The sequence below is a fragment of the Pseudacidovorax sp. DMC4 genome (assembly GCF_056314265.1).
The window spans coordinates 263,100-375,371 of record NZ_JBQUYR010000002.1 but is presented as its reverse complement, the minus strand read 5'-3'; the positions used below and the strand labels follow the sequence as shown (position 1 = coordinate 375,371).

General features: G+C 68.7%; 107 protein-coding genes, 2 tRNA genes and 1 pseudogene (2 of these 110 running past the window's edge). 15 read left to right on the top strand and 95 right to left on the bottom strand.

Features of this window, described 5'->3' with window-relative positions:
• The 7 genes and pseudogenes from ACT54X_RS05410 to ACT54X_RS05380 all read right to left on the bottom strand — a co-directional run.
• Nucleotides 1-475: pseudogene (locus ACT54X_RS05410) on the bottom strand (GNAT family N-acetyltransferase) (it extends 4 nt beyond the left edge of the window).
• The gene (locus tag ACT54X_RS05405; protein ID WP_476345446.1) at nt 475-771 is read right to left on the bottom strand and encodes an MOSC domain-containing protein; all 297 of its coding nucleotides are present in this window, start codon (nt 769-771) and stop codon (nt 475-477) included. The pseudogene ACT54X_RS05410 and the gene ACT54X_RS05405 overlap by 1 nt, the downstream one beginning before the upstream one ends.
• Nucleotides 732-1,016 carry a hypothetical protein gene (locus tag ACT54X_RS05400; protein ID WP_476345444.1) on the bottom strand — a complete coding sequence of 95 codons (285 nt, stop codon included), beginning with the start codon at nt 1,014-1,016 and terminating at the stop codon, nt 732-734. The genes ACT54X_RS05405 and ACT54X_RS05400 overlap by 40 nt, the downstream gene beginning before the upstream one ends.
• Before the next feature lie 10 nt (nt 1,017-1,026).
• On the bottom strand, nt 1,027-2,361 hold the full coding sequence (gene glmM / locus ACT54X_RS05395) for a phosphoglucosamine mutase (protein WP_294374925.1): 1,335 nt from the start codon (nt 2,359-2,361) through the stop codon (nt 1,027-1,029).
• Entirely contained in the window at nt 2,358-3,278 is a 921-nt protein-coding gene (gene folP, locus ACT54X_RS05390; protein WP_476345442.1) for a dihydropteroate synthase, read from the bottom strand. Before folP ends, glmM begins: the two co-directional genes overlap by 4 nt.
• Complete coding sequence (gene ftsH / locus ACT54X_RS05385; protein ID WP_294374917.1) at nt 3,275-5,194, bottom strand: ATP-dependent zinc metalloprotease FtsH; 1,920 nt, start codon at nt 5,192-5,194, stop codon at nt 3,275-3,277. Before ftsH ends, folP begins: the two co-directional genes overlap by 4 nt.
• Nucleotides 5,195-5,365: 171 nt before the next feature.
• Complete coding sequence (locus ACT54X_RS05380; RefSeq protein ID WP_294374915.1) at nt 5,366-6,022, bottom strand: RlmE family RNA methyltransferase; 657 nt, start codon at nt 6,020-6,022, stop codon at nt 5,366-5,368.
• Nucleotides 6,023-6,042: 20 nt separating this feature from the next.
• On the opposite strand from ACT54X_RS05380, the gene ACT54X_RS05375 reads away from it, so the two are divergent.
• On the top strand, nt 6,043-6,516 hold the full coding sequence (locus ACT54X_RS05375) for a YhbY family RNA-binding protein (RefSeq protein WP_294374913.1): 474 nt from the start codon (nt 6,043-6,045) through the stop codon (nt 6,514-6,516).
• Nucleotides 6,517-6,588: 72 nt separating this feature from the next.
• Entirely contained in the window at nt 6,589-7,311 is a 723-nt protein-coding gene (locus ACT54X_RS05370) for a glycosyltransferase (protein ID WP_294374965.1), read from the top strand.
• A 21-nt stretch (nt 7,312-7,332) separates the two neighbouring features.
• On the opposite strand, the gene ACT54X_RS05365 is transcribed toward ACT54X_RS05370, so the two are convergent.
• The 24 genes from ACT54X_RS05365 to rpsB form a co-directional block, all read right to left on the bottom strand.
• Nucleotides 7,333-8,220 carry a Kdo hydroxylase KdoO gene (locus ACT54X_RS05365; protein WP_294374909.1) on the bottom strand — a complete coding sequence of 296 codons (888 nt, stop codon included), beginning with the start codon at nt 8,218-8,220 and terminating at the stop codon, nt 7,333-7,335.
• A gap of 61 nt (nt 8,221-8,281) precedes the next feature.
• Nucleotides 8,282-8,686 (bottom strand): DUF4149 domain-containing protein, encoded by a 405-nt coding sequence (locus ACT54X_RS05360; RefSeq protein WP_114804095.1) that lies wholly within the window; start codon nt 8,684-8,686, stop codon nt 8,282-8,284.
• 4 nt (nt 8,687-8,690) lie between these two features.
• Nucleotides 8,691-9,167 carry a transcription elongation factor GreA gene (gene greA / locus ACT54X_RS05355; protein ID WP_017757706.1) on the bottom strand — a complete coding sequence of 159 codons (477 nt, stop codon included), beginning with the start codon at nt 9,165-9,167 and terminating at the stop codon, nt 8,691-8,693.
• Nucleotides 9,168-9,379: 212 nt separating this feature from the next.
• The gene (locus ACT54X_RS05350; protein ID WP_114804094.1) at nt 9,380-10,108 is read right to left on the bottom strand and encodes an alpha/beta hydrolase; all 729 of its coding nucleotides are present in this window, start codon (nt 10,106-10,108) and stop codon (nt 9,380-9,382) included.
• Nucleotides 10,109-10,333: 225 nt separating this feature from the next.
• Nucleotides 10,334-11,296: an AraC-like ligand-binding domain-containing protein gene (locus tag ACT54X_RS05345; protein ID WP_476345438.1), complete on the bottom strand. Its 963-nt coding sequence runs from the start codon at nt 11,294-11,296 to the stop codon at nt 10,334-10,336.
• Nucleotides 11,297-11,365: 69 nt separating this feature from the next.
• The gene (carB, locus tag ACT54X_RS05340) at nt 11,366-14,593 is read right to left on the bottom strand and encodes a carbamoyl-phosphate synthase large subunit (protein ID WP_476345436.1); all 3,228 of its coding nucleotides are present in this window, start codon (nt 14,591-14,593) and stop codon (nt 11,366-11,368) included.
• Nucleotides 14,586-15,770 carry a glutamine-hydrolyzing carbamoyl-phosphate synthase small subunit gene (gene carA, locus ACT54X_RS05335; RefSeq protein ID WP_294374894.1) on the bottom strand — a complete coding sequence of 395 codons (1,185 nt, stop codon included), beginning with the start codon at nt 15,768-15,770 and terminating at the stop codon, nt 14,586-14,588. Before carA ends, carB begins: the two co-directional genes overlap by 8 nt.
• A 115-nt stretch (nt 15,771-15,885) precedes the next feature.
• Nucleotides 15,886-17,700, bottom strand: coding sequence for a GGDEF domain-containing protein (locus tag ACT54X_RS05330; protein WP_476345434.1), 1,815 nt, complete (start codon nt 17,698-17,700; stop codon nt 15,886-15,888).
• Between the two features lie 158 nt (nt 17,701-17,858).
• Entirely contained in the window at nt 17,859-18,653 is a 795-nt protein-coding gene (locus tag ACT54X_RS05325) for a TrmH family RNA methyltransferase (protein ID WP_476345659.1), read from the bottom strand.
• A 41-nt stretch (nt 18,654-18,694) separates the two neighbouring features.
• Nucleotides 18,695-19,396, bottom strand: a complete 702-nt coding sequence (rnhB, locus tag ACT54X_RS05320; RefSeq protein ID WP_476345432.1) for a ribonuclease HII — start codon at nt 19,394-19,396, stop codon at nt 18,695-18,697.
• Entirely contained in the window at nt 19,368-20,522 is a 1,155-nt protein-coding gene (gene lpxB / locus ACT54X_RS05315) for a lipid-A-disaccharide synthase (protein ID WP_354318951.1), read from the bottom strand. Before lpxB ends, rnhB begins: the two co-directional genes overlap by 29 nt.
• 1 nt (nt 20,523) lies before the next feature.
• Nucleotides 20,524-21,312, bottom strand: a complete 789-nt coding sequence (gene lpxA, locus ACT54X_RS05310) for an acyl-ACP--UDP-N-acetylglucosamine O-acyltransferase (protein WP_017761651.1) — start codon at nt 21,310-21,312, stop codon at nt 20,524-20,526.
• A 3-nt stretch (nt 21,313-21,315) separates the two neighbouring features.
• Entirely contained in the window at nt 21,316-21,768 is a 453-nt protein-coding gene (gene fabZ, locus ACT54X_RS05305) for a 3-hydroxyacyl-ACP dehydratase FabZ (RefSeq protein WP_017761652.1), read from the bottom strand.
• Nucleotides 21,765-22,751 carry a UDP-3-O-(3-hydroxymyristoyl)glucosamine N-acyltransferase gene (gene lpxD, locus ACT54X_RS05300; protein ID WP_476345430.1) on the bottom strand — a complete coding sequence of 329 codons (987 nt, stop codon included), beginning with the start codon at nt 22,749-22,751 and terminating at the stop codon, nt 21,765-21,767. The genes fabZ and lpxD overlap by 4 nt, the downstream gene beginning before the upstream one ends.
• Nucleotides 22,752-22,761: 10 nt before the next feature.
• A complete protein-coding gene (locus ACT54X_RS05295; protein ID WP_294374885.1) occupies nt 22,762-23,298 on the bottom strand; it encodes an OmpH/Skp family outer membrane protein in 537 nt (178 codons plus the stop codon).
• An 8-nt stretch (nt 23,299-23,306) separates the two neighbouring features.
• Nucleotides 23,307-25,787, bottom strand: a complete 2,481-nt coding sequence (bamA, locus tag ACT54X_RS05290) for an outer membrane protein assembly factor BamA (protein WP_294374883.1) — start codon at nt 25,785-25,787, stop codon at nt 23,307-23,309.
• A 42-nt stretch (nt 25,788-25,829) separates the two neighbouring features.
• Nucleotides 25,830-27,206, bottom strand: coding sequence for an RIP metalloprotease RseP (gene rseP / locus ACT54X_RS05285; RefSeq protein ID WP_476345428.1), 1,377 nt, complete (start codon nt 27,204-27,206; stop codon nt 25,830-25,832).
• A 19-nt stretch (nt 27,207-27,225) separates the two neighbouring features.
• Entirely contained in the window at nt 27,226-28,404 is a 1,179-nt protein-coding gene (gene ispC, locus ACT54X_RS05280; protein WP_294374880.1) for a 1-deoxy-D-xylulose-5-phosphate reductoisomerase, read from the bottom strand.
• Between the two features lie 19 nt (nt 28,405-28,423).
• The gene (locus ACT54X_RS05275; RefSeq protein ID WP_294374878.1) at nt 28,424-29,272 is read right to left on the bottom strand and encodes a phosphatidate cytidylyltransferase; all 849 of its coding nucleotides are present in this window, start codon (nt 29,270-29,272) and stop codon (nt 28,424-28,426) included.
• A gap of 12 nt (nt 29,273-29,284) precedes the next feature.
• Entirely contained in the window at nt 29,285-29,986 is a 702-nt protein-coding gene (gene uppS / locus ACT54X_RS05270) for a polyprenyl diphosphate synthase (protein WP_476345426.1), read from the bottom strand.
• A gap of 109 nt (nt 29,987-30,095) precedes the next feature.
• The gene (gene frr / locus ACT54X_RS05265; RefSeq protein WP_294374872.1) at nt 30,096-30,656 is read right to left on the bottom strand and encodes a ribosome recycling factor; all 561 of its coding nucleotides are present in this window, start codon (nt 30,654-30,656) and stop codon (nt 30,096-30,098) included.
• Between the two features lie 15 nt (nt 30,657-30,671).
• Entirely contained in the window at nt 30,672-31,394 is a 723-nt protein-coding gene (gene pyrH / locus ACT54X_RS05260) for a UMP kinase (RefSeq protein ID WP_043112667.1), read from the bottom strand.
• Nucleotides 31,395-31,502: 108 nt separating this feature from the next.
• Entirely contained in the window at nt 31,503-32,426 is a 924-nt protein-coding gene (tsf, locus tag ACT54X_RS05255; RefSeq protein ID WP_294374870.1) for a translation elongation factor Ts, read from the bottom strand.
• A gap of 82 nt (nt 32,427-32,508) precedes the next feature.
• Nucleotides 32,509-33,270 carry a 30S ribosomal protein S2 gene (rpsB, locus tag ACT54X_RS05250; protein ID WP_234194139.1) on the bottom strand — a complete coding sequence of 254 codons (762 nt, stop codon included), beginning with the start codon at nt 33,268-33,270 and terminating at the stop codon, nt 32,509-32,511.
• A 401-nt stretch (nt 33,271-33,671) separates the two neighbouring features.
• Here rpsB and ACT54X_RS05245 point away from each other — a divergent pair, with 401 nt between their 5' ends.
• A complete protein-coding gene (locus ACT54X_RS05245; protein WP_476345425.1) occupies nt 33,672-34,928 on the top strand; it encodes a D-amino acid dehydrogenase in 1,257 nt (418 codons plus the stop codon).
• 28 nt (nt 34,929-34,956) lie between these two features.
• Complete coding sequence (locus ACT54X_RS05240) at nt 34,957-36,426, top strand: NAD(P)H-hydrate dehydratase (protein ID WP_476345423.1); 1,470 nt, start codon at nt 34,957-34,959, stop codon at nt 36,424-36,426.
• 12 nt (nt 36,427-36,438) lie between these two features.
• Here the strand turns inward: ACT54X_RS05240 and ACT54X_RS05235 are convergent, their stop codons facing one another.
• Complete coding sequence (locus tag ACT54X_RS05235) at nt 36,439-37,218, bottom strand: SDR family oxidoreductase (protein ID WP_294374856.1); 780 nt, start codon at nt 37,216-37,218, stop codon at nt 36,439-36,441.
• A gap of 89 nt (nt 37,219-37,307) precedes the next feature.
• Nucleotides 37,308-39,623: a ribonuclease R gene (rnr, locus tag ACT54X_RS05230; RefSeq protein WP_476345420.1), complete on the bottom strand. Its 2,316-nt coding sequence runs from the start codon at nt 39,621-39,623 to the stop codon at nt 37,308-37,310.
• Between the two features lie 43 nt (nt 39,624-39,666).
• Between rnr and ACT54X_RS05225 the strand changes: the two genes are divergently transcribed.
• Both ACT54X_RS05225 and ACT54X_RS05220 read left to right on the top strand, forming a co-directional pair.
• Nucleotides 39,667-39,751: transfer RNA gene (locus ACT54X_RS05225), tRNA-Leu, on the top strand.
• Nucleotides 39,752-39,956: 205 nt separating this feature from the next.
• A tRNA-Leu gene (locus tag ACT54X_RS05220) sits at nt 39,957-40,041 on the top strand.
• Nucleotides 40,042-40,135: 94 nt separating this feature from the next.
• On the opposite strand, the gene rimO is transcribed toward ACT54X_RS05220, so the two are convergent.
• On the bottom strand, nt 40,136-41,524 hold the full coding sequence (gene rimO, locus ACT54X_RS05215) for a 30S ribosomal protein S12 methylthiotransferase RimO (RefSeq protein ID WP_476345418.1): 1,389 nt from the start codon (nt 41,522-41,524) through the stop codon (nt 40,136-40,138).
• A 430-nt stretch (nt 41,525-41,954) separates the two neighbouring features.
• Between rimO and ACT54X_RS05210 the strand changes: the two genes are divergently transcribed.
• Together ACT54X_RS05210 and ACT54X_RS05205 are read left to right on the top strand one after the other, a co-directional pair.
• Complete coding sequence (locus ACT54X_RS05210) at nt 41,955-42,656, top strand: ABC transporter ATP-binding protein (RefSeq protein ID WP_476345416.1); 702 nt, start codon at nt 41,955-41,957, stop codon at nt 42,654-42,656.
• On the top strand, nt 42,581-42,970 hold the full coding sequence (locus ACT54X_RS05205; protein ID WP_476345657.1) for an ABC transporter permease: 390 nt from the start codon (nt 42,581-42,583) through the stop codon (nt 42,968-42,970). Before ACT54X_RS05210 ends, ACT54X_RS05205 begins: the two co-directional genes overlap by 76 nt.
• A gap of 57 nt (nt 42,971-43,027) precedes the next feature.
• On the opposite strand, the gene ACT54X_RS05200 is transcribed toward ACT54X_RS05205, so the two are convergent.
• The 11 genes from ACT54X_RS05200 to ACT54X_RS05150 form a co-directional block, all read right to left on the bottom strand.
• Nucleotides 43,028-44,353, bottom strand: coding sequence for an ATP-binding protein (locus ACT54X_RS05200; protein WP_294374846.1), 1,326 nt, complete (start codon nt 44,351-44,353; stop codon nt 43,028-43,030).
• Nucleotides 44,350-45,009: a response regulator gene (locus tag ACT54X_RS05195; protein ID WP_294374843.1), complete on the bottom strand. Its 660-nt coding sequence runs from the start codon at nt 45,007-45,009 to the stop codon at nt 44,350-44,352. The genes ACT54X_RS05200 and ACT54X_RS05195 overlap by 4 nt, the downstream gene beginning before the upstream one ends.
• Nucleotides 45,010-45,018: 9 nt before the next feature.
• The gene (locus tag ACT54X_RS05190; RefSeq protein WP_294374839.1) at nt 45,019-45,516 is read right to left on the bottom strand and encodes a CHRD domain-containing protein; all 498 of its coding nucleotides are present in this window, start codon (nt 45,514-45,516) and stop codon (nt 45,019-45,021) included.
• 62 nt (nt 45,517-45,578) lie between these two features.
• Entirely contained in the window at nt 45,579-46,814 is a 1,236-nt protein-coding gene (locus ACT54X_RS05185; protein ID WP_476345413.1) for a patatin-like phospholipase family protein, read from the bottom strand.
• Nucleotides 46,815-46,930: 116 nt separating this feature from the next.
• A complete protein-coding gene (locus ACT54X_RS05180) occupies nt 46,931-47,938 on the bottom strand; it encodes a Bug family tripartite tricarboxylate transporter substrate binding protein (protein ID WP_294374833.1) in 1,008 nt (335 codons plus the stop codon).
• Nucleotides 47,939-47,985: 47 nt separating this feature from the next.
• On the bottom strand, nt 47,986-49,914 hold the full coding sequence (locus ACT54X_RS05175) for an acyl-CoA synthetase (RefSeq protein WP_476345411.1): 1,929 nt from the start codon (nt 49,912-49,914) through the stop codon (nt 47,986-47,988).
• Nucleotides 49,914-50,906, bottom strand: coding sequence for a Bug family tripartite tricarboxylate transporter substrate binding protein (locus tag ACT54X_RS05170; RefSeq protein ID WP_476345409.1), 993 nt, complete (start codon nt 50,904-50,906; stop codon nt 49,914-49,916). Before ACT54X_RS05170 ends, ACT54X_RS05175 begins: the two co-directional genes overlap by 1 nt.
• A gap of 89 nt (nt 50,907-50,995) precedes the next feature.
• Nucleotides 50,996-52,195 (bottom strand): CaiB/BaiF CoA transferase family protein, encoded by a 1,200-nt coding sequence (locus ACT54X_RS05165; protein WP_476345408.1) that lies wholly within the window; start codon nt 52,193-52,195, stop codon nt 50,996-50,998.
• Complete coding sequence (locus tag ACT54X_RS05160) at nt 52,192-53,334, bottom strand: acyl-CoA dehydrogenase family protein (protein ID WP_476345406.1); 1,143 nt, start codon at nt 53,332-53,334, stop codon at nt 52,192-52,194. The genes ACT54X_RS05165 and ACT54X_RS05160 overlap by 4 nt, the downstream gene beginning before the upstream one ends.
• A complete protein-coding gene (locus tag ACT54X_RS05155) occupies nt 53,331-54,527 on the bottom strand; it encodes an acyl-CoA dehydrogenase family protein (protein WP_476345404.1) in 1,197 nt (398 codons plus the stop codon). Before ACT54X_RS05155 ends, ACT54X_RS05160 begins: the two co-directional genes overlap by 4 nt.
• Nucleotides 54,528-54,607: 80 nt before the next feature.
• Nucleotides 54,608-56,734 (bottom strand): 3-hydroxyacyl-CoA dehydrogenase NAD-binding domain-containing protein, encoded by a 2,127-nt coding sequence (locus tag ACT54X_RS05150; protein ID WP_294374821.1) that lies wholly within the window; start codon nt 56,732-56,734, stop codon nt 54,608-54,610.
• Between the two features lie 122 nt (nt 56,735-56,856).
• On the opposite strand from ACT54X_RS05150, the gene ACT54X_RS05145 reads away from it, so the two are divergent.
• Nucleotides 56,857-57,756 (top strand): LysR family transcriptional regulator, encoded by a 900-nt coding sequence (locus tag ACT54X_RS05145; protein WP_294374819.1) that lies wholly within the window; start codon nt 56,857-56,859, stop codon nt 57,754-57,756.
• 25 nt (nt 57,757-57,781) lie between these two features.
• Here the strand turns inward: ACT54X_RS05145 and ACT54X_RS05140 are convergent, their stop codons facing one another.
• The 3 genes from ACT54X_RS05140 to ACT54X_RS05130 all read right to left on the bottom strand — a co-directional run bounded on the left by ACT54X_RS05140 (nt 57,782) and on the right by ACT54X_RS05130 (nt 60,722).
• Complete coding sequence (locus tag ACT54X_RS05140; RefSeq protein WP_043114793.1) at nt 57,782-58,123, bottom strand: hypothetical protein; 342 nt, start codon at nt 58,121-58,123, stop codon at nt 57,782-57,784.
• A 20-nt stretch (nt 58,124-58,143) separates the two neighbouring features.
• A complete protein-coding gene (gene rlmB, locus ACT54X_RS05135) occupies nt 58,144-58,905 on the bottom strand; it encodes a 23S rRNA (guanosine(2251)-2'-O)-methyltransferase RlmB (RefSeq protein ID WP_294374817.1) in 762 nt (253 codons plus the stop codon).
• A 173-nt stretch (nt 58,906-59,078) separates the two neighbouring features.
• Complete coding sequence (locus tag ACT54X_RS05130; RefSeq protein ID WP_476345401.1) at nt 59,079-60,722, bottom strand: FAD-dependent monooxygenase; 1,644 nt, start codon at nt 60,720-60,722, stop codon at nt 59,079-59,081.
• 99 nt (nt 60,723-60,821) lie between these two features.
• Here ACT54X_RS05130 and ACT54X_RS05125 point away from each other — a divergent pair, with 99 nt between their 5' ends.
• Nucleotides 60,822-61,721, top strand: a complete 900-nt coding sequence (locus ACT54X_RS05125; RefSeq protein WP_476345399.1) for a LysR family transcriptional regulator — start codon at nt 60,822-60,824, stop codon at nt 61,719-61,721.
• Nucleotides 61,722-61,888: 167 nt separating this feature from the next.
• Nucleotides 61,889-62,857 carry a tripartite tricarboxylate transporter substrate binding protein gene (locus ACT54X_RS05120; protein WP_476345397.1) on the top strand — a complete coding sequence of 323 codons (969 nt, stop codon included), beginning with the start codon at nt 61,889-61,891 and terminating at the stop codon, nt 62,855-62,857.
• A gap of 103 nt (nt 62,858-62,960) precedes the next feature.
• Here the strand turns inward: ACT54X_RS05120 and fghA are convergent, their stop codons facing one another.
• From fghA to ACT54X_RS05100, 4 genes are all read right to left on the bottom strand, one after another.
• The gene (gene fghA / locus ACT54X_RS05115; RefSeq protein WP_476345395.1) at nt 62,961-63,797 is read right to left on the bottom strand and encodes an S-formylglutathione hydrolase; all 837 of its coding nucleotides are present in this window, start codon (nt 63,795-63,797) and stop codon (nt 62,961-62,963) included.
• Nucleotides 63,798-63,811: 14 nt separating this feature from the next.
• Complete coding sequence (locus ACT54X_RS05110) at nt 63,812-64,924, bottom strand: S-(hydroxymethyl)glutathione dehydrogenase/class III alcohol dehydrogenase (RefSeq protein WP_476345393.1); 1,113 nt, start codon at nt 64,922-64,924, stop codon at nt 63,812-63,814.
• A 45-nt stretch (nt 64,925-64,969) separates the two neighbouring features.
• Nucleotides 64,970-65,245: a metal/formaldehyde-sensitive transcriptional repressor gene (locus tag ACT54X_RS05105; RefSeq protein WP_294374809.1), complete on the bottom strand. Its 276-nt coding sequence runs from the start codon at nt 65,243-65,245 to the stop codon at nt 64,970-64,972.
• An 85-nt stretch (nt 65,246-65,330) separates the two neighbouring features.
• Complete coding sequence (locus tag ACT54X_RS05100; protein WP_354318932.1) at nt 65,331-66,041, bottom strand: ABC transporter ATP-binding protein; 711 nt, start codon at nt 66,039-66,041, stop codon at nt 65,331-65,333.
• A gap of 21 nt (nt 66,042-66,062) precedes the next feature.
• Here ACT54X_RS05100 and ACT54X_RS05095 point away from each other — a divergent pair, with 21 nt between their 5' ends.
• Nucleotides 66,063-66,716, top strand: a complete 654-nt coding sequence (locus ACT54X_RS05095; RefSeq protein WP_476345655.1) for an arylesterase — start codon at nt 66,063-66,065, stop codon at nt 66,714-66,716.
• A gap of 27 nt (nt 66,717-66,743) precedes the next feature.
• Here the strand turns inward: ACT54X_RS05095 and ACT54X_RS05090 are convergent, their stop codons facing one another.
• The 22 genes from ACT54X_RS05090 to ACT54X_RS04985 form a co-directional block, all read right to left on the bottom strand.
• Nucleotides 66,744-66,947, bottom strand: a complete 204-nt coding sequence (locus ACT54X_RS05090; protein ID WP_294374806.1) for a hypothetical protein — start codon at nt 66,945-66,947, stop codon at nt 66,744-66,746.
• A 130-nt stretch (nt 66,948-67,077) separates the two neighbouring features.
• Nucleotides 67,078-68,271 (bottom strand): PLP-dependent transferase, encoded by a 1,194-nt coding sequence (locus ACT54X_RS05085; protein WP_294374803.1) that lies wholly within the window; start codon nt 68,269-68,271, stop codon nt 67,078-67,080.
• A 21-nt stretch (nt 68,272-68,292) separates the two neighbouring features.
• Nucleotides 68,293-68,817 carry a phosphoribosyltransferase gene (locus ACT54X_RS05080; RefSeq protein WP_017760720.1) on the bottom strand — a complete coding sequence of 175 codons (525 nt, stop codon included), beginning with the start codon at nt 68,815-68,817 and terminating at the stop codon, nt 68,293-68,295.
• Nucleotides 68,818-68,839: 22 nt separating this feature from the next.
• Nucleotides 68,840-70,171, bottom strand: coding sequence for an adenylosuccinate synthase (locus tag ACT54X_RS05075; protein WP_043114796.1), 1,332 nt, complete (start codon nt 70,169-70,171; stop codon nt 68,840-68,842).
• 15 nt (nt 70,172-70,186) lie between these two features.
• Entirely contained in the window at nt 70,187-71,347 is a 1,161-nt protein-coding gene (locus ACT54X_RS05070) for an ATP phosphoribosyltransferase regulatory subunit (RefSeq protein WP_294374798.1), read from the bottom strand.
• Nucleotides 71,348-71,466: 119 nt separating this feature from the next.
• Nucleotides 71,467-71,655, bottom strand: coding sequence for a DUF2065 domain-containing protein (locus tag ACT54X_RS05065; RefSeq protein WP_294374796.1), 189 nt, complete (start codon nt 71,653-71,655; stop codon nt 71,467-71,469).
• On the bottom strand, nt 71,655-72,554 hold the full coding sequence (gene hflC, locus ACT54X_RS05060) for a protease modulator HflC (RefSeq protein WP_294374794.1): 900 nt from the start codon (nt 72,552-72,554) through the stop codon (nt 71,655-71,657). Before hflC ends, ACT54X_RS05065 begins: the two co-directional genes overlap by 1 nt.
• Nucleotides 72,555-72,573: 19 nt before the next feature.
• Nucleotides 72,574-73,905, bottom strand: coding sequence for an FtsH protease activity modulator HflK (hflK, locus tag ACT54X_RS05055; protein ID WP_294374793.1), 1,332 nt, complete (start codon nt 73,903-73,905; stop codon nt 72,574-72,576).
• Nucleotides 73,906-73,981: 76 nt separating this feature from the next.
• Nucleotides 73,982-75,145 (bottom strand): GTPase HflX, encoded by a 1,164-nt coding sequence (hflX, locus tag ACT54X_RS05050; RefSeq protein WP_294374791.1) that lies wholly within the window; start codon nt 75,143-75,145, stop codon nt 73,982-73,984.
• Between the two features lie 61 nt (nt 75,146-75,206).
• Nucleotides 75,207-75,449, bottom strand: coding sequence for an RNA chaperone Hfq (hfq, locus tag ACT54X_RS05045; RefSeq protein ID WP_017760713.1), 243 nt, complete (start codon nt 75,447-75,449; stop codon nt 75,207-75,209).
• 134 nt (nt 75,450-75,583) lie between these two features.
• On the bottom strand, nt 75,584-76,933 hold the full coding sequence (der, locus tag ACT54X_RS05040; RefSeq protein WP_476345387.1) for a ribosome biogenesis GTPase Der: 1,350 nt from the start codon (nt 76,931-76,933) through the stop codon (nt 75,584-75,586).
• A 62-nt stretch (nt 76,934-76,995) separates the two neighbouring features.
• Nucleotides 76,996-78,144 carry an outer membrane protein assembly factor BamB gene (gene bamB, locus ACT54X_RS05035; protein ID WP_294374786.1) on the bottom strand — a complete coding sequence of 383 codons (1,149 nt, stop codon included), beginning with the start codon at nt 78,142-78,144 and terminating at the stop codon, nt 76,996-76,998.
• 14 nt (nt 78,145-78,158) lie between these two features.
• Nucleotides 78,159-78,827: a YfgM family protein gene (locus ACT54X_RS05030; protein WP_294374783.1), complete on the bottom strand. Its 669-nt coding sequence runs from the start codon at nt 78,825-78,827 to the stop codon at nt 78,159-78,161.
• Between the two features lie 8 nt (nt 78,828-78,835).
• Entirely contained in the window at nt 78,836-80,134 is a 1,299-nt protein-coding gene (gene hisS, locus ACT54X_RS05025) for a histidine--tRNA ligase (RefSeq protein ID WP_294374781.1), read from the bottom strand.
• 17 nt (nt 80,135-80,151) lie between these two features.
• Nucleotides 80,152-81,447, bottom strand: a complete 1,296-nt coding sequence (gene ispG, locus ACT54X_RS05020; RefSeq protein ID WP_294374779.1) for a flavodoxin-dependent (E)-4-hydroxy-3-methylbut-2-enyl-diphosphate synthase — start codon at nt 81,445-81,447, stop codon at nt 80,152-80,154.
• Nucleotides 81,448-81,508: 61 nt separating this feature from the next.
• Complete coding sequence (locus tag ACT54X_RS05015) at nt 81,509-82,453, bottom strand: helix-turn-helix domain-containing protein (protein ID WP_294374776.1); 945 nt, start codon at nt 82,451-82,453, stop codon at nt 81,509-81,511.
• Nucleotides 82,428-83,279: a type IV pilus biogenesis/stability protein PilW gene (pilW, locus tag ACT54X_RS05010; RefSeq protein WP_294374775.1), complete on the bottom strand. Its 852-nt coding sequence runs from the start codon at nt 83,277-83,279 to the stop codon at nt 82,428-82,430. Before pilW ends, ACT54X_RS05015 begins: the two co-directional genes overlap by 26 nt.
• The gene (gene rlmN, locus ACT54X_RS05005) at nt 83,276-84,433 is read right to left on the bottom strand and encodes a dual-specificity RNA methyltransferase RlmN (RefSeq protein ID WP_294374773.1); all 1,158 of its coding nucleotides are present in this window, start codon (nt 84,431-84,433) and stop codon (nt 83,276-83,278) included. Before rlmN ends, pilW begins: the two co-directional genes overlap by 4 nt.
• Nucleotides 84,434-84,458: 25 nt before the next feature.
• A complete protein-coding gene (gene ndk, locus ACT54X_RS05000; RefSeq protein ID WP_017759345.1) occupies nt 84,459-84,884 on the bottom strand; it encodes a nucleoside-diphosphate kinase in 426 nt (141 codons plus the stop codon).
• 240 nt (nt 84,885-85,124) lie between these two features.
• A complete protein-coding gene (locus ACT54X_RS04995) occupies nt 85,125-86,678 on the bottom strand; it encodes a pseudouridine synthase (RefSeq protein ID WP_476345383.1) in 1,554 nt (517 codons plus the stop codon).
• Nucleotides 86,671-87,417: an SMC-Scp complex subunit ScpB gene (gene scpB, locus ACT54X_RS04990; protein ID WP_476345381.1), complete on the bottom strand. Its 747-nt coding sequence runs from the start codon at nt 87,415-87,417 to the stop codon at nt 86,671-86,673. The genes ACT54X_RS04995 and scpB overlap by 8 nt, the downstream gene beginning before the upstream one ends.
• A gap of 165 nt (nt 87,418-87,582) precedes the next feature.
• Nucleotides 87,583-88,572, bottom strand: a complete 990-nt coding sequence (locus ACT54X_RS04985) for an RluA family pseudouridine synthase (protein ID WP_476345379.1) — start codon at nt 88,570-88,572, stop codon at nt 87,583-87,585.
• A gap of 48 nt (nt 88,573-88,620) precedes the next feature.
• Here ACT54X_RS04985 and ACT54X_RS04980 point away from each other — a divergent pair, with 48 nt between their 5' ends.
• Nucleotides 88,621-89,433, top strand: coding sequence for an outer membrane protein assembly factor BamD (locus ACT54X_RS04980; RefSeq protein WP_017760851.1), 813 nt, complete (start codon nt 88,621-88,623; stop codon nt 89,431-89,433).
• Between the two features lie 135 nt (nt 89,434-89,568).
• Here the strand turns inward: ACT54X_RS04980 and ACT54X_RS04975 are convergent, their stop codons facing one another.
• The 4 genes from ACT54X_RS04975 to ACT54X_RS04960 all read right to left on the bottom strand — a co-directional run bounded on the left by ACT54X_RS04975 (nt 89,569) and on the right by ACT54X_RS04960 (nt 94,605).
• Nucleotides 89,569-90,468, bottom strand: a complete 900-nt coding sequence (locus ACT54X_RS04975; protein WP_476345377.1) for a DUF3014 domain-containing protein — start codon at nt 90,466-90,468, stop codon at nt 89,569-89,571.
• Between the two features lie 148 nt (nt 90,469-90,616).
• Nucleotides 90,617-91,669, bottom strand: coding sequence for an NAD(P)H-dependent flavin oxidoreductase (locus ACT54X_RS04970; protein WP_294374760.1), 1,053 nt, complete (start codon nt 91,667-91,669; stop codon nt 90,617-90,619).
• Between the two features lie 48 nt (nt 91,670-91,717).
• A complete protein-coding gene (locus ACT54X_RS04965; RefSeq protein WP_476345375.1) occupies nt 91,718-92,953 on the bottom strand; it encodes a DUF1501 domain-containing protein in 1,236 nt (411 codons plus the stop codon).
• 101 nt (nt 92,954-93,054) lie between these two features.
• The gene (locus ACT54X_RS04960) at nt 93,055-94,605 is read right to left on the bottom strand and encodes a DUF1800 domain-containing protein (RefSeq protein ID WP_294374753.1); all 1,551 of its coding nucleotides are present in this window, start codon (nt 94,603-94,605) and stop codon (nt 93,055-93,057) included.
• 256 nt (nt 94,606-94,861) lie between these two features.
• On the opposite strand from ACT54X_RS04960, the gene opgC reads away from it, so the two are divergent.
• A complete protein-coding gene (gene opgC, locus ACT54X_RS04955; RefSeq protein ID WP_294374749.1) occupies nt 94,862-96,010 on the top strand; it encodes an OpgC domain-containing protein in 1,149 nt (382 codons plus the stop codon).
• Here the strand turns inward: opgC and ACT54X_RS04950 are convergent.
• From ACT54X_RS04950 to aroC, 4 genes are all read right to left on the bottom strand, one after another.
• Entirely contained in the window at nt 95,964-96,644 is a 681-nt protein-coding gene (locus tag ACT54X_RS04950; RefSeq protein WP_294374746.1) for a DsbA family oxidoreductase, read from the bottom strand. The genes opgC and ACT54X_RS04950 overlap by 47 nt on opposite strands.
• A 77-nt stretch (nt 96,645-96,721) precedes the next feature.
• On the bottom strand, nt 96,722-97,948 hold the full coding sequence (locus ACT54X_RS04945; RefSeq protein WP_476345372.1) for an MFS transporter: 1,227 nt from the start codon (nt 97,946-97,948) through the stop codon (nt 96,722-96,724).
• Entirely contained in the window at nt 97,945-99,132 is a 1,188-nt protein-coding gene (locus tag ACT54X_RS04940; protein WP_476345370.1) for an MFS transporter, read from the bottom strand. The genes ACT54X_RS04945 and ACT54X_RS04940 overlap by 4 nt, the downstream gene beginning before the upstream one ends.
• Complete coding sequence (gene aroC, locus ACT54X_RS04935) at nt 99,132-100,268, bottom strand: chorismate synthase (RefSeq protein ID WP_234194039.1); 1,137 nt, start codon at nt 100,266-100,268, stop codon at nt 99,132-99,134. Before aroC ends, ACT54X_RS04940 begins: the two co-directional genes overlap by 1 nt.
• Nucleotides 100,269-100,369: 101 nt before the next feature.
• Between aroC and ACT54X_RS04930 the strand changes: the two genes are divergently transcribed.
• The gene (locus ACT54X_RS04930) at nt 100,370-100,792 is read left to right on the top strand and encodes a cupin domain-containing protein (protein WP_476345368.1); all 423 of its coding nucleotides are present in this window, start codon (nt 100,370-100,372) and stop codon (nt 100,790-100,792) included.
• Between the two features lie 55 nt (nt 100,793-100,847).
• Here the strand turns inward: ACT54X_RS04930 and ACT54X_RS04925 are convergent, their stop codons facing one another.
• From ACT54X_RS04925 to ACT54X_RS04865, 13 genes are all read right to left on the bottom strand, one after another.
• Nucleotides 100,848-101,639, bottom strand: a complete 792-nt coding sequence (locus ACT54X_RS04925; protein ID WP_476345366.1) for an ABC transporter ATP-binding protein — start codon at nt 101,637-101,639, stop codon at nt 100,848-100,850.
• Entirely contained in the window at nt 101,636-103,498 is a 1,863-nt protein-coding gene (locus ACT54X_RS04920) for a branched-chain amino acid ABC transporter ATP-binding protein/permease (RefSeq protein ID WP_476345364.1), read from the bottom strand. The genes ACT54X_RS04925 and ACT54X_RS04920 overlap by 4 nt, the downstream gene beginning before the upstream one ends.
• A complete protein-coding gene (locus ACT54X_RS04915; RefSeq protein WP_476345362.1) occupies nt 103,495-104,523 on the bottom strand; it encodes a branched-chain amino acid ABC transporter permease in 1,029 nt (342 codons plus the stop codon). Before ACT54X_RS04915 ends, ACT54X_RS04920 begins: the two co-directional genes overlap by 4 nt.
• 5 nt (nt 104,524-104,528) lie before the next feature.
• The gene (locus tag ACT54X_RS04910; protein WP_476345360.1) at nt 104,529-105,677 is read right to left on the bottom strand and encodes an ABC transporter substrate-binding protein; all 1,149 of its coding nucleotides are present in this window, start codon (nt 105,675-105,677) and stop codon (nt 104,529-104,531) included.
• Nucleotides 105,678-105,759: 82 nt separating this feature from the next.
• The gene (locus ACT54X_RS04905; RefSeq protein WP_294374725.1) at nt 105,760-106,431 is read right to left on the bottom strand and encodes a TetR/AcrR family transcriptional regulator; all 672 of its coding nucleotides are present in this window, start codon (nt 106,429-106,431) and stop codon (nt 105,760-105,762) included.
• A 13-nt stretch (nt 106,432-106,444) separates the two neighbouring features.
• A complete protein-coding gene (gene paaE / locus ACT54X_RS04900; protein ID WP_294374722.1) occupies nt 106,445-107,536 on the bottom strand; it encodes a 1,2-phenylacetyl-CoA epoxidase subunit PaaE in 1,092 nt (363 codons plus the stop codon).
• The gene (gene paaD, locus ACT54X_RS04895) at nt 107,533-108,027 is read right to left on the bottom strand and encodes a 1,2-phenylacetyl-CoA epoxidase subunit PaaD (protein ID WP_476345653.1); all 495 of its coding nucleotides are present in this window, start codon (nt 108,025-108,027) and stop codon (nt 107,533-107,535) included. The genes paaE and paaD overlap by 4 nt, the downstream gene beginning before the upstream one ends.
• A gap of 53 nt (nt 108,028-108,080) precedes the next feature.
• On the bottom strand, nt 108,081-108,869 hold the full coding sequence (gene paaC / locus ACT54X_RS04890) for a 1,2-phenylacetyl-CoA epoxidase subunit PaaC (protein WP_476345358.1): 789 nt from the start codon (nt 108,867-108,869) through the stop codon (nt 108,081-108,083).
• 20 nt (nt 108,870-108,889) lie between these two features.
• The gene (gene paaB / locus ACT54X_RS04885; RefSeq protein ID WP_114804145.1) at nt 108,890-109,201 is read right to left on the bottom strand and encodes a 1,2-phenylacetyl-CoA epoxidase subunit PaaB; all 312 of its coding nucleotides are present in this window, start codon (nt 109,199-109,201) and stop codon (nt 108,890-108,892) included.
• 59 nt (nt 109,202-109,260) lie between these two features.
• Nucleotides 109,261-110,271 carry a 1,2-phenylacetyl-CoA epoxidase subunit PaaA gene (gene paaA, locus ACT54X_RS04880; RefSeq protein ID WP_476345356.1) on the bottom strand — a complete coding sequence of 337 codons (1,011 nt, stop codon included), beginning with the start codon at nt 110,269-110,271 and terminating at the stop codon, nt 109,261-109,263.
• 45 nt (nt 110,272-110,316) lie between these two features.
• A complete protein-coding gene (gene paaK, locus ACT54X_RS04875; protein WP_476345354.1) occupies nt 110,317-111,633 on the bottom strand; it encodes a phenylacetate--CoA ligase PaaK in 1,317 nt (438 codons plus the stop codon).
• Between the two features lie 26 nt (nt 111,634-111,659).
• Nucleotides 111,660-112,100, bottom strand: a complete 441-nt coding sequence (gene paaI / locus ACT54X_RS04870; protein ID WP_476345352.1) for a hydroxyphenylacetyl-CoA thioesterase PaaI — start codon at nt 112,098-112,100, stop codon at nt 111,660-111,662.
• A 7-nt stretch (nt 112,101-112,107) separates the two neighbouring features.
• Nucleotides 112,108-112,272 carry the end of an enoyl-CoA hydratase-related protein gene (locus tag ACT54X_RS04865; protein ID WP_476345350.1) on the bottom strand. Its footprint extends 633 nt past the window's final position, so 165 of the gene's 798 nt are visible here — the last part of the coding sequence; the start codon falls outside the window, past its right edge — the gene reads right to left on this strand; its stop codon occupies nt 112,108-112,110.

Here is a 112,272-nt window from a genome sequence, read left to right as displayed (position 1 = left end):
AGCTTCTTCTGAAGGAAGATTGCCTTGCCGTACGCCGGGTCGAGCTCGTAGCCATCGAAACCCGCGCGCCGGTAGGCGTTGAGCGCGGGCGCATTGCCCGAAAGCACTTCCAGCGTCAGCTTGCAGGCACCGCGCCGGCGGGCCTCTTCCTCCACGGCAGCCAGCATTGCTGCGCCACGCCCTGCCCGCGCGCATGCGCCAGCACCACCACGTCGTGGACATTCACCAGCGGCCGGCAGGCAAAGGTGGAAAAACCTTCGAAGCAGTTGATGAGCCCGACGGGCTCGTCCTGCGCGTCATAGGCCAGAACGCTGAAGGCCTGCGGGCGGGCTGCAAGGGCGGCCGGCAACTGGCGTTTGGCTTCGGCGTCCAGCGGTTGCCCACCACCGGCCGGATCGCAAGCATAGGCATCGAGCAGCCGCACCAGCGCGTCGGCCTGCTGCGGATCGAGGTAGTCGACGAGGTGGGTGCGCATCAGACAGGTTCCAAGGGACGATAGGGTTGTGCAGGCAGGACGACGGTGATCGCGTCACCGGCGGCCACCGAACCACCCGCGGTCACGATGGCCATCACGCCTGCCTTGCGCACGGTATGGCCCTCGGCATCGCGGTCCAGCACTGCGGCCATCAACCCGGGCTGGAAGCGGTCGATCTGCTTGCATGGATTGCGCAGGCCCGTGAGCATCAGTTCGGCGCTTGCGCCGATCCGCAGCCGCGTGCCGGTCGGCAGGCTCAGAAGGTCCAGGCCACGCGTCGTGATGTTCTCACCCATTTCGCCGGGAAAGACCGGAAGCCCCTCGGCAGCAACTCGTCGAACAGTTCGGCATGCAGCAGGTGCACCTGGCGCAAGTTGGGCTGCTGCGGATTGCGGGCCACGCGCGAGCGGTGCTTCACGGTCTTGCCCGCATGGGCATCCCCTTCGACCCCCTGCCCTTCGACCAGCACGATGTGGTCCTCCTCGAACTTGGAGAAGCCATGCACGGTGCTGGCGTGGACGGCCGCGACGCGCGCCTGCATGTCCGCCGGCTCAGGCGACGGCGACCGTGGCCGCAATGCGCGAGGCCAGCGCGTGGGCGCGTGCCTCCTCGGACGCTTCCACCATCACCCGCAGCAACGGCTCCGTGCCGCTGGCACGGATCAGCACGCGGCCCTGGTCGCCCAACTCGGTCTCCACGCGGGCGCTTTCCTCGGCCAGGGCTTGATTGGCCTTCCAGTCCTGTCCAGGGGCGAGCCGCACGTTGACCAGACACTGCGGGAAGAGCTGCACCTCGGCCAGCAGCTCGGCCATGCTGCGCCCCCGACGCACGATGGCCTGGAGCACCTGCAGTGCGCTGACCAGGCCATCGCCGGTGGTGTGCCGGTCCAGCGCCAGCAGGTGGCCCGAGCCTTCGCCGCCCAGCAGCCAGCCGCGGCGCTCCAGCTCTTCCAGCACATAGCGGTCACCCACCTTGGCGCGGACGAAGTCGATTCCGGCCTTACGCAAGGCCACCTCCACCGCCTTGTTGGTCATCAGCGTGCCGACCACGCCTTCCACTGGCGTGCCGCGTGCCACGCGGTCCATGGCCATCAGGTACAGCAGCTCGTCGCCGTTGAACAGCCGCCCCGACGCATCGACCATCTGCAGGCGATCGGCGTCGCCGTCGAGCGCGATGCCGTAATCCGCACCCTGCGCCTTGACCTCGGCCACCAAGGCGCCGGGATGGGTGGCACCCACGCCCTTGTTGATGTTGAGTCCGTCGGGCCGCACGCCGATGCTGGCCACATCCGCACCCAACTCGTGGAAGATGTTGGGCGCCACCTGGTAGGCCGCGCCGTGCGCTGCGTCCACCACCAGGCGCATGCCGCGCAGGCTGAGGTCGGTCGGGAAGGTGCTCTTGCAGAACTCGATGTAGCGGCCCGCGGCATCGCTCAGCCGACGGGCACGGCCCAACCCGGCGGAGTCGACCCACACGGGCGGCTCGGCCAGCGCAGCCTCAACCTCGGCCTCCCACTCGTCGCTGAGCTTGGTCCCTTGCGCGCTGAAGAACTTGATGCCGTTGTCGGGATAGGCGTTGTGGCTCGCGCTGATCACCACGCCAAGACTGGCTCGCTGGGCACGAGTCAGGTATGCCACGCCCGGCGTCGGCAAGGGCCCCAGCAACAGCACGTCGACGCCCGCCGAGTTGAAGCCGGACTCCATGGCCGACTCCAGCATGTAGCCGGAAATGCGCGTGTCCTTGCCGATGAGGACGGTGGGCCGCGCCTCCTTGCGCTTGAGCACGCGCCCCACCGCATGCGCGAGGCGCAGCACGAAGTCGGGGGTGATCGGGGCCTGCCCCACGGTGCCACGGATACCGTCCGTGCCGAAATACTGTCTGGTCATGTGTCGGGTTCTTGTTGTTGTGGTCGAGGGGCCGGAGTCTGGGCCCGCATGGCTGACCACACGGCCAACCCCTGCACCGTCTCGCGCACGTCGTGCACACGCAGCACGCGAGCGCCGCGGTCGGCCGCGAGCACGGCAGCCACCACGCTGGGCAGGGCGCGTTGTGACGCCTCCGCCAGGCCGGTGACGACACCCAGCGCAGATTTTCGCGACCATCCCGCAAGAATCGGGAAACCAAGTTGCGCGAAGGCCTGCTGGCGGGCCAGAAGTGCGAAATTCTGCTCAACGGTCTTGCCGAAGCCCACGCCAGGGTCGATCACGATGCGCTCGGCGGCCACGCCCAAGGCTTGAAGCTGACGCGCCTGTGCCGCCAGAAAGTCCATCGACTGAGCCACGGCGTCGCCCTCCATGGGCGCCACCTGCATGGTCTGCGGATCGCGGTGCATGTGCATCAGACAGACGCCGCAGCGAGGATGGCCCGCCACGACCTCGCGGGCGCCTGGCTGCCGCAGGCTCCAGATGTCGTTGACGATGTCCGCGCCCAGGTCGAGCACGGCCTGCATCACCTGCGGCTTGTAGGTGTCGATGGACAGCGGCACACCCAGCCGGACCGCTTCGCGGATCACCGGCATGACCCGTCGAAGCTCTTCCTCCAGCGGCACGGCGGGACTTCCGGGTCGGGTGGATTCACCACCGATGTCGAGAATGTCGGCCCCTTCGGAAAGGAGTTGTTCGCAGTGCGCCAGCGCAGAAGACACATCGGCATGCGAGCCGCCGTCCGAGAAGGAATCGGGCGTCACGTTGACGATGCCCATCACCAGCGGCCGGGCCAGATCCAGCTGGAAGCGACCAGCCTGCCAACCAAAGAAAACGGGGCCCGAAGGCCCCGTCTGCGTGCCGTGTTCGGCCGGCATCATGCTGCGGTAGGCGCCGGGTCGGGCTTGACGGCCGGAGCGCCACCGCTGCCGCCGCCACCGGAGGACGGCGTGCGCGGCGTGAAGTCCTTGGGCGGACGCGGCTCGCGGCCAGCCATGATGTCGTCCAGCTGCTCGGCGTCGATGGTCTCCCATTCGAGCAGGGCCTTGGCCATGGCGTGCATCTTGTCGCTGTTCTCCTCGATCAGACGGCGCGCCAGGGCGTACTGCTCGTCAATGATGCGGCGCACTTCCGAGTCCACCTTCTGCATGGTGGCTTCGCTCATGTTGGTGGTCTTGGTCACCGAACGACCCAGGAACACCTCGCCCTCGTTCTCGGCATAGACCATCGGGCCCAGAGCCTCGCTCATGCCGTACTTCATGACCATGTCGCGGGCCAGATTGGTGGCACGCTCGAAGTCGTTCGAAGCGCCGGTCGTCATCTGGTTCATGAATACCTCTTCAGCGATCCGGCCACCGAACAGCATGCTGATCTGGTTCAGCATGTACTCGCGGTCGTAGCTGTAGCGGTCGTTCTCGGGCAGGCTCATCGTCACGCCGAGCGCACGACCGCGGGGGATGATCGTGACCTTATGGACCGGATCGCACTTGGGCAGCATCTTGCCGATCAACGCATGACCGGACTCGTGATAGGCCGTGTTGCGGCGCTCTTCCTCGGGCATGACCATGCTCTTGCGCTCGGGGCCCATGAAGATCTTGTCCTTGGCCTTCTCGAAGTCCTGCATCTCCACGACGCGGGCATTGCGGCGGGCCGCCATGAGCGCGGCTTCGTTGCACAGGTTGGCCAGGTCGGCACCGGACATGCCAGGCGTGCCGCGGGCGATGATGCTCGGGTTGACGTCCTGGCCTACCGGGATCTTGCGCATGTGCACGCTCAGGATCTGCTCGCGACCCCGGATGTCCGGCAGCGTCACATAGACCTGGCGGTCGAAGCGGCCGGGGCGGAGCAGCGCAGCGTCCAGGATGTCCGGGCGGTTCGTCGCAGCGACGACGATCACGCCGAGGTTGGTCTCGAAGCCGTCCATCTCGACCAGCATCTGGTTGAGAGTCTGCTCGCGCTCGTCGTTGCCGCCGCCCAGGCCCGCGCCACGCTGGCGGCCGACAGCGTCGATTTCATCGATGAAGATGATGCAGGGCGCGTTCTTCTTGGCGTTCTCGAACATGTCGCGCACACGCGCCGCGCCCACGCCGACGAACATTTCCACGAAGTCCGAGCCCGATATGCTGAAGAACGGCACCTTGGCTTCGCCGGCGATGGACTTGGCCAGCAGCGTCTTGCCGGTGCCCGGAGGGCCGACCAGCAGAAGGCCTCGGGGAATGCGGCCACCCAGCTTCTGGAACTTCTGCGGGTCCTTCAGGAAGTCGACGACCTCCTTCACCTCTTCCTTGGCCTCGTCGCAGCCCGCGACGTCCGCAAAAGTGACGGTGTTGTTGTTCTCGTCCAGCATGCGCGCCTTGCTCTTGCCGAAGCTGAAGGCGCCGCCCTTGCCGCCGCCCTGCATCTGGCGCATGAAGTACACCCACACGCCGATGAGCAGCAGCATGGGGCCCCAGCTCACCAGCAGCGTCATGAGCAACGAGCCCTCTTCGCGCGGCTTGACGTCGAACTTGACGTTGTGGTCGATGAGATCGCCGACGAGGCCTCGATCCAGCACGGTGGCGTTGGTGCGGATCTTCCGGTCGTCGTTGGTGATGGCGGTGATTTCACCACCGGCCAAGCCTTCGGGGATGACCGCGCTCTTGATCTGATTGTTGCGGACCTGCTCCAGGAACTCGGAGTAGTTCACCGTGCCGGATCCCATGGCGCCCCGGGTGTCAAATTGCTTGAACACCGTAAAAAGCACCATGGCGATGACCAGCCAGACGGCGATCTTGGAAAACCACTGATTGTTGTTCAAACGAAGCTCCAGTCGTAATGCGCGGTGGGACACGCGCCATCGTGAACCCTTGCACGATGCTAATTGACGGTTATTTTAGGCTTTTCAAGCTGCGAAAAAGACCTACACGCCTATGACGCCCATAGGGCCAGCACGGTTACAAAATTCGAATCGCACTGAAGCTGCGGCGCATCAAGACTTCAGTCCGATCCCCACGAGGAAGGTTTCCGACGAGCGGTCCCGCGACGACTTGGGCTTGTGGGGCTTCACCACCTTGAACGTTGCCTTGAACAGGCGCACCAGCGGGTCGTAGGCGGCACCATGAAAAACCTTCGTCACCAGGGCCCCTTCAGGACGCAGGTGATGGAGCGCGAAATCCAAGGCCAGTTCCACCAGGTTCTCGACGCGCGCCGCGTCCGCCGACTCGATGCCGGACAGATTCGGGGCCATGTCCGACACCACCAGATCCACCGGCCGCCCGGCGACGGCAGCCTCCAGCTGCGCCAGCACCTCCGGCTCACGAAAGTCCCCCTGCAGGAAGACGACGCCTTCGATCGGTTCCATCGGCAGGATGTCCAAAGCGATCAGCGTCCCGTCCAGCGCACCTTGCGCCGCGCCCACGGGTGCCATGCGCCGGCGCAGGTACTGGCTCCAGGCACCCGGTGTGGACCCCAGATCCACCACCACCTGCCCCGGCCGCACCAGGCCGAAGGCTTCGTCGATCTCCTTGAGCTTGTAGGCCGCGCGGGCGCGATAACCCTCCTTCGCGGCCAGTTTGACGTAAGGATCGTTGACGTGATCGTTGAGCCAGGCCTTGTTGACCTTCTTGCTCTGGGTGCGGACTTTCATGCGGGCTCGATAATACGGGGATGCCCGCCATTCAACTGACTCCCGCACAGCGCAAGGCGCATCGTGCGGACGCCCACCACCTCGACCCGATCGTCATGATCGGCAGCGACGGGCTCACCGACGCCGTCAAGAAGGAAGCCGACGCGGCCCTCAAGGCACACGGTCTCATCAAGATCCGCGTCTTCTCCGACGACCGCCTCGCCCGTGAAGCCATGCTGGGCGAGCTGGCCGATGCCCTGGACGCCGCGCCCATCCAGCACATCGGCAAGTTGCTCGTGCTTTGGCGTCCCAAGCCGGCCAAGACCCGCGGCGAAGAGGACGAGGACCGCATGCCCGGCCCGCGCGACGTCAAGATCCTCAAGTACAGCAAGCGTGGCGGCCAGCGGCCGGAGGTCAAGATGCTGCGCGTGCTGGGCAACCAGCGCCTCACGCCCGGCGGACTGGTCAAGCGCGCCAAGCCCAAGCAGAAATCCATCAAGAAGCGGCAGGACTGACGCGTGAGCGCGATTTCAGCCGCCAGCGCTGCCGATGGCGCGCCGGCGGAGAGCCAACGGCACATCCTGTGCATGAAGTGGGGCACCAAGTACGGGCCCCACTACGTCAACCGTCTTTATGCAATGGCCCGCCGGCACATGACCGGCGACTTCAGCTTCGTCTGCCTCACGGACGACGACCGGGGCATCCGCCCCGAGGTGCGCTGCCTGCCCATCCCGCAACTGGCAATGGAGCTCAAGCCCGGCCAGCCCGACCGTGCCTGGCGCAAGCTCACCACCTTCGAAGCGGACCTGCACGGCCTGCGCGGCACGGCGCTGTTCGTCGACCTCGACGTGGTGATCGTCGGCGGCCTGGATGCCTTCTTCGAGCAACCCGGTGAATTCCTCATCATCCACGACTACCCGCGCTTCTGGCGATTCGGCGAACGGGTGACGGGCAATTCCTCGGTCTATCGCTTCGAGCTGGGTGCCCATGCGGACGTGCTGGCGTACTTCCGCGCCCACATGGACGAGGTGCCGCGGCAATACCGCAACGAACAGGCCTACCTGTCTGCCTTCATGCATCGCCAGGGCAAGCTGAGCTACTGGCCAGCCGAGTGGTGCCCGAGTTTCAAGTACCACAGCATCCCGCCCTGGCCCACCAACCTTTGGAAGGCGCCCGTGGTGCCGCCCGGTGCCCGCATCGTCATCTTCCATGGGGAATGCAATCCGCCGGACGCGCTCGCTGGCCGACGTAACCGGCGCTTCCGGCATATCGAGCCCGCCGCCTGGGTCGACGAGCACTGGCGCGAATAGCCGCGCCTGCGCGGGTCTCGTTCAGCCCGCCGCGTCTGCGCCCACGAGCGACCGCCCCGTGAGGCGCGTGAGGATGCCCAGCGGGCTCGCCGCATGGTCGTACTCGCCGCCGGCGCGCAGGAACAGGGTCTGCTCCATCATGTACTGGCCCGACATCGCGGCATGCGAAGTCTGGTCCGAAAAGCAGACCCAGGTCGAGCCTGCCGGGAAGTGGACGGTCTGCTGCGGCGAGTTGCGCTGGTAGTCCAGGTCACGCTTCATGCCGTCATGCAACTGGAGCATGAGGTGGTCGTACTCGCTGCGCAGCGACTTGGTCACATGCAGCGCCGCCAGCGCCTTGGCCTGCCAGAGCGCATAGGGCTTGGCGCGCGGCAGGAATGTGCGGGCGACGGTCTCGAACGGCTCGCCCACGCGCCAGACGCGCTCGCCACCCGAGGGATGGATGTTGGTGAACACGCGCAGGATGCGCTCGCCCCGGTTGGGCCGCGAGGGGAAGGCATCCACGTGCAGCCGGCGGTCGTCGGCGCGCCATGACTGCTCGCGGCTCTCCACCTCCGAAGGACGCAGGCTCGTGGGAGCCAGCCGCAACTTGTGCTGGTAGCCAGGCAGCAGCCGCGCGATCAACTCCTGCGACTGGACCCGGAATCGGCCCATCCAGGCGGTGACGGCGGCCTGGACGGCGTCCTCGCCCGCCAAGCCTTTGAGTCGGCCGTCGGCATCGAGGCTGATGTTGCGGGACTTCGGATCGCGCATCTCGGGGCGAAGCAGCGCCTGCTCCTCAGCTTTCAGGCCGAAGCCGAGGTGCGGGAAGTACAGCACCTTGCCGGACTCGAGCGCGGCGGTCCATTCCGGGTTTTCTTGCAACTGCCCCACGGACGAGGCAGTGATCTCGATGATCTGGGAATCCATGGTCATTCTTGATGTTGTTATGACCGGCCATGGTGCCACCAAGTGGCGGGACGCGCCTTCGCTAGGCTCTACGCCACAGGGTTGCACCCGCACACAGCCATTGCGCTGCGTACATGGCCGTTCCCACGCCGTGCCACAGGCGAAGGTTCTCGCGCGCGACGATCCGCGGCGCGACGGCGTACTCCACCAGCAGGGCCAGCAGCAAGCCGCCGAGCATCAGCATCACCACGCCTGGGGGCGTCTCCGGCTCGCCCTCGTCCCGGCGGCCCATCGCCACCAGCATGAGGAGCACGCAGCCCACGGTGATCCAGGTCTGGGCGGAGAACAGCTTGGCCGCGGTCGCCCCGGCGAGCGCGGGCGTGGGCAGGTGCATGAACAGCAGCGGCACAGCAACGAAGCCGATTGCCGTGAGACTGCCCCACCAGAGCCCGGCGGCCATCAAGGCCACCCGCGGTTTCCAGGCCATGTGCTCAGGCGTAGCTGACGCCGACGATCTCGTAGCGCTTGACACCACCAGGCGCCTGCACCTCGGCCACGTCGCCTTCTTCCTTGCCGATCAGGGCACGGGCGATGGGGCTGGAAATGTTGATCAGACCCTGCTTCAGGTCGGCCTCGTCCTCGCCGACGATCTGGTACTTGACGGTGTCACCGGTGGACTCTTCCTCGAGCTCGACCGTCGCGCCGAAGACGACCTTGCCACCGCCGTCGATTTCGGAAGGATCGATGACCTGCGCAGCAGACAGCTTGCCTTCGATCTCCTGGATGCGGCCTTCGATGAAGCCCTGTCGGTCCTTGGCAGCGTCGTAGTCGGCGTTCTCGCTCAGGTCGCCCTGGGCGCGCGCCTCGGCGATGGCGTTGATCACGGAGGGACGCTCCACCGTCTTCAGGCGATGGAGTTCTTCGCGCAGCTTTTCTGCGCCACGCTTGGTGATGGGAATGGTGGCCATGTCCGTCGTCGTTCTGGTCTGTCAAAGAAGCCCGGGCGGCCCATCCCAAGGAGGGGCTGCCCCACCGATGCGCGACGCGCACAGCGGCATGGGCCGGCGGCAAAAAAGAACGACACCGCCGGGCCGGAGCCGGGCGGTGTCGGTCATTCGATTATGCCGGCTGTTGCGGCCGGGTCAAAACCCGCACGGACGAGGCAGGCGATCCGGTGACATCAGTCGCGGCCCGCCTCCTCGATCTTCGCGGCGAGCAGGGACGGATTGGAAAAGCACAGCTCATGGCTGCCCGCGCACTCCACCAGCCGGAACAGCCCCAGCCGCTCGGACAGACGCGGATGCCACGGCAGGCTGTGCGGCAGCGCGGTGTCCTGCTGGGCATTGAGGTAGCTCTTGCCCACCTCCAGTGCAGCCAGCGGCTGCGGCAGGACGGCCGGTTCGGTGAACGTGCGGTAGGGGTGCGGATTGAGCAGCGCATAGGTGCTGCGCGCCAGAGCCTCGTCAGCGTCGTTGATGAAGGATTCGCGCCAGATCGGAAAAGGCAGCATCACCGCCTGACCATTGGCCGCCGCCACGCCGTCGAAGAGTTCTCGGTAGTGTGGCGGCACCATGTCGTTGAGGCATTGCCCATCCAGCGGCACGAAGGCGTTCCAGTAGACGAGGCGACGGATGCGCCCCGGAAGCCGGTGCGGCATGTGGCTGATGACCATGCCGCCGTAGCTGTGTCCTACGAGCCGGACGTCCTTCAGATCCTGCTGCTCGATGAAGGCCGCCAGGGAGTCGACGGCATCGGCCAGGCCGATGACGGATCGGTCGTCGCCCGGACGATTGCCGGCCAACGTGGGACAGTGGACGACGTGGCCGCGCTCACGAAGGAATTGCGCGGTCGCTTCCATCTCGGCGCCGGTGTGCCAAGCGCCATGCACGAGAACGTAGGTGTCTGCCATGGGGTTGCTCCATTCGATGATCAAGGCAGCCGGCCGCAGGAAAAAAACGGTGGCCGGCGCAGGGCTGACCTTAGAGGGCCGGTGGGGCCCGCGATGGCCTGCAAGAGCCACATGCATGGACGCCCCGTGCCATGACGACCGCTGTGCAGCACGACCGCCGCAACCCGGCTCAGCTGGCGCGACCCGATCCAGCCGCGCGACCGCGCGCGACGAAACGCCCGCAACTCAGCGCCTGCGACGCCAGGCCGCCGGCGTCGCCCCGACACTCCGCTGGAACTCACGCACGAAGTGCGACGCATCGGCGAAGCCGCAGCGCCGGCCGATTTCGCCAACGCCCAGATGGGCAAGCCGGGGCTGCGTCAACAGCGCCTGCGCCCGCTCGATGCGCAGGGACCGGAGCGTGCCCGCGAAGGTGCCGCCCGCCGCGGCAAAGGCGCGATGCAGCGTCCGCAGCGAAACGCCTGCCCCGTGGGCCAGCACCTCGGCCCGCAGGCCCGGCTGGTCGAGTTGCGCGCGCATCAGGGTCAGCAGCCGGCCGTGCAGGCTGACGCAGGCGCCCTCCTCCGCCCGCGGCGGCTCGAAGGCCGCGCCCATCAGTGCGCCCAGGTGCTGCGCGAACATGGGCGCGGGCATGGCGGCCGCGGTGTCCGGATCGCGCGCGAGCTGCACCAGCAGCGCCCCCAGGCTGCGGCCCCAGCCCTGGTCGTGCCATGCCACGCGGGGGCCATGCGCCTCCGGCCCGCTCAACCATTGCGCAACCCAGGCCCGTGGAAGCTGCACCGACACGCAATGCACGCCCTGCGGAAAGTGCAGCTCGTACGGCACCGCGGCATCGACCAGGGTCGCATCGCCAGGACGCAGATGCGCCACCTGGCCACCCTGGCGCACATGCCAGGGCCGGTCGGCCTGACCGATCAGGTAGAAATGGGAACGCCGGCTGCGGGCAATGCCGGCCGGCGTTCTGTAGACATCCTGCGTGGACGCGATGACCTGGTTGACCGAGATTTCCTCGACGTCACGGCTTGCGAGCTGCCCGCCGAAGGCCTCGGCCTCGCGCGAGCTGCAGTCCATCTCGAGGAAGGCCTCGCAGATCGCGCCGACCCAGTAGTCCAGCCGCTCGTTGCATTCGACGGCCTCCGTGCTCCAGAGGCGTCGGTGCTCGGCGATGGCATGCGGTGCGGGCGGCATGCGCGCACTCTAGCGAGCCGCCCGTGCCATGCAAGCGGGCGAGCCCCAGGGGATCGCTCGCCGCGGCGGTCAGGCGCCGGCCAGCTCCGCGTGCATCTCCTGCACCGAGATCACGCCCAGGTCCTGCAGGTGCTGCATGCCCTCGACAGCCGCTTCGGCGCCGAAGATCGTCGTGATGGTCGTCACACGGGCCAGCAGCGCCGAGGTGCGGATCAGGCGGGAATCGGTGATGGCGTTGCGGCGCTCTTCCACCGTGTTGATGACCAGGGCGATCTCGTTGTTCTTGATCATGTCCACGATGTGCGGACGGCCTTCGGTCACCTTGTTGACCACCGCGCAGTTGAGGCCCGCCGCCTGGATGGCCGCGGCCGTGCCCCTGGTGGCGATCAGCTCGAAGCCCAGCTTGGCCAGGCCGCGGGCGCATTCGACCGCACGGGCCTTGTCGTTGTTCTTCACCGAGATGAAGACCTTGCCCGACTTCGGCAGGATGGTGCCGGCGCCCAGCTGGCTCTTGACGAAGGCCTCGCCGAAGGTCTTGCCCACGCCCATCACCTCGCCGGTGGACTTCATCTCCGGCCCGAGGATCGGATCGACGCCCGGGAACTTGACGAAGGGGAACACCGCTTCCTTGACGCTGAAGTACGGCGGCGTGACTTCCTTGGTGACGCCCTGGCTGGCCAGCGACTGGCCGGCCATGCAGCGCGCCGCCACCTTGGCCAGCTGGATGCCCGTGGCCTTGCTCACATAGGGCACCGTGCGCGAGGCGCGCGGGTTCACTTCCAGCACGTAGATCACGTCCTGGCCATCTTTTTCCTGGATGGCGAACTGCACGTTCATCAGGCCGACCACGTTCAGCGCCTTGGCCATGGCGGCGCTCTGGCGCTTGAGCTCGGCGATGGTCTCGGCCTTGAGGCTGTACGGCGGCAGGGAGCAAGCGGAGTCACCCGAGTGCACGCCGGCCTGCTCGATGTGCTCCATCACGCCGCCGATGAGCGTTGCGCCCTCGGCATCGCGGATGCAGTCCACGTCGCATTCGACGGCGTCGTTCAGGAAGCGGTCCAGCAGCACCGGCGAGTCGTTGCTCACCTTGACGGCCTCGCGCATGTAGCGCTCCAGATCGCGTTGCTCGTGCACGATCTCCATCGCACGGCCGCCGAGCACGTAGCTGGGACGCACGACCAGCGGATAGCCCAGCGACGAGGCCTTTTCCAGCGCCTCGGCCTCGGTACGGGCGGTGGCGTTGGGCGGCTGCTTGAGATTCAGTTCGCGCAGCAGCGCCGAGAAGCGCTCGCGGTCTTCCGCAGCGTCGATCATGTCCGGCGTGGTGCCGATGATCGGCACGCCGTTGGCCTCCAGGTCGAGCGCGAGCTTCAGCGGCGTCTGGCCGCCGTACTGCACGATCACGCCGGTGGGCTTTTCCTTGTCGACGATCTCCAGCACGTCTTCCAGCGTCAGCGGCTCGAAGTACAGGCGGTCGGAGGTGTCGTAGTCGGTCGAGACGGTCTCGGGGTTGCAGTTGACCATGATGGTCTCATACCCGTCCTCGCGCATCGCCAGCGCCGCATGCACGCAGCAGTAGTCGAACTCGATGCCCTGGCCGATGCGGTTGGGACCGCCGCCGAGCACCATGATCTTCTTGTTGGTCGTCGGCTCGGCCTCGCACTCCTCGTCGTACGTGGAGTACATGTAGGCCGTGTCGGTGGCGAACTCGGCCGCGCAGGTGTCCACGCGCTTGTAGACCGGGCGGATGCCCAGGGCGCGGCGCTTGTCGCGGATGGCCTTGTCGGTGGTCTTGAGCTGGCGCGCCAGGCGGCGGTCCGAGAAGCCCTTCTGCTTGAGCACGCGCAGCGTGTCGGCGTCGATGTCGTCCAGCGTCTTGGTCTCCAGCTCGAGCTCGATCTTCACGATCTCCTCGATCTGCACCAGGAACCAGCGGTCGATCTTGGTCAGCTCGAACACCTCGTCCACGCTCAGGCCCTGGGCGAAGGCATCGCCCACATACCAGATGCGCTCGGGACCGGGCTCGCCCAGTTCCTTCTCGAGCACTTCGCGGTCCTGGGTCTTCTCGTTCATGCCGTCCACGCCCACTTCCAGGCCGCGCAGCGCCTTCTGGAAGGACTCCTGGAAGGTGCGGCCCATGGCCATCACCTCGCCCACGGACTTCATCTGCGTGGTCAGGCGCGAATCGGCCTGCGGGAACTTCTCGAAGGCGAAGCGCGGGATCTTGGTGACCACGTAGTCGATGCTGGGCTCGAAGGAGGCCGGCGTGGCGCCGCCCGTGATCTCGTTGCGCAGTTCATCGAGCGTGTAGCCCACGGCCAGCTTGGCCGCGACCTTGGCGATTGGAAAGCCCGTGGCCTTGGAGGCCAGCGCCGACGAGCGCGACACGCGCGGGTTCATCTCGATGACGATCATCCGGCCGTCCTTCGGATTGACCGAGAACTGCACGTTGGAGCCGCCGGTGTCGACGCCGATCTCGCGCAGCACCGCCAGGCTGGCGTTGCGCATGATCTGGTATTCCTTGTCGGTCAGCGTCTGCGCCGGCGCGACGGTGATGGAGTCGCCGGTGTGCACGCCCATCGGATCCAGGTTCTCGATGGAGCACACGATGATGCAGTTGTCCGCCTTGTCGCGGACCACTTCCATCTCGTACTCCTTCCAGCCGAGCAGCGACTCTTCGATCAACAGCTCGTTGGTGGGCGAGGCTTCCAGGCCGCGCTTGCAGATGGTCTCGAACTCTTCCGGGTTGTAGGCGATGCCGCCGCCGGTGCCGCCCAGTGTGAAGCTGGGCCGGATCACGGTCGGGAACCCGACGCTCTTCTGAACCGCCCAGGCTTCTTCCATGCTGTGGGCGATGCCCGAGCGCGCCGAGCCCAGGCCGATCTTGGTCATCGCGTCCTTGAACTTCAGGCGGTCTTCGGCCTTGTCGATGGCCTCGGGCGTGGCGCCGATCAGCTCGACCTTGTACTTGTCGAGCACGCCGTTGCGCCACAGGTCCAGCGCGCAGTTCAGCGCCGTCTGGCCGCCCATGGTGGGCAGGATCGCGTCGGGGCGCTCCTTGGCGATGATCTTCTCGACCGTGGGCCAGGTGATGGGCTCGATGTACGTGACGTCAGCCGTGGCCGGGTCGGTCATGATCGTCGCGGGGTTGCTGTTGATCAGGATGACCTTGTAGCCCTCCTCGCGCAGCGCCTTGCAGGCCTGTACGCCGGAGTAGTCGAACTCGCAGGCCTGGCCGATGACGATGGGGCCGGCGCCGATGATGAGGATGCTCTTGATGTCTGTGCGCTTAGGCATTCACCGCCTCCGCCTTGTGTTTTTCGATGAGGGCCGTGAAGCGGTCGAAGAGGTAGCCGATGTCGTGCGGGCCGGGCGATGCCTCAGGGTGCCCCTGGAAGCAGAAGGCCGGCTTGTCGGTGCGGGCCAGTCCCTGCAGCGTGTTGTCGAACAGGCTGATGTGCGTCGCACGCAGGTTGGCGGGCAGCGTCTTCTCGTCCACCGCGAAACCGTGGTTCTGGCTGGTGATGGAGACGCGGCCGGAGTCCAGGTCCTTCACCGGATGGTTGCCGCCATGGTGGCCGAACTTCATCTTGAAGGTCTTGGCCCCCGAGGCCAGCGCCATGATCTGGTGGCCCAGGCAGATGCCGAAGGTGGGGATGCCGGTCTCGATCAGCTCGCGCGTCGCCGTGATGGCGTAGTCGCAGGGCTCCGGATCGCCGGGGCCGTTGGCCAGGAAGACGCCATCGGGCTTGAGCTTGAGCACGTCGGCCGCAGGCGTCTGCGCCGGCACCACCGTGATGCGGGCGCCGCGCTGCGCCAGCATGCGCAGGATGTTCTTCTTGACGCCGAAGTCGAAGGCCACGACATGGAAGCGCGGCGTGATCTGCACGCCGTAGCCGGCGCCCAGCTTCCACTCGGTCTGCGTCCACTCGTAGGTCTGGCGGGTGGAGACCACCTTGGCCAGGTCCAGGCCGGCCATCGAAGGCGCCGCCTTGGCGGCGGCGATGGCGGCGTCGATGCGTTCCTGCGTGGGCGTCTCGCCGGCGACCAGGCCGACGATGGTGCCGTTCTGCGCACCGTGGGTGCGCAGGTGGCGGGTCAAGCGGCGGGTGTCGATGCCGGCAATGGCGACGGTGCCGTTGGCGGCGAGGTATTCGCTCAGGCTGCGCGTCTTGCGGAAGTTGGACGCCAGCAGCGGCAGGTCCTTGATGATGAGCCCGGCGGCCTGGATCTTGTCGGCTTCGATGTCTTCCTCGTTGACGCCGTAGTTGCCGATGTGCGGATACGTCAGGGTGACGATCTGCTGGCAGTAACTGGGGTCGGTGAGGATTTCCTGGTAGCCGGTGATGGCGGTGTTGAACACCACCTCGCCGACTGTGGTGCCCGGGGCACCGATCGACTTGCCGAGAAAGACCGTGCCGTCAGCGAGCGCCAGGATGGCGGGCGAAAAAGACCCTTGGAGGGACAAAAGCACTGGGTTCTCCGGATAAGACGGTCGCCCAAGGTTCGTGGCCGCGCTGGCTGCGAACGGTGCTAGGGAATTTTCTGGCGAAGAAAAGAATCGGGCGACGCGGTTTGCGAAAAGCCGCCTATTGTAGCCTCGCCGCCTCACCTTCCAGCCGGCTGGTGTATGCCGAGACATCGAAGTCCGCCATCTCGCAGCGGTTGCGCCCGGCCCGCTTCGCCCGGTAGAGGGCCTGGTCGGCGCGGCGCAGCAGTTCATGGGTGTGCAGCCTCGCGTTCTGGCGCGTGAGCGCCACGCCGAAGCTCGCAGTCACGGCCATGGTGCCGTGGTCCGGAATCGAGAACGGCCGCCCCAGGGCGCTGCGCAGGTGTTCCGCCAACGCCATCGCCTCGGCCGGGCGGGCCACGGCCTGGAACACCACGAACTCCTCGCCCCCGATACGTGCGGTCTGGTCGGGCCGGTGCAGGGTCGACCGCAGCCGGTCCGCCAGTTGTCGCAGCAACTGGTCGCCAACCTCATGCCCATGCTGGTCATTGATCTGCTTGAAGTGGTCGATGTCGAACATGATCAGCGCCAGCATCTGGCCGCCGCTTTCCGCGCTGGCCTGCAGAAGCCGCTGCTCGAAGGTGCGACGGTTGGGCAGGCCGGTCAGATGATCCGTCCCTGCAAGGACATGCAGGCGGGCGATCAGTGCATCGCGCTCCCGCCGCACATGGATCGAGCGCTGAAGCAGTTCCTCCAGGTGGCGCAGAGCAGCAAAGATGGTCCGCAGCTCACGCGCATACCCGCCGCGCCGCTGCGCCGGCGCCAGCGGCGTGAACGTGGTGTCTTCCTGGGTCAGGCCGATCAGCCGGTGCACGGTGTCGAGCAGGGGTGAGAGCAGCCGACGATTGAGCATCACGAGACCCACGGCCAGCAGCATCGTCAGCGACAGCGTGGCGACCACCACGCCCACCAGCACCCACCAGGCGCGATCGTGCAGACCGGAGAGATGGTTCTGCGCCAGCCGGGTCTCCAGGTCCCGCAGCGCCACGATCGGCGCCATGGTGGGGACATAGGCCTCCGCGAACTCGGCAGGCGTCGGACCGCGATGCTGGGCCATGCGCTCGAGCGTCGCGTCGAAATAGGGCATGCCCTGGCCGAAGTAGATGTCGGCCACGCGACCAAAGGCCCGGGCTTCTTCACCCTGGCCCTGCGCGGCAGGTATCGATGCCTGCAGCAGTTCGCTGAGCTGGCGGATCCGTCCCAGCAGCTCGGCGACCCCCTGCCGCTCAGGGACGGACAGCTCGCGCTGGGTGGCCAGGGCCACGGTCAACCGGGAGCCCAGGCGCCCTGCGTTCTCCCTCAGGCGGGCGGCCAGCCGGGCCCGGGTCACCGGGGCGGCAATCTCCGGCGCGAGCCGCTGGAGGTTCTGGCCGAGTTGGTCGATCAGTCGGAACTCGAGATCGACGACGCCGATCATGCGCTCGATAGTCAGGGCCATCTGCCCCGGGTCACGCTGCGCGAGCGTCTGCGTCAGCAAGGCCTGCACCTGCGTGCGGGCCTGCTGCAACTCGCTCTCGATGGCCGCGAATTCGTAGGGGCCCAGCTGGCAGGAACTGCAGGCCGACGCGGCACGTCGGAGGGCTTCGAGGGAAATGTCTGTCTTGCGGCGCGCCGCATCCAGCGTCGGCGCGAACTGGCCGGGGCGTCCGAGGGCTGCATTCATCGGCCCGCGCTCGGCGGACACCTGTTCGACCGCGCTCAGGGCGAGGCGATACACCTGCAGCTGGTCTTCGATCTCGTGCACCGCACGCACGCGCTGGACCGACCAGGTGAACACGAGTGCAGCAAACACCGCCGCCATCAGCAGCACGGCCGCTACCACCGCATTGACCAGCTGATTCAGCACCTGGGGCGCCGCACCGTTGCCACCGTGATGTTGCATGAACGAGCGCAAACACGATCCTGGCTGACGTCCCCGCCAACTCGGTCAATGTTTTTGACACGAAAGTTCACAATTCTGCCCCAACGGGCGCCACTTGCCCAGCAAGTTACGCACAAGTGTGAAAAATCGCACTCCCGGAAGCGCGTTGCACGCCCCAGGCGGTTCCCTCGTCAGGGCTGCGCGGACAGCTTCAAGGCGGCACTGGCATGAAGGCAGACGGCGGCTGCGGCTGCGACGTTGAGCGACTCCTCGCCGCCCGGCTGCGCAATGCGGATGTGCAGATCAGCCCGCGCATCGAGCCCTGCGCCCAACCCCTGCCCTTCGTGCCCCATCATCCAGGCGCAGGGCCAGGGCAACGGGGCCTGGTGCAGCCAGAGTCCTCGATGGGAGCTCGTGGCCAGCAGCGGCAGGCCAAGATCGCCCACGGCCTCGGGCTCCAGGCCTTCAACGAGCCGCAAGGCGAAGTGCGCCCCCATGCCCGCGCGCATCACCTTCGGCGACCATAGCGCCACCGTTCCCTTGAGTGCCAGGATCTGCCCGAACCCAAAGGCAGATGCACTGCGCAGGATGGAGCCGACGTTGCCGGGATCCTGAAGGCGGTCGAGCACGACCGACGCCAGTCCCGCCTGGACGGAATGCTGCTCAGGCAGATCCATCAGGAAGCCGACCGGCGCGGGTGACTCCAGTCCACTGGCCTCCGCCAGCAGCGCGTCCGGCAGCAGGAAGATCTTGGGCGCCGCCTCGGCGAGCTGCTTCGGCGCGTGGGCCCAGAAGGATTCCGCAAAGACCGCAGCCGCCGGCCGAAGGCCCCGATTCAGCGCCGCGCTGCAAAGGTGGTCCCCCTCCAGCCAGAGCCGTCCCAGGCGGCGGTAGGCGGCGCCATCGCGGGCCAGGCGACGCAAATCCTTCAGAAGCGGGTTGTCGCGCGAGCTGATGCGCACGGGCTCGGCCGCACGGTGCGCCATGGCCGGCGAGCGGGAACCGTCCGGGCCCGTCGAACCCGCACTCATGGCAGCAGCCGCTCCGGTGACGCGGCCATCTGCACCCGCACCGCGCTCTCCACCCGCACCACCACGGGCGGCACGCCGGCCACCTGCAGCGCCTGCGCTACAGGCGAGAACGAACGCCGGTGATGGACGCAGGCACCGTGCTGGCGCAACGCCGCCAGGTGCTCGGGGGTGCCATAGCCCTTGTGGGCGGCAAAGCCATACTGCGGAAACTCATCGTGCAGCGCCAGGCACAGCCGGTCCCGATGGACCTTGGCGAGGATCGAGGCGGCGGAAATGGCCTTCACCCGTGCGTCGCCCTTGACGATGGCTTCGGCCAGCACATCCAGGGGCGGCAGGCGGTTGCCGTCGACCATCACCTTGGAGGGTCGAAGGCGCAGGCCCTGCACGGCGCGGCGCATGGCCAGCATCGTCGCCTGCAGGATGTTGTGGGTGTCGATCTCTTCCACCGTGGCGGTGGCGATCGAGCAGCACAGTGCCTTGGCCAGGATCTCGTCGTGCAGTTTCTCGCGCCGCAGCGGCGTGAGCACCTTGGAATCGGCCAGGCCCTTGATGGGGTGCAGGTCGTCCAGGATCACCGCCGCCGCCACCACCGGTCCGGCCAGGGGGCCGCGCCCGGCCTCGTCCACGCCGGCCAGCAGGCCCGGGGCATCCCACGCGAGGGGCACCTGTTCAGGCTTGGAGGACTTTCTCGATCGCATCGGCACAGAGTGTGGGGGTGTCACGCAGCAACTCACCATGGAGTTGCGTAAACCGCTGGCGCAGTGCGGCAACGCGTTCCGGCGCGTCAAGCCACGCCAGCGTGGCATCCGCGAGTGCCTGCGGCGTGGCAGCTTCCTGCAGCAATTCCGGCACCACGAAATCGCTGCACAGGATGTTCGGCAGTCCCACCCAGGGCTGCAGCTGCTGTCGGTGCATGAGGTGCCAGGAGACGCGGTTCATGTTGTAGGCGATCACCATGGGCCGCTTGAAGAGCGCCGCCTCCAGCGTGGCCGTACCGCTGGCGATCAGCGTCACGTCGCAGCTGGCCAGCACCTGGTGCGAGCGGCCGTCGACGAGCCTGATCGCGCCGGCCATCTCGCTGGCTGCCAGCAAGGTCTCGGCCTCCCCGCGCAGACTGGGGATGATGGGCGCCACGAACTGGAGCTCCGGCCGGCTGCGCCGCATGCGCGCAGCGGCGGCAAAGAAACGTGTCGCCAGATACCGCAGTTCCGAACGCCGGCTGCCGGGCAGGAGGGCGACCACGGGCCGGTCTTCGTCCAGATCCAGGGCGCGGCGGGCCGCACGCTGATCCACCTCCATCGGGATCACATTCGCCAGCGGATGGCCCACGTAGCTGGCCGAGACGCCCTGCTCCGCCAGCAGCGCAGGCTCGAAGGGGAAGATGCACAGCACATGGTCAGCGGCGGCGCGGATCTTCTCGATGCGGTCTGCCCGCCATGCCCAGATGGAGGGGCAGACGAAGTGAACGGTGCGGATGCCGCGCCCGCGCAGGGCGGCCTCGAGATCGAGGTTGAAATCGGGGGCGTCGACACCGATGAACAGCTGTGGCCATTCGCGCAGCAAGCGGGCCCGCAAGTGCCTGCGGATGCCGGCGATCTCGGCATAGTGGCGCAGCACCTCGATGTAGCCGCGCACGGCGAGCTTTTCCTGGGGCCACCAGCTCTGGAATCCGCGGGCAAGCATCTGCGGCCCACCGATGCCCACCAGCGAGGCGTCGGGCCAACGGGGCTTGAGACCGTCGATGAGCAGGCTGGCCAGGAGATCGCCGGACGCCTCGCCCGCGACCATCGCGAACTGGCGCGAAGACACGGAAGTCCCCGCCATGTCAGCGTGCAATGCCGCGCGTGCTGTCCGCGAGAAAGGCGCTCATCAGCTGAACGTCGACTGCCGCATCGGGCATGTCGACGGCGAGTGCGTCGATGGCGGCGCGGGCGTCGTCGAGCGTGCGGCCCTGGCGATACAACAGGCGATGCATCTGCTTGATGGCCGCAAGACGCGCTGCCGAAAAATCCCGGCGCTTCAGGCCCACGATGTTGAAGCCGCGAACGGCCATGGGATTGCCATCGACCAGCATGAAGGGCGGGACGTCCTGGGAAACGGCGGTCGCGAAACCGACCATCGCATGCGCCCCCACCTTCACGAACTGGTGGATGCCCACCAGGCCGCCCACCGTCACCCAGTCGCCCAGTTCCACATGACCTGCCAGGGTGGTGTTGTTGGACAGTGTGGTGTGGTCGCCGACCCGACAGTCGTGCGCGATGTGGCTGTAGGCCATGATCCAGTTGTCGTGGCCCACGCGCGTGATACCACCGGCGCCTGGCACGCCCAGGTTGAAGGTGCAGAACTCCCGGATCGTGTTGCGGTCGCCAATCTCGAGCGCCGTATCCTCGCCGGCGTATTTCTTGTCCTGGGGGATCGCCCCGAGCGACGCGAATTGGAAGATCCGGTTGTCACGTCCGATGGTCGTGCGCCCTTCGATCACACAGTGCGGGCCGACGGAGGTGCCCGCCCCGATGCGGACCTTCGGCCCGATCACGGCGTAAGGGCCGACGCTGACCGACGCATCCAGCTCGGCGCCCGGGTCGACGATGGCGGTCGGATGGATCTGGGGCATGCCTCAGGCCTCGATGCGACGCATGGCACACATCAGCTCGGCCTCGCACGCGAGTTCTTCGCCCACCTTGGCGCGGCCCCGGAACTTGGAAATGCCCGCTTTCATGCGGTCGATCTCGACCTCGAGCGTCAGCTGGTCGCCCGGCTCCACCGGACGCTTGAAGCGTGCGCCGTCGATGGCGGCAAAGTAATAGACGGTGTTGTCGTCCGGCACGATGTCCAGCGAGCGGAAGGACAGCAGTGCCGCGGCCTGCGCCATGGCCTCCAGCATCAGCACGCCGGGCATGACCGGGCGATGCGGAAAGTGGCCGTTGAAGAACGGCTCGTTCATCGTCACGTTCTTCAGCGCCGTGATGCGCTTGCCCTTCTCCATGTCCAGCACCCGGTCGACCAGCAGGAAGGGGTAGCGATGGGGCAGGAGCTTGAGGATCTGGTGGATGTCGAGCGTGTTCGTCATGGTGTCAGGCCAGAGGCGGCTTGCTTCTCGAGCGCGCGCAGGCGCTCGCGCAACTGGTGCAGATGACGCAGCGTGGCGGCATTGCGCTCCCAGGCCGCGTTGTCATCGATGGGAAACACGCCAGTGTACTGCCCCGGCTTGAGGATCGAACGGGTGACCACGGTGGCGGCGGAGACATGAACGCCATCCGCCAGCTTGAGGTGACCGAGCACCACCGCGCCGCCGCCGATGGTGCACTGCGCGCCGATGTCGGCGCTCCCTGCCACGCCCACGCAACCGGCCATGGCCGTGTTGCGACCGACGCGCACGTTGTGGCCGATCTGGATGAGGTTGTCCAGCTTGACGCCGTCCTCGAGCACCGTGTCCTCCAGCGCGCCCCGGTCGATGCAGGTGTTGGCACCGATCTCCACGTCGTTGCCGATGCGTACCGCCCCCAGCTGCTCGATCTTGACCCAGGCACCTTCATGAGGCGCCAGTCCGAAGCCATCGGCGCCGATGACGACCCCAGGGTGGAGCAGGCAGCGATCACCGATGACGCAGTCCTCGCTGACGGTGACGCGCGACTTGAGGACGGTGCCAGCCCCGATGCGGGCACCGCGTTCGACCACGCACAGCGGACCGATGACCGCCGTCGCATCGACATGCGCACCCGCATCGACCACTGCCGAGGGATGGATGCCCGGTGGCTGCGCGGGCGAGTGCCGTGCCTTCCACAGCTGTGTCAGCCGGGCAAAGTAGAGATAGGGATCCGCGACGACCAGGCAGGCTCCGCGCGCCATCGCCTCGTCCCGCATGGACGGGGCCACGATGACGCAGCCCGCCCGGGAGGCCAACAGTTCCTTGCGATAACGAGGGTGGCTCAGGAAGCTGATGGCGGCCGGGCCGGCCGCGCTTAGCGGCTCCAGCCGCTCCACCACCATCGCTGCATCGCCGAGCAACTCGCCGCCGAGCACAGCGACGATCTCGCCCAGAAGCAGGCTCACGGCGCCGGCGTCACTTGCTGCCGCTGCCGTTCGGAGCGGCCGCGGCGTTCAGGGCCTTGATCACCTTGTCGGTGATGTCGTGCTTGGGATTGACGTAGACCGCATCCTGAAGGATCACGTCGTACTTCTCGGCCTCGGCGACCTGCTTGATCGCACGTTGCGCGCTTTCGTACACCTTCTGCAGTTCTTCGCTGCGACGCAGGTTGAGGTCCTCCTGGAACTCACGGCGCTTGCGCTGGAAATCGCGGTCCTGATCGACCAGTTGGCGCTGGCGCTGGGTCCGCTGCGTCTCGGACAGGGTCGGCGCATCGCGCTCCAGCTTGTCCGAAGCCGCCTTGAGTGCCGCTTCCTGGTCCTTGAGATCCTTCTCGCGCTTGAGGAACTCCTGTTCCAGGCGAGTCTGGGCGGCCTTGGCCGCAGGCGCCTCGCGCATCACGCGATCAGGATTGACCACGCCAAAACGGAACGCTTCCTGGGCGTGCGCCACGCCCGTCATCATCAGGCCTGCCAGCAGTGCGGCAGCAGACCAAGAGTACATCTTCTTCATTGACTGACTCAGAATGCCGTACCGATCTGGAACTGGACGCGCTGCGTGCGGTCCGCCGGCACCAGCGGGACGAGAGGATTGTTGGGGTCCGGCACTTCCTTCTGCTGCCGGATCGGCACTGCATAGGCGATGCGCAGGGGGCCGAGCGGCGAGATCCAGCTGATCCCCAGGCCGAAGGAGGCACGGATGCGCTGCTGCGCCTTCCACTGCTCATCGGTCTGGCCGTCGCGGCGGTCGGCAAACACGTTACCGGCGTCGAGGAAGGTATAGAGACGCAGCGTGCGGTCATTGCCCGCGCCCGGGAACGGCGTGCTCAGTTCGATGTTGAACACGGCCTTCTTCGTGCCACCCAGTGCCGCGGTCGTGACCGTGTCGCGCGGACCGAGCGAGTTCTGCTCGAAGCCACGGATGGAGCCCAGGCCACCGGCATAGAAGTTCTTGAAGATCGGGAAGTCCTTGCCGCCGAATGCCTTGGCGTATCCCAGTTCGGCGTTGAGGGCCAACGTGTACTGCTTGGACAGCGGGATGTACTGCTGGAACTGGTAGCTCGTCTTGCCGTAGCTGAAATCGCCGCCCACGCCGAACTCGAGGTTGGCGCGCTGCACGCGACCCTTGGTCGGAACCAGAGCGCTGTCTCGATCGTCACGGGCCCAGCCGACCGTCAGCGGCACGCCCCAGACCGAGTCGCGGTTGCAGTCCAGCGACGTGGCGTAGCCGCCCGCGCCATACTGGAAGCCGCACTGGAAGTAGTTCAGGTACGCCTGCGGGATCGACTTGCCGTACAGGTCGCGGTAGTAGGTCGCCAGCGCCGGGTTGACGAGCGCGAGCAGCGAATAGTCGGGCACATCGCCCGGCTTGAACTTGTAGCGCTCGATGCCCGCACCGAAGAAGACCGTGTCCACTTCGCTGAACGGCACGCCGAAACGGATCGAGCCGCCCTCAGCCACGAGCGAGTAGTCGCCGTCGGTGCTGTAGTAGGGCCGCGTGGTCTGATGGAAAACGCTGATCGTCCGGGAGATGCCGTCCTGCGTGAAGTACGGGTCCGTGGTGGTCAGCGAGATGGTGCGGTAGTACTTGCTGGTGTTGACGTTCAGACCGAGGTAGTTGCCCGATCCGAAGACGTTCTCCTGCGTGATACCGAAGTTCAGCGAGATCTTGTCCGAACTCGAGAAACCTGCGCCCAGTTGCAGCGAACCCGTCGGCTTCTCGACCACGTTGTAGGTCAGGTCGACCTGGTCTGGCGAACCCGGCACTTCCTGCGTATCGACGTTGACTTCGGTGAAATAGCCCAGACGGTCCACCCGCTCGCGCGACAGCTTGATGCGATCGCCGTCGTACCACGAAGCCTCGAATTGGCGGAACTCGCGGCGGATCACTTCGTCGCGCGTCTTGTTGTTGCCGGACACGTTGATCCGGCGCACATAGACGCGGCGCGACGGATCGGCCTGAAGCACCAGCGCGACGCGGTTGTTCTCGCGATCGATCTCGGGCTTGGCCTGCACACGGGCGAAGGCATAGCCGAAGCTGGCGAAGTAGTCGTTGAAGGCTTTGGTGGTCTCCGTCACCTGCTCACCGTTGTACGCCTCGCCGGGCTTGATGGTGATCAGCGATTTGAACTCGTCGTCACGCCCGAGGTAGTTGCCATCGAGGCGGACACCCGATACGACGTACTTCGGACCTTCGTGGATGTTGACGGTGATCGACAGATCCTGCCGGTTGGGCGAGATCGCCACCTGCGTGGAGTCGACGCGGAACTCCATGTAGCCACGCGTAATGTAGTACTGCTTGAGCGTCTCGAGGTCGGCGTTGAGCTTGGTGCGCGAGTACTGGTTCGACTTGGTGTACCACGACAACCAGCCGCCGGTGTCCTGGTCGAACAGCCCGAGCAGCGTGGACTCGCTGAAGGCATTGGCACCCACGATCCGGATGTCGCGGATGCGGGCGGGCGCCCCTTCGGTGACCGTGAACGTGAGGTTGACCCGGTTGCGCTCGATCGGCGTCACCGTGGTCACCACCTCGGCGTTGTAGAGGCTGCGGGAGATGTACTGGCGCTTGAGCTCCTGCTCTGCACGATCCGCCAGCGCCTTGTCGAAAGGACGGCCGTCGGTCAGGCCGACCTCGCGCAGCGCCTTCTTCAGCGCTTCCTTGTCGAACTCCTTGGCGCCCACGAAGTCGACATCGGCAATGGTGGGACGTTCCTCGACGATCACCACCACCACATTGCCATTCACGTCGATGCGTACGTCCTTGAACAGGCCCAGGTCGAACAGCGCACGGATGGCCGCGGAGCCGCGATCATCGGTGTAGGTCTCGCCGACGCGCAGGGGAATGGAAGCGAACACCGTGCCGGGCTCGACACGCTGCAGGCCCTCGATGCGGATGTCCCGGACGGTGAACGGCTCAATGGCCCAGGCGGCCGTCGCGGCCAACGCACTGGTGAGCACCGCTGCCACGCTGCGCAGGCGAAAGCGACTGATCTGTTGGTTCATGTGTGAAGAAGAAGGCCGGCGCCGCCAGGGGCCGGCTGAAGGTTAACCAAAGAGACGATTCACGTCGTTGAAGAGTGCAATCGACATCATCACCAGCAGCAGCGCGACACCCCCGCGCTGAAGACGTTCCATCCAGGCGTCGGACACGCCCCTGCCAGTCAGGCCCTCCCAAAGATAATACATCAGGTGCCCCCCATCGAGGACCGGCAGCGGCAGCAGGTTCAGTACGCCCAGACTCACACTAATGAGGGCCAGGAAGACGAGGTATTGGGTCAGCCCCAGGCTGGCGGACTTGCCCGCGTAATCGGCGATGGTGAGGGGCCCGCTGATGTTCTTGATCGACGCTTCCCCGATCACCATCTTGCCCATCATCTTGAGCGTCAGCGTCGACACCTCCCAGGTGCGCTGCACGCCCTTGACGAGGCCATCCAGCGGACCCTGCCGCACCGTCACCATCTCAGGCGCGGCCCCGACATAGGCGCCGATTCGTCCGATGGCGGTGCCCGACTCGTCGCGGACGTCGGGCCGCACCTCCAGCGTCAGCATCCGCCCATCCCGCTCGATATGCCAGGGTTGCGCGCGGCCTTCTCGCCCGTCCACCGAGCGGCGGATGAGTTCGCGCAGGTGCTGGCCGTCGATCACCATCGTGCTGCCGACCGATATGACCTGGTCGCCCGCCTTCAGGCCGGACCGGCTCGCAGCCCCGTCGGCCATGACCTCGCCGATGACCGGGCGGGTGAACGGCGCGGCCAGGCCGATCCTGGCGAACATCTGCGGATCGGCATCTCGCGCACCCATGCTGCTCAACGGCAGCACCACCTCGCGCGTTCCTCGGCCTGCGGCGCCTTCGATCTCGAGCCGGAGGTCGCGGCCGTCCAGGGCGGCTCGCGTCGCCTGCCATCGAAGATCCTCGAAAGAGGAGACGGGACTGAGCGAGTCGGCGCCATCATCCCCCACCCCCAACACGCGTTCGCCGCCCTGAAGCCCAGCCTCGGCAGCCAAGGAAGATTCGGCGGGCTTGCCGATCACGGCTGCAGGCTCCTGGACGCCGATCCATCCCACCACCGCGTAGAGAAGAACGGCCAGCAGCAGGTTGGCCACAGGGCCGGCAGCCACGATGGCGGCCCGGGACTTCAAGGGTTGCGTATTGAAAGCGCGATGGCGCTCTTCGGGCGCCACCGGTGCCTCGCGCTCGTCGAGCATGCGCACGTAACCGCCCAGCGGCAACGCGCCCACGACGAACTCCGTGTCCTGGCCGGGACGCTGCCGGCGAGGCTTCCACCGCAACAAGGCGGGACCGAAACCGATGGAGAAACGGATGACCCGCACATTGCAGGCCACGGCCACGCGGTAATGGCCGTATTCATGGACGGCGATCAGCAGCCCCAGCGCGACGACGAAGGCAACGAGGGTGAGCATGGCAGGCAGGGGGTTGCAGTCAGGATGCCATCCGGCCGACGGCAAGCTCGGCGGCACGCCGGGCCTGCGCATCCAGATCCAGCAGATCGGCCAGGGACTGCGCCTTCGAGGGCCGCACACGGTCCAAAGTTTCGACGTTGACGGCGTGGATCCTGTCGAAGCGCAGCCGCCCGTCCAGGAAGGCCGCCACCGCCACCTCGTTCGCCGCGTTGAGCACCGCCGGCGTGCCCGGCGCGGCCTCGAGTACCTGCCAGGCAAGCTTAAGCCCGGGGAAGCGCCGCTCGTCGGCCTCCTCGAAGGTCAGCGAAGCCAGCTGACGGAAGTCGAGCCGCTGCGAACCGCTCTCCACCCGTTCGGGCCAGGCCAGACCGCAGGCGATCGGCACGCGCATGTCGGGCGTCCCCAGTTGCGCGAGCACGGAGCCGTCGATGAACTCCACCATGGAGTGGATGACGCTCTGCGGATGGAGCGTCACCTCGATGCGCGACGGGGGCAGCCCGAACAGATGCCGGGCCTCGATCACCTCCAGCGCCTTGTTCATCATGGTGGCGGAATCCACCGAGATCTTGCGACCCATCACCCAGTTGGGATGCGCGCAGGCCTGGTCCGGCGTCACGTCTGAGAGAGTTGACGGGTCGCGCCCACGGAAGGGGCCGCCCGACGCGGTGAGGATCAGCCGCTCGACCCGCTGAGGCCAACTGGCCGGGTCTTCGGGCAGGCACTGGAAGATGGCCGAATGTTCGCTGTCGATCGGCAGCAGGGTCGCACCACCGCGGCGGACCGTCTCCATGAACAGCGCGCCACCCACCACCAGCGCCTCCTTGTTGGCCAGCAGCAACCGCTTGCCGGCCGCCGCGGCGGCAAGGCACGACGCCAGGCCGGCCGCGCCCACGATGGCTGCCATCACGGCATCGACGTCGGGATGCGCCGCCACCTCGTCCAGCGCCTGCGGGCCGCTCAGGACGCGGGTGGACAACTGGGCGGCCTCCAGGCGCGAGGCCAGATCGCGCGCCGCCAGCTCGTCAGCCATGACGGCGAAGCGGGGCCGGAAGCGCAGGCACTGTGCGGCCAGTTCGTCGACGCGGGTGGCGGCCGTCAGGGCGAAGACCTCGTAACGGTCCGGATGGCGGGCGATCACGTCCAGGGTGCTGGTGCCCACGGAGCCCGTCGCCCCGAGGATGGTCACGCGTTGTCTCACCGGAATCCCTTGAAGAAGATCAGGCCAGTGACGACAGCATCATCGCCAGTGGCAGTGTCGGGAGCAGCGCGTCGATGCGGTCGAGCACGCCACCGTGGCCCGGCAACAGTCCGCTGCTGTCCTTGGCGCCGGCGCTGCGCTTGATGAGCGACTCGACCAGGTCGCCCACCACGCTCATCGCGGCAAGGAACACAACGCCCAACAGCAGCAGCCACCAGCCGCGTGCAGCCAGGTGCGTGTACAGGCTGGGGACCACGGCAGCGGCCACCCGGTCCGCCCAGACCCAGCAAACTGCCAGCACGATCACGCCGACCACGCCGCCCCACACCCCTTCCCAGCTCTTGCCAGGGCTGATGGCTGGCGCCAGCTTGCGATGGGTGAAGCGAAGGCCGAAGGCGCGGCCCGCGAAGTACGCGAACACGTCGGCCACCCAGACCAGCACGAGAATCGACAGCAGGAAATTGATGCCGATGGTGCGCGCCTGCACCGCCGCGAGCCAAGCCGCCCACAGCGCCAGCAGCCCGCCAACGACACGGACGGCCTTTGGAACATGCGGCCAGCCCGGCACCGCCAGCTTCAGCAGTGCGGCGCCACCCAGCACCCACGCTGCACCGGCCACCGTCCACAGCAGAGGCAACGGCTTCGACAGCAGCCCCAGCCACCACGACAACGCGCACAGCAGCACCATCTCGCCGCCCAGCAGCAAGGCGATGCCCTGGTGGTAACCGTTGAGACGGCCCCATTCCCAACCTGCTGCGGCCACCAGCACCAACATGACGCAGGCGAAAGGCTCGGGCGATGGGTAGAACAGCGCCGGCAGCAGAACGGCCAGCAGGACGAGGGCGGTGATGATGCGCTGCTTCAGCATGGAGACCGTCGCTCAGGCCACCTGGCTTTGCAGCGGCTGCGGTTGGTGACCCGCCACCAGCTGCTCGGAGGTTTTGCCGAAGCGACGCTCGCGGCCACGGAAGGCCTCGATCGCGAGATCGAGCGCGGCCTCGTCGAACTCCGGCCACAGGCAGTCTGTGAAGTACAGCTCGGAGTAGGCGCTCTGCCAGAGCAGAAAGTTGGAGAAGCGCTGTTCGCCACCGGTGCGGATCACAAGGTCCGGATCAGGGCTGTGCGCCAGCGCCATGGCCCGGCCGAGGCTTTCCTCGGTGATGGGATGACCATGCCGGGCCAACTGGGCCGCCGCCTGGGCGATGTCCCAACGGCCGCCATAGTTGAAGCAGATGTTCAGCACCAGACGCGTGTTCTGCGCAGTGTCCGCCTCGGCCTTGGACAGGCCCGACACGAGCCGGGCCGACAAGGCGGTGCGATCACCCACGAAATGCAGTTGCACCCCGTCCGCCGCCAACCGTGGCACCTCGCGCTGCAACACCAGCAGCAGCAGGTCCATCAGGCCGGAGACTTCGTCCTTGGGCCGGTTCCAGTTCTCCGAAGAGAACGCAAAGACAGTCAGCACCTCGATGCCGCGGTCGGAGCAGGCACGGACGCAGCGACGCAGCGATTCGACGCCTTGACGGTGGCCGGCCACCCGAGGAAGGAACCGGCGCGTCGCCCAGCGGCCGTTGCCGTCCATCACGATGGCGACATGGCGCGGCACACGTTGGGCAGTCATGGACGGGTCGGCTCCTGGCTCCGGCGTTCCGGAAAAGACACGGGGAATGGGCGACGCGACAGGGCGGGCCTCAGACGGCCAGGATGTCGGCTTCCTTGGCCGCCACCAGCTTGTCGATCTCCGCGATGTAGCGGTCGGTCATCTTCTGGATCTCGGCCTCGGCGCGCTTCTGGTCGTCTTCCGACGCCGCCTTGTCCTTGACCAGCTTCTTGACCGACTCGTTGGCGTCGCGGCGAAGGTTGCGCGTGGCCACCTTGGCGTTCTCGCCCTCGTGGCGCGCCAACTTGGTCATCTCCTTGCGGCGCTCCTCGCTCATCGGCGGCATCGGCACGCGGATCAGCTCACCCATGCTGGCGGGATTGAGGCCCAGATCGCTTTCGCGGATGGCCTTCTCGATCTTGGCGCCCATGTTCTTTTCCCAGGGCTGGACGCTGATGGTGCGTGCGTCAAGTAGGGCCACATTGGCCACCTGCGACAGCGGCACCTGCGAGCCGTAGTACTCGACATGGATGCTGTCCAGCAAGGCCGGATTGGCGCGGCCCGTGCGGATCTTGGCGAGATGGCCCTGCAGCGCGGTCAGCGTCTGCTTCATCTTGGCTTCGGTCCCGCTGCGGATATCGGCAATGGTCATGATTTGTTCTCGTTGTCAGACATGCACCAAGGTGCCTTCGTCCTCACCCAGCACCACGCGCTTGAGGGCACCGGCCTTGAAGATGGAGAACACCTTGATGGGCAGTTTCTGATCGCGGCACAGCGCGAAGGCGGTCGCGTCCATGATGCCGAGGTTCTGGGAAATGGCCTCGTCGAAGGACAGCGATGAATAGCGCTGGGCCGACGGATCCTTCTTGGGATCGGCGCTGTACACGCCGTCGACCTTGGTGGCCTTGAGCACCAGCTCGGCGCCCACTTCAGCGCCGCGCAATGCAGCGGCGGTGTCCGTGGTGAAGAAGGGGTTGCCGGTGCCGGCGGCGAACACGACCACCTTGCCCTCTTCGAGGTACTGCAGCGCCTTGGGCCGCACGTACGGCTCCACCACCTGGTCGATGGCGATGGCCGACATGACGCGCGCGGTCAGGCCCTGCTTGTTCATGGCGTCGGCCAGGGCCAGCGAGTTCATGACCGTGGCCAGCATGCCCATGTAGTCGGCCGTCGCACGGTCCATGCCCACGGCACCGCCCGCGACGCCGCGGAAGATGTTGCCGCCGCCGATGACCACCGCCACCTCGACGCCCAGACGCACCACTTCAGCCACTTCCTCGACCATGCGCACGATGGTCGCCCGATTGATGCCGAAGGCGTCGTCGCCCATCAGCGCCTCACCCGACAGCTTGAGAAGAATACGCTTATGGGCGGGAGAGGCGTCTTGCATAGGCAATGGGAACAGAATGTTGAAGCGGGAGGGAGTGTACGTGGTGAGGCGCAAGAAAAAAGCGGTGGCACGCCCCGTTACAGGGCCCGCCACCGCTTGCGCGGGCAATCAGGCGCCGGCCTTGGCGGCAGCCACCTGTGCGGCGACTTCGGCCGCAAAGTCGTCGACCTTCTTCTCGATGCCTTCGCCGACGACGTACAGGGTGAAGCCCTTCACGGTCGTGGCCTTCTCCTTGAGCATCTGCTCGACAGTCTGCTTGTCGTTCTTGACGAAGGCCTGGTTGAACAGCGAGACCTCCTTGAGGTACTTCTGCACGCCGCCTTCGATGCGCTTGGCCACGATGTCGTCGGGCTGGGGCTTCTTGCCGGCAGCTTCAGCGGCCTTGCGGTCTTCCTCAGCCTTGCCGGCGGCCACGGCGCGTTCCTTCTCGATCAGCTCGGCGGGCACGTCGTTGGCCGACAGGGCGACCGGCTTCATGGCGGCCACGTGCATGGCCACATCCTTGGCGGCCGTGTCGTCACCTTCGTACTCGACAACCACGCCGATGCGGGTGCCGTGCAGGTAGGAAGCCAGCTTGGCGCCGTTGTCGAAGCGCTTGAAGCGGCGGATCGACATGTTCTCGCCGATCTTGCCGATCAGGCCCTTGCGCACGTCTTCCAGCGTGGGGCCGAAGCCGTCCTGGCTGTATTCCAGGGCGCCCAGGGCGGCCACGTCGGCCGGGTTGTGCTTGGCGACCAGTTGCGCCGCGGCCTGGGCCATGGCGATGAAGCTGTCGTTCTTGCTCACGAAGTCGGTTTCGCTGTTGACTTCGATCAGTGCGCCGACGGTACCTTCGATGCTGACGGCGACCACACCTTCCGCGGTGATGCGGGCGGCGGCCTTGCCGGCCTTGCTGCCCAGCTTGACGCGCAGCAGTTCTTCGGCCTTTTCCATGTTGCCTTCGGCCTCGGTCAGGGCCTTTTTGCACTCCATCATGGGGGCATCGGTCTTGGCGCGCAGCTCGGCGACCATGCTTGCAGTAATTGCTGCCATGTCTTAACTCCGTAGATCGTTTTCAGTAGCCAGAGGAACGAAAAAGGGGCCACGAAGCCCCTTCTCCGGACCGCCTTGGAAATCAGGCCGAGGCGGAAGCGTTGTCTTCGACTTCGACGTATTCGTCGCCTTCGCCTTCGGCGACGGCCTTGACCACGTCATTGACGGCATTGTTGCGGCCTTCGATGACAGCGTCGGCCATGCCACGTGCGTAGAGGGCGACGGCCTTGGAGGAGTCGTCGTTGCCGGGGATCACGTAGTCGATGCCTTCGGGCGAGTGGTTGGAGTCGACCACGCCGATCAGCGGGATGCCCAGCTTGCGGGCTTCGGACACGGCGATCTTGTGGAAGCCCACGTCGATCACGAAGATGGCGTCGGGCAGGGCGTTCATGTCCTGGATGCCGCCGATGTCCTTCTCGAGCTTCTCGATCTCGCGGGTGAAAGTCAGCTGTTCCTTCTTGGACATGCCTTCGAGGCCGGCTTCCTGCTGGGCCTTCATGTCCTTGAGGCGCTTGATGGAGGTCTTGACCGTCTTGAAGTTGGTCAGCATGCCGCCGAGCCAACGCGTCTCGACGAAAGGCATGCCGGCGCGGCGGGCTTCGTCGGAGACGATTTCACGGGCTTGGCGCTTGGTGCCGACAAACAGGATGGTGCCGCGATTGGCAGCCAGCTGCTTGGCGTACTTCTGCGCGTCCTGGAACATCGGCAACGACTTTTCCAGGTTGATGATGTGGATCTTGTTCCGGTGGCCGAAGATGAACGGCGCCATCTTGGGGTTCCAGAAACGGGTCTGGTGGCCGAAGTGGACGCCGGCTTCCAGCATCTCACGCATGGTGGTGGACATTGCAGTTCTCCAAAGGTTGGGTCTTGAATCCAGCCCGCATATCGCATCCGGCAGCAGGGCCGGGTGGCGAACACCTTGAATGGGCTGGTTCGCGGATGAATTCCGCCGGCGGACCAGACAGCCGTACCGCTGCGTTGGGCCCTGCCCGGCATGCAGAAAGACAGCCGGGACCGACGAAACCGTGGGAGTGTATCACGTGCCCTCCCCTCCTCGACGGCAGCGCCCCGCCACGTGGCCGCCCGGCCAGGCCTTGCCGATCGACGCATGACGGCAGCTGACTCGCTTCTCCGCAGATCCGGTCAGGCCCGCGTCCGCCAACAGCCGGCAACAAACGTTGCCTGAACTATGCTCCGCGCATCGGCTGACCGCGCGCGGCGTGCCCTGCCCTCCTCTGCTCTCCAATGAAAATCGCCATCGTGGGCGCCGGGATCATCGGCGTCACCACTGCCTGGGAACTGGCCTGCGACGGCCACGACGTCGCCGTCTTCGAACGCCGCCAGGCGGCCGCCGAGGAATCGAGCTTCGCCAACGCCGGAGTCGTCGCCCCCGGCTACGTCACACCGTGGGCCGCGCCGGGCATGCGCATGAAGGTGCTGCGCTCGCTGCTGTCGGCCCATGGCGCCATCAAGCTGCGCTGGCCGCTGCACCGCCGCGACCTCGCTTTCATGCGCGCCTGGCAGAAGGCCTGCCGGCTCGAGACCTACCTGGCCAACCGCGGCCGCATGCAGCGCCTGGCCTTCTACAGCCGGCAGCGCCTGCACGGAATCGTGGAAAGCCGCGAGCTGGCCTATGAGCGCAGCGATGGCTACCTCGTCCTGCTGCGCGGCGCGCGCGAACAGAAGCTAATCCAGCCCGGCCTGGACGTCCTGCGCGAAGCCGGCGCCGCCTTCGAAGTGGTCGACGCCGATGCCGCCCGCCGGATCGAGCCCGGCCTGGCCGAAGGCACGGCCCTGGCCGGTGCCATCCACCTGCCCCAGGACGAGGTCGGCAACTGCCGGCAGTTCGCGCTGCTACTCAAGCGCGAAGCCGAGGCCCTGGGCGCCGAGTTCCATTTCGGCTGCGACATCGCGCCGCTGTCGGCTGCGCATCCGCGTTCGCTCAGCCTGGCCTCCGGCTCCGAGTCGGTGGCATTCGATGCCATTGTCGTCTGCGCCGGCCTGGGCGCCGTCCCGCTTCTGGCGCCCCTCGGACTGCAGATCCCGCTTGCACCGGTGTACGGGCACTCGATCAGCGCACCGATACGCGAGCCCTTGAATGCACCGCGCAGCGCCGTGATGGACGAGCGCTTCAAGGTGGCCATCTCGCGGCAAGGCCAGCGGGTGCGCGTGGCGGGTGGCGCCGAACTCGGCGGCGAGCCCGGCCGCATCCATCCAGCGGCGCTGCCGACGCTCTTCAAAGTGCTGCAGGACTGGTTTCCGGGGGGCGTCAATCTGAGCGCAGGCATGCAGCAGTGGAAGGGCGCGCGCCCCATGCTGCCCGACGGACCGCCGATCATCGGCCCGAGCGGCGTTCCCGGCGTATGGCTGAACCTGGGCCATGGCTCCAGCGGCTGGGCGCTGTCATGCGGCAGCGCACGCGTGCTGGCCGATCTGGTGGCTCACCGCGAGCCCGAGGTGGACATCGACGGCCTGGGCATGGAGCGCCTGCTGCGGCGCTGACCCGCGCGGGTTCAGGCATGCTCGCGCCATGCACCGCCTGGACCTCACCCTGCCCCATCCGCTGCACGGCGTCGCCGCATCGCGGCACATCGAACGAGCCGCTGCCGCCCACCTTCCTGCGCACACGCTCATGCGGCGTGCCGGCGCGGCGACGGCACGCCTGGCCATGGCCCTGGCCCCGCACGCGCGCTGCATCTGGATCGCCTGCGGCCCCGGCAACAACGGCGGCGACGGCTTCGCGGCGGCGCTCGAACTGGTGCGGCGCGGTCGGCCGGTGACCGTCACCTTCGACGGGGATGCGCAGCGACTGCCCTCCGACGCGCGCGACGCCTTCGACCGTCTGTGCGCGGCCGGCATCCCCCTCGTCCCTGAGGCACCCGTGCACTTCGACCTGGCCATCGACGCGCTGCTCGGCCTGGGCGCCTCGCGAGCGCCGGGCGGCCGAATGCGCGATCACCTTCGCATCATGCAGACCAGCGGCGCGCCTGTGCTGGCGGTCGACCTGCCCAGCGGCCTGGACGCGGACACGGGACGGTCTGCGGCCGATCCGGGCATTGCAGGCCCGGGCCAACGCCACTGCCTGAGTCTGCTCACGCTCAAGCCCGGCCTGTTCACGGCGCAGGGCCGCGATGCGGCGGGCGTGGTGTGGTTCGACGACCTGGGGGCTGACCGAACCAGTGTCCCGCCGGATGCCCGACTGCCTGGGCGCCCGGCACGTGCCTCGCGCCCGCACGACAGCCACAAGGGCAGCTTCGGCGACGTCGCGGTCATCGGTGGCGCCCCGGGCATGACCGGCGCTGCGTGGCTCGCGGCCACCGCTGCGCTGCATGCGGGCGCAGGCCGTGTGTTCGTGGGGCTGCTGGACGACGAAGCGCCCTCGCCCGCGGCCGACGATGCGCTCATGCGCCGCAACCCTCGGTCACTGGCGCTTGACCGGATGACGGTGGTCTGCGGGTGCGGGGGCGGCGTGGCCGTGGACGCGCTCCTGCCCGAGGTGCTCGCCCACGCAAAGTCGCTGGTGCTCGATGCCGATGGCCTCAACGCCCTCGGGCGCCACCCGGGTTGGCGCGAACTGCTGCAGAAACGAGCGCAGGCCCATCGGGCCACCGTGCTCACGCCGCATCCGCTCGAAGCCGCAAGGCTGCTGAAGACCGACACCCAGGCCGTGCAGGCGGATCGTCTGACCGCGGCAAGCCAGCTTGCGCACGCCTTGGGCTGCACCGTCGTGCTCAAGGGCTCCGGCTCGGTGATCGCGAGCCCCGATGACTGCCCCCGCATCAACCCCACGGGCAACGCACGGCTGGCCACCGGCGGCACTGGCGACGTGCTGGCGGGCATGGTGGGCGCGGCCCTGGCATCCGGCCTCGATCCGCAAAGCGCCGCGACCCAGGCCGTGTGGTGGCACGGAGCGGCCGCGGACGGCTGGCTCGCCGACCGTCCGTTCAGCGCGTCGCAACTGGCGCGCCATGCCGGCCTCGGACTGGCGCTGCCCGCCTGACGCGCATGCTCGTCAGCCGCGACCGACGAACGGCATCTTGGTGGCCATCACCGTATGGAAGAGCACATTGGCCTCGAGCGGCAGATTGGCCATGTAGAGCACCGACTGGCCCACGACGTTGACGTCCATCGTCGGCTCGATCGCGATCTCTCCATTGGCCTGCGGCACGCCGCGCTGGAACTTGGCAGCCATCTCGGTGAGTGCATTGCCCACATCGACCTGGCCCACCGCGATGTCGTACTTGCGGCCATCCAGCGCAGCTGTCTTGGTCAGGCCGGCCACTGCATGCTTGGTGGCCGTGTAGGCCATGGAGTTGGGCCGCGGCGTGTGGGCCGAGATGGACCCGTTGTTGATGATGCGCCCGCCCCGCGGCGACTGGTCGCGCATGGCGCGGAAGGCGCGTTGCAGGCAATAGAACATGCCGTTGAGGTTGATGTCGACGACGCCCTTCCATTGCTCGGGCGTCCAGTCCTCGAAAGGACCGGGCGGGTTGCTCACGCCGGCATTGTTGAAGAGCAGGTCGACCCGGCCGTAACGCTGCAAGGTGGCGGCAAACAGCGCATCCACCGATTCGGGCTGGGTCACATCGGTCGGTACGGCGAAGACGCGCTCGCCCGCGCCAGACTCATCGGCCACGGCCTCCAGCGGCTCGGGACGGCGGCCTGCGAGCACGACGCTCCAGCCGTCGGCCAGCAGGGCCAGGGAGGCGGCGCGACCGATGCCGGAGCCGGCGCCAGTGACGATCGCGATGCGCGGCGCGCGGGCCGCAGGATTGGAACTCTTGTCGGTCATGGAAAGGAACCCGGCCACCGGCCGCATCGCCGGGACGATGCAGGAAGCCGATGGCCTTTCGGGTGGAGTCTCAGGGTGAAGGAAAAAGCTCAGGGACGCGGCGGACGGCGCTTCTTCTTGATCTTGCCAGCCGCCTTCTTGACGGCCGATTTCAGCGCCTGGATTGGCGACGCCGGCAGGTTGCCCTCGTGGCGCGACGAATTGGACGCCGCACGCTGGCGCGACTGCCGCTTTTCCGACGCCTTGACCGGCACGCCCTGCGCTGACACGCCCTTGTCGCGCATGGCGCGGGCCGTCAGGTCCTCGCCCTCGCGCACCAGGCGGAAGTCGATCTTGCGGCCGTCCAGGTCGACGCGGCTCACCTGCACCCGCACGCGGGTGCCGATGGAGTAGCGGATGCCGGTGCGCTCGCCGCGCAGTTCCTGCCGCGCCTCGTCGAACTTGAAGTACTCGCCGCCCAGCTCTGTGATGTGCACCAGGCCTTCGACATACATCGCGTCCAGCGTGACGAAGATGCCGAAGGTCGTGGCCGCGGTGACCACGCCGCCGAACTCCTCGCCCAGGTGCTCGCGCATGTACTTGCACTTGAGCCAGGCTTCGACGTCGCGGCTCGCCTCGTCGGCACGGCGCTCGTTGGCGCTGCAGTGCAGGCCGGCGGCCTGCCAGGCCTGCGTTTCCTTCGTCTGCGCCGCCGGCAGCTTGGCCGGCGCCTGCGTCGGCGCCTTCACGCGCGAGGCGAGCCGTTTGGCCAGCTTGGCATGGGCCTCGCCCGGCGTGGGCAGCACCGGCAACTGGTAGCGCGCGCCATCGAGGATCGCCTTGATCACGCGGTGCACCAGGAGGTCCGGATAGCGCCGGATCGGGCTGGTGAAGTGAGTGTAGGCGCCGTAGGCCAGACCGAAGTGGCCGCTGTTGATCGGCGTGTAGATCGCCTGCTGCATCGAGCGCAGCAGCATGGTGTGGATCTGCTGCGAATCCGGCCGCCCCTTGGTCGCCTCGGCGATGGCCTGGAACTCGGAGGGATGCGGCTCGTCGGTGATCGACATGCCCACGCCCATGGCCCGCAGGTAGTTGCGCAGGATCTCCTTCTTCTCGGGTGTCGGGCCTTCGTGCACACGGAACAGGCCGGGGTGCTTGCTCTGTGCGATGAAGTCGGCACTGCAGACGTTGGCGGCCAGCATGGCCTCTTCGATCAGCCGGTGGGCCTCGTTGCGCGTGCGCGGCACGATCTTCTCGATGCGTCCCGATTCGTCGCAGACGATCTGCGTCTCAGTGGTCTCGAAGTCCACGGCGCCGCGCTTGCTGCGCTGCGCCAGCAGGGCGCGGTACACGTCCGCCAGGTTCAGCAGGTCCTGCACGCGCTCCTTGCGGCGCGCCGCTTCGGGGCCGCGCGTATTGGCAAGGATCGCCGCCACCTCGGTGTAGGTGAATCGGGCGTGGCTGTGCATCACGGCCGGGTAGAACTGGTAGGCCTCGATCTCGCCTTCGGCCGTGATCACCATGTCGCACACCATGCACAGGCGGTCGACGTCCGGGTTGAGCGAGCACAGGCCGTTCGACAGCTTCTCCGGCAGCATCGGGATCACCCGCCGCGGGAAGTACACGCTGGTGGCGCGGTCGTAGGCGTCGATGTCGATGGGGGAGCCGGTCTTCACATAGGCGCTGACATCGGCAATGGCGACCAGCAGGCGCCAGCCGGTCTTCGCGGTCTTGCCACGGCCGATCTTCATGGGCTCGCAGTACACCGCGTCGTCGAAGTCGCGCGCGTCCTCGCCGTCGATGGTGCACAGGGGAATATCACGCAGGTCGATACGGTGGCGCCGGTCGGTGGGCCGCACCTTGTCGGGCAGCGCCTTGGCCTCGGCCAGGCACGCCTCGGAGAACACATGGGGCACACCATACTTGCGCACCGCGATCTCGATCTCCATGCCGGGGTCGTCGATCTCGCCCAGCACCTCGGCCACGCGACCCACAGGCTGACCGAACAGGGCTGGCGGCTCGGTGAGCTGCACCACGACCACCTGGCCCGTCTTGGCGGTGCCGGTGGCGCCCTTGGGGATCAGCACATCCTGGCCGTAGCGCTTGTCCTCAGGCGCTACCAGCCAGACGCCTCCTTCGTTCAGCAGCCGCCCGATGATCGGCTGCGCAGGGCGTTCCACGATCTCGACCACCCGCCCTTCCGGGCGGCCCCGCCGGTCGGTGCGCACGATGCGCGCTTTGACCCGGTCCTTGTGGAGCACCGCCCGCATCTCGTTCGGTGGCAGATACACATCGGCTTCCCCGTCGTCGCGCTGAACGAAACCATGGCCATCACGGTGACCTTGCACCGTTCCTTCGAACTCTTCCAACAAGGGGTTGGCAACTGCGGGATTTTTGATATGATCTCCTTCTTTCCTGAAACGCACACAAATTTTTGACGTTAACCCCTCTAGGGTACGACAGAAATTGGCCCAGGTGGCGGAATTGGTAGACGCACTAGTTTCAGGTACTAGCGAGTAACATCGTGGAGGTTCGAGTCCTCTCCTGGGCACCAACACAAAGCCGCCGGCAACCCCGGCGGCTTTCTTATTTGTGAGAGCCATTGCTGCTCCGCAGACGTCCAGCCTCCCCGCGCGACGCCAGTCGGAATGGATCAGCAAGGATTTTTTGGCAGTCAGTTGCACAACACATCTGATCGCTGATATGATCGCAGGCTTTCCTGAAACGGATATGTTCTTCGCGAAAGCGATGAATATTGAGCCCAGGTGGCGGAATTGGTAGACGCACTAGTTTCAGGTACTAGCGAGTAACATCGTGGAGGTTCGAGTCCTCTCCTGGGCACCAAGACACAGCAAAAAGGCCACCTCCGGGTGGCCTTTTTGTTTTGGCGCGCCGGGTAGAGGACAAGGAGGCTGCGCCTCCCGGTCCTGCTGCGGCCTCAGATGGGAAGCGCCACCAGGTCGTGCCCTTCGGCCGCCACGATGCGCGCCTTGGTGAACTCGCCCACCTTCATCGTCTTGCTGATCTTCTCCGGCGGCAGCAGCCGCACCACGCCGTCGATCTCGGGCGCATCGGCATAGCTGCGGCCTACCCCGCCCTTGCGGCCCAGGCCGGGCGCCGAGTCGACCAGCACTTGCATGGTGGCGCCGACGCGGCGCTGCAGGCGTTGGGCCGACACGACCTCGGCCACTTCCATGAAGCGCGCGCGGCGCGCCTCGCGCTCGGCTTCGGGCAGCATGCCGGGCAGCTCATTGGCCGTGGCGCCTTCCACGGGGCTGTAGGCGAAGCAGCCAGCACGGTCGATGCCCGCGGCGCGCACGAAGTCCAGCAGGTGCTCGAACTCCTCTTCCGTCTCGCCAGGAAAGCCGGCGATGAAGGTGCTGCGGATGACTAACTCCGGGCACATCCCGCGCCAGCGCGCAATGCGCTCCAGGTTTTTCTCGCCGCTGGCCGGACGCTTCATGCGCCGTAGCACGTCGGGATGGCTGTGCTGCAGCGGCACATCCAGGTAAGGCAGCACACGGCCTTGGGCCATCAGCGGCACGACCTCGTCGACGCTCGGATAGGGGTACACGTAGTGCAGCCGCACCCAGGCGCCGTACGGCTCGGCGATGTCACCCAGCGCAGCGACCAGGTCGAGCATGCGCGTGCGCACCGGCTTGCCATCCCAGAAACCAGTGCGGTACTTGATGTCCACGCCGTACGCCGAAGTGTCCTGGCTGATCACCAGCAGTTCCTTCACGCCGCCCTCGAAAAGGGCCTTGGCTTCCTTCAACACGTCGCCGATGGGCCTTGAGACGAGGTCGCCGCGCATCGAGGGGATGATGCAGAAGGTGCAACGGTGGTTGCAGCCCTCGCTGATCTTCAGGTAAGCGTAGTGGCGCGGCGTGAGCTTGATGCCCGCCGGCGGCACCAGATCGATGAATGGATCGTGCGGCTTGGGCAGGTTGGCGTGGACGGCGTCCATCACCTCCTGCGTGGCATGCGGGCCCGTGACGGCCAGCACCGAGGGATGCAGTTCGCGCACCATGTTGCCGCCGCTGCCGCCCGTCTTGGCGCCCAGGCACCCGGTGACGATCACGCGGCCGTTCTCAGCCAGCGCCTCGCCGATGGTGTCCAGGCTTTCCTTGACCGCGTCGTCGATGAAGCCGCAGGTATTGACGATCACCAGGTCAGCGCCCTGGAAGGTCTTGGAGGTCTGGTAGCCCTCGGCGCTGAGCTGGGTGAGGATCAGCTCGGAATCGGTCAGGGCCTTCGGGCAACCGAGGGAGACCATACCGATACTGGGTGCGCGCTTCGGCTCGTCGGTGATCGTTGGGGTGTTCATTGGCAGGACTGATATGTAGCTACGCGCGTGTTGTCGGACCCGCGCCCAACCAGAGGAATGGGCACGCAGCGGCATGCGGCCTACGCGACCCGCTGGGCCGCGGAGCACGGGCTGCGGCGAACGAATCGCTGACGTTGCAGGATGAAGGGCTGTTGGCCTGCCACCACTGGCACGTCAGGCCGGGCACGCAGGGGTGTTGCGGGGCCACCGTCGAGTCTGGGAGGTGCAGGCTGCGTCCCTGGCTTTGGCCGAAGGCCACACCGACTCTTGCGGATCGAGCCCTTCCAGGCCACGGCCCATAGGGCCCGAATTGTAGATGCCGGAACCACTTGGCACCGCCTTGGCAAGGAGCCCCACCCGCAGCACCCCGCCCCTCCACAGCCTGGCACCGACGCCTTGGGGGTCTTGGCCCGCGCCGCCCTACCATGTCATGCATATTGAAGCGAGCGCGCAGCGAATGCAGCCAATCCCACCCCGGCTAGTGGTCCGACATCTTCAATCGCCCCGCTCCGGCCCGCACGCGCTCCAGCTCGACCGCGGCGAATGTGTCGCGATAAGAGGGCGCTCCGGCTCCGGCAAATCAGTCCTGCTGCGTCTGATCGCCGACCTCGATCCCCCCAGCGGAGGCACGGTCGAGCTGGACGGCCGGCCGCGCGAGCAGTTCAGCGGCCCGCAGTGGCGCCGTCGGGTCATCTACCAGTCGGCGGAGCCTGCCTGGTGGGCGCCCACGGTGGGTGACCATTTCGACGCTGCTCAGCGCTTGCGCATTGTGCAGATGGTTGAGGCACTGGGTCTGCCGCAGACGTCGCTCGACGCCGAGGTTCTCCGCTTGTCCACCGGCGAAAGGCAGCGATTGGCTCTCCTGCGATCACTGGCCCGTGAACCTGCCGTGCTGCTGCTGGACGAGCCCACGGCCGCACTGGACGCCGAGTCGACACAGGCCTATGAGGACCTGCTGCGCCGGCAATGCGGGCAGGGGCTGGCGATCCTCTGGGTGACACACTCGGACGAACAGGCACGCCGGGTGGCGGCGCGCTCGCTTTTGATCGATGGCGACTGGACACCTTCTTCGACGGCATTGCCCTGCACCGGCCGGGCGTCGAGGCCCAGCTGGCGCTCGGCCTGCCCATGAAGACGGCACTGCAAGCGTTGGTCCGCCCGTCCATCCGACGCGGGATCATTCCGATCATCAACCAGATGTCTGCCGCCGGCATCATCACCCTGCCCGGCATCATGACCGGGCAGCTGCTTGCTGGGATGGATCCCATCGACGCGGCGAAGTACCAGATCGTTCTTCTGCTGCTGCTCACGGGAGCGGGCGGACTGGCCTGCGTGGGCGCTGTCCTCATGGCAGCCCGAATGATCTCGGACGACCGGCAACGGCTGCGCATCGACCGACTCAGTCCAGCCAAGCCCACACGATCAGTGCCGGCCGGAAAAGGCTGAGTTCTCCGTGTCGGCCGGTCCGCCTTGCCAGGCGCGCCTGCGCCGTGGCGCTCCTGATCAGCCGCGAAAGCGCACCCGCACCCGCAGCCCACCCAGCGCGGCCGAGCGGTCCAGCGCCAGTTCCGCGCCATGCAGCTGCGCCACCGAGCGCACGATGGCCAGGCCGAGGCCGCTGCCTGAAGCGCCCGCGTCAGGCGCCCGGTAGAAGCGGTCCCACACCCGCTCGCGGTCCGACTCGGCCAGGCCGGGCCCCGAGTCCTCGACCACCAGCACCACGCCGCCGCCCTCTTGCTGCACCGTCAGATCGACGCGCCCGCCTTCAGGCGTGTACTTGACGGCGTTGTCCACCAGGTTGCGCAGCAGGATGCGCAGCGCATCCACATGGCCTGCCACGCTGACGGCGTCGGCGCGCGCCAACCCAAGGTCGATGCGTCGGGATTCGGCGCCGGGCACGGCATCCGCAATGGCCTCGCGGGCCAGTGCCGCCAAGTCTACCGGCACGGTCTCGCCGCCCGCCGCGGCGTGCGCCTCGTTGCGCGCCAGGGTCAGCAACTGCTCGACCAGCCGCGTCGCCCGGTCGATGCCGGCGGCCAGGCGCTGCACGGCCTGCTCATGCGCCGCCGGATCGCTGGCGCGGCGCAGCAGCTGCACCTGCAGCTTGAGGGCCGCGAGTGGCGAGCGCAGCTCGTGCGCCGCATCGGCCACGAAATGCTTCTGCGCGTCGAAGGCCCGGCGCACCCGCTCGAAGAGCAGATTGAGTTCGGCCACCAGCGGCCGCACTTCCTCGGGCAGACCTTCCTCGCCCACGGGCGAGAGATCGTCGGGCTGCCGCGAGGCCACCTGGCTGCGTACCCGCGAGACCGGCGCCAGCGAGCCACTCACCACCCACCACACGACCAGCATCAGCAGCGGCGCCATCAGCGCCACGGGGGCGACGGTGCGCAGCGCCAGGCTGCCGGCCATCTGCCGCCGCGCCGCCATGTCCTGCGCCACCTGGATGACCAGGCCGCGCGTCTGCATCGACAGCACGCGGTAGGTGGTGCCCCGCGCATTCACCTCGGCGAAGCCCAGCACCGCCAGCTGCGGCAGCAGCGCCTCGTCGGCGGATTCGAAGATGCGCTGGCCGTCCTGCGTCCACACCTGCACGACGAAGTCGAAGTTCTGCTCCGAGGGACCGAGACCACTCACGGCCGCGCTGGGTGGCAGGCCGGAGCGCAGCGACAGCGCCATCTGCTGCATGTGATAGTCGAAGATGGCATCGGCCTCGCGCAGCACGGTGCGATAGGTCACGGCGGCCTGGATGCCACCGGCCAGCACGATGGCCGCCAGCAGGAAGGCCAACAACCGGGCCCGCAGCGAGCGCATCAGCCGCGGGCGATTCATTCCTTCGGGACCATGTAGCCCACCCCCCGCACGTTGCGGATCAGGTCCGCGCCCAGCTTCTTGCGCAGGCCGTGGATGTAGACCTCGACCGCATTGCTGCTGATCTCATCCTTCCAGCTGTAGAGCTTCTCTTCGAGCTGGGGCCGCGAGAGGATAAGGCCAGGCCGGGCGATCAGCGCCTCCAGCACCGCCCATTCGCGGGCCGAGAGCACCATCGGCTTGCCGTCGACCATCGCCTCGTGCGTGGCGGGGTTCAGGCTCACGCCCTTGTGTTCGTAGACCGGCTCGGCCCGGCCGGCGGCGCGGCGCAGCAATGCGCGGATGCGGGCCAGCAGCTCGTCCAGGTCGTAGGGCTTGAGCACGTAGTCGTCGGCGCCGGCGTCCAGGCCCTCGACGCGCTGCTGCACGGCGTCGCGCGCGGTGGTGATGAGCACCGGCATGCGCTGCTTGCGGGCCCGCAGGCCGCGCAGCACCTCCAGCCCGTCACGGCGCGGCACGCCCAGGTCCAGCAGCACCAGGTCGTAGTCCTGCGTGCGCAGGGCCGACTCGGCGGCCTCGCCGTCCTTGACCCAGTCGACGGCGTAATGCTCGGCGCGCAGCAGGTCGAGCACGGCCTCGCCGATCATGAGGTCGTCCTCCAGCAGGAGCAGTCGCATGGCGCAGGCTCAGCGGCGCTCGATGAGCTGGCCGCGCAGCTCGCCGTCGGGATAGCGGGCCGTGTGCAGGTTCACGTACCAGCGGCCGGCCAGCAGCTCGGCCTGCTGCGAGGGCGTGAGGTTGGCCCGGCCCTCGGGGGCGCGGTTGGGCGACGCGTCGATGGTGATGACCGGCGGCGCATTCATGCCGATCAGCGCCGGCCCGTGGAAATGTGCGGCAGTGACCGGGCCGCTGAGGTTGCTGTAGGCCAGACGCCAGCGCAGCAGTCCGGTGCTCTTGTCGAGCACGGCATCGAGCGTACCGGTGCCCATGCTGGCCACGGGCGGCACCTGGTTGCGGCCGTCCATGCGCGTGCTGAAGGCGGCCAGTTGCGGTTCGCGCGGCGGCTGGGGCCGGGGCGCCGGTGTCGGCACGTCCAGCGGCACAGAGGTACAGCCGGCCAGCACGGCGGCCATCAGGCCCAGGCCCAGGAGTCGACGGGAAAGGGGATGCGAGGTAACAGGCATGCGCGCGACCTTATCACTGCGATGCGGCGGGGCCAACGGGGGACGGCGGCATGTCGGCGGCCTCAGGCGGAAGGCGCCGTGTCCACCCCGGTGCCGGGCCGGCGAACACGCGCATGGTCGGGCCTGGCCAGGTCGTAGGTGGTGACGCCGCCGCCCTGCACCTGCCGCTGCAGCCATTCCGGATGCGCGAGCGAGTGGCGCATGTCGCGAAGGCCATCGGCCCAGTGCGCATCTATCGCCAGGCGGGAGAACTCGTAGTCCTTGGCGTCCTGCTCCCATTCGGCGGGCCGATGGATGAGGTGGACGATGTCGATGGGCGCGCTGCGCAGGTGCTGGCACAACGCGCGCAGTCCCGGCTCTTCCAGCATCTGGGGCGGCAGGCGCTCCAGCAGTCCGGCCAGCGCCTGCTGCAGGTTGACGTTGGCACCCAGCACATCGGTGTTGAGCCGGGTGCGGCTGGAGTACTGGATGTCCTTCTGCCGGGCCGTCACCTCGGCCAGCGTGGTCGGCATCGGGCCCACCGCGCTGAACAGGTCGACCTGCAGCACCAGCAGGCGGCGGTTGCGCTCGTGCTCGTCCAGCACGTACTGCAGCGGCGTGTTGGAGACGATGCCGCCGTCCCAGTAGTCCTCGCCATCGATGTGCACCGGCGGAAAGCCCGGCGGCAACGCGCCGCTGGCCATGATGTGTTCCGGCCCGATGCGCACGCGGTGGTTGTCGAAGTACACCGAGTTGCCGTTGCGCACGTTGACGGCACCGACCGACACGCGGATGCCGTCGTCGTTGAGGCGGTCGAAGTCCACCAGCCGCTCCAGCGTGGACTTGAGCGCGGACGTGTCGTAGTAGCTCAGCACGGGTGCCGCGCCGCCCAGCAGCAGCGTCGGATCGACGCGCGGCGAGAAGAAGCCCGGGATGCCCATCGCCACGGCCGCATTGGCGCTGAACTGGGCGAGCAGCCGACGTTCGCCCGCCCAGATGGGCAGTTGCTGGCCCGGCGCCGACGAGACCAGCTGCCAGAACTCGCGCAGCCGCTCGACACGCCGCTCGGGCGGGTTGCCCGCGATCAGCGCCGCATTGATGGCGCCGATGGAGACGCCCGCCACCCAGTCGAGTGCGTGGTGCTCGCTGGACAGGCCTTCATACACGCCGGCCTGGTAGGCGCCGAGTGCGCCGCCGCCCTGAAGCACCAGAGCGCGGACCGTCCGGCCGTCACTGGCCGCCTCGGCTGGCGTGCTGGCCGATGGCTCGGCCGATGTGGATGGAACGGAAGACGGGGTCGGGAGTCGTCGGGAAGCCATGGCCGCATTGGACACCAGCCGCTTGACTGCCAGCCGACCTGGGCCCATCGGTCCAGGCGGGTGGAAGGCGCATGCCACCCGCTGGCCGCGATGCGCCTTCGGCCCCGGCTTCCGGCTCAGTCCAGGCTGGCGCCGGACTCCTTCACCAGCGCCTCCCAGGCCGGCGCGTCGCGCCTGTAGGCAGCGGCAAAAGCCTCCGGCGTAGAGGCCGCCACCGAGAAGCCCATGGCCACGATGCGGGCCTTGACCTCGGGCTGCTCGCACAGCTGCTGCACCTCGCGCGACATGCGTTGCACGATCTCCGGCGGCGTGCGCGCCGGGGCCGCCATGCCGACGAAGCCGACGATGCGGTAGGCGTCCTCGCGCATGCCCTGCTCGGCCAGCGTGGGCAGCTGCGGCAGGATCTCCATGCGCTGCTCGCCCGTCACGCCGATCAGCCGCAGCCGGCCGGTGTCGGCATGCGGCTTGGCGCCCAGCGCGCTGGCGAAGGCCATCTGGATCTGGCCGCCGATCAGGTCCTGCAGCATCAGGGCCTCGCCCTTGTAGGCCACGTGGGCCATGTCGGCATTCTGGCTGCGGCTCATGAAGGCGCCGCCCAGGTGCGCATAGGAGCCGATGCCCCAGGACCCGTACGACACCTTGCTGCGGTTGGCGCGCACATAGGCCAGCAGCTCCTGCGCGTTCCTGGCCGGCACGCTGGGATGCACGGCCAGCACCACCGGCGCCACCGCGACCTGGGACACCAGCGCCAGGTCCTTCTGGGGGTTATAGGGCAGCTTGCTGTAGAGGAACTGGTTGATCAGCAGCGACGTGCTCAGCGCCACGGTGAAGGTGCTGCCATCCGGCGCGGCCTTGGCCACCATGTCGGTGCCCAGGATGCCGCCGGCGCCGCCACGGTTGTCGACCACGATGGGCTGGCCCAGCTTCGGCGCGAGCTTCTCCGACAGCAGGCGCGCCACGATGTCGGTGGCGCCGCCGGCGTTGAAGGGCACGACGAAGCGGATCGGCTTGTCGGGCCAGCTGGACTGGGCCTGCGCCAGGGGCAGCAGGCCGGCCGCACCCACTGCGGCGGTGGCGCGCAGCAGGTGGCGGCGGGTCAGGCCGAAGGGTTGGATCGAGGTCATGGTCTTGTCTCCTTTTCTTGCTTCCACTTGAAATCGCCGGGCAGCTCTCAGCCGTCCCGCAGGTGCACCTTCACGGGCACGGGCGCCAGGGCGGCCTGCAGCGCTTCGCGCGCGGTGTCGGTCCAGTCAGCGCCCAGGTGCACGGCCACGTCGGCCGCGCCCTCGGGCTCGATGCGCACGCGGCCCGCGTCTGCGACCTGCCCCGCCACGATCTGCCGCACCACCGCCACGGCGGCCATCTGCCTCAGCTCGGGCTTGTAGATCTTGCCGACGTTGGTGGTCGGCAAAGCCGGCAGCACTGCCACCCACTTCGGGCGCGCCGGCGGCTCGTCGACGCGGGCGCTGGCGAAGGCCAGCAGCTCGGCCTCCGTGGCCTCGGCGCCCGGCCGCAGCGTGGCGAAGAGCACCGGCAGTTCGCCGGCATAGGCGTCGGGCGCGCCCACGGCCGCGCAGGTCTGCACGGCGGGATGCGCGCCCAGGGCGTCTTCCAGCATGCCGGGGTCGATGTTGTGGCCGCCGCGGATGATCAGGTCCTTGGCACGGCCGGCCAGGTGCAGCAGGCCCTGTTCATCCAGCCGGCCCAGGTCACCCGTGGCCAGCCAGCCATCGGGCGTGAAGGCCTTGGCCGTGTCCCGCGGGTCCAGGTAGCCCGGCAAGACGTTGGGCGACTTGAACAGCACCATGCCGGTCTCGCCCGGCGCCACCTCGCGCTCGCTCGCGCCGCCCTGCGCATCGAGGGCCACGATGCGCACCTGTGCATGCGGCGGCACGAAGCCCACGCAGCCGGCCGGCGCATGCACGCCACGCGGCGTGACGCTGCTGATGCCGGCCATCTCCGTCATGCCGAAGCTCTCGTGCACATGCAGGCCGAACAGCCGCTCGAAGCGGGCGCCGAGTTCGGCCGGCAGCGGCGCCGCGCCGGTGCGGCAATAGGTGATCGAGGAGATGTCCGCGCCTTCCAGCGGCACATTGGCCAGCGCCGCCAGCATGGTGGGCACGGCCGCCAGCACGGTGGGGCGGTAGCGCTCCACCAGCTTCCAGTAGTTGCGCACCACCTCGCGGTTGCGCATCAGCAACGTGGTCGGGATCACGATCTCGGCGCCGGCCGAAAGCGAGGCCAGCGCGCCGGGCAGCACGCCCGCCACATGGAACAGCGGAAAGCCCGCGATGCCCACGTCCGCACTGTTCGTGCCCTGCGTGACCACGCTGGCCCAGGCGGTGAAAACCTGGTTGCCGTGCGTGTGCTGGGCGAGCTTGGGCGCACCCGTCGTGCCGCCGGTGTGGAAGCAGGCCGCCACGTCCTCGGCGGCGATCACGCGACCGCTCACCAGACGGTCGGCCGGCTGGGCCGCCAGCGCCTCATGGAAATGCAGCGCGCCGGGCGGCAGTGCGGGCGCATCCGCCGGCGCCTCGTCCTGCGGCGCCACGCGCAGCACATGCCGCAGGGTGGGCACGCGCGCCTGCAGCCGAATGGCCTTGTCCCAGTAGTCCGCATCCTCGGGCGCGCCGTAGGCGATCAGCGCCTTCGCGCCAGTGGCCTGCAGCAGCGCCACCACCTTGTCCTCGGTCAGCAGCGGATTGAGCGGCTGCACGATGCAGGCCGCCTGACCGCCCCAGTGGGCCAGGTGGTATTCCAGACAGCCGGGCAAAAGCGCCGCCACGGTGTCCGTGGGGCCCAGGCCGAGCGCATGCAGCGCATTGGCCGTCTGGTGCATGCGGGCCAGCAGCTCGGCATAGGTCCAGCGCACCGGCGGCGTGTCGGGGTTGCCGTCGCGCAGGAAGGTGAGCGCCGTCTTGTCGCCGAAGGCCAGTGCCGCGTTGCGGATCAGCTCGTAGGTGCTGCGCGCAGGCAGTGACTCGGCCAGCGGCGTGGCCGCCAGGCGCTCGATGTCGGCCCGGCTGCGCACCAGGAACGGCGCGGCGAGCGGCAGATGCTGCGGCGGCCAGGCCTGGGAGGAAGACGCGGCGGCAGCCATCAGTTCACCGCCACCTGCTTGTCGCGGATCACCTTGCCCCACTTGTCGAAGTCGGTGCGCATGCGGTTGGCCATCTGCGCAGGGGCCTGGTACTCGGCGATGGCGCCAGCCTGAATGAGGCGCTTCTGAATGTCGGGCTCCGCCAGGATCGCCTTGACCTCGCGGCTCACGCGGTCGATGACAGGCTGCGGCGTGCCGGCCGGCGCCAGCAGCCCGCCCCAGGACACGGCGTCGAAGCCCTTGAAGCCCTGCTCGGCCACCGTCTTGACATCCGGCAGTTGCGCGATGCGCTGCGACGAGCCGACGGCGATGGCGCGGAGCTTGCCCGCCTGGATGTGCGGCAGGGCCGCGACCAGGTCGGCATACATCACGGGCACCTGGCCACCCAGCAGGTCGGTCACGGCCGGCGTGCCGCCCTTGTAGGCGATGTGCTGCATGTCGAAGCCGCCCAGGTCCTTGAGCATCTCGGTCGTCAGGTGGCCGAAGCTGCCCGGGCCGGAGCTGGTGTAGTTGAGCTTGCCGCCTTCGGCCTTGGCCTTGGCGATCAGCTCGGGCAGCGTCTTCACGTCGGGCAGCACGGTGGGGTTGACCACCATCACGATGGGCAGGTCGTACACCGTGGCGACGGGCGCGAAGTCCTTGGCCATGTCGTAGCCGGCGCTCTTGTACAGATGCGGCGCCAGCAGCGTCGGCGTGGCCAGCATCATGAGCGTGTACCCGTCCGGCGCGCTCTTGGCGACGAACTGCGCGGCGATGGTGCCGGAGGCGCCGGCGCGGTTCTCCACCACCACCGGCTGCTTCAGGCGCTCGGCCAGCTTCTGGCCCACGAGGCGCGAAGCGGTGTCGGTGGGGCCGCCAGGCGGGAAGGGCACGATCAGCTTGATGGGCTTGTCGGGCCAGGCCTGGGCAACGGCCGGAAGTGCGGCCAGGCCGAGGGCGCCGGCCGCGGCGGCGAGAAGAAGGCGGCGGGCGATGGGTGCGCGGTGGGTCATGGGAATGTCTCCGGGTCCTCGTGGGACCGTGTCGTCAAGGCAGCAAAGGCCGGCGGCCAGCCGGGTGGGATGCCGCCGCGGGAAAGAAGTCAAAGGGCGCCGGACTGCCGCAGCGCCGCGATGCGGTCCGCGTCCAGGCCGAGCAACTCGCCCAGCACGTCGTCGGTATGCTGGGCCAGGCCTGGCGGCACACGGCGCACGGGCACGCGTGCACCGTCGAGGCGGTAAGGCGGTGAGAGCACGGGCACGTCCTGCGCACCGTCCTCGGAATAGCGGGTGAGCAGTCCCGCATCGGCGGTGCGCTGGGACTGCAGCGCCTCCAGCAGGCCCAGCACCTCGCCGCAGGGAATGCCGGCGGCGCGCATGCGGTCCAGCAGCAGCGCGCGCGGCCGCCTGGCGAGTTCGGCGCGCAGCTCGGGCAGCAGCGTGTGGCGGTTGCGCGAGCGCGCGAGGTTGGTGGCATAGCGCTCGTCGGTCGCCATCTCGGGCCGCTCGATCACGTCGGTGCAGAAGCGCTGGAACTGCGTGTTGTTGCCCACGGTGATCACCACCGGGCCGTCTTGCGCATCGAACACACCATAGGGCACGATGGACGGATGCGCATTGCCGTACTTGGGCGGGTCGCCGCCCTGCAGCAGCGCCTCCATGCCGTAGTAGGCGGTGATCATCAGGCCGCAGTCGTACAGCGCCATCTCCACATGGCGTCCCTGGCCGGTGCGCTGGCGGTCGAACAGCGCGGCCAGGATGGCCTGCGCCGAATACATGCCGGTGAACATGTCCACCGCCGCCACGCCGAACTTGAGCGGGCCCTGCCCTTCCTCGCCGTTCAGCGCCATCAAGCCGGCCTCGCCCTGCACCACCAGGTCGTAGCCAGGACGGGCCTTCTCGGCGCCGCCACGCTCGTAGCCGGTGATCGAGCAATACACCAGGCCCGGGTTCAGCACGCGCAGGTCGTCGTAGCCCAGGCCCATCTTCTCGATGCCGCCGAACTTGAAGTTCTGGATCAGCACGTCGCACTTGGCGGCCAGCTCGCGCGCGAGCTGCTGGCCCTCGGCCGTGCCAAGATCGATGCCGATGGAGCGCTTGTTGCGGTTGGCGCTGTTGAAGTAGCTGGTGTTGCGCGCGCCCACGCGCAGGCCCCAGTCGCGCGTGTCGTCGCCACGGCCGGGATGCTCGACCTTGATGACCTCGGCCCCCAGGTCGCCGAGGGCCTGGGCGCACATGGGGCCGGCCAGCACGCGCGAGAGATCCAGCACTCGCACGCCTTCGAGCGGCAGGCGCATCGTCATGCCGGCACCTCCGCGCTCAGCGCCATGTAGCGCGCCAGGTGGTGGTCCTCGTCGCCGAACTGGTGGCCGATCATGACCAGGCGCTTGGCGTAGTGCGACAGCGGCAGCTCCCACGTCATGCCAATGCCGCCATGCAACTGGATGCTCTCTTCGGCCACCAGGGTGCCGATGCGGCCGATGCTGTACTTGGCGGCCGACAGCGCCTTCTCGCGCGCCAGGCGGTCGCCGCCGTCGATGGCCGCGGCGGCATTGATGACGGCCGAGCGGGCCTGCTCCACTTCCAGCAGCAGGTCGGCCATGCGGTGCTGCAGGGCCTGGAAGCTGCCGATGGGCACGCCGAACTGTTTGCGGGTGCGCAGGTATTCGAGCGTGTCGCGCTTGGCGACTTCCATGGCGCCAAGGGCCTCGGCGCACAGGGCCAGCACGCCCCAGCCGGTGGCGCGCTCCAGAATGGCCGCGCCCTCGCCTTCTGCACCCAGCAGTGCATCGGCGGGCAACTGCACGCCGTCGAGCGTCAGCTCGGCCACGCGGCCGCCGTCGATGCGCGGGCAGTCGCGGCGCATCAGGCCGGGCGCATCGCCGGGCACCAGGAAGAGCGAGAGGCCTTGCGCATCGTCGATGGCACCGCCGGTGCGGGCCGAGACCAGCAGCAGGTCGGCCTGCGCGCCGAGCGCCACCACGGCCTTGGCGCCATCGAGGCGCCAGCCCTCGCCCTGCCGCACGGCGCGCGTCGCCACGCGGTGGGCGTCGTAGTGCGAGCCGGGCTCGTCATGCGCCAGCGCGGCGAGGGTGCTGCCATCGACCAGGTCGGCGACGCGGGCCTGCTGCGCCTCGCTGCCCGCGGCGGCCAGCGCCTGGCCCACCACCAACGCGCCGAGGAAGGGCTCGACCACCAGGCCCTTGCCCAGGCTCTCGAACACCACGGCCACATCGAAGCCGGTGCCGCCGAAGCCGCCCACGGCCTCGGGCAGCAACGCGCCGACGGCGCCGATCTCGGCCAGCTGCGCCCAGTGCGCGCGGCTGAAGCCCTCGTCGCTCTTTGCGATGCGGTCGCGCGCCTCGAAGCCGTACTGGTCGGCGATGAAGCGGTCCAGGGAATCCGCCAGCATGCGGCGGTCTTCGGTGTGCTCGAAGTTCATAGGCCGAGGATCATCTTGGAGATGATGTTCTTCTGGATCTCGTTGGAGCCGCCGAAGATCGACAGCTTGCGGTTGTTGAAGTACTGCGCGGCCAGCGGCGCAGCCTCCTCGGGGCCGACGGCGGGCTCGTCCCAGCCTGCGTGCAGCGCGGCCTCGATGAAGGGCTGCGCATAAGGGCCCATGGCGCGGCGCGCCAGCGAGGAGATTTCCTGCCGGATCTCGGTGCCGCGGATCTTGAGCATGGAGCTTTCCGCCCCCGGCACACCGCCACCGGCCACGGCGGCGATCACGCGCAGGTTGGTGGTCTTCATGTTCTCCAGATCGATCTCGACCTTGGCGAGGCGCGCGGCGAAGAGCGGGTCCTGCGCCAACGGCCGGCCGTTGCGCTGCACCTTGGCGGCGATGCGCTTGAGCTTCTCGAGCGCGGCCACCGAGAAGCCCACGCCCGCGATGTTGGTGCGCTCGTAGGTCAGCAGGTACTTGGCATAGGTCCAGCCCTTGTCCTGCTCGCCCACCAGGTTGGCAGCCGGCACGCGCACGTCGGTGAAGAAGACTTCGTTGACCTCGTGTTCGCCGTCCAGCGTGATGATGGGCCGCACCTCCACGCCGGGCGAATCCATGTCCACCAGCAGGAAGCTGATGCCCGACTGGGCCTTGGCCTCGCGGTTGGTGCGCACCAGGCAGAAGATCATGTTGGCGTGGTGGCCCAGCGTGGTCCAGGTCTTCTGACCATTGACCACGTAATGGTCGCCGTCCAGCACGGCCGTGGTCTTGACCGAGGCCAGGTCCGAGCCCGAGCCGGGTTCGGAATAGCCCTGGCACCACCAGTCTTCGCCGCTCAGGATGCGCGGCAGCCAGTACTGCTTCTGCGCCTCGCTGCCGTACTTGATGAGCACCGGCCCGAGCATGTTGACGCCGAAGGGCACGATGCGCGGCGCGCCGGCCAGGGCGCATTCGTTCTCGAAGATGAACTTCTGCACCGCGCCCCAGCCCGGGCCGCCGTACTGCTTGGGCCAGTGGTTGGCCAGCCAGCCGCGCTCGTTGAGGATGCCGTGCCACTCGGCCATGTCCTCGCGCGTCAGGCGCAGCCCGCGCCTGACCTTGTCGGCGATGCGCGCGGGCAGCTTCTCACGCAGGAACTGCAGCACCTCGCTGCGGAAGGCCTCTTCCTCGGCCGTGAATTTCAGGTCCATCGGTGGTCCTTTGGGATGAGCACGGCCCTGCGCCTGCCGGCGCATGAACGCATGCTCGAAAAAAGAAATGAAAGACCGGCTCAGCGCGCCTGGTTCAGGCTCGAGAAGTCGCGGCCCTCGGCCACCAGTTTCTCCAGCAGCGGCGCCGGCTTCCAGAAGAGCGGGTCTTCCTTGGCGAAGCTGCGGATGTCGTCCAGCACTTTCGGCAGGCCGACCATGTCGGCGTACTTCATCGGGCCGCCGCGGAAGCGCGGAAAGCCGTAGCCATAGAGGAAGGTCACGTCCACGTCCAGCGGCCGCAGGGCGATGCCCTCCTCGACCACCTTGGCGCCCTCATTGACCATGGCGGCCATGTAGCGGCGCATGATTTCCTCGGGCGTGAATTTGCGCGGCGTGATGCCCTTCTTCTGCCGTTCGGCGTCCACGATGGCCAGCACTTCGGCGTCCGGCTGGCCGGTGCGGGCGCCTTCGGGGTACAGGTAGAAGCCGCGGCCGGTCTTCTGGCCGAACCAGCCGCGTTCGCACACGCGGTCGGCCACTTCCACATAGCGGGCCTTGGGGTCGCGCGTGGCGGCGCGGCGCTTGCGCGTGGCCCAGCCGATGTCGCCGCCGGCCAGGTCGGTCACCTGGAAGGGGCCCATCGGATAGCCGAAGCCGCGCACCGCCTCGTCGATCTCATAGGGGCTGGCGCCGTCTTCCATGATGTAGTCGGCGGCCTGCTTGTAGACGGCCAGGATGCGGTTGCCGATGAAGCCGTCGCACACGCCCGCGCGCACCGGCACCTTCTTCATCTTCCTGGCCAGCGCGAAGGCGGTGGAGACCACGTCGGCGCTCACCTTGGCCGGCACCACGATCTCCAGCAGCTTCATGATGTTGGCCGGGCTGAAGAAGTGCAGGCCGATGACGTCCTGCGGCCGCGAGACGCTGGCAGCAATGGCATCGATGTCCAGGTACGAGGTGTTGGTGGCCAGCACGGCGCCGGGCTTGCAGACGCGGTCCAGCTCCTTGAAGACGGCCTTCTTGACCTCGATGTCCTCGAACACGGCCTCGATGACCAGGTCCACGTCGGCGAAGGCCGCGTAGTCGGTGCTGCCGCTGAAGCGGGCCATGACGGCCGTCTTGGCCTCGGGCGTCATGCGGCCCTTCTTGATCAGGCCGTCGTAGACCTTTTCGACGTTGGCCTGGCCGCGCGCAATGGACGCATCGTCGCGCTCGACCATCACCACCGGCAGGCCGGCGTCCAGCGCCGACACGGCGATGCCCGCGCCCATGGTGCCGCCGCCGACGATGCCCACCTTGTCCAGCTTGCGCGGCTGCGCGGCCTGGGCCTCGGGCACCTTGACCACTTCGCGTTCGGCGAAGAAGGCATGGATCAGGCCGGCGCGCTGTGGGCTGTCGATGCAGGCCATGAAGGCCTGGCGCTCCAGCGTCATGGCCTCGTCGAAGGGCTTGTCGAGTGCGGTCTGAACGGCCTCGACGATCTTGTGTGGCGAGAACAGGTTCTTCGACTTCTTGGCGGTGTCGGCGCGGGCCGCGTCGATGGCGGCCTGCGCAGCGGCCCGATCGGCCAGTCCCTGGGCGTCGCGGGTGCGGCGAACCGAGGCGTCGGCGGCCAGCAGCGCCTGGACATAGGCCAGACCCGCCGCCACGGCATCTTCACCTTCGGCAATGCGATCCACCAGGCCCAGCGACAGGGCCTCCTTGGCCTTGACGTGACGGCCGCTGAGCATCAGCTCCAACGCAGCCGCGGCACCGATGAGACGGGGCGCCCGCACCGTGCCGCCAGCACCGGGCATCAGGCCCAGTTGCACCTCGGGCAGGCCCAGCTTGGCATCGGGCAGGGCCACCCGGTAGTGAGCGGCGATGGCGATCTCCAGCCCCCCGCCCAGGGCTGCACCGCGCAGCGCGGCGACCACCGGCTTGCTGCAGGCCTCGATGCGGTTGCAGACCTCCGGCAGCGAGGGCGGCTGCGGCGTCTGGCCGAACTCGCGGATGTCGGCACCCGCGATGAAGTTGGCGCCCTGCCCCACGATCAGCACCGCCTTGACGCGCGGTTCGGCGTCCGCGGCCTCGATGGCGGCCAGCAGACCGCGCCGCACCGCGGCCGACAGCGCGTTGACGGGCGGGTTGTCGACGGTGATCTGCAGGATCTCGCCCTGGATCTGGTGGCGGACGGCGTCGGCGGGGGTGGCGGGGGTCGATGTCATGAGGCGGCTGTCTCCGGGAAAGGCACAAGCCGGCATTGCGCCGGCACCTGCGCATTCTTGTCCCGCTCGTCGTGGATGACAATCCGCCGCTTGCTTGACAGACTGTCAAATGGGATTTGACGATGGACCTGAACATGCTCTCCCTGCTGGTGGAGATCATCGAAGCCGGCAACCTGAGCGAGGCAGCACGGCGCCTGCGCATGAGCCGCGCCAACGTGAGCTACAGGCTGGCCCAGTTCGAACGGACCCTGGGCCAGCAGCTGTTGCGCCGCACCACCCGCCGCATCGAGCCCACCGAGATCGGCCAGCGGCTCTACGAGCACGGCCGCGCCATCCGCGACGAATTGCTTGCAGCGCGCGAATCGGTGCAGATGCTGGGCCAGAGCCTGCAGGGCCGCATCCGGCTGTCCGTGCCCAGCGGCTACGGCCAGCAGGTGATGGCCGCCTGGCTGATCGACTTCAAGCGGCAGTACCCCGGCATCGTGCTGGACGTGGTGTTCGAGAACCGGGTGGAAGACCTGCTGCAGGGCGAGGTGGACATCGCCGTGCGCGTGATGTCCGAGCCACCGCAGAACCTGGTGGCGCGCGACCTGGGCCGCGTGCGCTACGTGGCCTGCGCCTCGCCGGCCTATGCGCACGCGCACGGACTGCCACAGTCGCTGGAGGCGCTGCGGCAGTCGCCGCTGATCACCGCCATGGTGATCGGCCGGCAGCTGCGCGTGGCGGCCTACCTGGGCGCCGAGCGGCACGAGGTGCTGCTCGAGCCGACGCTGATCTCGGAGAACTTCGAATTCCTGCGCCAGGCCATCGAGGCCGGCCTGGGCGTGGGCATCGTGCCCGACTACGTGGTGCGCCATGCCGTCGACCGCGGCGAGGTGCTGACCACGCTGGACGAATGGCGCCTGTCGATCTTCGGCAACCACATGTACATGCTGTACATGCCCAACCGCCACCACACCCGGGCGACCACGTTGTTCATCGATTTCCTGCTCGAACGCGTGAAGGAGACGGGCCGGCGCTGATGAGGCGGCCCGTCCGGGCCAGGAATCAGAGACCTTCGGGCCGCATGGGAATGTCGCCCATGGCTTCGTCGTTGCGCACGTCGCCGGCCACCTTGAGCGTGTCGATGGAGAGACCATCGCCCCGGCCGGCGAAGCCCTGGGCGATGCCTTCGAGCGCCGAGGCCAGCGGCTGATTGCCGTCTTCGCGCGCATTCATGCTGATGTTGAGCACGCGCGCTGCCATCTGGCGGTAGCTGACGACGCCGTTGCGCTCCAGCAGCGCCACCAGGTCGAGGTACAGCGCCAGGTTGAGGTCGAACGCCAGCTTGGCGGACGGCTCGAAGCCGGCACCACCCGGCAGGTTGTCGTTGTCGTTGTTGTCGTTCATGGCTTCTTGCTCTTTCTTCATCAGGATGCGGCCGCCGCCTGGCGCTGGCGCATGGCCTCGTACAGGCAGACGCCACTGGCCACGGACACGTTCAGGCTCTCGACCGCGCCAGCCATCGGAATGCTGACCAGCTCATCGCAGGTCTTGCGGGTGAGCTGGCGCATGCCGGCGCCCTCGGCGCCCAGCACCAGGGCCGTGGGGCGGCGCATGTCGCACTGGTAGAGGGTGCCGGGCGCGTCGTCGCTGGTGCCCACGACCCAGATGTCGCGTTCCTTCAGCTCGTTGAGCGTGCGCGCCAGGTTGGTCACCATGAAATAGGGCACCGTCTCGGCCGCGCCGCTGGCCACCTTGGCCACCGTGGCATTGATGCCGGCGGCATGGTCCTTGGGCGCGATCACGGCCTGGGCACCGGCACCGTCGGCCACGCGAAGGCATGCGCCCAGGTTGTGCGGATCGGTCACGCCGTCGAGCACCAGCAGCAGCGGCACGGTGCCCGCGGCGTCGAGCTGGTCGAGCAGCTCGTCGAGGGAATGGGTCTGGGCGACAGGCTCGACGCGGGCGGCGACACCCTGGTGCCCATGGCCGCCGGTCAGGCGGGCCAGCCGCACGCCGTCGGCTTCGATGAGGCGCACGCCGCTTTCCTGGGCGCGGGCGATGAACTGCTTCATGCGGGCATCGCGCCGCGTGGGATCGAACAGCACCTCGAGGACGGAACCCGGCGAGGTCTTCAGCCGCACGCCCACGGCGTGGAAGCCGAAGATCACTTTGGGGGAGGAAGACATATCGCGCGGGATTATCGGCGGCCACCGGCGAGCCGCCCTCCTCCGCATGCCCGGGCCTTGTCGGCCGGCGCCGCATGGGCCTGACGGCCAAGGGCGCCCCCACCCGCGCCCCGCGCCCCGCGGCGCCCATGCGGCGTGCCGGCGCCCCGCGGGGACCGCCTACCGCGCGCCGCTCAGGCGGCGGTGGCCCTGCTGCCCTTTATCGCGTCCATCACCTGCGGCGCCTGCGCGGGGCTTGCAAGGCCGTCGCCGGCCCAGGCGACGAACTGGTCCGGCCGGACCAGCACGAGCGCGGCACCGTAGCGCTGGCGCTCGCCGTCCGCCGTGTCGCGGACCACGGTCAGGGGCAGCTTCACCGCTGCCGCAGCTTCGACCAGGGCTGCGACGTCCGCATCGCTTGCGCCGAAGGCCAGCAGCGTGTAGCCCTCGCCCAGCGCCTCGAAAACGTTGCGGCCGTCGCGCAGGCCGGCCGGCGCCAGGTGATGGCCCGCGCGGGCCCGGAAGCTGTGGCTGCCCACCGCGCTGCATGGTCCGGCCTGGGCGCCGGGAGCGTGCAGCACGACCGGAGATCCTTCGTAATGGGGTTCGAAGGACTGCACCTCGCCCACCGCGCCGCTGCTGCGCGCGTTCCACGCCTGCTCGAAGGCCGCGGGGTCGCGGGCCGGGTCGTGGGCACGCAGGAAGTCGCGGTCGATCTCGATGGAGCGCGCGATGAAGTCGCGCGAGGTGGAGGCGAACACCGGCCGGCGCTCGGCGTCGTAGGAATCGAGCAGCGCCTCGCCGCCCCAGCCCTGCAGCGTGGCAGCGAGCTTCCAGCCCAGGTTGCGCGCATCCTCGAAGCCGGTGTTGACGCCATAGCCGCCATAGGGCGGATGGCTGTGGGCCGCGTCGCCCGCGATGAACACCGGGCCGGCGCGGTAACTGTCGGCGATGGCGAAGCGCAGGTCCCAGAAGCCGATGTGCTGGAAGTCCACCTCGAACTCGGCGCCGACCGCCTCGTGCAGATAGCGCTTGAAGTCGAAGTTGTCGCGCGTGGTGCCGGGCGGCACCGGCGCATGGAAGAACCAGGTGCTGCCCAGGTCGACACGGCCGAAGAACTTCCAGTAGCCGTCCAGCTCGGGCTGCAGCACGTTGTAATAGGACTTCCCGGGGTAACGAGACAGCAGCTGGTGCAGGCCTTCGGAGCGGAAGACCAGCAGCACCATCATGCGGTCGTGGTCCGACAGCGTCTGCGTGATGCCGGCCTGGGCGCGCACCCTGGAGCGGCTGCCATCGCAGCCCACCAGGTAGCGGCCTTCGATGATGCGGTGGCCCTCGCCCCCGGTCTCCGCCCCCTCGGCGTAGACGGTGTCGTTGTCCACACGCACGTCCTCGGCCGTCCAGCCGTAGAGCACGCGCACGGTGGGCAACTGGGCGGCGCGGGCACGCAACACCGCCTCGGTGGCGTACTGCGGCAGACGTTCGTTGGCGGTGAAGTAGTAGGGCCGCACCAGTTCGCGCTGCAGCCAGTCGTAGTGGTAGGGGCTCAGCAGCGTGCCATGCGCCGTCAGGCCGCCGATGCCGTATTCCGGCGGAATGGTGCGGGCCGCACGCAGGGCCGCCTCGGCGCCCCAGAAATGGAAGTGCTCCATCGTGCGCTGCGTCAGGTTCTGGCCCTTGGGGATGGGCTGCGGCTCGCGGTGGCGTTCCACCAGCGTGCAATGGATGCCGCGCTGGCCCAGCTCGATGGCCAGGCCGATGCCCACCGGGCCGCCGCCGACGATGACGACCTGTGTCTTCTCGTGCGGAATGCCGGTGCTTGCGTTGTCTGCGGTCATGGTGTGCGGTCTCGATGTTGTGTAGGCGATGGCGGTATTGGGCCGCAGGCCCAGGCATCAGACAAGTTTAGGTATGACATGCACTCATAAAATCGGCATATGAACCTGACCATGCGGCAGATCCGCGCCTTCCTGAGCGTCGCCCAGGCCGGCAGCTTCACCCGGGCGGCCGAGCGGGTGCACATGACCCAGGCCGGTCTCAGCATCCTGGTGCGCGAGGTCGAGAAGCAGCTGGGCGCGCGCCTCTTCGACCGCACCACGCGCGCCGTGCAGCTCACCGAGGCGGGTCGGCGCTTCGCCGCGGTGGCCGAGAACGTGCTGCAGCAGCTGGACGACGCCGGCACCGAGGTCGGCGCGCTGGGCCAGCGCACGCGCCAGCAGCTGCGCATCGCGGCGACGCCGCTGGTGTCGTCGCACCTGCTGCCGCAGATGCTGGCGCGCTTCAGCCAGGCGCAGCCCGAGGTGCGCATCCAGCTCCTGGACAGCGACCTGCAGGGCGTGCAGGCGCTGGTGGAGTCGGGCGCGGCGGACATCGGGCTGGGCTTCTTCTTCAAGGTGACCTCGGGCCTTGTGCGGCGGCAGATTGCCGAATTCGCATTGATGAAGGTCTCGCCTGCGGCCGAGGCGCCCACGGCCGTCGGCCGGACGGGCTGGACCTCGCTGCGCGGCACGCGCCTGATCACCCTGCCGGCCGAGAACCCGATCCAGCGCAGCATCGACACCCATCTGCATCGCCTGGGCGTGACGCCCGAGGAGACACAACCGGTCAGCTTCATCGCCACCATGATCTCCATGGTGGAAGCCGGCTTCGGCAGCGCCGTGATCCCCACCTTCGCCGTGGCCGCCTGCCGGCGCCACCGTGTGGCCATCGACGTGCTGGGCAGCCCGCAGGTCAAGCTGGGCTTCTACCGGGTCTCGCGGCGCGGTGCGGCGCAGACGGCGGCGATGCAGGCCTTCGACGAAGTGCTGGTCGAACTACTTCCGACGATGTCGCGTTGAGCCTCGACAGGACGGGGGCCATTCATTGCCATGGCTAATCAATGCATGTGATTCCTGAATTTCACTTCATGGCCGCCCGCTGGCCCAATAGCACGCATCCCGACGCGCCGCCTTGCGCTGGCGCAAACTGAGATTCGACCGCCGCATGAAGCGGCAGGAGTGGAGACATGAAGATGAAGTGGATGCGCTGGCTGCCCCTGGTGGCCGCCGCAATGACGAGTGCGGCCCCCGCCTGGGCCTGGCCCGACCGCCCCATCACGCTGGTCGTGCCCTACACGCCCGGCACGGGCATCGACATCGTGGCCCGCCAGCTGTCGGCCCGCCTGCCGAAGACCCTGGGCCAGCCGGTGGTGGTGGACAACGTGCCCGGCGCCAGCGGCAACATCGGCAGCGAGCGCGTGGCGCGCGCCGCGCCCGACGGCTACACGCTGCTGGTGCAGGTCAACACGCTGGTGATGAACAAGAGCCTGTACAAGTCGCTGCCCTATGACCCCGTCAACGACTTCGCGCCCGTGGCCCTCACGTCGTGGGGCACGCTGCTGCTGGTGACCAACCCGCAGGTGCAGAAGGCGCACACGGCCGCCGAACTGGTGGCCCAGGCCAAGGCCAAGCCCGGCCAGCTCACCTACGGCACGCCCGGCGTGGGCACGCCGCACCATCTGTCGATGGCGCTGCTGACGCAGACCTCGGGCGTCGACATGCTGCATGTGCCCTACAAGGGCACAGCCGGCGCCGTGACCGACCTGCTGGGCGGCCGGCTCGACGCCATGTTCCTGCCGGTGCATGTGGCCCTGCCGCACATCAAGGCCGGCAAGCTGCAGGCACTGGCGGTGGGCAGCGACAAGCGCGTGCCGCAACTGCCGCAGACGCCCACGCTGACCGAGGCCGGTCTCAAGATGGGCAGTGTGGACATGTGGTACGGCGTATTGGCGCCCAAGGGCACGCCGCAGCCGGTGATCGATCGCCTCAACCGGGAGATCGCCGACGTGCTCAAGCAGCCCGAGGTGGCGACCATCTTCGAGGCGCAGGGCATGGTGCCCGCCCAATCGACGCCCGCCGACTTCGGCAAGCTGATTGCCAAGGACGCGACGCGCTGGGCCGAGGTGGTCCGTACCGGCAACATCACCGCCGACTAAGCGTCGGTGCGGCGGGTGGCGCCGTGATGCAGCCTCCGTCTTGCGCAGCCCCTGGCACGAAGGCTGGCCGACGGGCACCGCCCGCCAGCCGGCAGGCTGCAGATCAGGCGCCCTTGAGCGCCGCAGCGTGGTGCGCCACGTGGTCGCCGATGAAGCTGGCGATGAAGTAGTAGCTGTGGTCGTAGCTCGGCTGCATGCGCAGCGTGAGCGGATGGCCGGCAGCCTCGCAGGCCTTCTGCAGCAGCTCGGGCCGCAGCTGGCCGGCCAGGAATTCATCGCCCTCGCCCTGGTCCACCAGCAGCGGCAGGCGCTCGGTGGCGGTGCCGATCAGCTCGACCGCGTCATGGGCTGCCCACGCACTGCGGTCCTCGCCCAGGTAGGCCGCGAAGGCCTTCTGACCCCACGGCACCTGCGTCGGCGCCACGATGGGCGAGAAGGCCGACACGCTCGCGTAGCGACCCGGATGGCGCAGGGCCAGCGTCAGCGCGCCATGGCCGCCCATCGAATGGCCGGCGATGCCTCGCCGCGCGGTGGCGGCGAAGTGCTGCTCCACCAGCGCAGGCAGCTCCTGCACCACGTAGTCCTCCATGCGGAAATGCGGCGCCCAGGGCGCCTGCGTGGCATTGAGGTAGAAGCCGGCGCCCTGCCCCAGGTCGTAGGCCGGGTCGTTGGCGATGGCATCCCCGCGCGGGCTGGTGTCGGGCGCCACCAGAATCAGCCCATGCTGCGCCGCATGCTGCTGCGCCCCGGCCTTGGTGATGAAGTTCTGTTCGCTGCAGGTCAGGCCCGACAGCCAGTACAGCACCGGGCAGGCCTCGCCGGCCAGTGCGGCGGGCGGCAGGTAGACGCCCAGCTTCATCTCGCAGCCCAGCACTGCGGAGGCGTGCTTCCACACCTCCTGGCGGCCGCCGAAACTGGCGTGGTATTCGACGCGTTCCATCGTGTTTTGCGCGCTCAGGCGTAGTGCACGACGGAGCGGATCGACTTGCCCTCGTGCATCAGGTCGAAGGCCTCGTTGATGTCCGTCAGCGGCATGGTGTGCGTGACGAAGGGCTCGAGCTGGATGCGGCCGGCCATCGCGTCCTCCACCATGCCCGGCAGTTGCGAGCGGCCCTTGACGCCGCCGAAGGCCGTGCCCAGCCAGCGGCGGCCCGTCACCAGCTGGAATGGCCGGGTCGAGATCTCCTGCCCCGCGCCCGCCACGCCGATGATCACCGACTGGCCCCAGCCCCGGTGCGCGCATTCCAGCGCGGCGCGCATGACATTGACGTTGCCGATGCATTCGAAGCTGTGGTCCACGCCCCAAGTCGTCATCTCGACGATCACCTGCTGGATCGGCTTGTCGAAATCCTTGGGGTTGATGCAGTCCGTGGCGCCGAAGGTCTTCGCCAGTTCGAACTTGGACGGATTGGTGTCGATGGCGATGATGCGGCCGGCCTTGGCCAGCTTGGCCCCCTGGATCACCGCCAGGCCGATGCCGCCCAGGCCGAAGACCGCGACGGAATCGCCCTCCTGCACCTTGGCCGTGTTCTTGACGGCGCCCAGGCCCGTTGTCACGCCGCAGCCCAGCAGGCAGACCTGCTCGGGGTTGGCGTCGGGGCTGATCTTGGCCAGCGACACCTCGGCCACCACGGTGTACTCGCTGAAGGTCGAGCAGCCCATGTAGTGGTAGACCGGCTGGCCGTTGTAGCTGAAGCGGGTGGTGCCGTCGGGCATCACGCCCTTGCCCTGGGTGGCGCGCACGGCCACGCACAGGTTGGTCTTGCCGCTCTTGCAGAACAGGCATTCGCCGCATTCGGCGGTGTAGAGCGGAATGACATGGTCGCCCGGCTTGACGCTGGTGACGCCCTCGCCTACCTCGACCACGATGCCGGCGCCTTCATGGCCCAGCACGGCGGGGAACAGGCCTTCCGGATCGTCGCCGCTCAGGGTGAAGGCGTCGGTGTGGCAGACGCCCGTGTGGGTGATCTTGACCAGCACTTCGCCCTTCTTCGGCGGGGCCACGTCGAGCTCAACGATCTGCAGGGGTTCTCCGGCCTTGAAGGCAACGGCGGCGCGGGATTTCATGGTCGGTTCTCCTGATGAGGGATGGGTAGGGAAACGAAGAAGGTCTCAGCGCAGGTAGCTGCGCACGATGCGCATCACCTGCTCGATCTCTGCCTGGGTATCGGCCGGCTTTTCGCCGGCGGTGCCGAAGGTTTCGCGAAGGTGGCTGTCGAGCACCTCGGCCATCAGGCCGGTGGCGGCGCCACGCAGCGCCGACAGCTGCTGCAGCAATGCGCCGCAGTCGGTGCCGGCCTCCACCGCACGCTCCAGCGCCTCCGTCTGGCCACGGATGCGGCGCAAGCGGGTGATGACGCGCTTCTTCTCTTCGGCGGAATGGGGCAAAGGCGCTCCTCGGATACTCCCGGGGAGTATAAGAGTAGCGTCGTGCCGCGTCGAGTGGCGACGCGCTCGACAGTCGTCGTCCGGGTCAGGCGGCCAATGGCGCCGACGTCGATTCGTCCTGCGCGACCCGGCCGGCGGCAATGGTGATACGCCGCTCGCAGCGTTGCGCAATGGCGCGGTCGTGCGTCACCAGCAGCAGCGTCGTGCCCAACTCGCGGTTGAGATCAAACATGAGTTGCATCACCTGCTCGCCGGTGGCGAAGTCCAGGCTGCCAGTGGGCTCGTCGGCCAGCAGCAGCCGCGGCTGCACCACGAAGGCGCGGGCCAACGCCACCCGCTGCTGCTCGCCCCCGGACAGCAGCTTGGGATAGTGGCCCAGGCGCTGCCCCAGTCCGACGCGGCCCAGCATCTCGGTGGCGGCGGCGCGGGCATCGCTGCGGCCGGCGAGTTCGAGCGGCAGCATCACGTTCTCCAGCGCCGTCAGGTTGCCCAGCAACTGGAAGCTCTGGAACACGAAGCCGACCTGGCGTGCGCGCAGTGCGGCGCGGTCGTCCTCGTCCACCGCGAAGAGGTCCTCGCCCGCCAGCCTGACCGTGCCGCGGGTGGGAACGTCCAGCCCCGCGATGATGGACAGCAAGGTGCTCTTGCCGGAGCCCGACGCACCGACGATGGCGGCGGTCTCCCGCGCGCCGAGGGTGAAATGGATGTCTTGCAGAATGTCCAGCGTGCCTGTGGAATCGGCGACGGACTTGTAGACGTGTTCGACGGCGACGATGGCTTCCACGGTGTTGGACATGAATTGGAAAGGACTCGCGTGCTGATTCGACGTCACTTTATCCTGCGCACCGCGCTGGCCCTGTCGGCGGCGGGCCCGTGGGGTCTTTCGGCCCTGGCGCAGCCGGCGCCGGCCAAGACACCCGTGATCCTGGTGGTCGGCGACTCGCTGTCGGCCGAGTACGGCCTCAAGCGCGGCGAAGGCTGGGTGGCGCTGATGGAGAAGCGGCTCGCCGAGCAGAAGATCGCCGCCAAGGTCATCAACGCCAGCATCAGCGGCGACACGACCTCCGGCGGCCGGGCGAGATTGCCCGCCCTGCTGGCCCAGCACAAGCCCACGCACGTCATCCTGGAACTGGGCGCCAACGACGCCCTGCGGGGCCTGCCGCTGGCATCGACCGAGGACAACCTGATGCAGATGGCAAAGGCCAGCCAGGCGGCCGGTGCCAAGGTGCTGGTGGTGGGGATACAGGTGCCGCCCAACTACGGGACGGACTACACGCGGCGCTTCGGGGAGATCTTCGGCCGCGTGGGAAAGGCGACCCAGTCCGACGTGGTGCCCTTCCTGCTGAAGAACGTGGCAGACGGGCCGGATGCGGCTTCGATGTTCCAGGCGGACCGAATTCATCCGCTGGCCATCGCGCATCCCCGCATTCTCGAGAACGTCTGGCCCGCCGTGCGCAGGATGCTGCGCTGAAGGGGCGAGCCTGGCCGGCGGAGGGGCTCAGCCGTCCTTGGTGGGCGTGTCGGGCACGGTGGGCGCGTCGTGCTCGAGCGAGGCGACATCCGTTTCGGGATCGCCAGGCGCGAGGCCCGGGCTGCTCGGGGGGATCTTGCGCTCCGCCTTGGCCCGCAGCTTCTCTTCCTTCTTCTGCCTCTTGGCCAGTTCCCGCTGCCTTTTCTCGTAACCGTAATTGGGTGTGGCCACGCGCACGCCTCCTTGTCGATGCCGCCGCCCCGGGGCTCGGGGCAGCCTCCGCCCCAATGTAAGCGATATCGCAGGACGTGCCTACGGCGCGCCAGGCGCTAGCAAGTCCGGCGCGAAGCCGAAGCCGCGCTCAGAGCCGGGCGAGCGCCTGCGCCAGGTCAGCCTGCAGGTCCTCCACCCGCTCCAGCCCCACCGAGAAGCGCACCAGCGTGCCCTTGTGGGGCCAGCGGCTCACGGAAGGGTCGCGCATCAGGCCGATGTCGTAGGGCACGACGAGGCTGATGGGTCCGCCCCACGAGTAGCCCAGCTTGAACAGCTTCAGACTGTCGCAGAAGCGGTCGATGGCCTCGACGGCAAAGCGGCCATCGAAAACCACCGAGAAGAGCCCGGCCGCCAGGTCGCTGGCGCCGCACAACGTCTGCCAGTGCGCATGACCGGGCGAGCCGGGCAGCGCCGGGTGCAACACCTGCGCAATTTCCTCCCGCTCGCCCAGCCAAGTGGCCAGGGTGCGCGCCGCGCGGTCGTGCGCGGCATAGCGCAGATGCACGCTGGGCAGCGCCCGCAGCAGCGTCTCGGCGTCGTTGGCACCGACACCGATGCCCAGGCGCATGTGCGTGAGCTTGAGCTTGAGGTGCAGGGCCTCATCGCGGGTGACCACGCTGCCCATCAGCACATCGCCACCGCCGCTCGGGTACTTGGTGAGCGCATGGACGGAGATGTCCACGCCCTGCCCGTCGCCCACGAGGTCGAAGGGATTGAAGGCCAGCCCTGCGCCCCAGGTGTTGTCGAGTGCGCTGACCACGCTCCGCGCGCGGCAGGCCGCGACCAGCGCGGGCAGGTCGGGAAACTCCATCGTGACCGAGCCCGGCGCCTCGATCCAGACAAGTCGGGTGCGCTCGGAAATCTTGGCGGCGAGGTCCGCGGGGTCCATCGCGTCGTACAACCGGTGGGTGATGCCATAGTTGGCGAGCTCACCGGTGGCCAGGGCCTTGTTGGGGCCGTAGGCGTTGTCGGGGATCAGCACCTCGTCGCCACGGCTGAGCAGCGAGAGCGCCACCAGCGAGATGGCGGCCAACCCGCTCGGCGCCAGCAGGCACTGGCTGCCGCCTTCGAGGGCTGCCAGCCGTTCCTCGAGCAGGAAGGTGGTGGGGGTGCCGTGAAGGCCGTAGGTGTAGCCGGCCTTGCTCTTCCAGTCGCGCGCACGCATCGCGGCGACGTTGGGGAAGAAGACCGTCGAGGCCTTGAAGATGCCCGGCTGTGGGGCTTCGAAACTCGACGGGGGAAGGTAGGGGTGGTGGATCAGGTCGGTGGCAGATGCGCTCATGCCACCGATGCTAGCCCCTCTTCAGACGGACCACTTCTTAAGCAGCTTCTCCGGTCGCATCGTGTCGTAGCCCTCGAAGGGCTGGTGGATCCAGGGATTGGTCTCCAGGTACTCCACCGAGTAGTCGGGCGTGAACACCGACAGCTGCTTGGTCCAGAGCACCGCGCTGCGCAACTCGGTGATGGGGGCGTACTTGGTGCGCAGCAGTTCCACCACGGCCTGCAGCGTGTGTCCGGAATCGGCCAGATCGTCCACCAGCAACACGCGGCCGGCGATCTCGCCTTTGGGTGTGGTGATGTAGTGGGCGATGTCCAGGTGGCCCTGGATAGTGCCGCCCTCGGAGCGGTACGAGCTGGTGGACATGATGGCCAGCGGCTTGTCGAAGATGCGCGACAGCACATCGCCGGGCCGCATACCGCCGCGGGCCAGGCACAGGATGTTGTCGAACTCCCAGCCGGACTGGTGGATCTTGAGCGCGAGCTTCTCGATGAGGTTGTGGTACTCGTCGTAGCTGACGTACAGGTGCTTGCCGTCTTCGGTCAACATGGGTCGTGGGCTCCTGGCGTGTTCAATCGGCGAGGTAGGGATGGCGCATCATGATCGTGTGGTCACGATCCGGGCTGGTCGAGATCATGGCGATGGGCACGCCCGTCACCTGCTCGATGCGCTGCAGGTACAGCCGGGCATTGACCGGCAGCTTGTCGTACTGCGTCACACCCACGGTGCTGTCGGACCAGCCTTCCATCGTCTCGTACACCGGCACGCAGCGCTCGATCTCGTCGGCACCCAGCGGCAGGATGTCGATGTGCTCGCCGTCCAGCTCGTAGCCGGTGCACAGCTTGAGTTCCTCGATGCCGTCCAGCACGTCGAGCTTGGTGATGCACAGCCCCGACAGGCCGTTGACCTGGGCCGAGCGCTTGAGCAGCGCGGCGTCGAACCAGCCGCAGCGGCGCGAACGGCCGGTGGTCACGCCCTTCTCGGCACCCACGGTCGACAGGTGGTAGCCCACGGTGCCGGGCTTCTCCCAGTCCAGCTCGGTGGGGAACGGGCCGCCGCCCACGCGGGTGCAGTAGGCCTTGGTGATGCCGAGCACGTAGTGCAGCATGCCCGGGCCCACGCCCGAGCCGGCGGCCGCATTGCCGGCCACGCAGTTGCTGGAGGTGACGTACGGATAGGTGCCGTGGTCGACATCAAGCAGCGTGCCCTGCGCGCCTTCGAACAGCAGGTTGGCGCCGTTGCGGTGGGCCTCGTTCAGTTCACGTGACACGTCGGCGATCATGGGCTTGAGCACCTCGGCGTGCTTCATCGCCTCGCTGTAGACAGCATCGAAGTCGATGGGCTCGGCACCCAGCACCTGCGTCAGCACATGGTTGTGCAGGTCGAGCAGCACGCGCAGCTTCTGCGCGAAGCGCTCGGGGTGCTTCAAGTCCTGCACGCGCAGCGCGCGGCGGGCGATCTTGTCTTCGTAGGCCGGGCCGATGCCGCGGCCGGTGGTCCCGATCTTCTCGATGCCGCCCTTTTCGCGATAAGCCTCGCGCGCCACGTCCAGCGCGGCGTGGAAGGGCAGGATCAGCGGGCAGGCCTCGGACACGCGCAGGCGCGAACGCACCTCCACCCCCGCTTTCTCCAGCCCTTCGATCTCTTCGAACAGTTTGGCGCACGACAGCACCACGCCGTTGCCGATGTAGCAGGTCACGCCCGGGCGCATGATGCCGCTGGGAATGAGGTGCAGCGCCGTCTTGACGCCGTTGATGACCAGCGTGTGGCCCGCGTTGTGGCCGCCCTGGAAGCGCACCACACCCTGGGCGCTTTCCGTCAGCCAATCGACCAGCTTGCCCTTGCCCTCGTCGCCCCACTGGGTGCCGACGACGACCACGTTACGTCCGGTTGTCACGCTCATGAATGTTCTCGTTGATCAGATGGCTTGCACTTCCCACCGGCCGCCGACGCAGTTCAGCGTGCGGTCGCAGTGGAATTCGTCGATTTCGCTCTCATGGCCCGGCAGCACGCAGACCACCGTCTCGCCGCCGGCGCGCAGCGCCGCAATGGCACTGCGCAGGCCAGCGTCGGTGTCGCTCCAGGGTGCACGGATGGCCGCGCGCAGGGGCGGCCGCGGCACCACGGCCACCAGGCTGCGTACGTCCAGGCTGAAGCCCACGGCTGGCCGGTTGCGGCCGAAGACCGCACCCACCTCGTCATAACGGCCGCCCCGCGCCAGCGAGTCGTTGGCACCCTCAGCGTAGATCGCAAACCGGGCACCGCTGTAGTAGGCATAGCCCTGAAGGTCGGCCAGGTCGAAGCTCACGCGGGCGGTGCCCAGTTCGGCCAACTGGGCCGACAGCCAGCGCAGGCCCGCCACGGCCGACAGGGCGTCAGGGAAGGCAGCCAAGACGCGTTCGGCTTCGTCCAGCACCAAGCGGTCGCCGTACAGCTCGGGCAGGACGCGCAGCGCATCGCGCACAGGCGCCGGGAATCCGCGTGTGAGTTCAACCAGCGTGCTCGCATCCTTGGCGGCCAGGGCCGCATGCACGCGCTCCAGGATGTCGCGGGGCGCCTGGGCGCCGGCCAGCAGGGCACGCACGATGCGCACGTCCGCCAGATCCACGAGCGCATCGCGCACATCCGCGGCACGCAGCGCGGCGAGAGCGAGTTCGAGCGCTTCGAGGTCCGCCTCGCGGCCGGCATGGCCGTAGATCTCGGCACCGAACTGCAGCGGCTCGCGGGTGGCGTTGGGACCGTCGGGCCGCGCATGCAGCACGGGCCCGCAGTAGCACAAGCGTGCCACGCCTTCGCGATTGAGCAGGTGCGCATCGATACGGGCGACCTGCGGCGTGGTGTCGGCACGCAGGCCCATGCTGCGGCCGGAGAGTTGGTCGACGAGCTTGAAGGTCTGCAGGTCCAGCGCCTCGCCGGTGCCCGAGAGCAGCGATTCCAGATGCTCGATGAGCGGCGGCATCACCAGCTCGTAGCCGTAGCTGCGGGCGGTGTCGAGGAGTTGGCGTCGGAGTTCTTCGATGTGGCGCGCCTCGGAGGGCAGCACATCGGCAATGTGATCCGGGAGGACCCAGGCGGACATGGCGTGTAGGCCGTGGTTAAAACGGGATTCTAACGGCCCTCGACAACGCCCCGGAGACGGCCGCGGCGGGCCGTCGCCTCAAGGACGCACGTGGAAGGCCTTCGGCAAGACGAAGGGATTCAGCTCGCCAGCCAGAAGAGCAGCACGCCGACGGCCACGCTGCACAGGGCAAAGAAGCGCAGTTGGCCGTCGCGCAGCTGGAGCAGCTGGCTGAACGCACGACGCCAGCCACCCGGCGAGAGCAGCGGAAACAGCCCCTCGATCACCAGCACGAGCGCCAGCGCCTGCCAGAGGCTGTCGCCGCTCATCAGCGCTGGGGCGAGGTGGTACTGCCGCTGCTGCGCATCGCGCGGAAGAAGTCGGTGGCGGCAGGATCCACCACCAGCACGTCGCTCTTCTTGTTGAAGCTTTGCTTGTAGGCCTCGAGGCTGCGGTAGAACTGCGCGAACTGCGGATCGCGGCCGAAGGCATCGGCATAGGCGGACGCCGCCTGCGCATCGCCCTCGCCCTTGATCTTCTGGGCGTCGCGGTAGGCGTTGGCCACCGTGACCTCGCGCTGACGGTCGGCGTCGGCGCGGATCTTCTCGCCCTCGGCCTGGCCGGTCGAACGCAACTCGTTGGCCACACGCTTGCGCTCGGCCTCCATGCGACGGTAGACCGACTCGGTGATGGCCTCGACATAGTCGATGCGCGTCACACGGACATCCACGATGTCGATGCCCCAGGCGTTGCCGCCCTGCACCACACTCAGCACCTCGCGGCGGACGTCGTTCATCACGTCCTCGCGGCGCGCGGAGATCAGGTCGCGCACGGTGCGCTTGTTGATGTTCTCCTGGAAGGCATTGCGGACCACGCGGTTGAGCTGCACAGCACCGGCGCTCTCATCGAGGCCGACGTTGCGGATGTAGGCCGACGGATCCACGATGCGCCAGCGCACGTACCAGTCGATCACAACGCGCTGTTTCTCGGCCGTCAGCATGGGTTCGGTGTCCATGCTCGACAGCGTCAGCAGGCGCTTGTCGATGTACGAGACGTTCTGCACGGGCGGGGGCAACTTGAACTTGAGGCCCGGCTCGGTGATGACTTCCTTGATCTGGCCTAGCTGGTAGACCACGCCGAACTGGCGCTGGTCCACCACGAAAAGCATGGAGCTGGCGAGCACCAGCAGGATGAGCAGCGAGGCGCCGATGAATCCGATTCTGTTCATGTTCTTGTTCTCCCCGGTTTCAGCGGACGTCACGCTCGCGCGAGCGAGCGTCGCGGGCGCGCGAATCACCCGAAGGAGCGACCGGGATGGCCGAGGATTGCGGCACGGCGGTGCCCGCCACCGCCGGCGGTGCGCCGTCGGCCGGCGCGGGCGTATTCTGCGATCCGCTCTGCTGCATCAACTTGTCCAGCGGCAGGTACAGCAGGTTCGAGCCCTGACGGCTTTCGACCAGCACCTTGCTGGTGTTGGCATAGATCTGCTGCATGGTGTCGGTGTACATGCGGTCACGCGTGACCTGCGGCGCCTTCTGGTACTCGGCCAGCACCTGGCCGAAGCGCTGCGCATCACCCTGGGCCTGCGCCGCCACACGGGCCTTGTACGCCTCGGCCTCTTCCTTCAGGCGCGAAGCCGTACCCACGGCACGCGGCACCACGTCATTGGCATAGGCCTGGGCCTCGTTCTTCGCGCGCTCGCGCTCCTGGCCGGCCTTGAGCACATCATCGAAGGCGGACTGCACCTGCTCGGGCGGACGCACGCCGCCCTGCTGCAGGTTGATGCCGACGACTTCCACGCCCACCTTGTAGCGGTCGAGGATGGTCTGCATCAGCTGGCGCACCCGCGGAGAGATCTGGTCGCGCTCCTCGGCGAGTGCGGCGTCCATCTTCATCTTGCCCACGACCTCGCGCACGGCGGTCTCGGCCACCTGCACCACGGTCTCGGACGGGCTCTTGCTTTCGAACAGCCAGGCCCGTGCGTCGGACAAGCGGTACTGCACCGCAAACTTGATCTCGACGATGTTCTCGTCCTCGGTCAGCATGGCCGACTCGCGCAGGCCAGTCGAACGCACGATGGCGTCACGACCGACATCGGCCGAACGGATCTGCGTGACCACCACGATCTCGTGGCGCTGGATCGGATAGGGAAGGCGCCAGTTGAAGCCGGCACCCACGGTCTGCTTGTAGCGACCGAACTGGGTGATCACCGCCTGCTGGCCTTCGTTGACGATGAAAAAGCCGGTGCCCAGCCAGATCAGCAACGCGACGCCGATGACGGCACCGATGCCGAAGCCCGCATTCTTCATGTCAGGCTTGCCGCCGCCGAAATTGGGCGGACGCGGACCACCGCCATTGCCACCGCGACCGCCGAACAGGCCGCCGAGCTTGCGATTGAAGTCGCGCCAGAGTTCGTCGAGATCCGGCGGCCCCTGGTTGGGACCCGGATTCCTCGGACGGGGGTTGGAAGGCGGCACGGGCGGCTCGCCCTCCGGCCGGCTCGTGGACGGGCGGTCGCCCTCGGAGGAGGACGACGCATCGTCGCCCCGACCCCAACGGCCATCGTTCAGGTTGAACATTCCCTGAACCCGTCTCCACACAGGCATTGACTTCATTCGGTGATTAGGTGTGATTGGCGCGGGCTATTGTGCCCAATCAGTGCTCGGCACTCTGCAATTCGGACTGCGACCATGGGGTGATCGCGGCCGCTTCGGCACGCTGGGCCAGCGCCCCACGCAGCGCGGGCAGGCCCTCGCCCGTGTGGGCACTCACGAAGAGGCGCGGGACGGCCTGGCCATCCAGCTCCATCTCATCGGCGAGCTTGAGCGGACGCCGCTCCTCGGGCAGGGCGTCCAGCTTGTTGAAGACCAGCAGTTGCGGCACGTCGGTCGCGCCGATGTCGGCCAGCACCTGCTGCACCTCCGCGATCTGCTCGGGATGGTGAGGATTGGCGGCATCCACCACGTGCAGCAGCAGGTCGGCATCCACCGCCTCCTGCAGCGTGGCCTTGAAGGCATCCACCAGGCCGTGGGGCAGTTCGCGAATGAAACCGACCGTGTCCGAGATCGACACGCGCCGACCCACATCGCCGAGGTAGAGATGGCGGGTGGTGGTGTCCAGCGTGGCAAAGAGCTGGTCGGCCGCATAGGCACGCGCCTTGACCAGCGCGTTGAACAGCGAGGACTTGCCGGCGTTGGTGTAGCCGACCAGCGAGATGTTGAAGGTGTCGCGCCGCTCGCGCTGCCGCCGCTGCGTACCACGCTGCTTCTGCACCTTGGCCAGACGCTCGCGGGTGCGCTTGATCGACGAATCGATCATCCGGCGGTCGAGTTCGATCTGCTTCTCACCTGGGCCGCCCCGCACACCGGCACCGCCCGTCTGGCGCTCCAGGTGGGACCAGCGCCGCACGAGGCGCGTGCTGAGGTATTGCAGCCGGGCCAGCTCAACCTGAAGCTTGCCCTCGTGGCTGCGCGCCCGCTGGGCAAAGATCTCGAGAATGAGGAAGGTGCGGTCGTACACGGCCACGCCCAACTCGCGTTCGAGGTTGCGCTGCTGGGCGGGCGACAGAGCCTGATCGAAGATCACCTCGCTGGCGCGGTGCATCAGCGCCAGTTCGCGGATCTCCTCCGCCTTGCCGCTGCCGACGAACAGCGCCGCGTCGGGTGCCTTGCGTTTGCAGCTCAGGCGGGCGACCGGGTCGAGCCCGGCAGTCTGGGCGAGAAGGCCGAGTTCTTCGAGCTCGCCATCGAAATGGGGAAGGCCAAAGTCGACGCCGACCAGAACGGCCGCGCCTTCTTGGCGGGGGATGGATTCAGACAAATGCGGGGGAGCCTGATGCATGTTGGACGGGTTGACGGTTCGCCAACCCGTCCCATGCCACTCAGGCGCTGGCGTCGCTCTCGGTGACCGAGAAATTGACGGCCCGGCCGGGCACGATGGTCGAGATGGCGTGCTTGTAGACCATTTGCGTCACCGTGTTGCGAAGCAGCACGACGTACTGGTCGAAAGACTCGATCTGGCCCTGCAGCTTGATGCCGTTGACCAGATAGATCGAGACAGGAACATGCTCGCGGCGCAGCGTGTTCAGGAACGGGTCTTGTAGAAGTTGCCCTTTGTTGCTCACGATATTCTCCGTGTTCAGAAGAAGAGTTGTTGGACCGGGCACCTTAACACAGGGTTTCCGCACTGCAACATTCGCGTGCGAAAGCCGTCGTAAAAAGAGCGGCTACTGCCCGGAGGGGACGCCATGATGACGGATCACGATCCGTCCTTGTCGGCAAAGGGGTTATGCGAAGTCTTGAACTCGATGCGCAGCGGCGTGCCGATCAGGTCGAACTCCTTGCGGAAGCGCGTCTCCAGGAATCGGCGATAGCTGTCGCTCACATGTTCCAGCGAATTCCCGTGGATGACGATCACCGGTGGATTCATGCCGCCCTGGTGCGCATAGCGCAACTTGGGCCGGTACATGCCGCTCTTCTTGGGCGCCTGGAACTGCACCGACTCCAGCAGCACGCGCGTGAGCACGGGCGTCGCCATCTTGCGCGTGGCCGAACGGTGGGCCTGGATGATCGACTGCCACACCGGCCCCACGCCCAGCCGCTTCTTCGCCGAGATGAAGTGCAGCGCGGCGAACTTGAGAAAGGGCAGCCGGTTCTCGATCTGCCGCTGCAGTTGCTCGCGCTGGTAGCTGTCGACGGCATCCCATTTGTTGACGGCGATGACCACCGCCCGGCCCGCCTCCAGGATGAAGCCGGCGATGTGCGCGTCCTGGTCGGTGACGCCCTGCGTGGCATCGATCAGCAGCAGCACGACGTTGGCCGACTCGATGGCCTGCAGCGTCTTGACCACCGAGAACTTCTCGATGGCCTCGAACACGCGCCCCTTGCGGCGCAGACCGGCGGTATCGATCAGCTCGAAGCGCTGCCCATTGCGCTCCAGCGGGACCGAGATGGCGTCGCGCGTGGTGCCAGGCATGTCGAAGGCCACCAGTCGCTCTTCGCCGAGCCAGGTGTTGATCAGCGTCGACTTGCCCACGTTGGGGCGACCGGCCACCGCCAGACGGATAGGGCGCACGCCCTCCTCGTCCTGCGCATCGGCGTCGTCCTCCTCGACGGGCGGCAGCATGTCGAGGGCCAGATCGACCAGCGTGCGCACGCCCTGGCCGTGTGCCGACGAGACGGCATGCACGTCTCCGAGCCCCAGCTCGTAGAACTCGGCCAGGCGTCCGCTGTCCTTCATGCCCTCGGCCTTGTTGGCAGCGAGGACGCAGGGCTTGCCGAGCCGGCGCAGTTCGCCGGCGATGTCGTGATCCTGGGCCGACAGGCCCTCGCGCGCATCCACGACGAAGACGATCACATCGGCCTCGGCCACGGCCTGCCGCGTCTGCTTGGCCATCTCCTGGTAGATGCCGCTGCCGGCATCGGGCTCGAAGCCGCCGGTGTCGATGACGATGAACTCGCGCGGCCCCGCCCGGCCGCTGCCGTAGTGCCGGTCACGGGTCAGGCCGGCAAAGTCGGCCACGATGGCGTCGCGCGTGCCCGTCAGGCGGTTGAACAGGGTCGACTTGCCGACGTTGGGGCGCCCTACGAGCGCGAGAACCGGCTTCATGCAAACCTTCGTTCAGAGCGGATCATTGAAAAAACGGCCGGCAGGCGCCGGCCATGCAGGAATCAGTCGGGCCGGTAGCCGAACACGCCGCCGTTGCGGGTGACGATCACGACCGTGTCGGCAGCGACCGTCGGCGCGGCAGCCACGGCAGAACCGTCGGGCACCAGGCGGTTGAGCACGGCGCCATCCTGGCGCGAGAGGAAGTGCACGGTGCCCGTGTCCTCGCCGATGACCAGGGTGCGGCCCACGGCCAGCGGTGCCGTCAGATTGCGCAGGCGCAGGCGCTCCATGCTCCAGGCGCGCTGGCCGTCGGCACGACGCCAGGCCTGGACGGTGCCGTTGCTTTCCACGCCGTACACCAGGGTGTCGTCGCCGGAGACGCCTTCAGAGCCGACGGCCGGCTGGGTCCACGTCAGCGCGCCACGCTGGGCATCCACACAGCCGACGGCCGCGTAGTAGGCCCGCGCACAGATGCTGTCGCCCACACGGCTGACGGTGCCGGTCAGGTCGACCAGCCGTTCCACATCGTTCGTCCCACGCGGGGACGCGACGGGCACCTCCCAACGCGAGTTGCCATTGGCCGGGTTCATGCCCACCAGACGTGCCCCGATGCCGGTGACCAGCGTGTCACCGAAAGGCAGCAGCACGCCCGGCTTGCGCAGCACCAGGGAATCGGCGCCAGCCCGGCTCTGCTGCCAGAGCCGACGGCCGCTCTGGCCATCGAAGGCTGCCGTGGTGCGATCGGCCGTCTGCACGAAGACCCGGCGGCCAGCCACCAGCGGCGGCGTGAAGGTCTCGGCGGGAAGGCGCTCCTTCCAGATGACCTTGCCAGCCTCGATCGCGACGAGTTCGTTGTTGCGGGTCACGACCGCGGCGAGCTGGCCGTCGCTGCCCACGCCTGCCGACAGCGGCGCGCCCACCTGGGTGCGCCACAGCTCGCGGCCCTGACGGGCGTCGATGGCCACCACGGTGCCGTCCGAAGCTGCCACGGTCACGCGGTCGCCGCTGACCGCCGCGCGCAGCGGAAAGCTCACCGACGGCATCTTGACGCTCCAGGCCTGGCTCACGCCGAGCGTGGCCGGATTCGCCGGCAGCTCCTCCGGCTTCAGCTTGGGCGCGCCTGAGCAGGCGGCCAGCGCTGCCACGAGGAGGCCGGCACAGGTGGCCCGCAGGGCGGAGACAGTGGACGTGGAAAGCTTCGACAGGGTCATGAATCGGATCCGTTTCAGGAAGTGGCCTTGGCCGAGAGCGAAGCCGGGTCGACGCCCACGGCGTTGAGCTTGACCTCCACCAGCCTGCGATAAGCCGCGTCCTGGGCCAGGGCGGCCCATGCCTTCTTGTATTCGGCCTGCGCCTCGTTGCGCTTGCCCTGCGCCAGCAGCACATCGCCACGGCGGTCGGCCACCAGGCCCTTGAATTCCTCAGGGAAGCTGCCGTCGAGCTGCTTGAGGGCCTCGTCGTAGGCCTTGGTCTCCATCAGCGCCGCAGCCAGGCGCAGCCGCGCGACAGCGCGATAGCCGGGATCGCTGCCCTTGTCCGCCACCCAGGTCAGCGCCGCGCGGCTGGCATCGGCCTGGCCCTTGTCGGCCAGCGTCTTGCTGGCCAGCAGGCCCGCCTGCTGGGCATAGACCGTGCCGCCGAAGCGGCTGGTCATGTCGTCGAAAGCCCGCTGGACCTTGGCCGGATCGCCCGCCTGCGCCGCACGATCGAGCTCGTCGTAAAGCGCGGCGGCTTGCGTGGACTGGCGCTGCTGCCAGTACTGCCAGCCGTTCCAGCCCAGCACTGCCACCGCGGCCAGGATCACGACACCGGTGATCAGATTGCCGTAGAGATTCCAGAAGTGCTTGAGGCGGTCGAGCTGTTCCTGCTCTTCGAGATCGAGATGGGTCGCCATACGGAGGGTCAGTCTTGGGAAGCGGCGGATTGTAGGCTGGGGGCCCAGGCGGCCACGTCGTCGAGCGGACGCGCGATCTGGGCGCCCGTGCCGTCGCGCAAGGATTTCACGGTGACCTCGCCACGGGCCAGTTCATCGGCGCCGAAGATGAGCGCAAACCGCGCGCCGCTGGCGTCGGCCCGCTTGAACTGCGACTTGAAACTGCCCTGGCCATCGGGCCCGGCCGCGTGCATCTGCACCTGCACGCCCTGCGCCCGCAACTGGGTCAGGGTGCGCAACACGACCGGCATGGCCGCGGCGTCGGGCACCACGGCGAACACGTCTGCAGCCGGCGTCGGGAATTCGGCGCCCTGCTCTTCCAGCAGCGCCAGCACGCGCTCCACGCCCATCGCCCAGCCCACGGCCGGCGCGGGCTTCCCGCCAATCTGAGCGATGAGATCGTCATAGCGGCCGCCGGCGCACACCGTGCCCTGGGCACCCAGACGATCGGTGACGAACTCGAACACCGACAGGTTGTAGTAGTCCAGGCCGCGGACCAGCCGCGGGTTGATGGTGTAAGCAATGCCGTTGGCATCGAGGATGGCGCGCAGGCCATCGAAGTGCGCCAGCGAGTCCTCGCCCAGGAAGTCGAGCAGCTTCGGCGCCGCCTCGACCACGTCCTTCATCGCCGGGTTCTTGGTATCGAGGATGCGCAGCGGATTGCTGTGCAGGCGGCGCTTGCCGTCCTCGTCCAGCTTGTCGGCATGCTGCTCGAAGTGGGCAATGAGCTGGGCGCGGTGTGCGGCGCGCTCGGCCGGCTGGCCCAGGCTGTTGATCTCCAGCCGCACGTCGGTCAGGCCCAGCGCCTTCCATAGCGAAGCGGCCAGCAAGATGAGTTCCGCATCGACATCGGGGCCGGCAAAGCCCAGTGCCTCGGCGCCGATCTGGTGGAACTGCCGGTAGCGTCCGCGCTGCGGCCGCTCGTGGCGGAACATGGGGCCGGTGTACCAGAGCCGCTTGGGCCCGTCATAGAGAAATGAATGCTCCGTCACCGCTCGCACCACGCTGGCGGTGTTCTCCGGGCGCAGCGTCAGATGCTCGCCATTGAGGCGGTCCTCGAAGGAGTACATCTCCTTCTCGACGATGTCGGTCACCTCGCCGATGCCGCGCACGAACAGCGCGGTGTGCTCCAGGATCGGGGTGCGGATGTTGCGGTAGGCATGGCGCGCCATCTGTTCGCGCACGATGCCTTCGAGCCATTCCCAGCGCGCCGATTCCGGCGGCAGGATGTCGTTCATGCCTTTGACGGCACTGATCTTTTCAGCCATGGGTGACGGGGGGTCGATCAGGCGCCTGCGGTGGCCGTGGCCTGGCCGAAGCGCTTCTCAATGTAGTTTTCGACGATCTGGTGGAATTCGGCGGCGATGTTCTCGCCGCGCAGGGTCAGCGCCTTCTCGCCGTCGATGAAGACGGGCGCGGCCGGCGCCTCCCCGGTGCCGGGCAGGCTGATGCCGATGTCCGCATGTTTGCTCTCGCCCGGGCCGTTGACGATGCAGCCCATGACGGCCACCTTCAGCGCCTCCACGCCCGGGTACCGATTGCGCCAGACGGGCATCTGCATGCGCAGGTAGTCGTCGATCTGCTTGGCCAGCTCCTGGAAGGTGGTGCTGGTGGTGCGGCCGCAGCCGGGGCACGCCGTGACGCTGGGCACGAACACACGCAGGCCCAGAGCCTGCAGGATCTCGGCGGCAATCACCACCTCCTGCGTGCGGGCCTCGCCGGGCTGGGGCGTCAGGCTCACGCGGATGGTGTCGCCGATGCCTTCCTGCAGCAGGATCGACAGCGCGGTGGCCGAGGCGACCGTGCCCTTGGTCGCCATGCCGGCCTCGGTCAGGCCCAGGTGCAGCGCGTAGTCGCAGCGGCGGGCCAGTTCGCGGTAGACGGAGATCAGGTCCTGCACACCGCTCACCTTGCAGCTGAGGATGATCTGGTCGCCGTTCATGCCCATCGATTCGGCCAGGCGGGCGGAGTCGATGGCCGAGCTCACCAGCGCCTCGTACATCACGGCCTTGGCGTCCCAGGGCTGGGCGCGGCGGCTGTTGGCGTCCATCAGGCCGGCCAGCAGTTCCTGGTCCAGGCTGCCCCAGTTCACGCCGATGCGCACCACCTTGTTCCAGCGCATGGCGGCTTCGATCATCTGGCCGAACTGGCGGTCCTTCTTGTCGCCCTTGCCGACGTTGCCGGGGTTGATGCGGTACTTGGACAGCGCCTCGGCACAGGCCGGAAAGTCGGTCAGCAGCCGGTGGCCGTTGTAGTGGAAGTCGCCCACCAGCGGCACGTCCACCCCCATACGGTCGAGTTGCTCGCGGATGTAGGGCACCTGGGCCGCCGCCTCGGGCGTGTTGACGGTGATGCGGACCATCTCGGAGCCGGCCTGCGCCAGCTCCTTGACCTGGATGGCGGTGCCGATGGCGTCCACCGTGTCGGTGTTGGTCATGGACTGCACGCGCACCGGCGCGTCGCCGCCCACCGTGACCACGCGCGGGCCCCAGACCACGCGGGCCTGGCGCGAGCGGCGCCCTGCCGGTGAGGCCGCCGCAATGGGCAAGGCGGCGGGGTCGAGGATGCGGTCGAAGCTCATCGTGCGGACTCCTGCGCGAAGACAGCCCGGAGGCTGCCGCGCGAACGGCGCAGGCGCCGGTTCACGGCGCCTCCGCCTTGACTTCGAAGCGGGCGACGCCGCCGCCCCGGGCGATGGGCGTCAGGTCGAAAGGCTTGCCGTGCACCAATACGTCCACCGCGGACGCGCGGCCGATGATCACCGCCAGCGGCAGCTTGCCGGAGAGCGCCAGCGTCTCGCCATTGGCCAGCGTGCGCTGCTGCAGCAACCGGCCGCCCGCCTCGGACACCGACACCCAGGCCTCGCCCTTGGCCGTGATCTGGATCGCCTCCGACGACGCAGGCGCGGCCGCTGGAGCGGCGGCCGGCGCTTCGGCGACCGCAGGCTGCGACGCCGCGGTCGCTGGCACAGGCGCCGCCGGCGTGGCTTGACCGATGGCCGCAGCCTCAGGCGTCCCGCTGGTCGGTGCGTCGGCCGTGGTCGTGGATTCGCCCTGCGCGGATGGCGAGCGCCCGCCCTGCGGAGCCAGGGCTGCCGTCACCTTGTCGATGGCGCTCTGCGGCACCCAGAACAGCAAGGCCGCCGCACCCAGCAGCAGCGCCACCACAGCGATCAATGGGCGCGACAGGCCCTGCGTCGTCCGCCCGAGTCCCGCGTTGCGATGCGAAGTGGATTTGATGGCGCCGCCGACCGCACGGTCGGATTCGGCCAGGGAGGCCCGGGGCGCACCCGGCAGCCGCGCCAGCACCGGTGCAGGATCGACGCGCAAGGCGCGGCAGACACTGGCCGCCAGCGCGCGCGCGAACACGGGATCGGGCAGGAGCGCCAGATCGTCGGCCTCCAGCGCGGCGAGCTTCTGGACGGGCACCTTCAGCGCCGCGGCGACAACCTCGAGATGGAGGCCGTGCATCTCGCGCGCCTCCCGCAGCAATTGCCCTGCAGTCGGCTGGGCAGGGTTGGATGCCGGGGCGCCGCCCTGGACGGCCGCGTCGCTCGCCTGATCAGTCATTGAAATTTCCACGCTCATAGGCCAGCGTCTCGCGCGCGTCCGGGAAGCGGCGACGCAGCTGAATTCCCAGTTGGGAGACCGCCTCCGCATTGCCGAGCCGGCGCTCGATGCGCATGCCGAGCCAGAGCGACTCTGCATTCGCGGACGGGCCGTTGTTCACGCGCCGGATGTAGAACTGGGCGCGCACGTCGTCGCGGCGCTGGTAGAGCAACAGCGCCAGGTTGTAGCCGACCACCGGGTTGGCACTGTCGAGCTCGTAGGCCTGCATCAGCGAGCGCTGCGCCCCTGCGCTGTCGCCGGCCTGCATCTGGCACACGCCCTGGGTCATCCAGGTGCGTGCCGCATCGCGGTAGCCCGGCACGGCCAGGGCAGCGCCAAAACGCTGGACGGCATCGGCATAGCGCTTCTGCTGGCACATCAGCCAGCCGTAGTTGTGCAGCGCGTCGCCGTCCCGCGGATTGAGCGCCACCGCCCGGCGGAAGCTGTCCTCGGCCTGCGCCGGATCGTCCAGGCGCATGTAGACCAGACCGCGCAGGTTGTACGCCGCCCCCAGCGACGGATCGGCCGCCAGGGCATTGCCGATCTCCTCGAGCGCGACCTGGTTCTGGCCCTGCTCGAAGTAGCCCAGCGCCAGTTGCAGGCGCAGTTGCGCCCTGCGCTTGGCCTGCACGGCCGGATCGACCGGCTCCACCTGCAGCGGCGCATTGCCCGCCGGCGGCGGCGGCGTCACCACCGCCGGCGCCGTGCTCTTGCACGCCGAAACCAGTGCCGCCATGCAGAGCACCGGAACGAGCGCCAGAAGACGCCCCTGGGCGGAATGGAAGCGCGGCCAGCGCAGGCTCATCGTGCGGCTTCTCCAACAGGCTGGCGATCCGGCGGCGGAGACTCGGCCTTGCGCATCATCACGACGCGCCGCTCGGCCATACGCTCGGCGGCCCGCGTGCGATCCTTGACGTCACCGGCCAACTGACCGCAGGCGGCGTCGATGTCGTCACCCCGCGTCTTGCGCACCGTGGTGACAATGCCCGCGTCGGCCAGCAGGCGCGCAAAGGCCTGCACGCGCGGCGCGGGCGAACGCAGCAGGCCGGAAGCCGGGAAGGGATTGAAGGGGATCAGGTTGAACTTGCAGGAGACGCCACTCGTGCGCACCAGCTCAATCAGCTGACGGGCATGCTCGGGCTGGTCGTTGACGCCATCCAGCATGCAGTATTCGAAGGTGATGAAGTCGCGCGGGGCGGGCTCCAGGTAGCGCTTGCAGGCGCTCATGAGCTCGGCCAGCGGGTACTTGCGGTTCAGCGGCACCAGGTCGTCGCGCAAGGCATCGTTGGGTGCATGCAGCGACACCGCCAGGGCCACGGGGCAGTCGGCACCGAGGCGATCCATCATCGGCACGACGCCCGAGGTGGACACCGTCACGCGCCGGCGCGAGAGGCCGTAGGCGTTGTCGTCCAGCATGGTCCGAAGCGCCGGCACCAGCGCGCCGTAGTTCTGCAGCGGCTCGCCCATGCCCATCATCACCACGTTGGAGATGACGCGCTCGTCGCGCCCCAGATGGCGGCGCAGGAAATGTTCGGCAAACCAGAGCTGCGCGACGATCTCGCCGGTGCTCAGGTTGCGGCTGAAACCCTGGTGCCCTGTGGAGCAGAAGCGGCAGCCCACGGCGCAACCCGCCTGCGAGGACACGCACAGCGTGCCGCGGTCGTCTTCAGGAATGAACACGGCTTCGACCGCATCGCCGTTGCCGACGTCGAACAGCCATTTGATGGTGCCGTCGGCCGACTCCTGCTGCGTCAGCACCGGTAGGCCGGTGACGGTGGCGCAGCCGGCCAGCTTGCCGCGCAGCGACTTCGCCAGATCGCTCATCTGCTCGAAATCGCTGGCGCCACGCTGGTGGATCCAGCGGAACAGTTGCGTGGCGCGAAAACGCTTTTCGCCCAGGCCCTCGCAGAACGCGGCCAGCCCTTCCAGATCGAGATCGAGCAGGTTGGTGGCAGTCATGGCGCGGGCTCGGGCTGGTTCAGCCTCAGCGGCTGTAGACGTTCATCGAGGGGAAGAAGAAGGCGACTTCGTTGGCCGCCGTCTCGGGGGCGTCGGAGCCGTGCACGGCGTTGGCGTCAATGCTCTCGGCGAAGTCGGCGCGGATGGTGCCGGCAGCGGCCTTCTTGGGGTCGGTGGCGCCCATCAGGTCGCGGTTCTTGGCGATGGCGTCTTCGCCTTCGAGGACCTGCACGAACACGGGGCCGGAGATCATGAAGTCGACCAGGTCCTTGAAGAAAGGACGCTCCTTGTGCACGCCGTAGAACTGCTCGGCTTCGGCGCGCGAGAGGTGCACCAGCTTGGCGGCAGCGATCTTCAGGCCGGCGGCCTCGAAACGGGAGACGATCTTGCCGATCACGTTCTTGGCGACGGCGTCAGGCTTGATGATGGACAGGGTGCGTTCGATGGCCATGGGCTTTTTTCTCTGAGGTTGAATGGAGGAAACACGTTTGCCAGAGGTTCCCGCGCAGTGCGGACGGGAGACCACACTCCCGGCCACGATGGGCGCCTCTCGGCAAAGCTCTCGATTTTATCCGCGCGTCAGGGTTGCCACGCAGTGTTCGAAGGTATTACTTCAACAAAGCCGGGCGACAGCCTTGTGAAAAGAGGCCGGCGCGGCACCTGGAAGGCGCCTGCGCCGGCCCGCGATGCGTCAGCGGCCCCGCTTGCGGCCAAAGCCTCCGCCGCCGCCGCCACCACCGCCCGGCCCGCCATTGCCGCGCCGCGCATCCTTGCGCTGGCGGGTGAAGCTGTCGGCGCCGATGTAGCCGAGCGAGGTCTTCATCGGATCGGGCTGGCTGCCACCGGTATTCTTGCCACCGCCGTCCTTGCGGCCGCCGCCCTGCCCGCCCTTGTTGCCCTTGCCGGGCCCGTTGCCTTCCTTGCCGAAGGACGACGGAGCCGGACCGCGCGGGCCACCGTTGCGGCTGACGCCATTGCGCTTGCCGCCGCCATTGCGTCCCGGTCCTCCGCCCCGCCGATCGTCGGCCTGAGGCCGCGGCATCTCGGCGCCGGCGGCACGCGTGAGCGCACGGATGTCCTGCTCGTCAAGCTCCATCCAGGCGCCGCGCTTGAGGCCGCGCGGCAGCACCATCGCACCGTAGCGGATGCGGATCAGCCGGCTCACGGCATGGCCGACAGCCTCGAACAGCCGGCGCACTTCGCGGTTGCGGCCCTCGGAGATCGTGACGCGGTACCAGCAGTTGGAGCCTTCGCCCCCGCCGTCCTCGATGGTGCCGAACTGGGCGACACCATCGTCCAGGCGAACACCGTCGAGCAGCTTCTGCTTCTCTTCGTTCGACAGCGCGCCCAGCACGCGGACCGCATATTCGCGCTCCAGGCCGAAACGCGGATGCATCAGGCGGTTGGCCAGCTCGCCCGAACTGGTGAACAGCAGCAGGCCTTCGGTGTTCAGGTCCAGCCGTCCCACGGACTGCCACTTGCCCTGGTGCAGCCGCGGCAGCTTGCGAAACACCGTCGGCCGGTTCTGCGGATCGTCGTGCGTGACGACCTCGCCCACCGGCTTGTGGTAGGCGATGACACGGGCGGGCGGCGGCGCAATGCGGTAGCGGATCGGCTTGCCGTTGACCTTGACCTGGTCGCCGTACTGGATGCGCTGGCCGATGTGGGCCGGCTCGTTGTTGACCGAGATGCGGCCCTCCAGGATCAGCCGCTCCATCTCCAGCCGCGAGCCGAGGCCGGCCTGGGCCAGCACCTTGTGCAGCTTGGGAGCGTCCGCCTGGGGCAGCAGCACCCGCTTGGCGACGGCGCCGGCCGCCTCTTCTTCTTCCTGCGCGTCGAAGTCGCCGGAGATCACATCCGCGAACTGGATCGGCTGCGCCGCCGGCGCACGCTCGCGGGCACCCTCGGAGGAATCGTCCACCTCGTCCGCCTCGTCGTCATCGACGGGGTCGTCCCCAGCGCCCTCGCCTTCGCGCTCGGCCGCATCTGCGGGCCCGGCCACGGTGGCCGGCACCGGCTCTGCCGCGTCCGCCGTGCCTGGCTCCCGCTCGGCGGTCATCGGGGCCGTGGTCTGGGTCTCGGAGGGTTCGGCGGCAAGCTCGCGCTTCCCACGCGGACGGCGCGTGCGAGCGGGCGTGCTGACGCCCTCCTCGCCGCCGGCCGGCTGCGGCACCGCCACCGACTCGGCATCGGCAGCAACGGGAGCGCCGGCGGGCAGGCCCTGTTCGGGATCGGATTCAGTCATGAGGGGCTTCCGGGAAAGTGTTCGTGTCGGGGGATGCCGCAGCGGGCGGCGGGGGAGCGGGCGCTGTCGGCTCGGCGTCGGGCGTGATGGCCGACCCCGTGGCGCCGGCCTCGGCGGAAGGCGCCTGCGGCTCGGGCACCGGCACCGTCTCCATCGGCAAGGCGGGCTGCCCGGCTTCCGGCGGCAAGCCGCGGCCCGCCAGGGCCTGGGCCATGTCGCCGGGCTGGTGCGGCGCCTCGATGGCCGGCAGTTGGTCAAGCGAGGCCAGGCCCAGGTCGTCCAGGAACTGCCGCGTGGTGGCGTAGAGGGCCGGACGGCCCACGGTCTCGCGGTGACCGATCACCTCGACCCAGCCGCGGTCCTCAAGCTGCTTGAGGATCAGCGAGTTGATCGTGACGCCGCGGATGTCCTCCATGTCGCCGCGGGTGACCGGCTGGCGATAGGCAATGATGGCCAGCGTCTCGAGCGCAGCGCGGGTGTAGCGCGGCGGCTTCTCGGGATGGAGGCGGTCGAGGAAGTCGCGCATCTCGGGCCGGCTCTGGAAGCGCCAGCCGCTGGCAACGCCCACCAGCTCCATGCCCCGCTGCGCCCACTCGTCCTGCATCTGGGCGAGCAGCGACTTGAGCGTGTCGGTGCCCACCTCTTCATCGAAGAGCACACGCATGTCGCGCAGCGTCAGCGGCTGCGACGAACACATCAGGGCGGTTTCGAGAATGCGCTTGGCATCCGCCGTATTCATGGTGGCGAGGTTTCAGGCAAGGAGCGCGCGGAGCGCGCCGGGACAGAAGAGCCGAGAGAGAAGAAGGCGCCGACGTCTGCGGCTGTGCGCCAGGACGGGCCGCCGTCCTGAAGGCGCGAACGGCCAGTCGAGAAGATGGCCGCCGGAGGTCGCGCCGCGAGGCGCTCAGCCGCGATTGTAGTCGAGCCCCCAGGCCCGGGCGGCGTCGGCAATGTCGGACGGCAGGGCCGAGCGCAGGTCCAGCGCCTGGCCGGTCATCGGGTGCGCGAAGGCCAGCCGGAAGGCATGCAGCGCCTGACGGTGCAGGCCGGCCGCCGGTGCGCCGCCGTAGGTCTCGTCGCCCACCAGCGGATGGCCGATGGAGGCCATGTGCACGCGGATCTGGTGCGTGCGGCCGGTGTCCAGCGTGCAGCGCACCAGGCAACCGCGGTCGTGGCCGTCGAGGAACTCGAAGCGAGTGCGGGCCGGCTTGCCGGGATGCTGCCCCAGGTCGACCACGGCCATGCGCAGGCGGTTGCGCGGGTCGCGGCCGATGGCACCTTCCACCGAACGGCTGGCGGGACCGGACCACGCGCGATGGCCCATGGCCAGGTACTGCCGGGAAACCTCCCGCGCCGCGATCATGCGTACGAGCGCGTCCATGGTCTGGCGTGTGCGGGCCACCACCATCAGGCCGCTGGTGTCGCGGTCCAGCCGGTGCACGATGCCGGCCCGCGGCAGGGTGGCCGCCCTGGCGTCGCGCGCCAGCAGGCCATTGAGCAGGGTGCCGCTCCAGTGCCCGGGCGCCGGGTGGACCACCAGGCCCGCGGGCTTGTCGATGACGACGAGGTGCTCATCCTCGTGCACCACCTGCAGCGGCATGGCCTCGGGCCGGAAGGCCTGGCTTTGCGGCGTGGGGCGCAATTCGATCTCGCCAGCCTGGCCGGCCTGGACCGCCGTCGCCGACTTGCGGATCGCGCGGCCCTGCAGTTGGACCGCGCCCTCCTCCACCAGTTGCTGCAGGTAGCTGCGGGAGAACTCGGGGATCAGTTGCGCCAGGGCCCGGTCCAGGCGCTGGCCATGCAGGGCCTTGGGAATGGAAAAGGCCCGTCGCTCGCTCTCGTCGAGGTGGTCCGAGGGTTCGTCGGCCTCGGCATCGGGCCCGGGCTGGGCCAAGGGGGGGGTCGATATAATCCCGGGGGTTTGACTCACGAAAGCTTGCCTGTGACGTTTCGCACCCGATTATCGGCGGTCCCCTCGTGGCTCGCCCTCTGCGCCGCCGGGTTCCTGCTGGCGGGCTGCTCCTCCACCAAGACCGATCCGACGGCCAACTGGAGCCCGAACAAGATCTACTCCGAGGCGAAGGACGAAGCCGATGGCGGCGCCTACGACAAGGCAGTGCCGCTGTTCGAGAAGCTGGAAGGCCGGGCTGCAGGCACGCCGCTGGCCCAGCAGGCCCAGATCGACAAGGCCTACGCCCAGTACCGCGCCGGCGACAAGGCCCAGGCCCTCGCCACGCTGGACCGGTTCATGAAGCTGCATCCGGCCAGCCCCGCCATCGACTACGCCCTCTACCTCAAGGGCACGATCAACTTCAACGACGACCTGGGCATGTTCGCCTGGCTGACGCGGCAGGACCTGTCCGAGCGCGACCAGAAGGCCGCCAAGGAATCCTTCGAATCCTTCCGCGAACTCGTCACGCGCTTCCCCGATTCGCGCTATGCCAACGATGCGCGCCAGCGCATGAACTACATCGTGAACTCGCTCGCACAGTACGAGGTTCACGTGGCCCGCTACTACTACAAGCGCGGCGCCTACCTGGCCGCGATCAACCGCGCCCAGATCGCCCTGGCCGACTACCGCGAGGTGCCGGCGCTCGAAGAGGCGCTCTACATCATGGTGCTGTCGTACGACGCCCTGGGCATGAACGACCTGCGCGACGACACCAAGCGCGTGCTCACCACCAACTACCCGCAGAGCCGCTATCTGGCCCAGGGCTTCAAGACCAAGGACGATCCGTGGTGGAAGCTGTGGTGAGCGGCACCTGAGCCTGCATCGCCCTGCGTCGAAGGCCGCCATGTGCGGCCTTCTTCTTTGGGGCGCCAGTTCCGCGCTGCGGGGCAGGTCAGGATGCCCAGGCCCTCATGGCTCGGAAGCCGCGGCGCTGCATCCTCAGGGCTTCTTCGCGCCGGCCGAAGCCGGCACCGCCGTCGCCACCTGCGTCCGCAGTTCGCGCAGCTTGGCCTTCAGCCGCCGCTCGTTGACCAGCCCCACCCGCACCATGAGCTTCTGGCCCGCCGACAGCGACTGCAGGCGCTCGTCGGCGTATTCGTAGCGCACCCAGGGCCGGTCGCCGGGCGTGTCGCCCTTGACCTCCACCACGCGGATCTGCAAGGGCCCGGCGGGTTCGGGCGCGGCCAGCAGATGGTCGATCACCGCGACCAACCTGTCGTTGAAGTAGCGGCCGGGATAGCCCAGTTCCTCGTACGCCTGCTGGAAGAGCGGATAGAGCCGCGCATACACGCCCGCGACCCGCGCCGCGTCCAGGCTTTCGGCCAGCAGCACGAAGGGCGTGTAGCGCGCGGCGTTGTGGGGGGCGACGGTGCGCAGCTCGCCCTGTCCCTGGAGCTGGAAGCGGCCGTCGGTGGGCCGCACGGGCCAGCGCTGCACCGGGGCATGTTCGCGCGGGAGGTTGTCGATGGTGGCGACGCCACGGCGGACGAAGTCGTCCATCTGCAGGAACTGGCCCACGGCCTTGCTGCCCAGCAATTCGACCAGCGCCGACCGCATGCGGGCATCGGACTCGCCCAGCGCCGGCAGGTTCTTGTCGGGCTCGGCGATGGCCACCACCTGGTTCTGCGGCGTCGTGGGCGCAGGCGGCGTGGCGGCCAGCGGTGGCGGCGCATCGGGCGGCGTGGGCGGGCTGGCCACGGGCGCCGTGGGCGGCGGTGGCATCTGCCGTTGCTGCCACCACTGCCAGCCGAACCAGCCGGCGGCGGCCAGCGCGATGACGAGGGCGATGATCAGGCCGACAGGACGGTCGGCACGGGGACGGAAATCGGGCTCGGACATGCGGGTCTCTCCTGGACTTCGGCGACAGGCCCATTGTGGGCGGCGCCCTGCCCGGGCCGGAGACGGCGCGGTAAGCCGTTGTGACAGGGCAGGTCGCTGATGGCGCGCTGGCGGTGCGAATCGCGCCGGGGCACGAGGTTCCCCGCGATCAGCGGACGCCCAGGCCTTCGGCGAGGGTGCGCGTGAGCTCGCCGGCCGGCACCGGACGGCAGCCCGCGGCGTTCTGCCCGGACCACAGGGGCGTGAAGTCGCCACGGCCTGCCGCCTCGGCCTTTGCGCGCAGGGGTGCGATGGCCGCCGTGGCTAGCGGGAAGGCAGGCGCATCCGGACTCATCGGCCCAAGTTCGCGCATGACCCGGTTGACGATGCCGCGGGCCGGCCGGCCGGTGAACAGCCGCGTGAGCGCCGTGTGCCGCGCCGCCTCGGACTGCAGCGCCGCCCGGTGCAAGGCACTGGTCGTGGCCTCCGGGCACAGCAGATAGGCCGTGCCCACCTGCACGCCCGCGGCACCCAGCGCCATGGCCGCCGACACGCCGGCTGCATCGGCGATGCCGCCGGCGGCGATCACCGGCACCTCCAGCGCGGTCACCAGCTGCGGCAGCAGCGCGAACAGGCCGCTCTGCCGGCTCAGGTCGTCCGACAGGAAGTGGCCGCGGTGGCCGCCGGCCTCCAGCCCCTGCGCGATCACGGCATCGGCGCCCTGGGCCTGCAGCCGCAGGCCTTCCTCCACGGTCGTGGCGCTGGCCAGCACACGGGCGCCCCAGCCCTTGACGCGGGCCAGCAACTCTGGCGACGGCAGGCCGAAATGGAAGCTCATCACCGGCGGACGCAGCGGCTCCACCAGGTCGCACAGCGCGGCGCTGAAGGGCTGGCGGCCGGCACCCGCACCGATGCCGGCCGGGTCGATGCCGTACTCCGCGTAGTACGGGGCCAGCCGCTCGCGCCAGCACGCCTCGTGGGCGGCGTCCGGCTCGGGCGGCACGTGGCAGAAGAAGTTGAGGTTGAAGGGCCGGTCGGTCGCGGCGCGGATGGCGGCCACCTCGCCCGCGATCGCGTCGGGCGCCAGCATGGCACAGGGCAGCGAGCCCAGCCCGCCGGCCTGCGACACCGCGATGGCCAGGGCACTGCCCTGCACGCCCGCCATGGGGGCCTGGATGATGGGAAGCGCGGTGCCCAGCAGGGCGGCGAGGTCGAGGCGCATGCGTCGGTGTCCTGGGGATGCGGAACCGCCGATTGTGCGCAAGGTGCCTCAGACCAGCTTCAAGTCGCGCGCCGCCACGCCCGGAAAGACCCGCGCCACCTGCTGGGGCGACAGCCCGTACATGCGCTGGAACAGCCCGCCGAGCACCGCGCGGTATTCGTTGAGCACCGGCCAGTCGCGGTTCTGGAACAGCGTCTGCGCCGTCAGCGCCTGCTGCGTGCCGACGATGTGCCCACCCGCCGAAGCCGCCAGTCCGCCACCGAGCACCCAGTAGACCGTGCCGTGGCCATGGTCCGTGCCCTTGTTGCCGTTCTCGCGGAAGGTGCGGCCGAATTGGCTGATGACCACCACCACGGTCTCGCGCCAGGCGTCCTCGCCGAGTTCCTCGGCAAAGCCATTCACGCCCCGGCCCAGTTCCTCCAGCCGGTTGGCCAGGTAGCCCGTGCTGCCGCCCTGGTTGACGTGCGTGTCCCAGCCGCCCACATCCACGAAGCCCAGGTCGAAGCGCTCGCGCATCAGACGCGCCATGCGGCGCGCGACCAGCTCGAAACCCTTGGCGCTGATGGCATTGCGGCTGGCCTGGTCCATCTCGGCCTGGATGCTGCGGCGCAACTCGGCCTGCAGCGCGAAGCCCTCGGAGACCGCACTCTGCAGCGGGCTTTTCGCATACATGCCGGCGATGTCCTCGACCTGCCGCGCACCCAGGCCCTGCCCGCCCGGGTTGCCCATGCCGATGTTGCCCACGCGCACCGTGCCGCGCAGCGAAAGCGGCAACTGGTCGGTGAAGGCGATGGGCGTGACCTCCTGGAGCGGTCCGCCGCCCAGCACCTGCGCCAGCCGGTTGAGAAAGCCGGAGCCGTAGTCGCGCCGCCCCGTCAGGGCCTGGCCCAGCTCGATGCCGTCCTGCGTCTCGAAATGGCTGCGCGTCAGGTCGTCGGTGCCGGCAAAGGGGATGAAGGCGGCCTGGCCACGCTGGAACAACGGCATCAGGCTGCCCGCCAGGGCCGGGTGCAGGCCCCAGTCCGCATCGAGCGCCAGGGCGCCGCCCGCCTGCCCCGGCCGGGGCACGGCGATGGACGGCCGGCTCTGGTAGTAGAAGTCGCTGCCCGTGGGCACGAGGAAGTTGCAGCAGTCGTAGGCCCCGCGCAGGAACACCACCAGCAGGCGAGTGCCTTCAGCAGCGGGTGCGGCGAGCAGACGGCCGACGGGTGCTGCCAGGGAGAGCGCGGCCCCCGCCTGCAGCAGGCGTCGGCGGGACGGCGATGAGGGTGCGGAGATGGGCATTGAAGGACTCCTTCTTCAGGCTGGGACAGGCCGCGGTACTCTCGCCCCGCAGGGCGTCCGGGCGGCGGCCAGACGCGGCCCGGCTTGCGGTGCCGGGCAGTTCATCGGTACATCCGTTCCGGCGACGCGAGCAGGTAGGTGTTCCAGTCCTGCGCGGACGCCGCCTTCGCCAGCGCCTGCCGGGTGGTGGCACCCAGCGTGGGTTCGATGCGGCGCACGGCCTCGGCCTGCGCCATGGCGGGATAGGGCGGCTTCTCCAGCGGCGCGCGCGGCTCGGCGCGGAACAGCACCGCGCCATTGCTGCCCAGCGAACGGGCAACGTCGAAGCGCGCATTCATCTGGCCGGCGCTGGCCCAATCCTGCTGCCGGAGGGGATAGCCATCGGGCGTGTCGTGCGCGTGGGGCGCCTCGCCCAGGCGATTGACCCAGCCCATGAGCGGCCCGATGTCGCTGGCCACCCGATCACCGTAGGCCAGCCGCACGCTGCCGATGGCGTACTGCAGCGGATCGCGGAACTTGCGGCCCAGCGAAGCCGTGAATTCGGGTGAGCCCAGCATGGTGCGCATGACGGCGGCGATGTCGCCATCGGTGCGCTCGAAGGTCCGGGTCATGCGCTCGACCAGGGCGGGCGGCGGATCGTCCGCGACGAAGTAGGTGGCCAGCTTGCGGGAGATGTGCCGGGCGGTGGCAGGCGCGCGGGCCAGCCGGTCCAGCGCCTCGTCGACCTCCGCCAGGCCGCTGGCGTGAAGCGGCGCGCCCAGCAGCGTCTTGGGGTTGCGGTCATGGCGGGCGGGGTTGAACTCGAAGACGCCGCGGCGCACCCACTGCCCGGCCAGCGCCGGCGGCAGGCGCGGCGGCGGCGCGTCCAGCGGCTGCAGGTTGGTGCCCAGCCCAGTGAGCACGCGCGCCATCTCCTGTACATCGCCCTGGGTGTAGCCGCCATCCACGCCCAGCGTGTGCAGCTCCATCATCTCGCGCGCCAGGTTCTCGTTGATGCGGCCGGCGGCGTTCTGCGGGTTGTCCAGGTACACCAGCATGGCCGGGTGCAGCTCGACCGCACCGAGCAGGTCGCGGAAGCGACCCAGCGCATGCGGCCGGATGGCGCTGTCCTCGTAGTCGGCGAGCAGCGCCCGCGTCTTCTGCACGCTGACATAGAAGTGGTTGGCCCAGAACCAGCTCATCACCTCGCGCAGCTGGTCGGGGCTGTAGAGGGCGCGCAGCAGGAAGCGCTGCTGCGTCTCGCGTCCCGCCTGGCCCAGGGCCTGCTGCCACGCCTGGCGCGCCGCGAGGCGCTCGCCCTCCTCCGGCAGCGCGTCGGCGGCGCGGCGCTGGGCGTCCAGCCTCAGCGCCAGGGCACCGCCCGGCTCGGCGCTGATGCTCATGGCGTCGATCTTCTGCTGGGCCGCGGGCGGCAGCGGCGCACCTGCGACATCCGGACGCAGCTGGTCATCGATCCAGCGGGCCAGGCCCAGGCGGTCGACCCGGGCCACGGTGTCGCTGCTGACGCCCCAGCTCAGGCGATCGATCCAGGCCAGTTGGGCGACAGGCGCAGACGGCACCGGCAGGGAGCGGCCGGGCGACGCGCAGCCCCACAGCAGCACGGCCGCACACAGCGCCGCGCCACAGGCACGAAGACGGGAAAAGCGCTGCATGGGATCTCCTGACGAGGTGGCCTGCACGATGCCGGATCAACCCGCGCGATGCCGCTGGCGTTGACGCGCCGCCACCGCAACAAATGTAAAGATCTGGGAACAGGCGAACCTGACCGGCCGGCACTCCTCACACACAGGCAGGCCCGGCACGGCGAGCGGTGGCGCGCGCCCCATGTCCTACACCGGCCGGGGGCCCCGGCGCACCGCGGCCCGACCCGGGCCTTGCGATGCTCGCCGCCTTTCAACCGGATCCACCATGCGCCGCCTCTGGGAAATCGACGCGCTGCGCGGGCTGATGCTCGTGCTGATGACCGTCACGCACCTGCCGTCGCGGCTCACCGACCCGTTGGGCCAGCCCTTCGGCTTCGTCTCGGCGGCCGAGGGTTTCGTGCTGCTGTCGGCCTTCGTGTGCGGCCTGGTGTACGGTGGCATCGGCCACCAGAAGGGCGTGGCGGCCATGCGGCAGGCCTTCTGGCGGCGCGCGGTGACGGTCTATCTGTGCCAGGCGGCGCTGCTGCTGTTCCTCTTTTTCGTGATCGCAGGGCTGGGCCTGCGGGCCGATCAGCCGGCGGTGCACGAACGGGTGCGCTACTTCATCGCCTATCCGCACCAGGCCTTCGTCTGGGCACTGGCGTTGGTGCACGAGCCGGCCCTTCTCGACATCCTGCCCATGTACATCCTGTTCATGCTGGCCAGCCCCTGGGTCATGGCCTACGGCATGCGCCATGGCTGGAAGCGGCCGCTGATGGTGAGCGCCGGCCTTTGGCTGCTGGCGCAATTCGGCTTCACCAACCTTCTGTACCGCGCGGCGCAGGCACTGCTCGGCATTCCAGTGCCCATCGACGAGACGGGCTCCTTCGATTCGCTGGCCTGGCAGTTCCTGTGGTTCGCCGGGCTATGGTTGGGCTGCAGCCGGCACGATGCGCTGCCCCCGAAGCTCGAATTCCCGGCGGGCGTCGTGCGCGCGGCCGTGGTCACGGTCATCGTGGTGATGCTGTGGCGCCATCTGGGCCCCACCGGCCAGGCGCCCTTCGGCAGCCACGATACGCTCAACGAGTGGTTCGACAAGTGGCGACTGGCGCCGCTGCGCCTGCTGAACCTGGTGGCCATCGGCATCGTGGTCCTGCGCTACGGACCCACCTGGCTGAAGCACCTGCCCCGCCCGCGCGTGCTGGAGACGCTGGGCAGTGCCTCCCTCTCCGTGTTCTGCGCCCACCTGGTCGCCGTGTTCGTGGTCCTGGTGGTCTGGGGTGGCGACTTCCACGTCCGGCCCTGGTGGGGCGATGCGCTGATGCTGGGCGTGGTCTTCGGCGCCCTCTATGGGGTGGCCATCGGCGTGGCCCGATGGGAGGCGCGGGTCAAGCCTCCATCACGGAAGAAGGCTGCGCGCCCGCAATCTGCCTGAGCGCCCGCTCGAACACCTCGGGCGGCTGGCCGCCGGAGATCAGGTGCTGCCGGTTGAGGATGATGGCCGGCACCGAATGGATGCCCGCCTGTGTGAACATGCGTTCGGTCGCACGCACCTCGTCGGTGAACTCGTCGCTGGCCAGGAGGGCCCGGGCACGCTCGGCGTCGAGGCCCGCCTCGGCCGCCAGCCGCACCAGCAGTTCATGATCGGCCGGGCTCAGGCCGTCGAGGAAGTAGGCCTTGAACAGCGCCTTCTTCAAGGCCAGCTGCTTGTCCGAGCCTTCCAGCTCGGCCCAGTGCAGCAGGCGATGGGCATCGAAGGTGTTCCACACCCGCTTGCGCATGTCGAGGTTGAAGGGAAAGCCCACCGCCTCGCCGCGCTGGCGCAGCACCTCGCCGTTGGCACGCACCTGGGTCTCGTCGATGCCGTACTTGCGCATCAGGTGCTCGATGGAATCCTCGCCCTCGGCCACCATGTCCGGATTGAGTTCGAAAGGCTGGAAATGCAGGTCGACCTGGACGTCCGGCGCCACGCGCGCCATGGCGGTCTGGAGCGAAGCCAGGCCGACGGCGCACCAGGGGCAGGACACATCGGAGACGAAATCAATGCGCAGGGTGTTCATGCGCGCCATTCTGCGTTCGGCCGGCCACACCTGCACCGTCCAGGCCTTTGGGTCATCCTGCCTGAGGACGCGGCCAGGCCAGGCGTTCAGCTGCGCCGGGTGCGCTGCAGGCGAGGCAGCCAGCCATAGGCGATGCCGACCAGCGCCGCCCCCGCCAGCAGCAGTGGCAGCACCATCGGCCAGGCTCCCGCCGAATAGCGCGCATCCACGAACAGCGCCGCCGTCTGCCCGGCGCAGAAGGCCACCAGCATCATCAGGAAGCCCGACCACGACACGGCCCGTCCCGCCAGGTGCGGCAGGTCGCCCACCGCGCCCGCCTGGCCGCAGGGCTGGTGGATGCCATGGCCCATCACATACACCGCATGTCCGGCCAGCAGCGGCAAGGGCGAATGCGGCAGCAGCAGGCAGCCGAGCGCCTGGATGCTCGCACCGGTCAGGCTGAGCACCGAGCCGATCTGCACCGTGCGCACCGGCCCCACCCGGGACAGCAGCCGCCGGCACAGCAGCGTGCTGCTGATGTAGACGACGGAACCGCCCGCCGGCACCCAGCCGTACATGACTGGCGACATGCCGAGGTAGCCGATGTAGACCATGGGCGACAGCAGCAGGAAGCAGAACAGCCCGCCATAGGTGCAGGCCGCCAGCGAGGCCCAGGCGCGGAAAGGCCGGTTGCGCCAGACCTCCCGCGCGCTGCCACGGGGCGCGGAGGCATCGGGTGCGTCCAGGGCGCCGGCCAGCATCGGCCGGTGCGTCTCGGCGAAGGAATGCCAGCACAGCCCCAGCAGCACCAGCGCGTAGATCGCCATGCCCACCAGCACCCAGCGCCAGCCCAGGGCCTCCACGCCCCAGGCGCCCAGCAGCGGTGACATCAGCGCCACCACGCCAAGGCCCGTCAGCCCGCGGGCCATCACCTGCGGCCCCTGGTGGGCGGGGTACAGGTCGCGCACCGCGGCCCGCGAGCACACCAGGATGGCGGCCATGGCAAAGCCCTGCACCGCCCGGCCGGCCGCCAGCAGCAGCACGCTGCCCGCCAGCGCGCAGCCCAGGGCCGCGACGGCATAGGCGCCCAGGCCCGCCAGCAGCACCGGCCGCCGGCCGAAGCGGTCGGCCAGCGGGCCGCACAGCAATTGCGCCACGCCGAAGGCCAGGATGAAGACCGTCAGGCTGCTGCTGGCCGAGCCCAGGTCGCGCGCGATCTCGGGCAGCGCGGGCAGGTAGCTGTCGGTGGCCACCGGCTGCGCGGCCAGCAGCAGCGGCAGCAGCATGGCGAAGGCGAGGCCCCGGCGCGGCTGGACGGGCAGTGCGCCGCTCATGCCCGGCGCTCCATCGCCACTGCACGCCACGCGCACAGGGTGCCGACCACGGCCAGGGCCGTCGCGGCCCAGAACATGACCACATAACCCATCTGCTGCGCCACCGCCCCGCCGGCCAGCATGCCCAGCACGCCACCCAGGCCGTAGCCGATCACGGTGAACAGCGCCTGCCCCCGCCCGCGCAGCCGCCCCGGAAAGTGCTCCGTCACCATCGCGATGCAGGTGGTGTGGTGCGCCGCGAAGCTCAGGGCATGCAGCATCTGCCCCAGCACCAGCGCCCAGACCCACTGGCCCAGCCCGGCGGTCAGGCCCATGCGCAGCACGGCGGCCACGCCGCACAGCAGCAGCCACTGCGGCATGCGCAGCCGCCGCACCACTCGGCCCTGCAGCCCGAACCAGGCCACTTCGGCCGCCACCGACAGCGCCCAGAGCGCGCCGATGGCCGCCTTGTCGTAGCCGATCGAATCGAGGTAGAGCGAGAAGAAGCCGTAGATGGCGAAGTGCGCCGTGACATGAAAGAACAGCGAGGCGAAGAACCAGCGCACCACCGGCCGCTGCAGCACCGGCCCGACCGGCTCGTGCACTCCGCCGCGGGCAGCCACGGGCTCGCGGTGATCGGGCAGCCTGAGCGTGGCGAAGAGCACCAGCCCCAGCGTGACCAGCGCCCAGCCCGGGAAGTGCCCCATGCCGAAGCGGTCGAACCAGGCCCCGGCCAGGAACACGGTCACCAGAAAGCCCGCCGAACCGCACAGCCGGATGCGTCCATAGCGGCCCCAGTCCCCCGCCACCAGGTGCGCCAGCGCCGCCTCGGTGAGCGACATCATCGAGCTGGTGTGGGTGAACATGACCAGCAGCACCAGCGCGATCCACCAGTGCCCGCCACTCCACCAGAGCCCCAGCGATGCCGCCATGGCGACCGCCGCACTGATGCGCAGCAGCTTCACGCGCTCGCCCGTGCGGTCCGACAGCGTGCCCCAGGCATAGGGCGCGAACACCCGGGTGAAGGACTGCACCGAGGTCAGCAGGCTGATGGTGAAGATCGGCAGCCCCAGGCTCTGCAGCCACAGCGGCAGGTAGGGGTTGAAGAAACCGATGTGGGCGAAATAGCTGGCCGACAGCCCCGCGAAGGCGAGCAGCGGACGCCGGCTGGCGGCGGCAGAGGGCGTGGTGGCCGGGTCGGCCACTACAGGAAGGAGGCCTGCAGGCCCTCCGGTCGGTCGGCCTGGGCCTTGTCGCCTCGCACCACAGGAAAGGCCGCGCCCGGCTCGCCGCACTGGGCGCGCTGGCGCAAGGCGTGTTCCATCACCACCAGCGCCAGCATGGCCTCGGCGATGGGCGTGGCGCGGATGCCCACGCACGGATCGTGGCGGCCCTTGGTCACCACCTCGACCGGCCGGCCGTCCACGTCCACGGAAGTACGGGGCGTGGTGATCGAGCTGGTCGGCTTGATGGCGATGGCCACCTCCAGGTCCTGCCCCGTGCTGATGCCGCCCAGCACGCCGCCCGCATTGTTGCTGTCGAAGCCGTCGGGCCGCATGGCGTCGCCGTGCATGCTGCCGCGCTGCGTCACGCTGGCGAAACCGGCGCCGATCTCCACGCCCTTGACGGCGTTGATGCCCATCATGGCGTAGGCGATGTCGGCATCGAGCTTGTCGAACAGCGGCTGGCCCAGGCCGGCAGGCATGCCGGTGGCCACCACGCGCAGGCGGGCGCCGCAGGAGTCCTGCGCCTTGCGCAGCGCGTCCATGTAGGCCTCCAGGGCCGACACGTCGGCCACGGGCGCGAAGAAGGGGTTGTTGGGCACGTGGTCCCAGCTCTCGAAGCCGATCACCTGCTCGCCGATCTGCGTCATGCAGCCGCGGAACTCGGTGCCGTACTGCTCGCGCAGCCACTTCTTGGCCACCGCGCCGGCCGCCACCATCGGCGCCGTGAGGCGGGCCGACGAACGGCCGCCCCCGCGCGGATCGCGGATGCCGTACTTCTTGAAGTAGCTGAAGTCGGCATGGCCGGGGCGGAACTGGCGCGCGATCTCGCCGTAGTCCTTGCTGCGCTGGTCGGTGTTCTGGATCAGCAGCGCAATGGGTGTGCCGGTGGTCTTGCCTTCGTACACGCCGGAGAGTATCTGCACCGCATCGGGCTCGTTGCGCTGCGTGACGTGCCGGCTGGTGCCGGGCCGCCGGCGGTCCAGGTCGGGCTGGATGTCTGCCTCCGAAAGGGCCATGCCGGGGGGGCAGCCGTCGATGACGCAGCCGATCGCGGGGCCGTGGGATTCGCCGAAGTTGGTCACCGCGAACAGGGTGCCGAAGGTGTTGCCGCTCATAGGCGCGCGATTATCGGTGCGTGTCGATACCGGGGCGTCCTGCTGCGGGAACGCTTTATGCATGTTGCGGCGCAGCACCCACCCAGGAAGGAGCGCGCCCCATGTTGGATCGGACCACCACGGAGTTCTCGCACGTCAAGCCCGGCGACACCGACTACCAGTCGGGCGGGCTGCGGGACTTTTTCCTCTACCGGGACCTCGGCATCGCCGAGGCCACCCATGGCAAGGTGATCGCGCACCTGGTCAAGGCCAACATGGCGCCCGAAACGGGCACCGGCTGGCACCGGCACGAGGCGGACTTCCAGATCGTCATCATGGTCAAGGGCTGGGCCCGCTTCATGTACGAGGACAAGGAAACGCTGGTGGAGGCCGGCGACGTGGTGCACCAGCGCCCGGGCATCCGCCACTACCTGTTCGACTACTCGCCCGACATGGAGTATCTGGAGATCGTCTCGCCGGCCGACTTCAAGAGCGTGGACGTCGAGCCCGTCTGCGAGGTGCCGGCGCCCACGCCCTGGAAGTAGCCATCTGCCGGCACGTCGTCGGTGACCACGGGCACGAGCCCCAGGGCCAGCCCATTCACGCGCCGCGCTGCCCCAGGCCCAGGTAGGTGTCGATGATGCGGCGGTCATGCAGCAGCGCGTCGGCCGGGCCTTGCAGCGCCACGCGGCCGGTCTCCAGCACATAGCCGCGGTCGGCCACCTGCAGGGCGGCGCGCGCGTTCTGCTCCACCAGCAGCACCGACACGCCCTGCGACCGCAACGCCCCCACCACCTGCAGCACCTCGCACACGATCAGCGGCGCCAGGCCCAGGGAGGGCTCGTCCAGCATCAGCAGTCGGGGGCGCGCCATCAGGGCACGGCCGATGGCGAGCATCTGGCGCTCGCCGCCCGAGAGCGTGCTGGCCCACTGGGTCCGCCGCTCCTGAAGCCGCGGAAAGATGGCGAACACCTCGGCCATGCGGGCGCGCTGGTCCCGGCGGCCCGTGCGCCAGCGGTAGAAGCCGCCGAGCAGCAGGTTGTCCTCGACCGACATCTCGCCGAAGAGCTCGCGCCGCTCGGGCACCAGCGCCACGCCGCGCGCCACCATGGCCTCGACGCTGGGCCGCGGGATCAGCTCGCCGGCCAGCCGCAGCCGGCCGCGCGAAGGCAGCAGCCCCATGGCCGCCGCCAGCAGCGTGGTCTTGCCCGCGCCGTTGGGCCCGATGACGGTGACGATCTCGCCCTCGTCGATGTGCAGGGCCACGCCGTGCACGGCCTCGACGGAGCCGTAGGCGACGTGAAAGTCCTCCAGCGCCAGCACGGGCCGGGCGGTGCCGGGCCGCGCCTCAACCTCGGCGGCGTCGCCGGCGGCAGCCAGACGGGCGCTCATGCGGCCGGCTCCAGCACCGCGGAGTCCGCGGGGGCCGAGGTCGGAGGCGCGGCCGGTTCCGCACTGCCCAGGTAGGCATCCAGTACGCGCGGATTGCGCTGCACCTCGGCCGGCGTTCCCTCGGCGATGACGGTGCCGAACTCCAGCACCGTCACGCGGTCGGCCAGGTTCATCACGAACTCCATGTCATGTTCCACCACCAGGATGCCCAGGCCCTCGTCGCGCAGTTGCGCCAGCAGGCCGGCCAGTGCCTGTTTCTCCAGGTGGCGCAGGCCGGCGGCGGGCTCGTCCAGCAGCAGCGCCACCGGGTTGCCCGCCAGGGCGCGTGCGATCTCGACCACCCGCTGCTGGCCCAGCGCCAGCGAGGCCGCCGGCCGGTCGGCGAAGGCCCCCAGGCCGCAGCGCTCGATCTGCCGGCGGGCCTCGGCCAGCAGGGCCGCCTCTTCGGCCCGGTCCAGCCGCAGCATCGCAGCCCACCAGCCGCGCCGGCCGCGCAGGTGGGCGCCCAGCGCCACGTTCTCTAGCACGCTGCGCTCGCCCAGCAGGCGCACATGCTGGAAGGTGCGGCCCAGCCCGCGGGCCGCGAACTCGCGCGAGGGCCGGCCCTGCATGGGCGCGTCCAGCAGGCGCACCTCGCCCTCGCTCGGGTCGTCCACGCCCGACACCATGTTGAAGAAGGTGCTCTTGCCCGCGCCATTGGGGCCGATCAGCGCATGCACCTCCCCGGCCCGCAGCGTCAGGTCGACGGCGCTGTTGGCCACCAGGCCGCCGAAGCGCTTGGTGACGGCACGCGCCTCCAGCAGCAGCGCGCCCGCCGGCTGCATGGCCCGCGCCGGCAATGCGCGAGCCGGCGCCGCGGCGGGCCCTTCGCGTTCGGGCCGGAGCCAGCGTCCGCCCCACCGCGCCAGCGTGGGCCACAGGCCCTCGGCGAAGCGCTGCAGCACCAGCACCATCAGCAGGCCGAAGACGATCTGCTCGAAGTTGCCGCTGGCGCCGAGCAGCCGGGGCAGCCAGTCCTGCAACTGCTCCTTGAGCAGCGTGATGAGCATGGCGCCCAGCACAGCGCCCCACAGATGACCCGCGCCGCCGACCACGGCCATGAACAGGTATTCGATGCCCACGTTCAGGCCGAAAGGCGTCGGATTGACGAAGCGCTGCATGTGCGCATAGAGCCAGCCCGAGAGCGCCGCGAGCAGCGCTGCCAGGACGAAGACGCGGGCACGCTGCCGCGCCGTGTCCACGCCCATCGACTCCGCCATCAGCCGGCCCGACTTGAGCGCCCGGATGGCCCGCCCCTCCCGCGAATCCAGCAGGTTGTGCAGCGCCCACAGGGCCAGCAGCAGCACCAGCCAGATCACCGGCCCCAGCACCCGCGGCGAGGCCAGCGAGATACCGAAGACGCTGAGCGCCGGCAGACCGGTGATGCCCGTCTGCCCGCCCAGCGCCTGCAGGTTGCCGAACAGGTAGTACAGCCCCAGCCCCCAGGCGATGGTGCACAGCGGCAGGTAATGGCCCGAGAGCTTGACGGTGATGCCGCCCAGCGCCCAGGCCAGCACGAAGGTGAGCGCCAGCCCGAGCGCCAGCCCCACCCAGGGCCACAGCGGCGGCGGCAGCGCCGAGAGCGCCGCGGCGGCCGTGGGCGATGTGCAGACCCAGGCCGTGGCATAGGCGCCGATGGCCACGAAGGCCGCCTGCCCGAAGGAGGTCATGCCGCCCACGCCGGTGAGCATGACCAGCCCGGCCGCCACCAGGGCGTACAGCCCGATGTAGCTGAACACCGTGGCGGTGAACTCGGGCAGCAGCGGCCAGGCCGCGGCCAGCGCCGCCACGAACAGCAGCGTAAGGTGCCGGCGGGTCATTCCTCGTCCTCCACATGGCGGCTGCGCAGCGAACGCCACCACAGCACCGGAATGATCAGCGTGAACACCAGCACCTCCTTGAAGGCGCTGGCCCAGAAGGAGGAGAAGGCCTCCAGCTGGCCCACGATGAGCGCGCCCGCCAGCGCCACCGGATAGCTCGCGAGCCCGCCCACGATGGCGGCCACGAAGCCCTTGAGGCCGATCAGGAAGCCGGTGTCGTAGTAGACGGTCGTCAGCGGTGCCACCAGCAGGCCGCCCACGGCGCCGATCAGCGCCGCCAGCGCAAAGCTCAGGTCGCCCGACAGATCGGCCGGAATGCCCATGAGCCGCGCGCCCACGCGGTTCATGGCCACGGCGCGCAGCGCCTTGCCCACGATGGAGCGTTCGAAGAACATGAACATCAGCACCACCAGCAGCACCGCCACCCCCACCACCACGAGCGACTGCCCGGCCACGGTCACGCCGCCCCAGTCGAATCGGGCCTCGGAGAAGGCCGGCGTTCGCGAGCCCTCGGCGCCGAAGAACAGCAGGCCCAGCCCCACCAGCACGCCATGCAGTGCCACGGACACGATCAGCAGGATCAGCACGCTCGCCCGCGCCAGCGGACGGTAGGCCAGGCGGTAGAGCAGCGGGCCCAGCGGCGCCACCACCAGCAGCGTCGCCAGCGACTGGCCCCACAGCGAGGCCGGCCGCCACAGCAGCACCACGGCACAGGCCAGCAGCGGCAGCACCACCGTCCAGGCCAGCGTCGCCCGCCATTCCACGACCGCGCCGCGCCGGGCACGCCAGAGCTCCAGCAGCAGCACCGCCACGGCCAGCACCAGCAGCAGCCACAGGGTGCCCGGCACCTTGCCGGTGCCGAGCGCCGCCATCGACAGCGCGCCGAAGGCCACCAGTTCGCCCTGCGGAATGAAGATGACGCGCGTGACCGAGAACACCAGCACCAGCGCGAGCGCCATCAGCGCATAGATGGCGCCGTTGACGATCCCGTCCTGGCCCAGCAGCAGGGCGATCTGGAGGTCCATGCCGTTCAGGGCACGTACTTCCAGGTGCCGTTCTGGATGGTCACCATCACCCGGGCGCGGTTGTCGAGGCCGAGGTGGTCGGTGGGCGCCATGCTGAAGACGCCATGCGCGCCGGGCACTTCCTTGATCTGCTCCAGCGCGTCGCGCAGCGCGGCGCGGAACTCGGGCGTGCCCGGCTGCGCCTTCTTGAGCGCCTCGGGCACGGCGGCCTGCAGCATCAGGCCGGCATCCCACGCATGGCCGCCGAAGGCCGCGGTACTGCCCTTGCCGTGGGCCGCCTCGTAGGCGGACACATAGGCCATGGCCGACTTCTTGACCGGGTTGCTGTCGGGCAGTTGCTCGGCCACCAGCATGGGCCCCGCGGGAAGGATGGTGCCTTCCACGTCCTTGCCGCCCACGCGCAGGAAGTCGGCATTCGCCACGCCATGCGTCTGGTAGACCTTGCCCTTGTAGCCGCGCTCGGCCAGCGTCTTCTGCGGCAGCGCAGCCGGCGTGCCCGAGCCGGCGATCAGCACGGCCTCCGGATTGGCGGACATGAGCTTGAGCGCCTGGCCCGTCACCGAGGTGTCGGTGCGCGCATAGCGCTCGTTGGCCGCCAGCTTGATGCCCTTGGCCGCGGCGGCCTTGGAGAAGACCTCGTACCAGCCCTCGCCATAGGCGTCGGAGAAGCCGATGAAGCCGACCGACTTCACGCCCCGGGCCGCCATGTGGTCGACGATGGCCTGCGCCATCATGTCGTCGTTCTGCGGGGTCTTGAAGACCCACTTCTTCTTGTCGTCCATGGGCGAGATGATCCGGGCCGATGCGGCCAAGCTGATCATCGGCACGCGCGCCTCGGCGGCCACGTCGATCATGGCCAGCGAGTTGGGCGTGACGCTGGAGCCGACGATCACGTCGGCCTTGTTGTCGGCGATCAGCTTGCGGGTGTTGTTGACCGCGGTGGTGGTGTCGCTGGCATCGTCGAGCACCACGTAGTTGACCTTCTGCCCGCCGATGGTCTTGGGCATGAGGGCGATGGTGTTCTTCTGCGGAATGCCCAACGAGGCCGCCGGGCCCGTGGTCGACAGCGTGACGCCCACCGTCAGGTCGGCCCACGACAGGCTGGCCGCGCAGGCCAGCGCGGCGGCGGCGAGCGCCTGGATCTTGAACTTCATGGCTTGTCTCCTTCTGTACTTTCTCGGTCTGGCAGAAAACGCCGGGGCGCGTCGCCCCGCGGCGTGCGAAAGGTGCCGCCGGTCAGCCGGTCGGCGCCGGATCGGTGTCGGAATCGGAAGCGGCAATGGGAACGTCCACCGGCCGACGCGCAGCGTCGGGCAGGCGCACCGCCGGCAGCCCGCCCAGGAACAGGTCGGCCACCACGGGCGCCATGTCCTCGTAGTCCAGCGGGCCGTCGGGCTTCATCCAGGTGAACATCCAGTTGATCATCCCGAACAGCAGCATGGTCAGCGGCATGCCCATCAGCGTGTCCTGCAGGTCGGGCCGCAGGGCCGCCACGGCCCGCGCGAAACCGCGCACCACGGCGCGCTCCTTGTCGAGCACGCGCTGGCGGTCTTCGGGCTCCAGGAAGCGCACGTCCTCGGTGAGCACGCGGTGGGCGCTCTGCGCAGTGGCGTACTCGCGCACCAGCCGCAGGATCAGCTCGCGCATGCGGGCCTCGGGCGGCATCTCGCCGGCCCACACCTCCGAGACGATGGCATCGAGCCGGCTCACATGGGCCTCGGCGATGCTCACGAGCAGCGTGTACTTGTCCTTGTAGTAGTGGTAGAGCGTGGGCTTGGACAGGCCGCAGGCCTCGGCCACCTGGTTCATCGAGGTGGCGGGATAGCCCCGCCGCGCGAACAGCAGCCCGGCCTGCGCCAGGATGGTCTCGCGTTGTTCGTCGTAGCCTGCTGCGCGTCCTCGTGCCATCCCTGCGTTCCCGTCAACGTTCGTCGAACGAGAGTACCACCCGGTCCGTGGTGGGATGGGCCTGGCAGGTGAGCACGAAGCCGGCCTGCACCTCCGCCTTGTCGAGGGCGAAATTGCGCCCCATGCGCACCGCGCCTTCGAGCACCTTGGCGCGGCAGGTGCCGCACACGCCCGAGGTGCACGAATACGGCACCTCCACACCGGCCGCCGCCGCGCAGTCGAGGATGCTGGGCTGGTCACGGCGGAACTCGATCTCGCGCGAGAGCCCATCGCGCACGATGACCACCCTTGCCTGCTCGGCATCGCCCGGCAGTGCCTCGTGCATCACGGCGCCGACGGCTCCGGGGGCGGTGGCCGGCTGGGCGATGCCGAAGCGCTCCACATGGATCGCCGACCCCGGCACGCCGGCCGCGCGCAATGCCGCCTCGGCCTCGTCGTTCATCTGGTAGGGCCCGCAGATGTAGGCATGGTCGATGGACCAGGCCGGCACCAGCGTGCGCAGGAAGTCGCCCACCTTCTCGCGGTCGAGCACGCCGCTGTTGATGGGCGCGTCGGTGTGCTCGTTCGAGAACACATGGTGCAGGACCAGCCGGCTCAGGTAGCGGTTCTTGAGGTCCTCCAGCTCCTCCTTGAACATGGTGGAACGCAACTGCCGGTTGCCGTAGATCAGCGTGAAGCGGCTGCCGGGCTCGCGCGCCAGCACGGTCTTCATGATCGACAGGATGGGCGTGATGCCGCTGCCGCCAGCGACGCCCAGGTGGTGCCGGCGCTCCTCGGGCGCCAACGGCACGAAGAAGCGGCCCTGCGGCGCCATGACGGCGATCTCGTCGCCGGGCCGCAGCTGGGCGTTGATCCAGTTGGAGAACACGCCGCCGCGCACCTTGCGCACGCCCACGCGCAGCACGCCATCGTCCACGCCGGCACAGATCGAATACGAGCGGCGCAGGTCCTGCCCGTCGATCTGCTTGCGCAGGGTGAGGTACTGGCCCTGGGTGAAGCCGAAGGTCTGGCGCAGCTCGGGCGGCACGTCGAAGCTGACGATCACCGCCTCGGCGGTATCGGGCTCCACGGTCCGCACGCGCAGGGAATGGAACAGGGGCGTCATAGCGGCTTGAAATGCTCGAAGGGTTCGCGACAGGCAATGCAGCGGTAGAGCGCCTTGCAGGCGGTGGCACCGAAGGCGGACAGCCGCTCGGTCTCGGGGCTGCTGCAGCGCGGACAGGCGACCATGGGCGTGGCGCCGCGGCGCCCCACCAGCCGCACCGGCACGCCCTGGCCCGCCGCCACCGGGCCCGGGGGCGCGATGCCGTACTCGCGCAGCTTGCGGCGGCCGTCCTCGCTGATCCAGTCCGTGGTCCAGGCCGGCGCGCGGAGCAACACGGTCTGCACCGGGCCCAGGCCGGCGGCCTCGATCGCATCGCGCACGCTCTGCGCGATCACCTCCGTGGCAGGACAGCCGGAATAGGTCGGCGTCAGCACCACGGTCAGGCCGCCGGCGTCGACGCGAATTTCGCGCACCAGGCCCAGGTCGCACACCGACAGCGCCGGTACCTCCGGGTCGGGCACGTCGGCCAGCACAGCCCAGGCACGCGCCATGCGCGCGGCCTGTTGCGGCACCGAAGCCGGCGTGGGCACGGCCGCCGTCGTGCTCACCACACGCCTCCGGGGTACGCCCGCTGCAACTGCTGCATCTCGGCCAGGATGTAGCCCATGTGCTCGCTGTGCACGCCGCGCTTGCCGGTGCTGAGGAAGGCCGTGTGCGCAGGCATGGGCAGCGAGGCCTCGGCCAGCACCTCGGCCATTGCGGCCTCCCAGTCGGGGCGCAGCGCGCTCCAGCGCGGGCCCAGGCCGCTGGCGGCGGCGGCCTCGTCCACCGCGTCGTCGGCGAAGAGTTCGGCGGCATAGGGCCACAGCCGCTCCAGCGCGGCCACCATGCGCCGGCGCGACTCCGCCGTGCCGTCGCCCAGGCGCACCACCCAGTCGGCGGCATGCTGCTGGTGGTAGCGCGCCTCCTTCACGGCCTTGCCGGCGATGGCCGCCAGCTCGGCGTCGGTGGAGTCCTGCAGCCGCGTCCACAGCAGGTGGAAGAAGGTGGCGGCCATGGTGTTGCGCAACACGGCGAGCGCGAAGTCGCCGGGCCGGCCCGGGCCATTGGGCAGCTCCACCAGCGTCACGTTGCGGTAGTCGCGCTCGTCGCGCAGGAAGGCGAGCTGGTCCTCGTCATGGCCGCGGCCCTCGACGGCGCCGGCATGGCTCAGCACCGCGCGGGCCTGGCCGATCAGGTCCAGCGCCATGTTGGCCAGCGCGATGTCCTCTTCCAGCACCGGCGCGTGACCGGCCCATTCGCCCAGCCGCTGGCCGAGGATGAGGGCGGTGTCGCCGATGCGCAGCAGGTACTGCAGCGGCGCGTCCTGGGCGATCTCGATGGAGGCTTGCATGTGGTGTCTCCCGTCGGTGCTCACATGTGGTCCACCGCGCCGGGCAGCGTGTAGAAGGTGGGATGGCGGTAGACCTTGTCCTCCATCGGGTCGAAGTACATGTCCTTGTCGCCGGGATCGCTGGCGACGATCTGGTCGGCCCGCACCACCCACACGCTGGTGCCCTCCTGCCGGCGCGTGTACACGTCGCGCGCCAGCTGGATGGCCATGCGCGCGTCGGCAGCATGCAGGCTGCCGCAGTGCTTGTGGTCCAGGCCGGCCTTGGTGCGCACGAAGACCTCCCACAGCGGCCACTCGGCGCGGGGCGGTTGCGCCCGGCTTGCGTTGCCCACGGGTCTGGCTTCGGCCTCGCCTGCGATGCGGTCGCCCTTCGCGTCGGGGGTGTGCTCGCTCATGCGGCCTCCTTGAATTGCTCTTCCTGCTTGCGGGCATGGGCCAGGGCGGCTTCGCGCACCCAGGCGCCCTCCTCCCAGGCCTTCACGCGGGCGGCCAGGCGCTCGCGGTTGCAGGGGCCGTCGCCGGCGATGACGCGCCAGAACTCGGCCCAGTCGATGGCACCGAAGTCGTGGTGCTGGCGCGCCTCGTTCCACTTCAGCGCGGGGTCGGGCAGGGTCACGCCCAGCACGCGGGCCTGCTCGACGGCGGCGTCGACGAACTTCTGCCGCAGCTCGTCGTTGGACACGCGCTTGATGCCCCAGCGCATGGACTGCGCCGTGTTGGGGCTCTGGTCGTCGGGCGGGCCGAACATCATCACCGAGGGCCACCACCAGCGATCGACGGCGTCCTGCACCATGGCCTTCTGCGCCTCGGTGCCCTGCTGCATCATGGTCAGCAGGCTTTCGAAGCCCTGGCGCTGATGGAAGCTCTCCTCCCGGCAGATGCGCACCATGGCGCGGGCATAGGGCGCATAGGAGCAGCGGCAGATGGGCACCTGGTTCATGATGGCCGCGCCGTCCACCAGCCAGCCGATGGCGCCCACGTCGGCCCAGGTGAGCGTGGGGTAGTTGAAGATCGAGCTGTACTTGGCCTTGCCGCTGTGCAGGGCCTCCAGCATCTGGTCGCGCGAGGTGCCCAGCGTCTCGGCCGCGGCATACAGGTACAGGCCGTGGCCGCCCTCGTCCTGCACCTTGGCCAGCAGGATGGCCTTGCGCTTGAGCGTCGGTGCGCGGGTGATCCAGTTGCCCTCGGGCAGCATGCCGACGATCTCGGAATGCGCATGCTGGCTGATCTGGCGCACCAGCGTCCGGCGGTAGTGCTCCGGCATCCAGTCCTTGGCCTCGATGAAGGCGCCGTCGTCGATGCGCGCATCGAAGCGGGCCTCCAACAGGGCCTCCTGGGCGGAGCGCACGGGCTTGCGGGCGTCGGCGTCCTTGCCGGCGGTGTCCATGGCCTGGGTGTACATGGGGCGGTCCTTCCTGTGGTTTGCGTGGGGGCGGACGAAGGCCGGTCAGCGGGCCTTGGCGCGTTCGTCGAAGACCCGGCGTGCCTTGCCGGTGAGCGTGCGCTCGATGCCATCGGGCGGCAGCACGTTGACGGTGGTGCTGATGCCGATCAGCGTCTTGATGCGGTGCTGCACCCAGCCGGCCACCTCCGCCGCACTCGCGGCGGCCGCGGCCTCGGGCTGCAGCTCGCAGCGCACCTCCACCGTGTCCAGGTGGCCATCCCGGCGCACCACCAGCTGGTACTGGCCGGAGAGCTGCGGGTGCTGCAGCACGATCTCCTCCACCTGCGTGGGAAAGACATTGACGCCACGGATGATCAGCATGTCGTCGCTGCGGCCGACGATCTTGCCCATGCGCCGGAAGGCGCGGGCGGTGGGCGGCAGCAGCCGCGTGAGGTCGCGCGTGCGGTAGCGCACGATGGGCAGGGCCTCCTTGGTGAGCGTGGTGAAGACCAGCTCGCCCTCCTCTCCGTCGGGCAGCACCTCACCGGTCTCGGGGTCGATGATCTCGGGATAGAAGTGGTCTTCCCAGATCACCGGGCCGTCCTTCGACTCGATGCATTCGCTGGCCACACCCGGGCCCATGACCTCGGACAGGCCATAGATGTCCACCGCATCGATGCCGGCACGGCCCTCGATCTCGCGGCGCATGGCCTCGGTCCAGGGCTCGGCGCCGAAGATGCCGACCCTGAGCGAGCAGTCGCGCGCGTCCAGGCCCTGGCGCGCGAACTCCTCGACGATCACCTGCATGTAGCTGGGCGTGACCATGATGATCGACGGCTTCAGGTCGCGGATCATCTGCACCTGCTTCTCGGTCTGCCCGCCCGACATGGGAATGGCGGTGCAGCCCAGCCGCTCCACCCCGTAGTGCGCCCCCAGGCCGCCGGTGAACAGGCCGTAGCCGTAGGCCACGTGGATCAGGTCGCCGGCCCGGCCGCCCGCGGCGCGGATGGAGCGGGCCACCAGGTCGGCCCAGCGGTCGATGTCGCCGGCGGTGTAGCCCACCACCGTGGGCTTGCCCGTGGTGCCCGACGAGGCATGGATGCGCGCCAGCCGCTCGCGCGGCACGGCCAGCATGCCGAAGGGATAGTGGTCGCGCAGGTCGCTCTTGACGGTGAAGGGGAACTTCGCCAGGTCCGACAACTGCCGCAGGTCCGACGGATGCACGCCCCGCTCGTCGAAGGCGCGGCGGTAGTGCGGCACGTTCTCGTAGACGTTCTCCAGCGTGGCGCGCAGGCGCTGCAACTGCAGCGCGGCGATCTCGTCGCGGCTGGCGGTCTCGATGGGTTCCAGGTCGCCGGGGGCCGGCTGCTTGACGGGCATGGGTCGTCTCCTTGCGGGCAAATCGGTCAGCGCGGTACCGCGGGCCGGCCGCGGGCGGTGTAGGAGCGGCCGCGGAACACCGCCATGCGCTCGCCGCGCTGGTTGGTCACGACCACGTCGTACACGCCGGTGCGCCCGGTCTTCGAGACCTCGGTGCACCGCGCTTCCAGACGGTCGCCCAGACGGGCCGGCGCGACGAAGTCCACGCCGAAGCCCGAGGCCACGGTGAGTTCGTCGTAGGCATTGCAGGCGTAGGCGAAGGCGGTGTCGGCCAGCGTCGCGATCAGGCCGCCGTGGCAGATGTCGTGGCCGTTGAGCATGTCCTCGCGCACGCTCATGGCGGCCGTGGCTGCACCGGGCGAAATGGCGGCGATGGCGATGCCCAGCGCATGCAGGGCCCGGTCGTTGGCGGCCATGCCGTCGCGCACGGCGTCGGCGATCTGCTGGGGCGTAGGGGATGCGGCCATGGCGGCTTCAGCGGTCGGTGAACTGCGGGGCACGGCGGGCGCCGAAGGCGGCCACGCCTTCCTGGTAGTCGCGGGCACGCCCGAGCTCGCCCTGCAGGCGGGCCTCCTGGGCCAGGGCGGCCTCCAGATCCAGCGCCTGCGCCGCATCGAAGGCCGTGCGCGTGGCGACCAG

Bases quoted from the DNA above. Each gene is read 5' to 3' on its own strand.
- hflC (WP_294374794.1), bottom strand. From the start codon at position 72,554: ATGAACAGAATCGGATTCATCGGCGCCTCGCTGCTCATCCTGCTGGTG.
- ACT54X_RS05080 (WP_017760720.1), bottom strand. From the start codon at position 68,817: ATGTTGACCGAAGACGGCAAGCACCTGTACGTCAGCTACGACGAGTAC.
- ACT54X_RS05120 (WP_476345397.1), top strand. From the start codon at position 61,889: ATGAAGATGAAGTGGATGCGCTGGCTGCCCCTGGTGGCCGCCGCAATG.
- paaK (WP_476345354.1), bottom strand. From the start codon at position 111,633: ATGCCCGTCAAGCAGCCGGCCCCCGGCGACCTGGAACCCATCGAGACC.
- ACT54X_RS04920 (WP_476345364.1), bottom strand. From the start codon at position 103,498: ATGACCCGCCGGCACCTTACGCTGCTGTTCGTGGCGGCGCTGGCCGCG.
- ACT54X_RS05380 (WP_294374915.1), bottom strand. From the start codon at position 6,022: ATGAAAGTCCGCACCCAGAGCAAGAAGGTCAACAAGGCCTGGCTCAAC.
- ACT54X_RS04970 (WP_294374760.1), bottom strand. From the start codon at position 91,669: ATGCGCCTCGACCTCGCCGCCCTGCTGGGCACCGCGCTTCCCATCATC.
- ACT54X_RS05125 (WP_476345399.1), top strand. From the start codon at position 60,822: ATGAACCTGACCATGCGGCAGATCCGCGCCTTCCTGAGCGTCGCCCAG.
- ACT54X_RS04915 (WP_476345362.1), bottom strand. From the start codon at position 104,523: ATGGACCTCCAGATCGCCCTGCTGCTGGGCCAGGACGGGATCGTCAAC.
- ACT54X_RS05150 (WP_294374821.1), bottom strand. From the start codon at position 56,734: ATGACATCGACCCCCGCCACCCCCGCCGACGCCGTCCGCCACCAGATC.
- der (WP_476345387.1), bottom strand. From the start codon at position 76,933: ATGAAGCCGGTTCTCGCGCTCGTAGGGCGCCCCAACGTCGGCAAGTCG.
- hflK (WP_294374793.1), bottom strand. From the start codon at position 73,905: ATGTTCAACCTGAACGATGGCCGTTGGGGTCGGGGCGACGATGCGTCG.
- ACT54X_RS05110 (WP_476345393.1), bottom strand. From the start codon at position 64,924: ATGAAATCCCGCGCCGCCGTTGCCTTCAAGGCCGGAGAACCCCTGCAG.
- tsf (WP_294374870.1), bottom strand. From the start codon at position 32,426: ATGGCAGCAATTACTGCAAGCATGGTCGCCGAGCTGCGCGCCAAGACC.
- fghA (WP_476345395.1), bottom strand. From the start codon at position 63,797: ATGGAACGCGTCGAATACCACGCCAGTTTCGGCGGCCGCCAGGAGGTG.
- ACT54X_RS05070 (WP_294374798.1), bottom strand. From the start codon at position 71,347: ATGTCCGCCTGGGTCCTCCCGGATCACATTGCCGATGTGCTGCCCTCC.
- ACT54X_RS05160 (WP_476345406.1), bottom strand. From the start codon at position 53,334: ATGAACTTCGAGCACACCGAAGACCGCCGCATGCTGGCGGATTCCCTG.
- ACT54X_RS05065 (WP_294374796.1), bottom strand. From the start codon at position 71,655: ATGAGCGGCGACAGCCTCTGGCAGGCGCTGGCGCTCGTGCTGGTGATC.
- fabZ (WP_017761652.1), bottom strand. From the start codon at position 21,768: ATGACGAACACGCTCGACATCCACCAGATCCTCAAGCTCCTGCCCCAT.
- ACT54X_RS04975 (WP_476345377.1), bottom strand. From the start codon at position 90,468: ATGTCCGAGCCCGATTTCCGTCCCCGTGCCGACCGTCCTGTCGGCCTG.
- lpxA (WP_017761651.1), bottom strand. From the start codon at position 21,312: ATGCCCCAGATCCATCCGACCGCCATCGTCGACCCGGGCGCCGAGCTG.
- carB (WP_476345436.1), bottom strand. From the start codon at position 14,593: ATGCCTAAGCGCACAGACATCAAGAGCATCCTCATCATCGGCGCCGGC.
- ACT54X_RS04950 (WP_294374746.1), bottom strand. From the start codon at position 96,644: ATGGCGCGCATGAACACCCTGCGCATTGATTTCGTCTCCGATGTGTCC.
- ispG (WP_294374779.1), bottom strand. From the start codon at position 81,447: ATGAGCTTCGACCGCATCCTCGACCCCGCCGCCTTGCCCATTGCGGCG.
- ACT54X_RS04910 (WP_476345360.1), bottom strand. From the start codon at position 105,677: ATGAAGTTCAAGATCCAGGCGCTCGCCGCCGCCGCGCTGGCCTGCGCG.
- paaA (WP_476345356.1), bottom strand. From the start codon at position 110,271: ATGTACACCCAGGCCATGGACACCGCCGGCAAGGACGCCGACGCCCGC.
- ACT54X_RS04930 (WP_476345368.1), top strand. From the start codon at position 100,370: ATGTTGGATCGGACCACCACGGAGTTCTCGCACGTCAAGCCCGGCGAC.
- folP (WP_476345442.1), bottom strand. From the start codon at position 3,278: ATGATGCCGGCCGAACACGGCACGCAGACGGGGCCTTCGGGCCCCGTT.
- rseP (WP_476345428.1), bottom strand. From the start codon at position 27,206: ATGCTCACCCTCGTTGCCTTCGTCGTCGCGCTGGGGCTGCTGATCGCC.
- ACT54X_RS05165 (WP_476345408.1), bottom strand. From the start codon at position 52,195: ATGACGATGCGCCTGCCGCTCGAAGGCGTGCGAGTGCTGGATCTCTCG.
- ACT54X_RS05275 (WP_294374878.1), bottom strand. From the start codon at position 29,272: ATGCTGAAGCAGCGCATCATCACCGCCCTCGTCCTGCTGGCCGTTCTG.
- aroC (WP_234194039.1), bottom strand. From the start codon at position 100,268: ATGAGCGGCAACACCTTCGGCACCCTGTTCGCGGTGACCAACTTCGGC.
- ACT54X_RS05375 (WP_294374913.1), top strand. From the start codon at position 6,043: ATGCCCGCCATTCAACTGACTCCCGCACAGCGCAAGGCGCATCGTGCG.
- pyrH (WP_043112667.1), bottom strand. From the start codon at position 31,394: ATGCAAGACGCCTCTCCCGCCCATAAGCGTATTCTTCTCAAGCTGTCG.
- ACT54X_RS05190 (WP_294374839.1), bottom strand. From the start codon at position 45,516: ATGCCTGTTACCTCGCATCCCCTTTCCCGTCGACTCCTGGGCCTGGGC.
- ACT54X_RS04995 (WP_476345383.1), bottom strand. From the start codon at position 86,678: ATGACTGAATCCGATCCCGAACAGGGCCTGCCCGCCGGCGCTCCCGTT.
- paaD (WP_476345653.1), bottom strand. From the start codon at position 108,027: ATGGCGCGTGCCTGGGCTGTGCTGGCCGACGTGCCCGACCCGGAGGTA.
- ACT54X_RS05350 (WP_114804094.1), bottom strand. From the start codon at position 10,108: ATGGCAGACACCTACGTTCTCGTGCATGGCGCTTGGCACACCGGCGCC.
- ACT54X_RS05295 (WP_294374885.1), bottom strand. From the start codon at position 23,298: ATGAAGAAGATGTACTCTTGGTCTGCTGCCGCACTGCTGGCAGGCCTG.
- ACT54X_RS05145 (WP_294374819.1), top strand. From the start codon at position 56,857: ATGGACCTGAACATGCTCTCCCTGCTGGTGGAGATCATCGAAGCCGGC.
- ACT54X_RS05180 (WP_294374833.1), bottom strand. From the start codon at position 47,938: ATGACCTCGATCCAACCCTTCGGCCTGACCCGCCGCCACCTGCTGCGC.
- paaE (WP_294374722.1), bottom strand. From the start codon at position 107,536: ATGACGCCCCTGTTCCATTCCCTGCGCGTGCGGACCGTGGAGCCCGAT.
- paaI (WP_476345352.1), bottom strand. From the start codon at position 112,100: ATGGCCGCATCCCCTACGCCCCAGCAGATCGCCGACGCCGTGCGCGAC.
- ACT54X_RS05400 (WP_476345444.1), bottom strand. From the start codon at position 1,016: ATGCAGGCGCGCGTCGCGGCCGTCCACGCCAGCACCGTGCATGGCTTC.
- rpsB (WP_234194139.1), bottom strand. From the start codon at position 33,270: ATGTCCACCACCATGCGTGAGATGCTGGAAGCCGGCGTCCACTTCGGC.
- ACT54X_RS05155 (WP_476345404.1), bottom strand. From the start codon at position 54,527: ATGGACCTGAAATTCACGGCCGAGGAAGAGGCCTTCCGCAGCGAGGTG.
- ACT54X_RS05210 (WP_476345416.1), top strand. From the start codon at position 41,955: ATGCATATTGAAGCGAGCGCGCAGCGAATGCAGCCAATCCCACCCCGG.
- ACT54X_RS05130 (WP_476345401.1), bottom strand. From the start codon at position 60,722: ATGACCGCAGACAACGCAAGCACCGGCATTCCGCACGAGAAGACACAG.
- ACT54X_RS05360 (WP_114804095.1), bottom strand. From the start codon at position 8,686: ATGGCCTGGAAACCGCGGGTGGCCTTGATGGCCGCCGGGCTCTGGTGG.
- ACT54X_RS05015 (WP_294374776.1), bottom strand. From the start codon at position 82,453: ATGAGCGTGGAAATTTCAATGACTGATCAGGCGAGCGACGCGGCCGTC.
- ACT54X_RS05245 (WP_476345425.1), top strand. From the start codon at position 33,672: ATGAAAATCGCCATCGTGGGCGCCGGGATCATCGGCGTCACCACTGCC.
- ACT54X_RS05200 (WP_294374846.1), bottom strand. From the start codon at position 44,353: ATGAATCGCCCGCGGCTGATGCGCTCGCTGCGGGCCCGGTTGTTGGCC.
- ACT54X_RS05235 (WP_294374856.1), bottom strand. From the start codon at position 37,218: ATGACCGACAAGAGTTCCAATCCTGCGGCCCGCGCGCCGCGCATCGCG.
- ACT54X_RS04925 (WP_476345366.1), bottom strand. From the start codon at position 101,639: ATGAGCGCCCGTCTGGCTGCCGCCGGCGACGCCGCCGAGGTTGAGGCG.
- hisS (WP_294374781.1), bottom strand. From the start codon at position 80,134: ATGGCTGAAAAGATCAGTGCCGTCAAAGGCATGAACGACATCCTGCCG.
- ACT54X_RS04965 (WP_476345375.1), bottom strand. From the start codon at position 92,953: ATGCCCATCTCCGCACCCTCATCGCCGTCCCGCCGACGCCTGCTGCAG.
- frr (WP_294374872.1), bottom strand. From the start codon at position 30,656: ATGACCATTGCCGATATCCGCAGCGGGACCGAAGCCAAGATGAAGCAG.
- rlmB (WP_294374817.1), bottom strand. From the start codon at position 58,905: ATGTCTTCCTCCCCCAAAGTGATCTTCGGCTTCCACGCCGTGGGCGTG.
- rlmN (WP_294374773.1), bottom strand. From the start codon at position 84,433: ATGACTGCCACCAACCTGCTCGATCTCGATCTGGAAGGGCTGGCCGCG.
- ACT54X_RS05100 (WP_354318932.1), bottom strand. From the start codon at position 66,041: ATGTCCAACACCGTGGAAGCCATCGTCGCCGTCGAACACGTCTACAAG.
- ACT54X_RS05170 (WP_476345409.1), bottom strand. From the start codon at position 50,906: ATGACCCACCGCGCACCCATCGCCCGCCGCCTTCTTCTCGCCGCCGCG.
- opgC (WP_294374749.1), top strand. From the start codon at position 94,862: ATGCGCCGCCTCTGGGAAATCGACGCGCTGCGCGGGCTGATGCTCGTG.
- uppS (WP_476345426.1), bottom strand. From the start codon at position 29,986: ATGGACGGCAACGGCCGCTGGGCGACGCGCCGGTTCCTTCCTCGGGTG.
- ACT54X_RS05185 (WP_476345413.1), bottom strand. From the start codon at position 46,814: ATGGCTTCCCGACGACTCCCGACCCCGTCTTCCGTTCCATCCACATCG.
- rimO (WP_476345418.1), bottom strand. From the start codon at position 41,524: ATGAACACCCCAACGATCACCGACGAGCCGAAGCGCGCACCCAGTATC.
- bamA (WP_294374883.1), bottom strand. From the start codon at position 25,787: ATGAACCAACAGATCAGTCGCTTTCGCCTGCGCAGCGTGGCAGCGGTG.
- paaC (WP_476345358.1), bottom strand. From the start codon at position 108,869: ATGCAAGCCTCCATCGAGATCGCCCAGGACGCGCCGCTGCAGTACCTG.
- ndk (WP_017759345.1), bottom strand. From the start codon at position 84,884: ATGGCCATCGAACGCACCCTGTCCATCATCAAGCCTGACGCCGTCGCC.
- greA (WP_017757706.1), bottom strand. From the start codon at position 9,167: ATGGCCACCATTCCCATCACCAAGCGTGGCGCAGAAAAGCTGCGCGAA.
- ACT54X_RS04960 (WP_294374753.1), bottom strand. From the start codon at position 94,605: ATGCAGCGCTTTTCCCGTCTTCGTGCCTGTGGCGCGGCGCTGTGTGCG.
- ACT54X_RS05345 (WP_476345438.1), bottom strand. From the start codon at position 11,296: ATGCCGCCCGCACCGCATGCCATCGCCGAGCACCGACGCCTCTGGAGC.
- bamB (WP_294374786.1), bottom strand. From the start codon at position 78,144: ATGACCCTGTCGAAGCTTTCCACGTCCACTGTCTCCGCCCTGCGGGCC.
- scpB (WP_476345381.1), bottom strand. From the start codon at position 87,417: ATGAATACGGCGGATGCCAAGCGCATTCTCGAAACCGCCCTGATGTGT.
- ACT54X_RS05240 (WP_476345423.1), top strand. From the start codon at position 34,957: ATGCACCGCCTGGACCTCACCCTGCCCCATCCGCTGCACGGCGTCGCC.
- pilW (WP_294374775.1), bottom strand. From the start codon at position 83,279: ATGAGCCTGCGCTGGCCGCGCTTCCATTCCGCCCAGGGGCGTCTTCTG.
- glmM (WP_294374925.1), bottom strand. From the start codon at position 2,361: ATGACCAGACAGTATTTCGGCACGGACGGTATCCGTGGCACCGTGGGG.
- ACT54X_RS05075 (WP_043114796.1), bottom strand. From the start codon at position 70,171: ATGAGCGTGACAACCGGACGTAACGTGGTCGTCGTCGGCACCCAGTGG.
- ACT54X_RS05195 (WP_294374843.1), bottom strand. From the start codon at position 45,009: ATGCGACTGCTCCTGCTGGAGGACGACCTCATGATCGGCGAGGCCGTG.
- ACT54X_RS05030 (WP_294374783.1), bottom strand. From the start codon at position 78,827: ATGGCGACCCATCTCGATCTCGAAGAGCAGGAACAGCTCGACCGCCTC.
- ACT54X_RS05175 (WP_476345411.1), bottom strand. From the start codon at position 49,914: ATGGCTGCCGCCGCGTCTTCCTCCCAGGCCTGGCCGCCGCAGCATCTG.
- ACT54X_RS04905 (WP_294374725.1), bottom strand. From the start codon at position 106,431: ATGGCACGAGGACGCGCAGCAGGCTACGACGAACAACGCGAGACCATC.
- ACT54X_RS05085 (WP_294374803.1), bottom strand. From the start codon at position 68,271: ATGAGCGCATCTGCCACCGACCTGATCCACCACCCCTACCTTCCCCCG.
- ACT54X_RS05370 (WP_294374965.1), top strand. From the start codon at position 6,589: ATGAAGTGGGGCACCAAGTACGGGCCCCACTACGTCAACCGTCTTTAT.
- ACT54X_RS05325 (WP_476345659.1), bottom strand. From the start codon at position 18,653: ATGGCGCACCGTGCGGCCGAGCCCGTGCGCATCAGCTCGCGCGACAAC.
- lpxB (WP_354318951.1), bottom strand. From the start codon at position 20,522: ATGGCGGGGACTTCCGTGTCTTCGCGCCAGTTCGCGATGGTCGCGGGC.
- rnhB (WP_476345432.1), bottom strand. From the start codon at position 19,396: ATGCGATCGAGAAAGTCCTCCAAGCCTGAACAGGTGCCCCTCGCGTGG.
- ACT54X_RS05365 (WP_294374909.1), bottom strand. From the start codon at position 8,220: ATGGATTCCCAGATCATCGAGATCACTGCCTCGTCCGTGGGGCAGTTG.
- ACT54X_RS04945 (WP_476345372.1), bottom strand. From the start codon at position 97,948: ATGAGCGGCGCACTGCCCGTCCAGCCGCGCCGGGGCCTCGCCTTCGCC.
- ACT54X_RS05140 (WP_043114793.1), bottom strand. From the start codon at position 58,123: ATGAACGACAACAACGACAACGACAACCTGCCGGGTGGTGCCGGCTTC.
- ACT54X_RS05405 (WP_476345446.1), bottom strand. From the start codon at position 771: ATGGGTGAGAACATCACGACGCGTGGCCTGGACCTTCTGAGCCTGCCG.